The 115,343-nt window shown below is 46.7% G+C and carries 93 protein-coding genes and 1 pseudogene; 52 read left to right on the top strand and 42 right to left on the bottom strand.

Features of this window, described 5'->3' with window-relative positions; all coding sequences use genetic code 11:
• Positions 1-103 precede the first annotated feature (103 nt).
• The 3 genes from MO387_RS09005 to MO387_RS09015 form a co-directional block, all read right to left on the bottom strand.
• A complete protein-coding gene (locus MO387_RS09005) occupies positions 104-1,285 on the bottom strand; it encodes a membrane dipeptidase (RefSeq protein WP_242326218.1) in 1,182 nt (393 codons plus the stop codon).
• Between the two features lie 187 nt (positions 1,286-1,472).
• Entirely contained in the window at positions 1,473-1,919 is a 447-nt protein-coding gene (locus MO387_RS09010; protein WP_106651552.1) for a SufE family protein, read from the bottom strand.
• Positions 1,920-2,032: 113 nt separating this feature from the next.
• Positions 2,033-3,370, bottom strand: a complete 1,338-nt coding sequence (locus MO387_RS09015) for a cysteine desulfurase (protein WP_107949044.1) — start codon at positions 3,368-3,370, stop codon at positions 2,033-2,035.
• 347 nt (positions 3,371-3,717) lie between these two features.
• On the opposite strand from MO387_RS09015, the gene MO387_RS09020 reads away from it, so the two are divergent.
• Positions 3,718-5,418, top strand: coding sequence for a methyl-accepting chemotaxis protein (locus tag MO387_RS09020; RefSeq protein WP_107949042.1), 1,701 nt, complete (start codon positions 3,718-3,720; stop codon positions 5,416-5,418).
• Between the two features lie 58 nt (positions 5,419-5,476).
• On the opposite strand, the gene MO387_RS09025 is transcribed toward MO387_RS09020, so the two are convergent.
• The gene (locus MO387_RS09025) at positions 5,477-5,806 is read right to left on the bottom strand and encodes a ClpXP protease specificity-enhancing factor SspB (RefSeq protein WP_159075007.1); all 330 of its coding nucleotides are present in this window, start codon (positions 5,804-5,806) and stop codon (positions 5,477-5,479) included.
• A gap of 458 nt (positions 5,807-6,264) precedes the next feature.
• On the opposite strand from MO387_RS09025, the gene MO387_RS09030 reads away from it, so the two are divergent.
• Entirely contained in the window at positions 6,265-6,708 is a 444-nt protein-coding gene (locus tag MO387_RS09030; RefSeq protein WP_107950321.1) for a hypothetical protein, read from the top strand.
• 391 nt (positions 6,709-7,099) lie between these two features.
• Here MO387_RS09030 and MO387_RS09035 read toward each other — a convergent pair whose 3' ends face one another.
• Entirely contained in the window at positions 7,100-9,376 is a 2,277-nt protein-coding gene (locus tag MO387_RS09035) for a TonB-dependent receptor (protein ID WP_107949038.1), read from the bottom strand.
• 54 nt (positions 9,377-9,430) lie between these two features.
• Complete coding sequence (locus MO387_RS09040) at positions 9,431-9,727, bottom strand: hypothetical protein (protein ID WP_107949036.1); 297 nt, start codon at positions 9,725-9,727, stop codon at positions 9,431-9,433.
• A 456-nt stretch (positions 9,728-10,183) separates the two neighbouring features.
• Between MO387_RS09040 and MO387_RS09045 the strand changes: the two genes are divergently transcribed.
• The 4 genes from MO387_RS09045 to MO387_RS09060 are packed head-to-tail and all read left to right on the top strand — an operon-like array spanning position 10,184 to position 13,412.
• Positions 10,184-11,023, top strand: a complete 840-nt coding sequence (locus MO387_RS09045) for a MipA/OmpV family protein (RefSeq protein ID WP_107950318.1) — start codon at positions 10,184-10,186, stop codon at positions 11,021-11,023.
• A 10-nt stretch (positions 11,024-11,033) separates the two neighbouring features.
• Entirely contained in the window at positions 11,034-11,417 is a 384-nt protein-coding gene (locus MO387_RS09050; RefSeq protein ID WP_107949034.1) for a DUF3019 domain-containing protein, read from the top strand.
• A gap of 1 nt (position 11,418) precedes the next feature.
• Entirely contained in the window at positions 11,419-12,123 is a 705-nt protein-coding gene (locus tag MO387_RS09055) for a response regulator transcription factor (RefSeq protein WP_006080306.1), read from the top strand.
• Positions 12,120-13,412, top strand: a complete 1,293-nt coding sequence (locus tag MO387_RS09060) for an ATP-binding protein (protein WP_107949032.1) — start codon at positions 12,120-12,122, stop codon at positions 13,410-13,412. Before MO387_RS09055 ends, MO387_RS09060 begins: the two co-directional genes overlap by 4 nt.
• Before the next feature lie 198 nt (positions 13,413-13,610).
• Here the strand turns inward: MO387_RS09060 and MO387_RS09065 are convergent, their stop codons facing one another.
• The 3 genes from MO387_RS09065 to MO387_RS09075 all read right to left on the bottom strand — a co-directional run bounded on the left by MO387_RS09065 (position 13,611) and on the right by MO387_RS09075 (position 16,267).
• Positions 13,611-14,069, bottom strand: coding sequence for a hypothetical protein (locus MO387_RS09065; protein ID WP_006080308.1), 459 nt, complete (start codon positions 14,067-14,069; stop codon positions 13,611-13,613).
• A gap of 21 nt (positions 14,070-14,090) precedes the next feature.
• The gene (gene ompV, locus MO387_RS09070; protein WP_107949030.1) at positions 14,091-14,864 is read right to left on the bottom strand and encodes an outer membrane protein OmpV; all 774 of its coding nucleotides are present in this window, start codon (positions 14,862-14,864) and stop codon (positions 14,091-14,093) included.
• A gap of 362 nt (positions 14,865-15,226) precedes the next feature.
• Positions 15,227-16,267, bottom strand: a complete 1,041-nt coding sequence (locus MO387_RS09075; protein ID WP_107949028.1) for an NADP(H)-dependent aldo-keto reductase — start codon at positions 16,265-16,267, stop codon at positions 15,227-15,229.
• 454 nt (positions 16,268-16,721) lie between these two features.
• Between MO387_RS09075 and MO387_RS09080 the strand changes: the two genes are divergently transcribed.
• The 6 genes from MO387_RS09080 (at position 16,722) to nqrF (ending at position 22,653) form a co-directional block, all read left to right on the top strand.
• Entirely contained in the window at positions 16,722-18,095 is a 1,374-nt protein-coding gene (locus MO387_RS09080) for a Na(+)-translocating NADH-quinone reductase subunit A (RefSeq protein WP_107949026.1), read from the top strand.
• Positions 18,095-19,327, top strand: coding sequence for an NADH:ubiquinone reductase (Na(+)-transporting) subunit B (locus MO387_RS09085; RefSeq protein WP_107949023.1), 1,233 nt, complete (start codon positions 18,095-18,097; stop codon positions 19,325-19,327). Before MO387_RS09080 ends, MO387_RS09085 begins: the two co-directional genes overlap by 1 nt.
• Positions 19,317-20,123 (top strand): Na(+)-translocating NADH-quinone reductase subunit C, encoded by an 807-nt coding sequence (locus tag MO387_RS09090; RefSeq protein WP_107949021.1) that lies wholly within the window; start codon positions 19,317-19,319, stop codon positions 20,121-20,123. Before MO387_RS09085 ends, MO387_RS09090 begins: the two co-directional genes overlap by 11 nt.
• On the top strand, positions 20,120-20,740 hold the full coding sequence (locus MO387_RS09095) for an NADH:ubiquinone reductase (Na(+)-transporting) subunit D (RefSeq protein ID WP_006080314.1): 621 nt from the start codon (positions 20,120-20,122) through the stop codon (positions 20,738-20,740). The genes MO387_RS09090 and MO387_RS09095 overlap by 4 nt, the downstream gene beginning before the upstream one ends.
• Before the next feature lie 9 nt (positions 20,741-20,749).
• Positions 20,750-21,358: an NADH:ubiquinone reductase (Na(+)-transporting) subunit E gene (gene nqrE, locus MO387_RS09100; protein ID WP_107949018.1), complete on the top strand. Its 609-nt coding sequence runs from the start codon at positions 20,750-20,752 to the stop codon at positions 21,356-21,358.
• Positions 21,359-21,435: 77 nt separating this feature from the next.
• Positions 21,436-22,653 (top strand): NADH:ubiquinone reductase (Na(+)-transporting) subunit F, encoded by a 1,218-nt coding sequence (nqrF, locus tag MO387_RS09105; protein ID WP_107949016.1) that lies wholly within the window; start codon positions 21,436-21,438, stop codon positions 22,651-22,653.
• A gap of 95 nt (positions 22,654-22,748) precedes the next feature.
• Here the strand turns inward: nqrF and MO387_RS09110 are convergent, their stop codons facing one another.
• The 5 genes from MO387_RS09110 to yjjX all read right to left on the bottom strand — a co-directional run bounded on the left by MO387_RS09110 (position 22,749) and on the right by yjjX (position 27,684).
• Positions 22,749-23,144, bottom strand: a complete 396-nt coding sequence (locus tag MO387_RS09110) for a hypothetical protein (protein WP_107949014.1) — start codon at positions 23,142-23,144, stop codon at positions 22,749-22,751.
• Between the two features lie 510 nt (positions 23,145-23,654).
• Positions 23,655-24,422 (bottom strand): hypothetical protein, encoded by a 768-nt coding sequence (locus MO387_RS09115; protein WP_107949012.1) that lies wholly within the window; start codon positions 24,420-24,422, stop codon positions 23,655-23,657.
• Between the two features lie 129 nt (positions 24,423-24,551).
• Positions 24,552-25,277 carry a hypothetical protein gene (locus MO387_RS09120; RefSeq protein ID WP_107949010.1) on the bottom strand — a complete coding sequence of 242 codons (726 nt, stop codon included), beginning with the start codon at positions 25,275-25,277 and terminating at the stop codon, positions 24,552-24,554.
• 792 nt (positions 25,278-26,069) lie between these two features.
• A complete protein-coding gene (locus tag MO387_RS09125) occupies positions 26,070-27,119 on the bottom strand; it encodes a bifunctional helix-turn-helix transcriptional regulator/GNAT family N-acetyltransferase (RefSeq protein WP_199908754.1) in 1,050 nt (349 codons plus the stop codon).
• 4 nt (positions 27,120-27,123) lie between these two features.
• Positions 27,124-27,684 (bottom strand): inosine/xanthosine triphosphatase, encoded by a 561-nt coding sequence (gene yjjX, locus MO387_RS09130; protein WP_107949008.1) that lies wholly within the window; start codon positions 27,682-27,684, stop codon positions 27,124-27,126.
• A gap of 244 nt (positions 27,685-27,928) precedes the next feature.
• Here yjjX and MO387_RS09135 point away from each other — a divergent pair, with 244 nt between their 5' ends.
• Together MO387_RS09135 and MO387_RS09140 are read left to right on the top strand one after the other, a co-directional pair.
• Positions 27,929-30,493 (top strand): acylase, encoded by a 2,565-nt coding sequence (locus MO387_RS09135; RefSeq protein WP_107949006.1) that lies wholly within the window; start codon positions 27,929-27,931, stop codon positions 30,491-30,493.
• A 450-nt stretch (positions 30,494-30,943) separates the two neighbouring features.
• Positions 30,944-32,239 carry an aromatic amino acid transport family protein gene (locus MO387_RS09140; protein WP_107949004.1) on the top strand — a complete coding sequence of 432 codons (1,296 nt, stop codon included), beginning with the start codon at positions 30,944-30,946 and terminating at the stop codon, positions 32,237-32,239.
• Between the two features lie 126 nt (positions 32,240-32,365).
• On the opposite strand, the gene MO387_RS09145 is transcribed toward MO387_RS09140, so the two are convergent.
• Positions 32,366-32,809: a GNAT family N-acetyltransferase gene (locus MO387_RS09145; RefSeq protein ID WP_107949002.1), complete on the bottom strand. Its 444-nt coding sequence runs from the start codon at positions 32,807-32,809 to the stop codon at positions 32,366-32,368.
• 212 nt (positions 32,810-33,021) lie between these two features.
• Between MO387_RS09145 and MO387_RS09150 the strand changes: the two genes are divergently transcribed.
• Together MO387_RS09150 and MO387_RS09155 are read left to right on the top strand one after the other, a co-directional pair.
• On the top strand, positions 33,022-33,318 hold the full coding sequence (locus MO387_RS09150) for a hypothetical protein (protein ID WP_106651527.1): 297 nt from the start codon (positions 33,022-33,024) through the stop codon (positions 33,316-33,318).
• A gap of 207 nt (positions 33,319-33,525) precedes the next feature.
• Positions 33,526-34,860: a dicarboxylate/amino acid:cation symporter gene (locus tag MO387_RS09155; protein ID WP_107948999.1), complete on the top strand. Its 1,335-nt coding sequence runs from the start codon at positions 33,526-33,528 to the stop codon at positions 34,858-34,860.
• A gap of 123 nt (positions 34,861-34,983) precedes the next feature.
• Here the strand turns inward: MO387_RS09155 and MO387_RS09160 are convergent, their stop codons facing one another.
• Positions 34,984-35,400 (bottom strand): META domain-containing protein, encoded by a 417-nt coding sequence (locus MO387_RS09160; RefSeq protein ID WP_107948997.1) that lies wholly within the window; start codon positions 35,398-35,400, stop codon positions 34,984-34,986.
• Between the two features lie 71 nt (positions 35,401-35,471).
• Between MO387_RS09160 and MO387_RS09165 the strand changes: the two genes are divergently transcribed.
• Entirely contained in the window at positions 35,472-35,702 is a 231-nt protein-coding gene (locus MO387_RS09165; protein WP_006080327.1) for a hypothetical protein, read from the top strand.
• Positions 35,703-35,801: 99 nt separating this feature from the next.
• Here the strand turns inward: MO387_RS09165 and MO387_RS09170 are convergent, their stop codons facing one another.
• The gene (locus MO387_RS09170) at positions 35,802-36,818 is read right to left on the bottom strand and encodes a GGDEF domain-containing protein (protein ID WP_107948995.1); all 1,017 of its coding nucleotides are present in this window, start codon (positions 36,816-36,818) and stop codon (positions 35,802-35,804) included.
• 168 nt (positions 36,819-36,986) lie between these two features.
• On the opposite strand from MO387_RS09170, the gene MO387_RS09175 reads away from it, so the two are divergent.
• Together MO387_RS09175 and MO387_RS09180 are read left to right on the top strand one after the other, a co-directional pair.
• The gene (locus MO387_RS09175; protein WP_107950314.1) at positions 36,987-37,529 is read left to right on the top strand and encodes a GNAT family N-acetyltransferase; all 543 of its coding nucleotides are present in this window, start codon (positions 36,987-36,989) and stop codon (positions 37,527-37,529) included.
• 80 nt (positions 37,530-37,609) lie between these two features.
• Complete coding sequence (locus MO387_RS09180; protein ID WP_107948994.1) at positions 37,610-37,960, top strand: hypothetical protein; 351 nt, start codon at positions 37,610-37,612, stop codon at positions 37,958-37,960.
• Between the two features lie 38 nt (positions 37,961-37,998).
• Here the strand turns inward: MO387_RS09180 and MO387_RS09185 are convergent, their stop codons facing one another.
• The 4 genes from MO387_RS09185 to metK form a co-directional block, all read right to left on the bottom strand.
• The gene (locus MO387_RS09185; protein WP_107948992.1) at positions 37,999-38,403 is read right to left on the bottom strand and encodes a GNAT family N-acetyltransferase; all 405 of its coding nucleotides are present in this window, start codon (positions 38,401-38,403) and stop codon (positions 37,999-38,001) included.
• A gap of 713 nt (positions 38,404-39,116) precedes the next feature.
• Complete coding sequence (locus MO387_RS09190; RefSeq protein ID WP_107948990.1) at positions 39,117-39,758, bottom strand: hypothetical protein; 642 nt, start codon at positions 39,756-39,758, stop codon at positions 39,117-39,119.
• A gap of 122 nt (positions 39,759-39,880) precedes the next feature.
• The gene (locus tag MO387_RS09195) at positions 39,881-40,108 is read right to left on the bottom strand and encodes a hypothetical protein (RefSeq protein ID WP_107948988.1); all 228 of its coding nucleotides are present in this window, start codon (positions 40,106-40,108) and stop codon (positions 39,881-39,883) included.
• A gap of 931 nt (positions 40,109-41,039) precedes the next feature.
• Positions 41,040-42,191, bottom strand: coding sequence for a methionine adenosyltransferase (gene metK / locus MO387_RS09200; RefSeq protein ID WP_006080333.1), 1,152 nt, complete (start codon positions 42,189-42,191; stop codon positions 41,040-41,042).
• Between the two features lie 400 nt (positions 42,192-42,591).
• On the opposite strand from metK, the gene tkt reads away from it, so the two are divergent.
• The 9 genes from tkt (at position 42,592) to MO387_RS09245 (ending at position 53,948) form a co-directional block, all read left to right on the top strand.
• Positions 42,592-44,586 (top strand): transketolase, encoded by a 1,995-nt coding sequence (gene tkt / locus MO387_RS09205; RefSeq protein WP_006080334.1) that lies wholly within the window; start codon positions 42,592-42,594, stop codon positions 44,584-44,586.
• Positions 44,587-44,702: 116 nt separating this feature from the next.
• Positions 44,703-45,719 (top strand): erythrose-4-phosphate dehydrogenase, encoded by a 1,017-nt coding sequence (epd, locus tag MO387_RS09210; RefSeq protein WP_107948986.1) that lies wholly within the window; start codon positions 44,703-44,705, stop codon positions 45,717-45,719.
• A gap of 137 nt (positions 45,720-45,856) precedes the next feature.
• Entirely contained in the window at positions 45,857-47,032 is a 1,176-nt protein-coding gene (locus MO387_RS09215) for a phosphoglycerate kinase (RefSeq protein WP_107948984.1), read from the top strand.
• Positions 47,033-47,282: 250 nt separating this feature from the next.
• The gene (fba, locus tag MO387_RS09220) at positions 47,283-48,350 is read left to right on the top strand and encodes a class II fructose-bisphosphate aldolase (RefSeq protein WP_006084020.1); all 1,068 of its coding nucleotides are present in this window, start codon (positions 47,283-47,285) and stop codon (positions 48,348-48,350) included.
• A gap of 205 nt (positions 48,351-48,555) precedes the next feature.
• Positions 48,556-49,293, top strand: a complete 738-nt coding sequence (locus tag MO387_RS09225) for a DUF481 domain-containing protein (protein ID WP_012090103.1) — start codon at positions 48,556-48,558, stop codon at positions 49,291-49,293.
• Between the two features lie 242 nt (positions 49,294-49,535).
• Positions 49,536-51,005, top strand: a complete 1,470-nt coding sequence (nhaD, locus tag MO387_RS09230) for a sodium:proton antiporter NhaD (protein ID WP_107948982.1) — start codon at positions 49,536-49,538, stop codon at positions 51,003-51,005.
• Positions 51,006-51,154: 149 nt separating this feature from the next.
• Positions 51,155-51,904, top strand: a complete 750-nt coding sequence (locus MO387_RS09235; RefSeq protein WP_107948980.1) for a helix-turn-helix domain-containing protein — start codon at positions 51,155-51,157, stop codon at positions 51,902-51,904.
• Positions 51,897-52,451, top strand: a complete 555-nt coding sequence (locus MO387_RS09240) for a hypothetical protein (protein WP_107948978.1) — start codon at positions 51,897-51,899, stop codon at positions 52,449-52,451. Before MO387_RS09235 ends, MO387_RS09240 begins: the two co-directional genes overlap by 8 nt.
• 93 nt (positions 52,452-52,544) lie before the next feature.
• On the top strand, positions 52,545-53,948 hold the full coding sequence (locus MO387_RS09245) for a hypothetical protein (RefSeq protein WP_107950312.1): 1,404 nt from the start codon (positions 52,545-52,547) through the stop codon (positions 53,946-53,948).
• Here the strand turns inward: MO387_RS09245 and MO387_RS09250 are convergent.
• The 6 genes from MO387_RS09250 to MO387_RS09275 form a co-directional block, all read right to left on the bottom strand.
• Positions 53,929-56,166, bottom strand: a complete 2,238-nt coding sequence (locus tag MO387_RS09250) for a PAS domain-containing protein (RefSeq protein ID WP_107948976.1) — start codon at positions 56,164-56,166, stop codon at positions 53,929-53,931. The two genes, MO387_RS09245 and MO387_RS09250, sit on opposite strands and share 20 nt — an antisense overlap.
• 190 nt (positions 56,167-56,356) lie before the next feature.
• On the bottom strand, positions 56,357-57,064 hold the full coding sequence (locus MO387_RS09255; RefSeq protein ID WP_107948974.1) for a TatD family nuclease-associated radical SAM protein: 708 nt from the start codon (positions 57,062-57,064) through the stop codon (positions 56,357-56,359).
• 264 nt (positions 57,065-57,328) lie between these two features.
• The gene (locus tag MO387_RS09260) at positions 57,329-60,520 is read right to left on the bottom strand and encodes an efflux RND transporter permease subunit (RefSeq protein ID WP_107948972.1); all 3,192 of its coding nucleotides are present in this window, start codon (positions 60,518-60,520) and stop codon (positions 57,329-57,331) included.
• Positions 60,520-61,731, bottom strand: a complete 1,212-nt coding sequence (locus MO387_RS09265; RefSeq protein WP_107948970.1) for an efflux RND transporter periplasmic adaptor subunit — start codon at positions 61,729-61,731, stop codon at positions 60,520-60,522. Before MO387_RS09265 ends, MO387_RS09260 begins: the two co-directional genes overlap by 1 nt.
• Before the next feature lie 363 nt (positions 61,732-62,094).
• On the bottom strand, positions 62,095-63,354 hold the full coding sequence (gene srmB / locus MO387_RS09270) for an ATP-dependent RNA helicase SrmB (protein WP_006080348.1): 1,260 nt from the start codon (positions 63,352-63,354) through the stop codon (positions 62,095-62,097).
• Positions 63,355-63,590: 236 nt separating this feature from the next.
• The gene (locus MO387_RS09275) at positions 63,591-64,307 is read right to left on the bottom strand and encodes a methyltransferase (RefSeq protein WP_107948968.1); all 717 of its coding nucleotides are present in this window, start codon (positions 64,305-64,307) and stop codon (positions 63,591-63,593) included.
• A gap of 528 nt (positions 64,308-64,835) precedes the next feature.
• Here MO387_RS09275 and brnQ point away from each other — a divergent pair.
• From brnQ to MO387_RS09305, 6 genes and pseudogenes are all read left to right on the top strand, one after another.
• On the top strand, positions 64,836-66,242 hold the full coding sequence (gene brnQ / locus MO387_RS09280) for a branched-chain amino acid transport system II carrier protein (protein WP_199908753.1): 1,407 nt from the start codon (positions 64,836-64,838) through the stop codon (positions 66,240-66,242).
• Between the two features lie 114 nt (positions 66,243-66,356).
• A complete protein-coding gene (gene xerD, locus MO387_RS09285; protein WP_006080351.1) occupies positions 66,357-67,259 on the top strand; it encodes a site-specific tyrosine recombinase XerD in 903 nt (300 codons plus the stop codon).
• Positions 67,260-67,399: 140 nt separating this feature from the next.
• A complete protein-coding gene (dsbC, locus tag MO387_RS09290; protein WP_107948964.1) occupies positions 67,400-68,125 on the top strand; it encodes a bifunctional protein-disulfide isomerase/oxidoreductase DsbC in 726 nt (241 codons plus the stop codon).
• 94 nt (positions 68,126-68,219) lie between these two features.
• Entirely contained in the window at positions 68,220-69,944 is a 1,725-nt protein-coding gene (gene recJ, locus MO387_RS09295) for a single-stranded-DNA-specific exonuclease RecJ (protein WP_107948962.1), read from the top strand.
• 84 nt (positions 69,945-70,028) lie between these two features.
• A pseudogene (locus MO387_RS09300) lies at positions 70,029-70,451 on the top strand (GNAT family N-acetyltransferase).
• A gap of 52 nt (positions 70,452-70,503) precedes the next feature.
• Positions 70,504-70,743 (top strand): DUF4287 domain-containing protein, encoded by a 240-nt coding sequence (locus MO387_RS09305; protein WP_107948960.1) that lies wholly within the window; start codon positions 70,504-70,506, stop codon positions 70,741-70,743.
• 265 nt (positions 70,744-71,008) lie between these two features.
• On the opposite strand, the gene ahpF is transcribed toward MO387_RS09305, so the two are convergent.
• From ahpF to MO387_RS09325, 4 genes are all read right to left on the bottom strand, one after another.
• Positions 71,009-72,580, bottom strand: a complete 1,572-nt coding sequence (ahpF, locus tag MO387_RS09310) for an alkyl hydroperoxide reductase subunit F (RefSeq protein WP_107948958.1) — start codon at positions 72,578-72,580, stop codon at positions 71,009-71,011.
• Between the two features lie 163 nt (positions 72,581-72,743).
• Positions 72,744-73,313 (bottom strand): alkyl hydroperoxide reductase subunit C, encoded by a 570-nt coding sequence (gene ahpC, locus MO387_RS09315; protein ID WP_006080359.1) that lies wholly within the window; start codon positions 73,311-73,313, stop codon positions 72,744-72,746.
• A gap of 337 nt (positions 73,314-73,650) precedes the next feature.
• Entirely contained in the window at positions 73,651-75,183 is a 1,533-nt protein-coding gene (locus MO387_RS09320) for a leucyl aminopeptidase (RefSeq protein ID WP_107948954.1), read from the bottom strand.
• 89 nt (positions 75,184-75,272) lie between these two features.
• Positions 75,273-76,016: a spermidine synthase gene (locus MO387_RS09325; protein WP_107950309.1), complete on the bottom strand. Its 744-nt coding sequence runs from the start codon at positions 76,014-76,016 to the stop codon at positions 75,273-75,275.
• A 106-nt stretch (positions 76,017-76,122) separates the two neighbouring features.
• On the opposite strand from MO387_RS09325, the gene MO387_RS09330 reads away from it, so the two are divergent.
• Positions 76,123-76,668: a mechanosensitive ion channel family protein gene (locus MO387_RS09330; RefSeq protein ID WP_006080363.1), complete on the top strand. Its 546-nt coding sequence runs from the start codon at positions 76,123-76,125 to the stop codon at positions 76,666-76,668.
• 222 nt (positions 76,669-76,890) lie between these two features.
• Here MO387_RS09330 and MO387_RS09335 read toward each other — a convergent pair whose 3' ends face one another.
• The 3 genes from MO387_RS09335 to MO387_RS09345 form a co-directional block, all read right to left on the bottom strand.
• Positions 76,891-77,667, bottom strand: coding sequence for a PepSY domain-containing protein (locus MO387_RS09335; RefSeq protein ID WP_107948952.1), 777 nt, complete (start codon positions 77,665-77,667; stop codon positions 76,891-76,893).
• Positions 77,664-78,329: a peptidase gene (locus MO387_RS09340; protein WP_107948950.1), complete on the bottom strand. Its 666-nt coding sequence runs from the start codon at positions 78,327-78,329 to the stop codon at positions 77,664-77,666. Before MO387_RS09340 ends, MO387_RS09335 begins: the two co-directional genes overlap by 4 nt.
• A gap of 134 nt (positions 78,330-78,463) precedes the next feature.
• Positions 78,464-81,178, bottom strand: coding sequence for a TonB-dependent receptor (locus tag MO387_RS09345; protein ID WP_107948948.1), 2,715 nt, complete (start codon positions 81,176-81,178; stop codon positions 78,464-78,466).
• Positions 81,179-81,419: 241 nt separating this feature from the next.
• Here MO387_RS09345 and MO387_RS09350 point away from each other — a divergent pair, with 241 nt between their 5' ends.
• Entirely contained in the window at positions 81,420-81,824 is a 405-nt protein-coding gene (locus MO387_RS09350) for a DUF1801 domain-containing protein (protein WP_107948946.1), read from the top strand.
• Between the two features lie 218 nt (positions 81,825-82,042).
• Here MO387_RS09350 and MO387_RS09355 read toward each other — a convergent pair whose 3' ends face one another.
• The 3 genes from MO387_RS09355 to fccA all read right to left on the bottom strand — a co-directional run bounded on the left by MO387_RS09355 (position 82,043) and on the right by fccA (position 85,896).
• Complete coding sequence (locus MO387_RS09355; RefSeq protein ID WP_107948944.1) at positions 82,043-82,780, bottom strand: dienelactone hydrolase family protein; 738 nt, start codon at positions 82,778-82,780, stop codon at positions 82,043-82,045.
• A gap of 69 nt (positions 82,781-82,849) precedes the next feature.
• Positions 82,850-83,839 (bottom strand): 2-hydroxyacid dehydrogenase, encoded by a 990-nt coding sequence (locus MO387_RS09360; protein ID WP_107948942.1) that lies wholly within the window; start codon positions 83,837-83,839, stop codon positions 82,850-82,852.
• A 266-nt stretch (positions 83,840-84,105) separates the two neighbouring features.
• A complete protein-coding gene (gene fccA, locus MO387_RS09365) occupies positions 84,106-85,896 on the bottom strand; it encodes a fumarate reductase flavoprotein subunit FccA (RefSeq protein WP_107948940.1) in 1,791 nt (596 codons plus the stop codon).
• 498 nt (positions 85,897-86,394) lie between these two features.
• Here fccA and MO387_RS09370 point away from each other — a divergent pair, with 498 nt between their 5' ends.
• Genes MO387_RS09370 through MO387_RS09380 form a run of 3 tightly spaced genes read left to right on the top strand, consistent with a single transcriptional unit; the run spans position 86,395 to position 87,678 of the window.
• Positions 86,395-86,805, top strand: coding sequence for a hypothetical protein (locus tag MO387_RS09370; protein ID WP_107948937.1), 411 nt, complete (start codon positions 86,395-86,397; stop codon positions 86,803-86,805).
• Between the two features lie 5 nt (positions 86,806-86,810).
• On the top strand, positions 86,811-87,356 hold the full coding sequence (locus tag MO387_RS09375) for a methyltransferase domain-containing protein (protein WP_107950307.1): 546 nt from the start codon (positions 86,811-86,813) through the stop codon (positions 87,354-87,356).
• A 31-nt stretch (positions 87,357-87,387) separates the two neighbouring features.
• Positions 87,388-87,678 carry a hypothetical protein gene (locus MO387_RS09380; RefSeq protein ID WP_012090084.1) on the top strand — a complete coding sequence of 97 codons (291 nt, stop codon included), beginning with the start codon at positions 87,388-87,390 and terminating at the stop codon, positions 87,676-87,678.
• Positions 87,679-87,763: 85 nt separating this feature from the next.
• Here MO387_RS09380 and MO387_RS09385 read toward each other — a convergent pair whose 3' ends face one another.
• From MO387_RS09385 to MO387_RS09395, 3 genes are all read right to left on the bottom strand, one after another.
• A complete protein-coding gene (locus tag MO387_RS09385; protein ID WP_006080378.1) occupies positions 87,764-87,949 on the bottom strand; it encodes a hypothetical protein in 186 nt (61 codons plus the stop codon).
• Between the two features lie 110 nt (positions 87,950-88,059).
• Positions 88,060-89,505: a cytochrome C biosynthesis protein gene (locus MO387_RS09390; protein ID WP_242326219.1), complete on the bottom strand. Its 1,446-nt coding sequence runs from the start codon at positions 89,503-89,505 to the stop codon at positions 88,060-88,062.
• 474 nt (positions 89,506-89,979) lie between these two features.
• Positions 89,980-90,405, bottom strand: coding sequence for an organic hydroperoxide resistance protein (locus tag MO387_RS09395; RefSeq protein WP_012588452.1), 426 nt, complete (start codon positions 90,403-90,405; stop codon positions 89,980-89,982).
• Between the two features lie 138 nt (positions 90,406-90,543).
• On the opposite strand from MO387_RS09395, the gene ohrR reads away from it, so the two are divergent.
• From ohrR to MO387_RS09420, 5 genes are all read left to right on the top strand, one after another.
• Positions 90,544-91,041, top strand: a complete 498-nt coding sequence (ohrR, locus tag MO387_RS09400) for a hydroperoxide resistance transcriptional regulator OhrR (protein ID WP_006080381.1) — start codon at positions 90,544-90,546, stop codon at positions 91,039-91,041.
• A 129-nt stretch (positions 91,042-91,170) separates the two neighbouring features.
• Positions 91,171-92,346 carry an FAD-dependent oxidoreductase gene (locus MO387_RS09405; RefSeq protein ID WP_107948933.1) on the top strand — a complete coding sequence of 392 codons (1,176 nt, stop codon included), beginning with the start codon at positions 91,171-91,173 and terminating at the stop codon, positions 92,344-92,346.
• 107 nt (positions 92,347-92,453) lie between these two features.
• Entirely contained in the window at positions 92,454-93,626 is a 1,173-nt protein-coding gene (gene rlmC, locus MO387_RS09410) for a 23S rRNA (uracil(747)-C(5))-methyltransferase RlmC (RefSeq protein WP_199908752.1), read from the top strand.
• Positions 93,627-93,827: 201 nt separating this feature from the next.
• Positions 93,828-94,976 (top strand): chromate efflux transporter, encoded by a 1,149-nt coding sequence (gene chrA, locus MO387_RS09415; RefSeq protein WP_107948931.1) that lies wholly within the window; start codon positions 93,828-93,830, stop codon positions 94,974-94,976.
• A gap of 126 nt (positions 94,977-95,102) precedes the next feature.
• The gene (locus MO387_RS09420) at positions 95,103-96,767 is read left to right on the top strand and encodes a methyl-accepting chemotaxis protein (protein ID WP_107948929.1); all 1,665 of its coding nucleotides are present in this window, start codon (positions 95,103-95,105) and stop codon (positions 96,765-96,767) included.
• Positions 96,768-96,956: 189 nt separating this feature from the next.
• On the opposite strand, the gene fdhF is transcribed toward MO387_RS09420, so the two are convergent.
• Positions 96,957-101,240: a formate dehydrogenase subunit alpha gene (gene fdhF / locus MO387_RS09425; RefSeq protein WP_107948927.1), complete on the bottom strand. Its 4,284-nt coding sequence runs from the start codon at positions 101,238-101,240 to the stop codon at positions 96,957-96,959.
• 539 nt (positions 101,241-101,779) lie between these two features.
• On the opposite strand from fdhF, the gene prfB reads away from it, so the two are divergent.
• The 6 genes from prfB to MO387_RS09455 all read left to right on the top strand — a co-directional run bounded on the left by prfB (position 101,780) and on the right by MO387_RS09455 (position 111,813).
• A protein-coding gene (gene prfB, locus MO387_RS09430; protein WP_006080387.1) for a peptide chain release factor 2 occupies positions 101,780-102,878 on the top strand; the annotation gives its coding sequence in 2 pieces (ribosomal slippage) (positions 101,780-101,854 and positions 101,856-102,878; 1,098 coding nt in all).
• 28 nt (positions 102,879-102,906) lie between these two features.
• Positions 102,907-104,409: a lysine--tRNA ligase gene (gene lysS, locus MO387_RS09435; protein ID WP_107948925.1), complete on the top strand. Its 1,503-nt coding sequence runs from the start codon at positions 102,907-102,909 to the stop codon at positions 104,407-104,409.
• A 687-nt stretch (positions 104,410-105,096) separates the two neighbouring features.
• Positions 105,097-106,569: a carbon starvation CstA family protein gene (locus MO387_RS09440; protein WP_107948922.1), complete on the top strand. Its 1,473-nt coding sequence runs from the start codon at positions 105,097-105,099 to the stop codon at positions 106,567-106,569.
• 310 nt (positions 106,570-106,879) lie between these two features.
• Positions 106,880-109,045 carry a catalase/peroxidase HPI gene (gene katG, locus MO387_RS09445; protein WP_242326220.1) on the top strand — a complete coding sequence of 722 codons (2,166 nt, stop codon included), beginning with the start codon at positions 106,880-106,882 and terminating at the stop codon, positions 109,043-109,045.
• Positions 109,046-109,228: 183 nt separating this feature from the next.
• On the top strand, positions 109,229-109,663 hold the full coding sequence (locus MO387_RS09450) for a PaaI family thioesterase (RefSeq protein ID WP_242326222.1): 435 nt from the start codon (positions 109,229-109,231) through the stop codon (positions 109,661-109,663).
• Between the two features lie 461 nt (positions 109,664-110,124).
• A complete protein-coding gene (locus tag MO387_RS09455) occupies positions 110,125-111,813 on the top strand; it encodes a glucan biosynthesis protein D (RefSeq protein WP_242326224.1) in 1,689 nt (562 codons plus the stop codon).
• A 96-nt stretch (positions 111,814-111,909) separates the two neighbouring features.
• Here MO387_RS09455 and MO387_RS09460 read toward each other — a convergent pair whose 3' ends face one another.
• Complete coding sequence (locus tag MO387_RS09460; protein ID WP_107948913.1) at positions 111,910-112,626, bottom strand: type 1 glutamine amidotransferase; 717 nt, start codon at positions 112,624-112,626, stop codon at positions 111,910-111,912.
• Between the two features lie 84 nt (positions 112,627-112,710).
• On the opposite strand from MO387_RS09460, the gene MO387_RS09465 reads away from it, so the two are divergent.
• Entirely contained in the window at positions 112,711-113,526 is an 816-nt protein-coding gene (locus tag MO387_RS09465) for a helix-turn-helix transcriptional regulator (RefSeq protein WP_107948911.1), read from the top strand.
• A gap of 232 nt (positions 113,527-113,758) precedes the next feature.
• Positions 113,759-115,228, top strand: coding sequence for an inorganic phosphate transporter (locus tag MO387_RS09470; protein WP_107950302.1), 1,470 nt, complete (start codon positions 113,759-113,761; stop codon positions 115,226-115,228).
• Positions 115,229-115,343 lie beyond the last annotated feature (115 nt).

A 115,343-nucleotide genomic window follows, 5' to 3' on the forward strand; every position in this document is an offset into this window, starting at 1 on the left:
GACCAGTACTCGTCTGTTAACATTGTTCTTGGCATGATGGGTTGTCATGGTTAGTTTTTGGCGAAAGTAATTATACCAGCCCATCATGCTGTCTAATAATCCATCACGAAAGATCAACAAGCCCTAGTACTTTATTGAGCACGCGTTGCCAGTTGCCACCCATGAAACGGTCGCGATCGGTAGCTTTAAAGCGCGCCTTGGCTAAGGCATCATCGATACGGCTCATGCGATCGATATGATTTAGCTCGGTGATCACGACATGCCTTGGCTCTGCATCGAAACCTAGCACGCCTTTCGCCCTTAAGCTGTACCACCATTCTTGATATTCTTTAATGCCTTGGGCGTTGTCATTATTAAGAGCGAGCAAGTTTTCTTGGCCGCGCAGTGGGAAGTCATTGGCGATTGCCACACTATCTACACCGCCGACGCGCGATACGTATTCCAACTGGCGAATATAGTCATCGATCGTAGGCACGGCATTATTGGTAAGCCAGAAGCTCATCATAAATACGCCGAATACGCCGCCGCTATCGCCGATGGCGCGGATCACTTCATCGGGGGAACAACGGGCATGGTTTACTATGCCGCGCGCCGCGCCGTGACTCTGCACTATGGGAGATTTCGTGATTTTTGCGACATCTAAAGCAGTTTGAGCGCTGGAGTGACTCACATCGACCAAGATATTGGCGTGATTGAGTTTGGCGATAAGTTCGCGTCCGTGGGCGGTGAGCGGCCGATTGAGTCCGCCGTTGGCATCATTGTCTAACGCACCACCAGCGAAGGTGTTGCCATAGTGGTGGGTGAGCTGCAATACGCGCAGCCCTTGTTGATGAAACTCATCCACCCGTGCCCACTGGTTAGCTTCACTGTCTGCTTCGACACAATCTGCGCCTTGGATTTGAAAAAACACCGCAGTGCGCTGGCTGTCGCGAGCACGTTGAATATCTCGTCCACTCAGGCCTTGCAACAAAATGTCAGGATGTTCGCTTACCCGTTTTGCAGCCTGCTTGATACTTTCCATACAGGCTTTATAGGTGCGTTTGTAGTTTTGAGTGCCATCGGCTTGTTCTATAGTCTCAATCGCCGAAATATCGCAAAGATAGGCATCGAGTTTAGCGGCGGTTACATCACTTAAGTCATCGGGTAGGAAGGATAAACCATCGACATATATCCGCCTCTGTGCGGCGGCAAAGCTAGGTAAACTGACGAGTGGGCTTAACAGGGTTGCTGCGCCAAGACCTTTAAGGAGTGTACGACGGTAGTGATTGACTGCCTTGATGGGCATGCTCGATTCCTATCAATAACGCAAATGTAACTTCTTTATACCTTTTTAGGGCGTAGAAGTCTTTGATTAAATCCCTTTTTTGGCCTTTGCCCCTAGGCTGGAGTGATGATGATTTATTGTTGCAGAGCTGTGTTCATTATCGTTTGTGCCAGTACTTTTGCCAGTAAATGAAACCCTAAGGTTATGATTATCGAGTGGCTTCAAGCATGGCTTTGGCGAGAGAGTTAAGGCCGTTGGTGCGTGATGGGCTGAGCTGACCTTCTAGTCCCAATTGTTTGAAGTAAGCTGCAGGATCAAATGCTTGGATCTCAGCGCGACTTTTGCCATGGCAGGCGCCAAGTAATAAGCCAATTAATCCCTTGACGATGCGGGCATCGCTGTCGGCTAAATAATAGTGTTTACCAGCCTGTTCGAGGTGATAAATCCACGCATCACTTTCACAACCTTTTACTTGAGCGGCTTCGACGCGAAGTTCTGGGCTTAAACTCGGTAAGTCTTTCCCTAACAACATAATTTGGCGATATCTTTCCTGCCAGTTTGCTGCCTTGGTAAAGCGCGCCAGCAAGGTCTCGGCATCTTGCACTGAATAGTGAAAGTCGGCCTCATTTGGCATAGGGCTAGTTGAATCTGTCATAGGGCTAAATCCTGTCTCACTTATTTGAGCGTAACTTGTCTTGAGCGTAACTTATCTGGGACGTAACTTATTTTGAGCACATGAGTCGCGTGGTTCAGTGGCTAAAGACTGGATCACAGCAGCAAGTCTTTTACCGAGACCAACGCGGCAACAAAACGGTCGATATCGTCTTTATTGCTGTAGATACCGATAGAGGCGCGGCAACAGCCCTTAAGATTCAAACTCTGCATTAATGGCATGGCACAATGATGGCCGCAGCGCACGGCAACCCCTTGTTGGTCCAGCAAAATCCCCACATCTTGATGATGTTCATCGGCAAGATTAAAGGCGACGACACCGATATTGTCATCAAAGGCGCCGTATAAATGCACTTCGCCGAGCGCGCGCAATTGGCTTTGTAAATAGTTAACTAATTCAGCTTCATAAGCTTGAACTTGCGGCGTGAGCTCGGTTTGTAAAAATGTAATGGCCGCGCCCAAACCTATGACTTCGGCAATTGGCGGCGTGCCCGCTTCTAAGCGATTCGGTAGGCTGCCAAATTCTGTCGCTTCAAAACTCACGCGTTTAATCATCTCACCGCCAGTTAATAGTGGCGCGAGAGTATCTAACAGGTCGAAACGGCCGTAAAGCACGCCAACGCCAGTGGGACCATACATTTTATGCCCAGAGAAGACATAAAAATCACATCCTATTTCAGTCACATCCAGCGTTAAATGCGCCACTGCCTGCGCGCCATCAACTAAGATTATTGCGCCTTGGGCTTTTGCTAGCTGAACTAACTGAGCCACGGGATTAACTGTGCCTAGGGCGTTGGACACATGGCATAGGGCGACAATTTTTGGCTTTAACTCGAGCAAGGTTTTATAGGCGCTGACATCTAAGCGGCAAGCTTGATCGAGAGGGATAGGCTTAATCACTGCCCCCGTGCGTTTGGCCAGTTCCTGCCAAGGTACGATATTGGCATGGTGGGCGGCGGCGTCGATTAATATCACATCACCTGCGCTTACGTGTGCAGTGAGTCCAAAGGCGACTAAGTTGATTGATTCTGTGGTGCCGTGGCTAAAGATGATTTCTTCACGGCGTTCGGCCTTTAAAAATTGCTGCAGTTGATCGCGCACTTTTTCATAACTTAAGGTCGAGCGCGCCGATAACTGGTGCGCCGCGCGGTGCACATTGGCATTGTCGTTAGCGTAAAACTGCGCCATGGCATCTAACACCATTTGCGGTTTCTGGCTGGTGGCTGCGGTGTCGAGATAACACAAGGGATAGCCATCAAGCAGTTGATGTAACGCTGGGAATTGTGACCTAATTTTAGCATTGTGCTGCTCTGCTTCTAATGAACAAAGAACAGCTGTGGCATCAGGCGAGGCACTTGCCGAATGATGTGAGGTAACAGTATTCGTCGCTGTGTGAGTCACAGTATTTGGCGTAGGCGATGCTGGTTGAGTCATAGATGAGGCTAAAGGCAATGAAAAAGGCCAAGGGATCTTCTGTGATCTGCCATGTTAATGCAAGTTTTAGCGGTTTGTTGAGGCGTTGACATTGGAAGGCGGTATTGAGTGTCTAATTTCACCAAGGTTTGTTCAAACTTATGCCCTCTGGTATTTCGTGTGCCTTAAATGGGTTTTGACTTTCTAACGTATCATCGAGCTTAGCTATGATGCGATTTTTCTAATGTTTCAGTTTTTCTTTTAAATTCAGCTAATACTTTAGGCTCAATTCAACCACCCAAAGTGAAAACTGCGACTATTCTAAATGGGACGTCCTTTGATATCGGTGTTTGTTGGAGACCCGTTTTATGGTGCAGTTTTTAAAAGATTTACGGATTAAACATAAGATGATCGCCCTCGTTGGGGTGATGTTAGTGCTGATCCTGATTCTGTCTGGTTTTAGTCTGTTGAAGATGCAGCGAGTTTCTGAGGAAATCCAAGGCATTGCAAAGGAAAATATTCCACTAGTGAGATTATCAACCGACGTCACCATTAAGCAGCTCGAAAGCTCAGTCATTTTAGAAAAAGCGTTTCGTGCGGCGGATATTGAAGCCGCATCGAGTCAGCCCATTTTAGCGGCGTTTATTGCGGATGTTATTCAGCATAAAGAAGACATTAATAAGGAGTTACTCTCGACTCAGTCTATGCTCAATGCGGCATTAAAAGAGGCTAAAAATCCGCTATTACATGAAAAAACGCAGCAGTTAAATCAAGATATTGGCACGATTATTCAACGTTTTGGTGATTATGAGGCTTTACTTGCCACTGTCATCACTGGAATCCAGCAAAAAGAAGAACCAGCCGCCTTAGCTAAGCGGGTTGAATCCTTAGAGGTCACGCAAAACGAGTTTAATACTGAGCTAAGTCAGTTCGTTGAGCGTTTAGAGCAAATGACTCAAACCGCGGTTTCTGTGACTAAGGATGAAGAGCTTAGGGCTATTTATGGCTTAACGATTATTTCTATCGTGTCTTTAGTCATAGGCCTATTGATTGGCATTGCTTGCAGTCAATACATGGTCAAATCTATCAATCGGTTACGTAATTCTGCCGCTAAGATGGAACAGGGTAACTTTAACCAAGAGCTGCGCGTCGATTCTAAGGATGAACTGGGCGAACTCACCGTCAGTATGAATCAAATGGCGTGGACCTTAAGTAAAACTGTCGGCCAAGTGATTGCTCGAAGTGAAGAAATTGCCTCTATGGTGACCGAGCTTAATGCGGTGGCCGAGAACAATCGTGAGGCCATGTTGAGGCAGCAGGATAATACCGATCAAGTCGCCGCCTCTATGACCCAAATGGCGGCAACGATCACTGAAGTGGCGAGCAGTGCCGAAACCGCTTCGTACTCAGCGGGACAAGCCGAGCATAAGGTGAAAGAAAGTTGCGAGGTTGTCGATGCGAGCGAAAAAATTTCCAAACAGTTAGTCGCCAGCGCCCAGTATTCGAATCAACTTATTCAACAGGTTCAAGCGAGTACCGGAAAAATCCTCAACTTTGTTTCTGTGGTCGATGCGATAGCGGGGCAGACGAACTTGTTGGCCTTGAATGCATCGATTGAAGCGGCGCGGGCGGGAGATCAAGGACGTGGGTTTGCTGTGGTCGCCGAAGAAGTGCGGGCGCTGGCAACTCGTAGCCAAACCGCCACGCAGGAGATCAGCGATCTTATCCAAACACTCGTGAAAGATGCTAAGTCCTCAGTCGAATCCTTCGCTAATAACGACAAGCAAATCAGTGAGTCGTCACTGCTCGTTAATCAAGCCAAGCAGCACCTATTTGAGATTTTAGATGCCTTAACTGAATTGACTCAGGCCAATTCTCAAGTCGCGACCGCAAGCGAGCAGCAAGCCGTCACCGCCGAGGATATTAGCGAGCGGATTAATGCGATTCGAGATTCAGGGGAATTGGTACTTGGCAGCGCCAATGAAACGGCAAAAGCCAGTGAGTCATTGTCTCAGCAGGCCAACTCATTAAGGGAAACCATGCAGCAGTTTAAGGTACGCGCTGTTTAGTCATATAATATAAAAAGGTAATTCTCTTAATCCTAATTCTCTTTCTTATATTGGAGAGTTAATGTGAGTTATCTTCACCGAATTCGATACCTATCCCATCTTCTTTGGCGTACAAGGCTTTGATCGCGGTAATTGGCACAATGACTTCTGTGCTTATTTTATCAAAGGTTGCATGAAATTTGAGCGTATTGTTTTGATAGTGGGCTCCCCTTATCGCTGCAGTGTGTATGCTCAGTGTTATTTCATCTTTTACATGATCTATTTTCGATTCAGGTACCGAAACAGCATAATGATTTGTATCGATAATAATATAAGGCGTTTTGCTAGCTTTAATGATATCAGAATAAATTTGATAGAATTTTCTGGCATTATCAGTACTTTCTAACATATCTCTCATTCGGTATAAGTTAAGGCGTGTTGACCAGGGAAAGAATCGATTCCGTTTATAAAAAATAATTATGAACGGCAGTATTAACAAGGTGATTAAAATTAGTTCCATTAAATTTTATCCTGCATTTTTCGCTTTTATGTTCACAGTGAGATATTCCTTTACTGTTTTTGTTCTTCAGCTCCCATGGCATCAAGTTATTGAACTTTAGGCGTTACTATGTGAAAAATAGTCATTTAATAGGTATGTTGAGTTAACTTAAGTGTTCCATTATCGACATTTAATGCCACTAGATGCTCATATACAAACTAACGTATGAGCTGATTTTTTCGCTGCTCATGTATGATAAGAAGATTCAGAAGGGAAGGAAAGTTTAGTTGGTGATAATCAACCTTGGTGAACTGGCTTTACTTTGGTATTTGAACATTAATTGCCAGTTTTTTAAACGGAGATTTATCATGGCAGGAAAAAATAAAGCATCTTTGAAAAGTCTGTTCAAGATTGAGACTCAAGAACAGTGTCTGTCTGCAATTAAAAATGGTTGGATAGTGACATTAATCTCACTCAGCATAACATTAGTTTTTAGTACCATTGGTTTCTTTACCCAAACTGAAAACGCGACGCTGAATTATTTCCTTGATCCATTTCTTATGATTGATGTCGTGCTAATGGCAGTGATGGCTTTTTTTATCTATAGAAAATCGAGAATCGCAGCCACTTTGATGTTGTTTTATTTTGTCTTATCTAAAATTCTTCAATGGAGCGATTTGGGTAATGTTCAAGGACTTCCATTAGCCATCGTTTTTATGTTCTTCTATTTTAATGCCATGCGCGCGACTTTTGTATGGCACTCAAAATATAAGATAGTTGATGAATCGTTATCTCTCGATACTGACATGTAACCAGATCATACCTTGCAATCTAGTGACTTATATTGTGTGGTGTACTACATGGTATTGATTAATATGGCTTATTTAGATATTTTTATGGTGATGACGTTAAAGGTAGCGCTATAACGACTTAACGGTTATTGCCAGATAAACGTATTTTGGACAGCTCATTGAAGCTGTTTATTGGCCGTGTCTGGCTGGTTACTTGTCGATAATCAGATTTGGTTTAAATTGATGTAAACCTTTTTTGCTAAATCAGTCTCGCGATAATAGCCGCTGTGATTTGCTACTGATGTGAATATGCCTGTAGCAACTTGTCTTACGTAGTGACTAATAGATGAATAAAAGCGAAGTCTAGGACTTCGCTTTGGGCTTAACTTATTGTCTTTTACAACTCTTGTTTTTAGAAGTTATAGGTGACACCTAACATAAAGTTGCGTCCCATCAGTGGTGCGTAATCTTTGAGTAACGAGGTGTGTGGCCGCGCGTCTTGGTCGAGTAGATTTGTGCCTTTGACATAGAACAGCATGTCACCCGCAGAAGTGTATAAACGGTAGGTGACGGCGGCATTCACTAGCGCATAGCCTGCTGTTTCGGTTTCATTTTCGGCGGTATCCGTTTGTTTTGCATAGCCAATCGCGCCGACTTCAGCGTGCCATTGTTGTTGGTCAAAGTTTAAAGTTGAACCGATACGCATGGGCGAAATGAGTGGCAAGTTACCACCATCGACCAGCTTGCCACGGGTGTAATCGCTGAACATATCCAATGACCAAATATCGTTAAACGGGATGCTGGCTTGGGCCTCGAGGGAATAAAGCTCGGCATCACCTTGGGTGTATTGGTAAACCGGTAAATCACCTTCAGCATCGCCGTTGACTATATCAGAGGCGACTAAGCCCGTATTTTTCTCGTAATAGAAATTATTGACTCGGTTGTAGGCCATGCTCAATGAGCCTGTCCACGCACCCTCTAATTTGCGCAGGGTTAAGTCGATATTGTTGGCGATCTCTTTATCGTTATTGCCATTGTTAGTGATGATTTGACCATTTTCAATGCTGAACTGCGAACCAAGCTCAAAGCTTTGGGTAGCATCGTGGGGACCATAGCTGTAAAGCTCTTCGGCGGTGGCCGAACGTTGGGCGCGGGTGAGCGACAGTCCTAAGTTATAGGCAGGATCTAAGTCCCACATCATGCCCGCCGATACAGTTAAATCATTATCGACTAAGTCTTCGGCTTGGTAGTGTTGTTCGCCATTTAGCGTGTCTAGCGTCATGCCGTCTGGCGCTAAGCGGTAATGCTCCAAGCGGCCGCCGAGTTCGACGCGAAAATCCCCAACCTTACGTTCTTGCACGATAAAGGCGGCTAAGGTATCGGTTTTGCTGTCTGGTGTCAGCGCTTCTTCGCCTTCAACGGCAAAGTCACGGTGCACAGCATGTAGCCCCATAGTGCCTTGCCACTCACCCCAAGGATGATTGTTAAGGCTTAAGCGCGCTTCACTTTGTTTGTTGAAGAAAGTTGTGCCAGCAACCCCATCTTCTTCCTCAGCATGTTGATAATCGGTATAGCCCGCATCAAAACGCAGTTTACTGAAGCCTGCAAAAGGATCTAACAAACCACTGTGCAGTTGCCATGCGGTTTTCTTTAAATCTATGGTGATGTCGGGCGCATCGGCTTCGCCGCGGCCGGGAATACCGTAATTCGATTCAGTGCGCGCGCCGGATACGCTGACAAATCCCGTGTCACCGGTATAGCCAACACCCGCGGCATAGTCGTCGAGTTTTTGATTACTATTCGACAGCTTTCCATGGGTTTCGGGCAGATTGGCAATGGCATTTCCCGGAATATCGACATCGTCGGTAATGCGGTGGGTGCCATCTACATGCCAATTGAACTGACCATTGCCACCATCGATATCACCGTTAAAGGTGCGGCCATTGCTGGCCGTGTCGTAGCGAGTGCCAAATTGTCCCGACAGTTCATCGACTGGGCTCTCGTGGTAGCGTTTATCCACCACATTGACCACGCCGCCAATGGCGCCGTTCCCGTAAAGCAATGTACCTGGGCCGCGCAGGATCTCTATTTGCTGCGCCGAGGCGGCTTCCGCTGTTACCGCGTGATCGGCCGATACCGTTGATGCGTCACCAACAGACAGACCATTTTCAAGCACTTGTACTCGAGGACCACCCATGCCGCGAATGATGGGGCGACTCGCCCCAGCACCAAAGTGAGAGGCTTGTACGCCGGGCAGTTTTTCTAAGGTGTCACCCAGCGTCGGCTCGATATTGAGCTTGAGTTGATCTTCGGTCAGTACACTAATTGGCGTCGTGCTTTCGAGCGCAGAGCGGGCGAGCGGCGATGCGGTCACGACAATGTTTTCCATCGCCGTTTTCGTCAGTGAAATATCCTGCGTTACCGCGCCAGTTGTTATCTGCAAATCCCTATCAACATGCTTAAAGTCGGCATTGCTAATGTGGAGATGGATATGACTATTGTCGGCCACAGTTAACTGATACTGGCCCTGAGAATTGGTGCTTGTGCTCGTCCCACCGTCGATGCTGACAAGGGCGCCAGCGATAGGTGCGCCTTGCAGATCGGTTACTTGACCTTGTAATTGAGCGGCCATAACCGGTGAACACACGCCAGCTACTGCTAGCGCTATTGAAGATAGTGCAAGTTTCATTGTGCCTTTCCTTTAGATAAGCAAAAAATAGATTTTTTAAATGATTGAATTTGCTTAAGACAGTAAGGGCGGTGCACGCACGTTGAAGTGACGTAACCAAGGTAAACTCGGTTGTTGATAAGGTTTCTGCGGGATGCTTTCAGCTTGCTGCAATCCCATCGGCGGCATAAGCACAGACGATGGACCTGCATTTTGCTCATGACCAAAATCGCACAGGAAACAGTGGGCATGCTCATGTTCTAAACTGTGTTCAGCAGAATGCGACAGCGCAACCGATTGGATGACAATCAGCCACAAGCCGAGTAGTAGCCAAAGCCACTTTCTGTGAGTTGGGGAACTTGAGTGAGTCATTATTCTTCTATGGGTCAGAGTTATCTTAGCGTCGCACCAGTCGAACGCGAGATACAGTTGATCCTAATTTGTGACTCGACCCTACTTGAATTGTCAGTATTGGGTCTAGTTAACCTTTGTTAATAAAGAATGTTTAATCGGTTTCGATGATGGGATGATTTAATCTATTAATTTGTTTTTATTATGGATTCTATCATCCTGATTAATGTTGAATGACGAACATGAAGGTTTTAAGACCTTAGTTACATCCTCAATCGTTTCAGCGGATAAGCGTATTGGGCGCGAAGTTTCCCTCTCGCTTAAGTTCACTTCCTTGCGCTTTGCTGACTGTACTTCTTATCTGACGATATTTTCGTCGCAAAAATGCAATGGCTTGTGCAGTGGCGGATAAAAAGACTAACAAACTGTTGTAATATGTAGCGCTAAATAACGACTAGAAATGTGGATTAAATGGGCATGCGTATTCTTTGGCTTTTTGTGTTAACGCTCAGCATTCTTCCCGGTACCGCTGCCGCATCGGATATTGCCAGCAGTGTCAACGGAGGTTCAAATCGCCTTGCCGACGGCGGTGATTTTGAACTGGGTATGAGTGTTTACGGGATTAATCAAATTGATGTTCGGCAAACCGATTCCGGCGCTGCGCAATTGTCGCTGTTGGTCAGTGGCATGTATCAATACAAAGGCATGTTTGTTGAGATGATCCACCAATCTCAGGATGGGGTTAATCTTGGGGTTAATCTTTGGAGTTCAGAGGATTGGTCCTTTGATCTGTTACTGGCGAACTTACAAGGTTCATGGTCTCGTCCAGATCTGGATCCCAGCACACTCGATGAAGCTGGCCGCAATGCTTATCTATTATCGGAAGATTCGCTCTATATTGGCGCAGGTTTTCGTGCGACGCGTTACTGGGGCGATAACTACGTTTTTCAGTACAGATTAGTATCTGATTATTATGATGATCAGGGTATTCAGAGTTCCGCCAGATTGGGTAAGTCTTGGCAGGTACGTAATTGGAATTTTCACGTATTGGGAAGCGTAGGCTACTCATCAGCCACCTTGAATCGTTATCTTTTTGGTGTCAGCAAAGAAGAAGCAACTGAACTCTTTCCCGAATATCACCCGAGCAGTTCTTTTAGCTACGGTATGGAGCTCGGTGTTGCCTATCCGCTGAGTGAGAGTTTTGTGTTTCGGGCCATGTATCGCTTCAATGTATTATCCCAAGAAGTGACCGACAGTCCCTTTAATCAAGCCGGATATGCATCGTTTTTTAATGCCTCTATCAGCTATGTGTTTTAGGGGCGTGGGCATGAAGCGATTTTATTTATGGCTAGTGTTACTGAACGCGCCTTTTTTTGCTTGGGGTCAGGACGATTCGGTGATTTTTACTGCGACCCCAGAGCGCTGCATTGCGCTCCATAAAGGGCAAACTTGCTATCAAGATGTGTTGTTTCGATGGCAAACACCGACGAGCGGCGAGTATTGCCTCATACTGACTGACCGCCAGCACCAGCTAATCTGCTGGAGCGGCAAAGCCATGCAAGAATACCAATATAGTTTTGAAGGTGATAAAACGGCGACCTTTAGTCTGATCCGTACTGATGATGTGCAACCACTGGCGCAGGTCAAAGTGGTGGTGACTTGGGTTTATAAGGCCCCTAAACAGAGTCAGTCAGGTTGGAGGTTATTCTAATATGTCAGTTGAAAAGCACATCTTAGTGGTCGAAGACGATATCTCGCTGGCAGAGTGGATCAGTGATTATTTACTGGATCACGGTTACGAAGTCACGGTTGCTAGCCAAGGCGATTTTGCCTTAGAGATGATAGCCGAAGAGATACCTGACTTAGTGTTACTCGACGTGATGTTACCCGTTAAGAATGGTTTCGATGTCTGTAAGGAAGCGAGGGCATTTTATGCTGGGCCCATTCTCTTTATGACGGCTTGTGTTGAGGATGGGGATGAGATCCGCGGATTAGATGTCGGGGCAGATGATTACCTGACTAAGCCGATCCGGCCACAGGTGTTGTTAGCGCGGATAAAAGCCCTGTTACGCCGTGTGGGTGATGAGGAACAAAAACAGCAGTTAGTGTTTGATTCGCTGGTGCTCAATGCCACGGCAAAATCGGTCACTATCGATAAACAGCCGCTGGATTTGAATGCCAATGAGTTCGATGTGTTGTGGCTACTGGCATTGAAGGCGGGCACGATTGTCAGCCGTAATGAACTGGTGGCTCAGCTGCGGGGCATTGAATACGACGGCCTAGATCGCTCAGTTGATATTCGCATATCGCGTTTACGCAAGAAATTACAGGAAGCGTTGAGTCAGCCCTATAAAGTAAAAACCATCCGTGGCAAGGGATACCTGTTTTGCCGCGACGAAGGTGAGCAAGCTTTATGAAGAAGTTGATGACTTCACTGGTGCTGGTGGTGCTGGTGGCCATTGCGAGCCTAGGCTGGTCGATAAGTGAGTTTGCCAGTCTGCTAGATCCTGATAATGACACGCAAACCCCAGCCACTCATCTTGCGGCATTAAAACTGCTGGGCGGCACACTGGCGCAAACGCTCGATAACGATAGCGTTAACAATCAAAGTTTTATCGCAAACTGGAACCAGCTAAATTCAGAGCAATTGTCTTTAGCGAGTGAAGCCGATTTCGTCTTACCCTCAGCCCTAAAAACCGCGTTTTATGCGGGAGAATCGCTGCTGCTGGAGTCCGATGACGGTATCTCCTTGCATTATTTACTGCCGAAAACGGGGCAGGTATTGAACATCAATACCGATATTGTCACGCCCACCGATGGCAACTTTGACTTGAATAAGCTGTATACCATGCTTTTTTATGGCGGCGTGGTGCTGATTTTGTTGGTGTGGGTGTCACCCTTGATCCGTCAACTGGTTAATCTCAGTAAGGCGACCCAAGCGTTTGGTATGGGGGAGTTGCAGCAGAGAATTCCTGTTAGAAAAACGTCGTACATAGGTACTATTGAAAGCGAATTCAACCGTATGGCGGATCGTATTCAGCAATTGATCGATGACAATAAACTGCTCAGTCGAGCTGTTTCTCATGATTTAAAAACTCCGATCGCACGGTTAAGATTCGGCATTGAGGCGCTGGAAGAAACCCAAAGCGAACAGCTCAGAGTGAAGTATTTCCAGCGCTTGAACCGCGATCTAGACACTATGGAAGACTTGGTGATGACGCTGCTGAGTTATGCCCGCCTCGATGAAGCGAATATCCAGCCCGATTGGCAGTCGATTGAACTCAATGCTTGGCTACTCGAAAAGTATCAAGGCCAAGTGTACCCCGATTTTTCAGTTGAACTGGTTTCCTATCCCACAGCACTCAAGATCAAGACAGACCCTAAGTACTTATCAATGCAGGTGAATAATTTGCTCAATAATGCGCTGCGTTTTGGTAAGGCAAAGATTCGGCTGACGTTGGCAGTCGAGGAGGGCGCGACCTGGTTACACGTTGACGATGACGGTCCAGGCATAGACGAACTGGAGTCTGCGCAGGTGATTAAGCCTTTTGTGCGTGGTCAGCACAGCCGTGGAAATTCCGGTCATGGCATGGGATTGGCGATTGTCGACAGAATTGGTTGTTGGATGAATGCCCCATTACGTATTGGACGCTCCCCTGAGCTCGGTGGCGCTCGCATGTCACTAAAATTCAAGGCTGAAGTTTAACGCTGGAGTTTAGGGTTGGAGATTTAGATCGGAATTTAAGGCTGAATTTTAAAGCGGAGTTTAAGGCAAGAGTTTAAGGCAAGAGTTTAAGACTGGATTTTAACGCTGCATAACCATCAGGCAAAGCGAGCAATGTCGCGATGTAGCGATAAAACAGCACCAGCCTAGGAGCTAGGCTGGTGCTCGTTTGATTCGCAATTAACCTTTCACATCGACATTGTTAAGTATGTAATCCGTGTCGTAGATACGTGAGTTCGTATTTTCTGGTTTGCTATGTAAACCTGTGACTTCGACCATGACAGAAGTTTCTTGATTCATCGTAGAACTCCCCCACAAAATGTCGTTACTGCTGTTCTTTCCTACCCCAAATTGGCCCACTGCATCACGATCGGTTTGTTCGCGAGTGAAAGTGAAGTAGCTATAACCAGCCTGTTTGCATAACTCAGCCGATTTACGCATGACGTACTTTCGGGCCAATGCGCGGTCAGTGTTGGTATTGCCAACAAAGCTTATCTGCCAGCTATCGGGTGCAATCTGCGCGGTTTCAAAGCCTTTACCGAAAGACCAAAATTGCTTTTCGGTATCGTATGAAGTGGCGCAAGCTGAAAGCATCAAGGCTAATCCAGCACATAAAAACGTTTTTTTGATCGATGTCATGGTCTTGTCTCGTCAGGTTAGTTAGAAGCTATAGCTCACGCCAAGAGTAGTAACCCACTGGTTGCTACTGTCGATTAGCGGAGAGTCAGCCATGTTGGCAGCTATGTGCGAGTAACCAGTGGCTTGAGTAATGTCTAAATGCTTAGTGACTGGAATAACCAAAGCGTAACCTAGCTTATAGGCAAAGGTGCCTTCGGCTTGATAAGCAGGGCGCTGCGCCGTTGCTTCAGATGACGTCACACCTGTGTAGTAGTTTGCGAAGTCTTTACTAAAATAGTGCACACCCGCATAAGGCACCAGATCCCCAAAGCCTAGATTTATTGGATGGTAGTAGGTGATATCAGCTTGAAAACCATCATAAACATTTGTCACATCGTGTTGGAATTTGGTTGATAACGTGCCTGTGCCTAAATGAATGTCGGCGTTTAAACCCAGATCGCCACTGAATTTGCGATCCTTCATGCCAGTTAAAATATCGGCGTCATTGGCATCAAAGCCTGGATTGGCAACCACAAAAATGCTGAAGTTAACGGCACTGTCGTTGGTGCCTAAAAAGCGGTAGTTGATACCGGACAGATCGGCGTTGAAGTCCTCACCGTGGTAGCCGCCATTGAGGTAGATACCTGTTTGGTGATCTTGACCCTTATAAAACTGACTACCAGTAGCAACACCTGCGCCAGCAAAGAACTGATCTTGATGACTATAGATATTACCGTTACGAATGTAGGTATTGCTTTCAGCAAGCGCGTGGCTCGACATCAAAACACTTGTGATTACAAAGCAAATTTTTTTCATTTTTTGATCCTTAAGACATCTGTCTAGTGACTGTGGCGCCACTATATTTCAGTTCTTAACAGGACTCTGTATCCGAATGTAACCTGAAGCATTTTGCCGGAGGACCGTCGAAGGGTATCGGGCTGAGTATGCTGCTGCGAGTTTAACGGGGGTAATACGATAGCTTTGTGTTTGGTCAGTACAAGAGAGTTTGGGGCTGATAGTTTGCCGTTAACCCAAAGCGAGATGCGATAAGGAGGCGGCATTTGGGCTTAGTAAGCGACGTTGTGCTGAATGAAATCAATAGCATCAGGTGTATTTACCTGATGCTATTGGTTATTCAAACGACTCGCCGACTAAGCCTAGGGGCTGAGATTCGGGGGCTAAGGGCAAGGTAATCTGAATTTATCGGACAGTTCGTTTAATCGCACTAATAGCTCAGGCGATAAGGTGACTTTTAAACTGTCGATGTTTTCTTTCAGTTGATACAAGTCGGTGGCGCCGATAATGTTGGAGCCGACAAACTGACGTGAGTTAACAAAAGCTAACGCCATTTGTGCGGGCGTGAGTTTGAACTCGCGGGCCAAATCGACGTAGGCTTGCGTGGCCTCCAGTGCCATTTGCGAACCGGTGTAACGGGCGAAACGCTTAAACAAGGTCAGGCGTGCACCTTCGGGCCATTGGTCGTTGCAGTATTTGCCGGTTAGGGCGCCAAAGGCCAAGGGTGAGTAAGCGAGCAGCGGCAGGTTTTCACGGTGGCTGATTTCGCTCATGCCGACTTCGAAGCTGCGATTGAGCAAGTTATAAGGGTTTTGCACACTCACAATACGCGGCAGACCATGTTTTTCGGCCAGTTGCAGGTACTTCATCAAGCCCCAAGGTGTTTCGTTCGACACACCGATATAGCGCACTTTACCTTGGCGAATGACTTCGGCGAGGGCTTCTAGGGTTTCGAGGATCGGCGTTTGATGTTCTTGATCTTGTTGATCGTAAAAAAGTTCACCAAAGAAGTTGGTATTTCGGTCGGGCCAATGGATTTGATAAAGATCGATAGTGTCGATTTGGAGGCGTGCTAAGGAGACATCGACCGCTTGGTGGATATTGTTCCAGTCCAGCGCCATATTCTTGCGAATATAATCACTCTTACCACCCGGTGCGGCAATTTTAGTGGCAATAACTAGATCGTCACGGTTGCCGCGAGCCTTAATATATTGCCCAAGAATACGCTCTGTTTCCCCTTGGGTTTCGGGCTTAGGTGGGACGGGATACATTTCCGCCGTATCGATAAAGTTGATGCCATTTCCTATGGCGTAGTCCAGCTGTGCAAATGCTTCGGCTTGGGTATTTTGTTCGCCCCAAGTCATAGTGCCCAAACAGATTTTGCTGACCTCGAGATTAGAATGCGGTATGCGTCTGTATTCCATCTATTTCTCCTACGAAAACTCTCTTAGTTTGAGGCTACCAAGCTTTTGCTGTAAAGCAAAGGTTAAACCATAGGTTGAAATGTTAGTGCGCTAAAAATAGCCAGCCCGCTAAACGGTATTGCGCCCTTTTGAGGCATGCCATTGGTTGAAGTTTGTTCTCTGAGTCGCGCTTTTAACGGTTTTATCGCTTTGCTGCACTGAGATGGGGATTTTGGCTTATTTTTGTAAACCTTAGGTATGACTAAATCAGTAATAACGTATTTATGAATAAATTGTTATAAAACTACATTTATAGATCGCGGCGAGTTTGGAAGTGAACCTGTGTCACAAAACGGCGTAAATTTACGTATCTAACTTACGAATTTACGGCGGAATGTGACGCCAATATCGGAAACTTGGTTAACAAATCTCTACCCTGAATTTATCTAAAAATTTTTCATGGTTGATATTTGTGATGGCAGATTTTTCAAACCAAATTGTAACGATCAAAAAAGGCCTCGACTTGCCGATTGCTGGCGAGCCGCGACAGGTCATTGAACTCGGTGCTAAGCCATCCCAAGTGGCTGTTCTGGGTGAAGAATTCGTTGGGCTTAAGCCGACGATGTTGGTCGAAGAGGGCGATTGGGTTCAAAAGGGCCAAGCCCTGTTTGAAGATAAAAAAACACCGGGCGTGTTGTTCACTGCACCCGCTAGTGGCCAAGTCGTGGCGATTAACCGCGGCGAGCGCCGAATTCTACAATCGGTTGTCATTCGTTGTGATGACGGCGAAAACCGCGATGGACAGATTTCCTTCGAAATCCATCAAGACATCGCCGCTTTAGCAAGGTCAACCGTTCAGGCGCAATTAGTGAAAAGCGGTCTATGGACTGCACTGCGTACGCGGCCTTTCTCGCGCGTGCCTGCGCTCGATAGCACGCCCGCAGGGATTTTTGTTACCGCAATTGATACTAATCCACTGGCCGCCGATCCGCGTTTGATCATCGCCGAGCAAACCGAAGCTTTTAAAGCTGGCTTGCTGGTGTTGAGCCGCTTAACCGAAGGCAAGGTTTACCTGTGTCAGGATAAGGGCGAAGCGATTGTGAAAGAGGCATTGCCGCAACTTGAGCTGCGCCGCTTTGACGGTGTTCATCCAGCGGGTTTAGTCGGCACTCATATTCACTTTACTTTACCTGTGAGTTTAGAGCGTCAGGTATGGCATATCGGCTATCAAGACGTGATTGCCTACGGCAAATTATTCCAAACCGGTGAGTTATATACCGACCGCATCGTCGCCTTAGGTGGCCCGAGCGTACTAAATCCGCGTTTACTGCGCACTCAGTTGGGCGCCGAGTTAAGTCCCTTAGTCAATGATGACATCAAACCCGGCCAAAACCGCGTGGTATCGGGCTCTGTGTTATCTGGCCATACCGCGGTTGGTGTGCATGACTTTTTAGGCCGATTCCACAACCAAGTGTCAGTGCTGAGCGAAGATGCGCAGCACCATGTACTTTCTTGGGTACGGGGTGGCTCGGATAAATTCTCTATTACCCGCGCGGTGACATCACGTTTGTTTGGTGCCACTAAGCTGTTCGAATTCACTACCCATCAGGGCGGTTCAGCCCGCGCCATGATGGCCTTTGGTCAGCTAGATCGCGTGATGCCACTGGATATTTTACCCACCTTGCTCGTTCGAGACTTAGTGGTGCGTGATACAGATGAGGCGCAAGCCTTAGGTGCATTGGAGTTAGATGAAGAAGATCTGGCGCTGTGTACTTTTGTGTGTCCCGGCAAATATGACTTTGGTAAAGAATTACGTGCCTGTCTAGATGTTATCGAGAGGGAAGGTTAATGACTAAGCAAGTTAAACAACCTGATTTGAAGCAAGTTACTGATTTACAGGAAGAATACTACGCAACGGGTAAGTCGATGAAGGGCTTTTTGCGTTCACTCGTCATTGCCAGTGGCCGCAGCACTAAGGGTAAAGTGCATGTGCGTGACGCGATTGACGTGAAACGTACCATGACGTTAGTCGGTTTGTGTTTACTGCCTGCCATTTTATTCGGTCTATATAACATTGGCCTACAGGCGCAGCTTGCGCTCGCGGGCGGATTATCGACCCCAGATGTGTGGAAGTTAGAAATCTTTAATACCCTGTTTGGCGGCCTTAGCCAAGACACTGGGGTATTGGGTTTATTCCTCTACGGTCTTAGTTTTTATCTGCCGATTTACCTGACGGCGCTGCTGACCAGTTTGTTTTGGGAAGTGGTGTTTGCGCGGGTTCGCGGCCAAGAGTTGCACGAAGGCTTCTTCGTTACAGCCCTGCTATTTACCTTAATTTTGCCAGTATCGACACCGCTATGGCTGGTGGCCATGGGGATTTCCTTTGGTGTGGTTGTGGCTAAAGAGCTGTTTGGCGGCATGGGATATAACTTCCTTAACCCTGCGCTGGCGGGCTTGGCTTTTATCTACTTCGCCTATCCCTCTGAAGTTGCAACCATTAAACAGCTCGTTGCCGTTGATGGTTTCTCTGGTGCAACGGCGCTGGCACAAACCGCAGCGGGCAAGCTGAGCTTTACCGATTACGCTTGGTTTAGTGCCTTTAGCGATCCTAATTGGTGGAACAACTTTTTTGGCTTCACCGTGGGCGCAATTGGTGAAACCAGCACCTTAGCCATTTTGGTCGGTGGTTCATTACTGCTGATCAGCCGCTTAGCCGATTGGCGCATTGTGCTTGGTGTGCTGCTTGGCATGATTGCGACTGCAACCATCTGTAATTACATCGGTTCTAGCAGCAATGACATGATGGCAATGCCGTGGACTTGGCATCTTGTCACTGGCGGTTTTGCGCTAGCGATGATGTTTATGGCCACCGATCCTGTGACCACTTCCTACACTCGCCAAGGCAAGTTTGCCTACGGTGCCTTGATTGGTTTTATGACAGTGCTTATCCGTGTCGCTAACCCCAAAATGCCTGAGGGCGTGATGTTAGCCATTCTGTTCGCCAACCTTTGGGCGCCGCTGTTCGATTATCTGGTGGCCCGCGCCAACATCAAACGGAGATTAAAACGTCATGGTCTTTAAGAAAGATACTGTGGTGGGGACCATGATCTTCACCATCACGCTCTGCCTCCTGTGCTCGTTTATGATCACAGGCACAGCAGGCATATTGAAAGAACGTAAAGTCTCCAAAAAACGTGACGAAGTGAAGCGTTATGTGTTGATGGCCGCTGATGTGAACTTAGGTCAGGACACTGACTTTAGAGAGATTTTCGCTAAATCGGTTAAGCCATTATTGATCAACCTAGACACAGGTAAGGTGGACTCAGACGCTAACGTGCTCGATTTTGATGAGCGTATGGCGGCGATTAATCCTGAGACCTCTAGCGCACCGAAAAAGGACATCGCCAAGATTAAAACCCGTGCGAACGATGCCCGCGTATTTAAAGTGCTTGATGCCGATGGCAAGTTAGACAGTGTAGTTGTGCCTTTCTACGGTAAAGGTCTGTGGTCGATGATTTACGGCTATGTGGCGGTTGAACCCGATTTCAACACCATTAAAGGGCTAGTGGTGTACGAGCACGGTGAAACCCCAGGTATCGGTGACTTTGTAACAGATCCCCATTGGTTATCGCTGTGGAAGGGTAAGCAATTATTTGATGAAAAAGGCAAATTTGCTATGCGCCTCGTTAAAGGCGGCGCTAAAGAAGGCGATGTCCACGGTGTCGATGCTGTGAGTGGCGCGACCATGACAGGCCGCGGCGTGCAGCGCGCGATGGAGTTTTGGTTTGGGGTTGAGGGGTTTCAAACCTTCTTCAATCAGCTGAAAGCGTCGGCCGCGCAGGGTGAATTGCAAGGTGAGATGGGAGAGGCAAAATGAGCAACACTTTATCCATGCGTGACATGCTAACGGGGCCAGTGTTTGCCAATAACCCCGTCGCCATGCAAGTGCTGGGCGTATGTTCGGCGCTGGCGGTCAGTAACTCAATGCAAACCGCTGTGGTGATGACACTGGCAGTGACCTTTGTGTTGGTGTTTTCTAACCTGATTATCTCTGCCATCCGTAACTTTATCCCAACCAGTGTGCGGATTATCGCCCAGATGACGGTTATCGCCTCTTTGGTGATTATCGTCGATATGGTACTGCAGGATGTGGCCTACGAGTTATCTAAGCAACTTTCTGTATTCGTTGGGTTAATTATCACTAACTGTATCATCATGGGCCGCGCAGAAGCCTTCGCCATGAAGTATCCACCGCATTTAGCGGTCGTCGATGCGCTGGGTAATGCGACAGGTTATGGCTTGATTTTGATCAGCGTTGCCTTTGTACGCGAGCTGTTAGGAACGGGCAATTTATTCGGTCATAGCGTGTTTACCACCATTGAAAATGGCGGCTGGTACTTGCCAAACGAGATGTTCAAGTTACCACCGAGCGCCTTCTTTCTGATTGGCGTGCTGATCTGGACTATCAATGTGATCCAGCGGAAACGGGGTTAAGGAGCAGATATGGAAAACTATATAAATCTATTTTTGCAGGCCACTTTTATCGACAACATGGCGCTGTCGTTCTTCTTGGGCATGTGTACTTTCTTGGCCGTGTCTAAAAAGGTGTCAACCGCCTTTGGTCTAGGTGTCGCCGTGATTGTGGTCATGACCTTAGCCGTGCCGTTAAACCAGCTGATTTACGTCAAAGTGCTCGCACCTGGTGCATTGTCTTGGGCGGGATTACCCGGTATCGATTTAAGTTACCTGCAGCTGATCACTTTCATCGGTGTGATTGCGGCGTTAGTGCAAATCCTTGAAATGTTTTTGGATAAGTACATTCCTAGCCTGTATGACTCCCTTGGGATCTTCTTACCTTTGCTCACAGTAAACTGCGCGATTTTTGCTGGGGTGATCTTTATGGCGAACCGTGATTACAACTTCGGTGAGTCAGTGGTGTTTGCTATGGGCTCGGGTTTTGGCTGGGCGGTGGCGATTGTGCTGCTGGCGGGACTGCGCGAAAGAATGAAATTCAACGCGATTCCCGAAGGCTTACAAGGTATTGGTATCACCTTTATCACAACAGGCTTGATGGCGCTGGGCTTTATGTCTTTCTCAGGGATCTCGCTGTAACGCTACAGTAGGCGAGCCAAGAATTGAGAAAGTGAAACCAGATTCTTTTTAGAAAAGAGCTAGAAAAGGGTAATACGATGGAAATGGCAATTGGCATAGGCATGTTCACGCTAGTGGTCTGTCTATTGGTGATAGTGATTCTAATCGCCAAAAAGAAATTAGTCGCTACGGGTGAAGTGACAATAAGCATCAACGAAGATGCCGAAAAAAGCATTCAAGTTGCGGCGGGTGACAAGTTACTCGGCGCCTTGGCGAGTCAGAGTATTTTTATTCCGTCAGCCTGTGGTGGTGGCGGAACCTGCGGTCAGTGCCGAGTGAAAATCAAAGCGGGCGGCGGTGACATTCTGCCGACTGAAATGGGCCATATCACCAAGAAAGAGGCTAAAGAAGGTTGTCGTCTCGCCTGCCAAGTCTCAGTGAAAACCGATATGGAACTTGAGCTCGACGAAGAAATCTTTGGGGTGAAAAAGTGGCAATGTAAAGTGATCTCTAACGATAATAAGGCGACTTTTATCAAGGAGTTATTGCTTGAATTACCTGAAGGTGAAGATGTTCGCTTTAAAGCCGGTGGATATATTCAAATTGAAGCGCCAGCCCATGTGGTGAAATACGCTGACTTTGATATTCCTGAAAAATACCGTGGCGATTGGGACAAATACGGCCTGTTTGACATTGTCTCTACCGTCAACGAAGAAGTGTTGCGCGCTTACTCTATGGCCAACTATCCCGATGAAAAGGGCCGCATTATGCTGAACGTGCGGATTGCGACGCCGCCATCGGCCAATGTGCCAGCGGGTAAGATGTCATCTTACATCTTCAATCTGAAAGCGGGCGATACAGTGACGATTTCTGGGCCATTCGGTGAGTTCTTTGTGAAGGAAACTGATGCAGAAATGGTGTTTATCGGCGGCGGTGCGGGCATGGCACCTATGCGTTCACACATTTTCGATCAGCTTAAGAGTAAGAAAACGAAGCGTAAAATGAGCTTCTGGTACGGCGCCCGTTCAACCCGTGAAGTGTTTTACCAAGCGGATTTTGATGCCCTAGCGGCCGAGAATGACAACTTCGTCTGGCATGTGGCGCTATCTGAGCCATTGCCTGAGGATAATTGGACTGGCTACACTGGCTTTATCCATAATGTGATTTATGAGAATTATCTTAAAAATCATAAGGCACCAGAAGATTGCGAGTACTACATGTGTGGTCCTCCAATCATGAACTCTTCAGTAATTAAGATGCTTGAAAGCCTAGGCGTTGAGCCAGAAAACATCCTACTCGATGATTTTGGTGATTAGCCGTTAAACTTAAGCTAGCACTTAATCAGAGCTTCAATTAGCGGTAAAGCTTAAAACTAACAACTCGCGTTAAGGTAACTTAACGCGAGTTTTGTTTATTGCTTGTTAGCGTTTTTAAGTTCAAAGCCTCTAACAATGACATATGCGATAAGGGCAAATATAAATACGATAAGATACATCCATGCGATACTTTGCAAAGTTTCAATAATTGTCCGATAGATCTCAATAGTCCAACGTTCTAGAGTTAGCTGTAGAATTTCTACATCTTTATGTCGAGCGGTAATGTAGCGCTCTAAATCATAAATTCTAACCCCACCAGAAATGCCCACAACGTATGTGGCAAAAATAATATATTTTTGCCAAGCGGCACTGATTGAATCTTGAATTATTCGAGAAAATATTTCTCCCAGTGGTCTTTTGAAAATCGAAACAACAAGAAATGAAACGGTTATAGATAGTGCAAATGTAATAAGCAGTAATGTAAAGAACATGCTCTCTCCTTAGAACAGATAATCAAATTGAAAACTTTACCAGCCATTTAAAATCAACAACATAATCTGCTTTCGGCTTACGTCCAAGCGAATAGTCATTGAGGTTGCTTTAAGGATTGGGGTCAAAGTTACTTCCACATTACTCCTGAATAGGCTCGCCATGGCATTGGCTTATCGACACGGTGAATAGAAACCTAGGGTTTCTGATCTTATGAACGAGAGCCATGGACGGCGAACTGGCAGTTAAACAGGGATGTTGTTCAAGTCCGTCCTTGGATGCTCGACCGCCCCGTCCATGGGGCGGACTGTCGTCTCGCCAATCACCCTGGCGCACCTTTCGAGCATTCGCGTAACCTGTAGATTTGCAAGACATAAGCAACATACTTTGGGACAAAACCTTGTTAGGTGTTTAGCTCTATTTCAAAGCTTTCAGATTAACGCTTTGCTAAGCGGCTACAATTTGCGAGGAACGAGAACCGCCAACTGTTTTCTGTCCGTTTAAGCAATTTGTTAAGTTTCACTTTCGACATCAGCTTCTTCATTATTACTACTAAATTTTTCTATTAAAAAACTAATCGGGGATTTGATTATTTTATGTATTTTTAACGCTTTAGAAGCAAAAGAGTCTACTTTATCAAGTAAGACACCTAAATTTTTTATTACTTCACCATTGTCACTTTTCGATTTTTTAAGCTCTTCTTGGTTAGCGACAACAGCACCAATGGCTCCTTGGAGTGCTTCTTTTAAACCTTTAGCTCCTTTAATTTGATACAAGCTTATCGCATTTCTAATGCGCTGAACTTCTTCTAATAAAGTAAGCCTTAAAACACTTGGTAAGGTTGATCTATACAATGAATTGTATAGATCATCAGTTTTTTTAATAATATCAGCTAAATCTTCTTCTGATAAAGTTTCTTCTGAGTAAAAACCGGATAGCTCTTGCGCACAAAACTGCAATCTAGTTAACGCTTCATCGGTTAGATGATTTTTTGCACCTTGCCAAGTTGTAGCTAAGTTGAGCGGGAAAAAAGCCATGTCTATTCTATTGAATGATGATAAGTAAAGTTCATGATTTAAATTATCATTCATTTTAATAAGCGATTGTATTTCTTGTGAAAGTGAATATAACTCTATTACTGACTTAGTTACTACAACATCATCTTCCTCTACTCCTAGAGCTTTACTCCAAACAACTTTGACTTTTTGATTGTCTGGTTGCCTTTTCGCATTAGACAAAATTTTATGTAATCTACCAGCAGGATTTGATTCATCTATCACTGAAATTTTACTCCGTAGTATTCGTGAAACTTAATGCCCTGTTAATGGGCAAACTATAGTTGGCTAAAATGTTGAGGAACGAAAACTGCCAACTGTGTTTTTTCCTTACTAAACAGCTTATTATGGCATCTACTCAATAGGGATAGATGATTTATATATAGCATTTAACAATTCCCATGCCTCTGGAAAGCCATATAAATCAGTTGGATTATCTATATTGCTTTGATAAGGCCATTTTTGATACCTAGTCAAAACCGATATCCCTGATAGCAATGCAACAATAATCTCAGTAGATTGCGCTGTTGTGAAACCACTTTTTTCTGAAACTGTAATAGGTTTATTTTTATCTATTCGAATCGTTGCACTTGAATTAGGATAATGTTCACTGCCAATAGAAATAAATGAAGTGCCATCTTTCCATATACCTACACGTAAATCGCCCTTATCTAAAGCACACCAACGAGAATCATCCATTTCATCTTTCTTACAAGAGATAGACCAGTTTGTACCATATTTATCTTTAACATAGTCTAAAGTATTTGTTTTTAACCCTTGTACGCTCCCGCTACCATCAGAATAAAACGTTCTATACAGTACCCCCTTGATAGAACCGTTTTCAGTCTTGGTTTTTATATTACTTGTTAGTGTTCGATAGTTTAATGAAACTTCGCATTTAATTTTTCCAGTCGGGGTTAAAAGTGTATCTCTTCGAATGAAATCTGGTTCATTTTCAATTGGCAGGTTCTTTTTATAACTTTTATCATATTTAATATCTCCGCATTCTACCTCTGCTTTAACTGATGTAGAAATAAGAAATAATGCGCCAAATAAAGCTAAAAATTGACTCTTGATCATCCGTACTCCTTGTTACCCTAACGTCTTAGTATTTATGCGCTGCGTTGTTTGCAGGGCATAAATCGCTTGTTGGACTTTGCCGCGGCCACATCCGTGCAATTGGTATGAATAATGCTATAGGAATTTGATTTTTTGCGATAGCGGTTTTTTTATACCATTTGATTAGTAATCACTTGATATTGTTTTAGCTTTTTCATTCTTCTACGCTCAATTTCGACTGATTATTGACCATAATTTGCAGAATTTCAGTCCTATATTTTGATTGGTATCCAGTACTTTGAAGGAGAAATGGGTGGACAGAACGCGCCTTTTAAATACTTTTAATAACGAGTAGACAACTCAAAAATCAAATGACTACGCTATCCCGTCGGAGTGGCCGCAGGGCGAATAGACAAATTGCGTGAGTTCGGTCATGGATGACCGACTAGCTTTCGCAGGTGCAGGGACGCATCCTTCGGAAGCGATAGCAAATTTGTCAATGAGCCCAAGGGGCTTTCAACTCCGTTGGGGGCGTCTTGGAGCATCCAAGGAGGATAGGACGAGCAGTCCTCCTTGGTCGGGTGTGGGGTGAAGCCCCACGACTTTGATTTTGATTAAAGCATTCAAACTGCGAAACACACTTTGGGGCAATAGCTTTTTAGCTAAACGAGCAGCGAGAGGATTAGTTAAGATTAGCATTGTTGTACCAGCGACCGTTGGCGGCATGGATGTCGCCGTCGAGCCTCAGGGATGCTTCTTTTAAAAGAAATAGACGGCGAGTCACTGGGTAAACAATATCAATTAATACAGCAACTAACGATGCAGCTCTAATAGCATCGGCATTTCGCAGGCATCGTGGCCTGTATTCCCTAGGGGAGCTGACAGATGCACAAAGCCCAATTTCTCATAGAGTTTTACGGCTTCATTTAACGCGGCTGTGGTTTCTAAATAGCAGCTTTGATAACCCGTTTCGCGGGCGAAATCGAGTGCCATTAACGCTACGCGTGTTGCAAGTCCTTTGCCGCGAATTTCGGGCATAAAGTACATTTTCTGCAGTTCACAAACACCCTCATTGTTGGCTAACGGCGCAATGCCGGCGCCGCCTAGAATGCGCCCCTCTAATTCAATAATCCAATAGTTGGCGCCCGCTTGGGAGTAAATCTGGCTGAGGCAATCTAAGGTCGGGTCGGCCACGCTATAACCTTTATCCGCGGTTAAGCCGTATTCGGCCGAGACATCGCGGATGACTTTGGCAATCGCGGCATCATCTTGGGCTGTGGCTTGGCGAATGTGACAGCCACTTTGGTGTTTGGCGTTATGTACGGCTTGGTTATATAACATGAGTGCCTCTTCAATTTGTGAGGTTTGTGCCGGAGTCAGTTGGGCTAAGATCTCTTGAAATAATTGATTTTGCTGAGTGTCTAATTTTAGGAGTAACTTCTTCCCTGCGGGTGTGAGTTGTACCACTAAACAGCGGTTATCCCTTGGATGAATTTGACTCTGGGCAAGATTTTTATCAATCAGATGCTTAATCGCTCGGCTCGCATTGGACTTATCTATGCTGAGTTTGCAGGCCAGCTCTTTGATGGTCAGCGGCTGCTTGCCTATCTCAAACAAGGCGTGGGCTTGAACTGGCGAGAGGGGCAAATCTCCAAAGGCGGCGTTGAGCATGCCTAAATTCCTCACCAGATAGCGAGATAAGTGCCTGAGTTGGGCGGATGAGCCTGACTCCGCCGTTTGCTTAGCGTGAATTACAGGCTTAACTGGATCTGGAGTCGATGGTGCGTCTGTGTGAGCCATAGTCGAATGGGTTTGGTTGCATGTCACAACTAAGTTAGCGGGCTTCAACTGCGCTTGCAACATGTTACTAACAATTCTGTACGTAAATATCGGGATTTAATAGCGGCGCCATGGCGAGAATAATCGCTTGGGTATAATTGCTTTCACGGGTGGCGTGGCCGTGGGTGAGCAGGCCTATGGCACCGCCTTTTTGTTTAATATTGATAGTATTGAACAATCTATCCATCACATGTCCGAGTTCTTCACCCGCTTCTAATGCCCGATAAACCTGCATTGGCAGAGGTAAAATTGCGCTGCGGCCAATGGCAAGCTGATCTTTATGCCCTATGGCGATATAGGCGAATGTGGCTGGGCCAAAGTCGAAACAATCGACACCGCCTTCCATCGCAAAATAGTAGTCGGCCTGAGTATCTTGTTGAACCTGCTGTTGACAATAGCGCACCCGATTAATCGCCCCTTGGCGAGTGTCTTTATCTGTCATTGGCTGCGCCGCAACACCTGAAGGCGCATCCATACCACAGGCTTCTATTATGCTGTCGGGGAACAGTTGTGCCATGGCGTTAGTTGCCGCGTTGATTTTTACCGGGTTTTTAGAACCCACTGTTATCTTGATGATCTTTTGTTGCATATAAGTTATTTAATTAGGCTTTTAATGTAGACGCTCGTTTGAATCATTGCTTAAATGGTCTGAGGTGTCTAAGTGTTTGGGTTTTCTATTCTGCCACAGTCGTCGGCGAAGCTCAGTAAAAAGCCAACAGTAGGGGAGGCAATAGCCAGCCTTAGGGACTAGGAAGCGACATATGTCTATTGCTCTTTCAGTAATGGAGGCAGGGATAGGCAATTGAAGGAACCAAAACCAAGAGATAATAATAATGAAATTCAACAAACTCGTGATCGCTATGGGGATGGCCTGCGGTGTAATACTCGCCGGCTGTAATGATAGCGAAGATAGCACTACGCCCACCGAACCCGAAACTCAACTGCAAGCTTTTGCCCCCAACGGTTTACTCAAAGCCAATATTCGCCGCACCACCTACGGCGTGCCACATATCCAAGCCGATAACTTAGAAAGCTTAGGTTTTGGTAGTGGTTATGCGCAGGCACAGGACAATTTATGTGTGTTAGCCGATGGCTTTATTAAGGCTAACTCGCAGCGTTCCATGTACTTTGGCCCCCATGCGTCGATTGACTTCACTACGGGCCAACCCACAGCGGAAGATAACGGCAATTTGATCTCTGACTTTGCCTACAAAGCGTTAAAAACCAGAGCACAAGCCGAAGAAAAATGGCCACAGTTTAGTGAAAACTCTCGGGCGCTGATCCAAGGTTTTACCTCTGGTTATAACCAATATCTTGCCGATGTCGAAGCGGGTAAACAAACGGCAGAACCATTCTGTGGCGGTCAGCCTTGGGTCAAACCTATAGTGCCAGAGGATGTGGTGACTTATTTGTTTTCAATCGCTTTGTTACCGGGCGCAGCTAACTTCCTCGATTTGATTTTTTACGCTAACCCGGGGGATGCGCAGGAATATATGCCGCGTATCGTAGGGCCTGCGCCCAGCCAAGACCAAACCGCATTTGTGGCCGATATGCAGTCTAAGTTGATTGCCCGCACGGCCCGCATCACCACGCCAGAGACCAATCCTCGAGGATTAGGCTCTAATGGTTGGGGTTTAGGTAAGGATAAAACCGAGAACGGTAAAGGCATGGTGCTCGGTAATCCGCATTTTCCGCATACGGGTAACCTGCGTTTTTGGCAGTCCCATATTACGATCCCTGGGCATTTAGACATGATGGGCGGTTCGCTTGTGGGTATGCCAGGGCCGATTAATATCGGTTTTAACAAAGATTTAGCGTGGACTCATACCTTCTCTACCGCCGAACATTTTGTGATGTATAACTTAGAGTTAGTCTCGGGCGATCGGATGCAATATCTGTTCGATGGCAAACCAATGCCGATCACCAAAGAGACGGTATCGATTCTGGTGAATGCTGGTCCTGCCGGCATGTTAGTGGCCGAGAAGGATATTTACACCACGGCAAAAGGCCCTATGGTCGAAGCGCCGCCCGCTTTAGCGCCTTTTGGTTGGGATGATGGCAGCGCCTTTATGATCCAAGACGCCAACATGGGCAATATGGACCCCGTTGACCATTGGTTAGCGATGGACATGGCGACCAATAAAGAAGAGTTCCAACAGGCCTTCAAGGATTACGACGGCGTTATCTTTAATAACACTATGTACGCCGATAAAGAGGGCAATGCTTTCTACATCGACGACTCGACAGTCCCAGGATTGTCTGAATCGGCAGTGGTGTTGTTAAAAACCTCGCCAGACATTAAAGCGGCTAAGGCGCAGGCCGGATTTACGATTTTACCCGGTAACACATCGCTGTTTAGTTTCGATGGCCCAACACCCTATGCCCGCGCGCCAAAGCTTGAGCGTACTGACTTTGTGCAAAACTCCAATGACTCATTTTGGTCGACTAACTTGAATGAACCGCTGACTTATTTCTCGCCCATGTATGGACCAGAAGCAGGGCAATTGTCGCTGCGAACGCGTATGGGCTTGAGCTTAATGCAGGATGCGGCTGGGGCAGATGGCAAGTTTAGCTTGGAAGAACTCGAAGCGGCGGTGTTGTCTAATCGCAGTTATCTTGCTGAGTTAGTGCTGCCTGATTTGATTGCCCAGTGTGATGCCCAAGGCAGCACGCCTGTTGTGGTGTCGGCGAGTTTATCTAAGGATGTCACTTCGGCGTGCACGGCGTTAAAAGCGTGGAATGGTAAGCAAGATAACGACAGCAAAGGCGGTGCTTTACTGCGTGAGTTTGCCCACCAATTCAGCCAAACGACCATGTTGACCCAAGGATTCGATCCCGCCAATGCGGCGACGACACCTAAAACCTTGACCACAGATGGCAGCGCCTTAGTGGCCTTAGCCCACAGTGCACTGAATCTTGAGGCGGCCGGTTTTGCCTTAGATGCGCCATTGGGTGAGGTGCAATTTGTGGAGAAATCGCTGCCTGACGGTACACCAAGCGGGTCGCGTTTACCTTGGCCGGGTAGCCACAATGTCGAGGGTGGATTCAACGTGTTCTCGACCAGTCTGTCGGGTGACGACACTTTAATCCCGCAGCACAAGTACGCAGCTGTGATGGACGTGGTTACTGGCAAGGCGATGAGTTCTGGCTTAACGGCGAAGGGATACCAAGTGCGTTATGGGTCGAGCTGGATGATGGCGGTGAACTTTACTGACGAAGGGCCAGTGGCGCGGGGAATTTTAACTTACTCTGAGTCGAGTAATATCCTAACGCCAGCGTTTGCCGATCAAAGTATCTTGTACTCAAGCGAGAAAAGTTTCCGTCCGTTGTTGTTCAAAGAGGCCGATATAGCGCCAGCCGTGGTGTCGACCACTGAGCTCACGTTACAGAAACCTTAAGTCTGATTTTGCGTTAATCGTTAACGGCTCACTCCGGCGTTGGTTCCGCAGTGAGCCGTTTTTTATACGCTTTTACAACTGATAGCGATTTGTAAAAATTTAACATTAGCGGATGTGATCTTGATCGACTCTAGCTATCGATATGCGGTACTGGGTCATGTTTTGCTGATTTTTGTGATCTATCTCCGAATCGGTGTTTTTCTCGGCGCTTATGCTATGTCACTGGCTTTGGTTTGAGGTGAAAATATTGTGTCGTTAAGCGGTTTTTTATGTGTGTTTTTTGCTGCTACATTGAAAATTTATTACATTAAATCAGCGATCTAGATCTCAATATCAGTTTATTATGAAATTCCCTTACATAAAGCCGTGTCAGATCAACTTTTATGGGCTTTTTTTGGTTATCCTTAGCGCGAATTTATTATGCTAGTCACACCGTAAGGTAACTTTTATATGCAAAAAGATGCGATCAGTGTTCTTGGAACACCTCAAAGCACACAGAGTCTAGATTCAACGAAACATTTACCTTGGACTCGCCAAGATACGACTTGGATGTTGAGTTTATTCGGCACTGCCGTTGGCGCTGGAATTTTATTTTTACCCATCAATGCGGGCATGGGCGGCTTTTGGCCTTTGGTATTAATGGCGGCAATTATCGGTCCTATGACCTATCTTGCTCACCGAGGTTTATCTCGTTTTGTTTGTTCATCAAGCATTCCCGGTAGCGACATTACCCAAGTCGTAGAAGAACATTTTGGTGTGGGTGCGGGTAAAGCCATTACCGTACTGTATTTCTTTGCTATCTATCCGATTGTATTAATTTACGGTGTGGGTATTACTAACACTGTTGATAGCTTTATCGTCAACCAATTAGGTATGGCCTCGCCACCACGCTTCATTCTATCGGGTGTATTGATCCTCGGTATGATGGCTGTGATGGTTGCGGGTGAAAAGTTCATGCTGAAAGTGACACAATTACTGGTGTATCCGCTGGTGGGTATTTTGGCCTTTATGTCTATCTACCTGATCCCTGAGTGGAAAATGGATGCCTTACAAGTTGTGCCAGAAGCGGGTGCATTTTTAGGCACAGTGTGGTTAACGATTCCTGTGCTCGTGTTCGCCTTTAACCATTCTCCTGCGATTTCACAGTTCTCTGTGTCACTAAAACGTGATCATGGCGCCAATGCTTCTCGTAAAGCCGACGTGATTTTACGTAACACTTCGATGATGTTAGTGGGCTTTGTGATGTTGTTTGTGTTCTCTTGTGTGCTGTCGTTATCACCAGCCCAATTGGCAGAAGCGAAAGCGCAGAACTTACCGATTTTGTCTTACCTCGCCAACGTGCATTCAAGTGGTTTTGTAAGCTACTTTGGTCCGTTTATCGCCTTTATCGCGATTGTGTCCTCTTTCTTCGGCCATTACATGGGCGCGACAGAAGGCATGAAAGGGGTGATTGTTAAGCAGTTACGTTCAAGCGGCAAATCAGTGACTGATACTAAGATCGACAAGTTCATCCTAGGTTTTATGTTTGTCACTATCTGGGCAGTAGCTGTGATCAACCCAAGTATCTTAGGCATGATTGAAGCCTTAGGTGGCCCAATTATCGCGGCTATCCTGTACTTGATGCCTATGTACGCTGTATACAAAGTGCCAGCGTTAAAAGCCTATCGTGGCCGTATCAGCAATATCTTAGTGATCATTGCCGGCTTATTGGCGATGACGGCGATTCTGTTTGGTTTCTTCCGTTAAGTTTTGCCAGTGCAGTGAAGCTTAACGAGGAGTTAACGTTAGGCTTTTACTCTGAATCGTGACCCATAAAAAAGGATCGTGCCATTGGCCCGATCCTTTTTTATTGTGAATAAGCTATTGAAGGAATTATTTTTCTTCGTACATTAAGTAGTAACTCTGCTTCATCCCTAATGCTTGATAGGTCTGCTGGGCAGCAAGGTTTTCTTGCTCGACATATAAACGGAAGCTGGCGGCGCCACCATTTGCTTCGGCCAGTTGTTTGACTTCACTGTAGAGCTTGCCATAAATGCCTTGGCGACGATTTTGCGGGCGAATATACACACTCTGGATCCAGTAATAATCCTTGGCGCGCCAATCGCTCCATTCAAATGTCACCATCAGCGAGCCGACTATCTCACCTTCAAGTTCGGCGACAAGGTAAAAGCCTTTTTGCGGGCTCTCAAGTAGCGTGCCCACGCCGCGGGTTAGTGTCGCTTCATCTAAGGCTAAGCCTTCGGTTTCTTGGGCCATCGCCTGATTAAATTGGACTAAGGCACTGAGGTCCTGAGCTTTAGCTTTACGGATCAACATACAACAACTCCTAGGCGGTTATTGAGTAATACCGCTCTTGTTTAGTGAACAACCATTTTGTGGCTCACTTTAGCATGGAACATTGTGGGATAACGAGTTCGACAGTCGCAGGTTTGGCACTGATATTATTTGTTGCTGCGGATTTTTGTACGACTAAAGTCTTATCTGCTAGGCTTATCTCTAGTACCCTTTTTGAACTAAGTGAGCTAATGATGGGATTCGTTAAGTCGACACGCCGCTATAAGCTTAAGGTTTTACCTGCCTTTGAGCTTGGTGCTGATGAGAAAATTAATCATCGTTTACACTTTGTATTCACTTTATTGAGCTTTGGTTTATGGGGATTAGTTTGGTGGTGGTTGATCTTGAAAGCTAAGGGTAAGTCTGACTTTATTTTCAGTGGTTTTGATGACGATTACTGGAGTTATTTGATTGAACGTGAGCAACCGCCAGCAGCGCTTTATCGTCAGCAAATTGCACCTGTTATGGTGACAGTCTATTTTGATGCTTAATATAAAGGTTAAGTATGCAGTCGCGTTGGTCGATGTCGTTGGCATATTTGGCTGGTTTTACGGCGGTTGGCATCAACGTGATACAGATCATCCTTAGATTTTTGCCCGTTATGCTAGACTCTGCGCTCAGCTAATTTGGGGAATAAATTAGTGCCAGCCAAGGATAGGCATTCGCCCGTTCTTCATTACAAATTCAAGGTTATTAACATGTCAAAACAAACGTCATCAATGTTAGGCCGTACATGGTCCTACTGGATGTCAGTGCCTCTGTGGCTACAAATTCTAGTCGGTATGGTGCTCGGAATTACGGTTGGCGTAGTATTAGGTGAGCAAGCGACGGTGTTAAAACCGATTGGAACCTTATTCGTCAATATTATTAAGATGTTGATTGTGCCGTTAGTGTTTTGTTCACTGATCGTGGGTGTGACTTCGATGGAAGACACTGCCAAGATGGGCCGGATTGGTTTTAAGTCCTTTACTTTCTATCTTTGTACTACGGCAATTGCTATCAGTATTGGATTGGCCGTTGGATATGTTATCCAGCCAGGTGCGGGTCTTGATTTACCCCTACCCTCAGGTGTTTCTGATGTAGCGAAGGAAGTGCCTTCGGTAATGCAGACTCTGATTAATATAGTCCCAACCAACCCTATCGCGGCGTTAGCTAACGGTCAGATCTTGCAAGTTATCGTTTTTGCGGTTGCCTTAGGGATTGCCTTAGTGTTGATCGGTGACCATGGAAAACCAGCGATTAAAGTGTTCGAGAGTCTTGCTGAAGCCATGTACAAGTTAACCGATATGGTGATGAAGCTGGCGCCCTATGGTGTATTTGGATTGATGGCTTGGGTGGCGGGAGCATACGGGATTGAAATGTTACTCCCTCTGCTTAAGGTTATTGTTGCCGTCTACGTTGGCTGCATTATTCACGTATTAGGCTTCTACAGTATTGTTTTGAGTATGTTTTCTAAGCTGAATCCTTTACATTTTTTCAAGGGGATCAGTAATGCAATGGCTGTGGCATTTACTACCTCTAGTTCAGCGGGTACCTTACCTGCGAGCATGAAATGCGCCAGCGAATACTTAGGTGTGAACAAGAAAATTTCCAGTTTTGTATTGCCGCTGGGTACAACCATTAACATGGATGGCACCGCTTTATATCAAGGTGTGACGGCTCTTTTTGTCGCCCAAGCTTTTGGTATTGACTTAACTTGGGTAGATTACCTCACCATCATTTTAACGGCGACTTTAGCCTCAATTGGTACGGCTGGCGTACCAGGCGCAGGTTTGGTGATGTTGACGTTAGTATTATCGACAGTCGGTTTACCCTTGGAAGGCGTGGCGTTAATTGCTGGGATTGACCGGATTTTGGATATGGCACGCACGGTAGTTAACGTATCCGGTGACTTAGTGGCGACAACTGTGATTGCTAAATCTGAGGATGAATTGGATATGGAGCACTACAATGCCGATATGGTGCAAAGTGCCGTGCTAGCCGAGCAGAATATCGCCCTCGAAACCGCGGCTGAGCAAAGCGCTAAAGTCTAGTCGCCTTCGGTTGCTGGTTGTAGAACGAAAAAACCGCCAATGGCGGTTTTTTTATGCGAGTCAATTGTACTTTGCTGAAGCTTATCTCGTTGAGTTTACTTCAGTTCGCTTACTTCACAGGGCTTACTTCAATTGACTCAAGATTAGCACTGGCTTGTCGTCGCTGTTGAGTAGCGTCAAGCGACCTTGCACTAGCTTAGCTTTAGCCACTAATGGCATTGCTTGCATCACTTTGTGCTCTTGCTGCATTAGCGCATCAACACAGGCTTTCATTGTGCTACCGGCAGGAGATAGCTTAAGCTCTTGGCCTTGCTGAGTATATTGACCAAAAAAGTTATTACAGCTGTTGTTGCCGTGTAATTTGCCTTCGGCCTCAAAGGTGATTTGCGCTGGGCTGTAATCGATAGTCGGTTGGCCTTGAACCATCTCAATGTGCCAGCTGCCCTCTAATGGAATGGTCTCATTTTGGGCGACATCGATACTTTGGCAGGCGGTGAGTCCCAACAGTAGCGCACCTAAGATGAATGTTTGTTTTAACATCGTTACGGTTCCTTTTTCCATGGTTATGGCCATAGTGTGACAAGTTTTACTCAAGATCTAAAGAGGTTTATATGACGGACTCATTTAAAAGTACTATGAATTTGTTGAAGTTTTTACATTGGTTAGGTGTATTGATGCTAGTTTGTGGACTTGGGTTCTATATGTTGACGCAATGGAGTCTAGAGATAAGCGGCATGTTACTGATCTCAAGCCTGATTGGCTTAGGGTTGGTTCTAATGTCACCCTATCCCGTGGTGCTGTTTATCCAGTGGGCGAAGCGCCAGGATGAGCAATCTAAGTGATTTCTTGCTGCGTAATTAAACGCAAAACTCGTTAACTCGCCACTTCGTTAAATCAAAGCTCGGTTAACCTATCGCTTCGTTAAATCACTGCTTCATAACTTAAAGCGCTGCCGAATCTGCGGCGGGGTTATCGTATAAGCTTGAGTCTATGGCGGGCTTAACTGGCGTGTCTTCAACCTCAGGCTTTGGTGGTTGCATTGAATCGAGTTTACCCCGCGCAAGTTCCATCATGGGCGCGAGTTTGGCGCTGGATTCTGGAGTGAAGAAACTGTAACTCGCATCGAGTTTAAGCTGGTGGTTTTGTTGTTCTAACTGTTTTTCTACCCGCTTCATAATATGCTGAATATCCCGCTCACCATCCACAAAGGCCAGTACCACAAATTGAGTGGTGTTGTAGTGGGCGGCTACGTCGGCGGTCCTTATCGTATCTTGGATCAATTTGCCTAACAGCCTGTGGTGATTATCTTCGAGGGGGATGGGCGTGTTATCTGGGCTCAGTAATTCAAAGAAGATGATGCCTGCATGGGCACCAAAGCGGCGGCCTAAATTGAGCTGTCTTGGCGCCATCATCAAAAAACCATAATGATTGAGCATGCCGGTTTCTTGGTCGCGCATCGAAAGGGATTCAATGCGATGGTTCTGGCACAGCAGAGATAATTCCTGTTGCAGCAATATCTGAAACGGTTCGAGCATAGCGGCATTGGCTAGCGGCTCTGCCATATGTGGGTTGAGTACGCACAGGGCGCCAAATTGGCTGCCATCGGGCCAAGCGATTGGGCGCGAGAGAATGTGCTGAATACCATCAAAATCCCGTGGTAAATCATCCAACATAAAGCTGCCAAGGTTTTGATATAAACCGTCGGGTTGGCTGTTTTGTATCTGTTGAAAAAGTTCGAGTTCTGCGGGGTACAAAGTACCCGCAGTAAATTGTGGTGTTTCAGTGATTGCACTGACAATGATCTCAAATCCGGCGCTGGTCTTTTGGAATATAAAAACCGTGTTAGCGTTGTAATAGCTGTTGATTAGCTCACATTGGTGCATCCAGCGAGTGAGATTCACTTGCTGATTGTCGCTATCAAGTAAACTCAGGTTGGGATTGATGGTCTCGGGCAACATACAAACGCCTAACTAGGGCTAGATATCCATTAAGTTTGGGAAATAAAAGGGGATTTAGCAAATCAAGGCACTAAATAGCACCTTGTTCTAGCTGTGCCTACTAAGCCAACCGAGTATACTGATGGCCTTAAATTGGGCCTAAAGCCAACATTATGCTGTGAGAACACTGTGAAGATTAGATTAGCCTTACCCCAAGATGTTGATTTATTAGCGATGCTAGAGAAAAAACATCTCAATGACGAATTAGCCTCCGCCAATATGGGACTGCAAGGGCAAGCTTTTTCCCACAATGAGCTGGCTGAATTAGTGCAGCATCATTGGGTCGTGGTGGCGCAGGTTGAGCAGCAGATCGTCGGTTATGTGATTGCCGGCCGTTGGGAATTTTTCGAACATTGGCCCATTTACCGCACTTTGTTGAATCGTTTGGGGCAACTCGATTGGGATGGGCCAAAATTAACTAAGACTAACTCTTGCCAATACGGGCCGATTTGGGTGCAGCAAGCCTACCGTGGACAAGGGATTTTTGAGGCATTAGTCAGTGAAATTCGTCGCCAAGTTGCTCCGCATTTTAGCTATATGTTGACCTTTATTGCCGAAGATAATGAACGTTCCTTTGCCGCCCACTCGGGAAAAGCGCACATGCAGGTAGTGGATTTTTTCACCGTCTCAGCGCGGGATTACTATTTAATGGCGGCAAAGACCCAAGCTTAGTTGTTCGACGATAGAAATTAAGGATTCAATCTCTACTGTGTAAATAACCCGAGTTCAGGTTAAATAACGGAGATAAATACATGAATGTACAATTTGTTGAGTCACTATTAACGGCCTATGCCGAAGTCAATTTATCGGCTTGGGACAACTTGAGATTGGTCTTATCTGAATGCTCTCACCATGAATGTGAGGCGAGGGGATTTGAAGTCGAGTTTGTTTCCGATTCAGGACAAGCGCAGCATTATTGGGTACAAGTGGGGAATATTTGGCTCGATTGTGGCCGAACCAATACCTATTCGGCGACGATAACGCGACTGACGGATGAGCAAGTCAGCCGCACGAATACAAAAAAGGCGCTAGAGTGCGCCATTTTATCCCAAGAGCAGATTGGTCTACTGTGCATGCAAAACGCCCATTTCGACCATTGCTAAGTGCGCTTATTCTGCCCCTGCCTCAACCACTTTTTTGATCAATACTTCTTCATCAGAAAGATACGCTGAGGGGTAGTGGTGACTGTGCCTATGATCTCAAACCCTTGTTTTTCATAAAACACAGGGGCTTGAATCGATAAGGTATCCACTTGAGCTACCAGGCATCCCCGTTGCTTCGCCTCAGCTTCGGCAAGCTCCATCAGTTTATGCCCAAGCCCTGTGCCTCTGGTTTGGTCATCAACCCAGACAACATTGATTAAGAAGTTTTTATAGATAGTCCGTCCACCCACACCCCCAATCAACTTGCCATTTTTATCACGTGCTATGACAGTCAAAGGCACTGATTTCTCAGGCCCTAATAGCCCAGCATTAAATTGCCTAACGCCGTCTACCAGCGCATCCACAATCGCGTTATTTTCTTCATGAATAACTTCAAATTTCACTTAAATTTTTTCCTTAAAAATATTTTTTTGCTTTTAAATCATATAGCAACTATCAGTAAACTCAATGTTGGACAGAAATGTGTTGGAAAGTAGTGTCGGGGGAACTGTCACTTTAGTTGTTAGCAGTTTAGCGTTTGCTGATATCCACTCACACAGGCTTGCCATGGCATTCACTCGTCAGTCCTTGGATACTCAACCGCCCCGTCCATGGGGCGGACGGTCGTCTTGCTATCACCATGGCTCACTTTTTTGGTATTAGCGGAACCTGTGGATTGAAAAGATTACACAACATACTTTTGGACAGAAATGTGTTGGAAAGTAGTGTTTTGGGAGCAGTAATTTCAGTTGTTAGAAGTTTAGCGTTTACGGGTATCCACTCACACAGGCTTGCCATGGCATTCGCTCAACGACACGCAGCAAGTCCGTCCTTGGATGCTCGACCGCCCCGTCCATGGGGCGGACGGTCGTCTCGCAAATCACCATGGCTCACCTTTTTGGCATTACTGTAACATGCGAGTTTGAAGGAGATACCCAGCACGCTTTTAGACATTTTTGAGTTAGTTTGTTTGCTCTATCAAATGAGTTCAGGATAAAAATTTCTATGGATTATCGCCCCGTTCACCCTACTGAGAGCGTTTTTGTGTAAAGTGGTGCACAGCGACACATAAAAACGAACGTAGCTGTATGTGTCGGCGTGCAGCGGTTTGTTAGGTTTATTTTTTGTCTGTAATTGCTTTTACGCCCTTAATTGACAACTTCCGCGAGTATAAAGGAGATTTATGATATGCAGGGCTAATTTTTTGTGCAGAAGAGATAAGGTTACGCATAGCCTCTTCTAGACCTTCTTCTTTATAAGCAGTCGATGGCTCACTTTGATATGGTAGATCTGGATTGTTTGTTACGCATGGAACTGAAGGATGATTTATTTCTTCCAAGTAGCTATAAAATGCATCTTTTGATATTACAGTACCGAACATTCTCCAAGCGTATTTTTTACCCCAATAGTAACCATCTTTTGCTTTGTATGTAACACGCTGGTCATTCTTAGCTTTTTCTGCAGGTTTATTTTCCCGAGCAATTTGTTGTGCAAATGCATAGCTAAAAAAGGGGTTAACCTCAGCTGTTTTCGAAAGAGCAGACAACTCAATTACATTTCTTCCGTTTTTATCTGTAGAAAACCCAATATTATAACGCTGACCTTCCTCGATAACGGGTGCACTATTGGCCTCAAATTCATACAAAGTATTCGTCGTTTTAGGAGTGAAACTATGAAGAAATTTACCGTTTGGAAGTTGGCTTATTTTATAATTGCTAGCAATCAGATCGTGTATTGTAAAAAGGTCTCTTGATTTCATATTCTTCCCTTGTGTGTGCTGATTCCGAGTAAACGTAACGCCGCGCAGCACGCGCGGCTTTGTAGTGAAGGCGCAGCCGCAACGAAAAAGCTATCTCTGCGACTGCGATTATTAATGGCTACTTACCTGATTTTCCTAGCATATCCCTTTTTTACTACTCTACCGATATAGCTATTTAAGCCTTGCCCAGCTCTTGCCAGCTTATGCATTTCGTTGATGCTGGCTGCACCAGCACTTTGATTCGTGTAAAGGTAGACTGAACCATCTCCGAACTGAACGGTGATTTCGCCTGCTCCAATTTCGTATGCAACCACATTCGAGTTACCACCCAAATTTTTATAACGTTCCATCATCACTTCCTTTTTAGTTGATACTACTTTGATTTGGAGCTAAAGCCCCTTAACGTCTTAGTATTTATGCGCTGCGCTGTTTGCAGGGCATAAATCGTTTGTTGACTAAATCTCAAATATGGCCGCAGCTACATCCGTGTAAATGGGTATAAATGATGCTATAGGAATTTACTTTTTTGCGGTAGCTATTTTTTATACAGCTTTGACACTAATCACTTGATATCGTTTTAGCTTTCTCATTTTTAGCGCTTATTTTTTGCTGATGAATCGCTATCTAACGACTCAAAACTTCAAGGAATACACCTCCCCTCGGAGTTGCCGCAGGGCGAATAGACAAATTGCGTGAGTTCGGTCATGGATGACCGACTAGCTTTCGCAGGTGCAGGGACGCATCCTTCGGAAGCGATAGCAAATTTGTCAATGAGCACAAGGGGCTTTCAACTCCGTTGGGGGCGTCTTGGAGCATCCAAGGAGGATAGGACGAGCAGTCCTCCTTGGTCGGGTGTGGGGTGAAGCCCCACGACTTTGATTTTGATTAAAGCACTCAAGCTACGAAAAGATGGGATACTTAACTTCTAAGTCGAACCATCAACTTTTCTATAGGCAAAGCTTTACTTGGCCAATTCCTCTTTTGAACTGCGAAACACACTTTGGGGCAATAGCTTTTTAGTTAAGCTATCAGCGAAAAGGTTGGCAAAGATTGGTATTGTTGCACCTGTGACCTTCTAAAACAGGATCTTTTAGTTGAGCCCTCTGGGACGCTTTTTGTTAAACAAAGAGGTGGTGAGTCATAGGGGAAACAATGACAATGAATGCTGCACAACTGAAGATACCATTATCTTGCTTTGGGGAACCAAATTGCAGGCATAAAAAAACCGCTGGGTAGCGGTTTTTATATTTTGTAATCATAACGGGTTTTAATCGAAACCGATTATAGACCCGCGTCAGCGCGCAGTGCTTCAGCTTTGTCTGTTGCTTCCCAAGGGAATTCGTTACGACCAAAGTGACCATAAGCGGCAGTCGCTTGATAAATCGGACGTGCTAAATCTAGCATGGCCGTTAAACCGTATGGACGCAGTTCGAAGTGTTGACGTACTAACTTGATCAGCAAATCTTCAGACACTTTACCCGTACCGAAGGTTTCGATGCTAATAGAAGTCGGTTCTGCTACACCAATAGCGTAAGACACTTGGATTTCACAGCGATCAGCAAGACCTGCTGCAACGATGTTTTTTGCCACATAACGGGCAGCGTATGCCGCGCTACGGTCAACTTTTGATGGGTCTTTACCAGAGAATGCGCCACCACCATGACGGGCCATGCCGCCGTAGGTATCAACGATGATCTTACGACCGGTTAAGCCGCAATCGCCTACTGGGCCACCGATAACAAAACGGCCTGTTGGGTTGATAAAGAACTTAGTGTCTTTGTTTAGCCATTGAGCCGGTAATACTGGCTTGATGATGGTTTCCATCACGCCTTCAATTAAGTCGGCTTGTGAAACGTCATCTCTGTGCTGAGTCGACAATACTACAGCATCGATACCGACAATTTTGCCATCATCATAGGCAAACGTGACTTGGCTTTTCGCATCTGGGCGTAACCAAGGTAGCGTGCCATTTTTACGCACTTCAGACTGACGCTTCACTAATGCGTGGGCATAAGTGATAGGCGCTGGCATTAGGACGTCGGTTTCGTTGTTGGCATAGCCAAACATTAGCCCTTGGTCGCCAGCACCTTGCTCAGCAGGGTCGGCGCGGTCTACACCTTGATTGATATCAGGTGATTGCTTACCAATGGCGTTTAATACCGCGCACGAGTCTGCATCAAAACCCATATCTGAGTGGGTATAACCAATTTCACGCACCGTTTTACGGGTGATTTCTTCAATATCAACCCAAGCAGAAGTCGTGACTTCGCCACCGACTAATACCATGCCAGTTTTGACATAAGTTTCACACGCCACGCGTGCTTTTGGATCTTGAGCCAGAATTGCATCTAGCACAGCATCAGAAATCTGATCTGCAATCTTATCGGGATGACCTTCTGAGACCGACTCAGAAGTAAACAAGTGCTTTGCCATAGTAGGAAAATCTCGTCGTTAGCATTCAAACGTGTAGAAGCATCTACATCTAGACGGCTATTTTAGTTTAAATCCGATTGCCGATCACCCCCAGTGAGAAAAAATCCTCTCAGATTGTGACCTGAAAACGACTGCGCTCAGTCTTAAATAGGTTATTTTTCTTATATTTCATAGCATTAAGTTTACTCGTTTTTTGAGAAATTTATTTCTCCATTACAAGTGATCCTTGCGATGCCCACTCAAGTAAAGACCAGTAAAGTGACTAGCTTGTTTCTGCGAGTTTACGATTCGGCCATCTTTTGCTGAGTGAATGATAATTTTAGTTTGCGTCACACTGGCATGTAGGGGAAAATATGCATCCAAATTGCCCGCTAGACCCCACAAACAAGCAGGAGAGAGCATGTCTTCCCGTAAAGTACTCGCAAACGCAATCCGTGCGTTAAGTATGGATGCAGTTCAAAAAGCAAATTCAGGCCATCCCGGCGCCCCAATGGGTATGGCAGATATTGCTGAAGTGCTGTGGAATGATTTCCTTAAGCACAACCCGACCAATCCTAAATGGGTAGATAGAGACCGTTTCGTCCTTTCTAATGGTCACGGTTCAATGCTGATCTACTCTTTACTTCACCTGACAGGTTATGAATTACCAATTGAAGAGCTGAAACAGTTCCGTCAATTGCATTCAAAAACCCCGGGTCACCCAGAATACGGTTACACCCCAGGTGTTGAAACCACAACGGGTCCACTCGGCGCGGGCATCAGCAATGCTGTCGGTATGGCGATTGCTGAAAAAACCTTAGCGGCACAGTTTAACCGTGATGGTCACGATATCGTTGATCACTACACTTACTGCTTCGTCGGCGACGGCTGTTTGATGGAAGGTATTTCCCACGAAGCCTGTTCATTAGCCGGTACTTTAGGTCTAGGCAAACTGGTCGCATTTTGGGATGACAACGGTATTTCTATCGATGGCCATGTTGAAGGCTGGTTCACCGATGATACGCCAAAGCGTTTTGAAGCTTACGGCTGGCATGTGATTGCCGGTGTTGACGGTCACGATAGCGCGGCAATCCGTGCTGCTATCGAAGCGGCGAAAGCGGTGACCGATAAACCAACCATGATTTGCTGCAAAACCATTATCGGTTTTGGTTCACCCAACAAATCTGGCAGCCACGATTGCCACGGCGCACCATTAGGCGATGCGGAAATCGCAGCAGCCCGTGAATTCCTTGGCTGGCCATACGCACCATTTGAAATCCCTGCTGACGTTTATGCGGGTTGGGATGCCAAAGAAGCCGGTGCTGCCCGTGAAGCGGCATGGAACGAGAAGTTTGCGGCTTATAGCGCTGCTCACCCAGAACTGGCTGCTGAATATGAGCGCCGTGTACTGAAAGGTGAATTACCTGCTGATTTTGAAGAAAAAGCGCAGGCATTCGTGCAAGCATCACAGGACAAAGCCGAAGGTATTGCGAGCCGTAAAGCCTCACAAAATGCCATCGGTGCTTTCGGTGCTATGTTACCTGAACTGTTAGGCGGCTCTGCTGACTTAGCGGGTTCTAACTTGACACTGTGGTCAGGTTCTAAAGGTATTCAAGACGATCCAGCTGGTAACTACATTTACTACGGCGTGCGTGAATTCGGCATGAGCGGCATTATGAACGGTGCTTCGTTACATGGTGGTTTCATCAACTACGGCGCAACTTTCATGATGTTCATGGAATACGCCCGTAACGCAGTCCGCATGTCGGCGCTGATGGGCATTCAAAACATCTTCGTTTATACCCATGACTCTATCGGTCAAGGTGAAGATGGTCCAACGCATCAGCCAGTTGAGCAATTAGCTAACCTACGTATGACGCCAAATATGGCTGTATGGCGCCCATGTGATGCGGCAGAAACGGCGGTTTCTTGGAAAGCTGCGATTCAACGTCGCAATGCGCCAACGTCACTGATTTTCAGCCGTCAAAACCTCAAAGCCCAAGCGCGTACCGCTGAGCAATTAGCCAACGTGGCTAAAGGTGCTTATGTACTGCAAGACTGTGCGGGTACACCAGAACTGATCCTGATCGCAACCGGTAGCGAAGTACAATTGGCGATGGATTCAGCAGCTGCATTAACCGAACAAGGTAAACAAGTTCGCGTAGTTTCTATGCCATCGACAACTGAGTTCGATAAGCAAGATGCAGCGTATAAAGAATCGGTATTACCACGCGCTGTGACTAAACGTGTGGCTATCGAAGCGGCGCATACCGATTTCTGGTACAAGTACGTCGGTTTTGAAGGCACTGTTGTTGGCATGACCACTTTTGGTGAGTCAGCGCCGGGTAACGTGCTATTGAATCACTTCGGTTTCACCGTTGAAAATGTGCTGAATGCAGCAAAATCATTGGGCTAATCGCTCAAGGGATTAGATTCAATACAAAAGGTTAAACTTTTTAAGTGTTAATCTGTATAATGCGGCCTGCAATCTTTTGCAGGCCGTTTTTGTATTTAGAGGAAATTGAGACCTCAATGATCCGAGTCGCTATCAATGGTTATGGCCGTATCGGCCGCTCTATTCTTCGTGCTTTGTACGAGTCTGGAAAACGGCAGCAAATGCAGATTGTCGCGATTAATGAATTAGCTAAACCTGAAGCCATTATTCATCTGACCCAGTACGACACCACCCACGGTCGGTTTGCGCACAAAGTGAAACTCGTCGATGATCACATGCTGATTGGCGACGATGCGATAAAAATTCTCCACGAGCCCGATCCCAAAAAACTCCCTTGGCATGAAATGGACATAGACATTGTCTATGAGGCCACAGGTGTATTACTCGATCGTCAAAGCTGCGAAGCCCATATTCATGCTGGTGCTAAACAAGTGCTGATAAGCCATCCATCCTCAGCCGATGTCGATGGCACGATTGTCTATGGGGTGAACCACGATTTACTCCGCGCCAAACACACAGTCGTTTCCAACGCTTCTTGTACGACTAACTGTATCGTACCTGTGATCGACGTGCTCGACCGCCATTTCGGCGTTAAAAGCGGTGCCATTACCACTATCCATTCGGCGATGAACGATCAGCAAGTGATTGATGCTTATCATGATGATTTGCGTCGTACCCGCGCCGCCGGCCAATCGATTATCCCTGTAGACACTAAGCTTGCCCGCGGTATTGAGCGGATTTTGCCGCACATGAAAGATAAGTTTGAAGCGATTTCGGTGCGCGTGCCCACCATCAACGTGACGGCGATCGATTTGTCTGTGACGCTTGAGAAAACCGTCGATATTGCCACTGTAAACCAGGTGCTGGAGTCGGCCGCCAATGGGCGATTTAACGGCATTTTGGGTTATACTGATGAGCCCTTGGTTTCATGTGATTTCAACCATGATCCGCGCTCCAGTATTGTTGACGGTACCCAGACCCGTGTCAGCGCCGGTCAGTTGGTGAAGCTGTTGTTGTGGTGCGATAACGAGTGGGGTTTTGCCAACCGTATGTTAGATACGAGTTTGGCGATGATCGCAGCCAAGCGAGGCTGATAAAAAGTAGATTATTCACCGGTGGGTCACTCAGTTATATGCCAATTCGACGGGATGTCGAGCGCCTAGCGGCAGTAAACTGATACCGGCCATGTGTGAAACCAGTTTGTTTTTTGATTATAAAAGGAAGCGTTACTATGGCAATTATCAATATGTCAGATTTGGAGCTACAAGGTAAGCGCGTGCTTATTCGTGAAGATCTCAATGTGCCTGTTAGCAACGGCGTCGTCACCAGTGATGCACGTCTGCGCGCCTCTCTACCGACTATCGAGTTGGCCCTTGCTAAAGGCGCCGCTGTGATGGTTATGTCGCACTTAGGTCGCCCGACCGAAGGTGAATACAATCCCGAATATTCTATGCAACCTGTGGTTGACTACTTGGCTAAAGCCTTGTCGTGCCCTGTACGTTTAGCGACGGATTATTTAGACGGCGTCGACGTTGCCGTCGGTGAAGTAGTGGTATTCGAAAACGTGCGTTTCAACGTGGGCGAAGGCAAGAACAACGAAGCGCTGTCGCAAAAAATGGCCGCGCTGTGTGATGTCTATGTTATGGACGCTTTTGGTACTGCACATCGCGCCCAAGCATCGACCCACGGCGTTGGCATGTTTGCCCCCATCGCCTGTGCCGGTCCATTACTGGCGCAAGAATTAGATGCCTTAGGCAAAGCGTTAGATAATCCTGCGCGTCCTATGGTGGCGATTGTCGGTGGCTCTAAAGTGTCAACTAAGCTGACTGTGCTAGAAAGCCTTTCAGGTATCGTTGATCAGCTAGTGGTTGGTGGCGGTATTGCCAATACTTTCATCGCGGCGGCGGGCTACAATGTCGGTAAATCACTGTATGAAGCGGATTTGATCGACGAAGCTAAACGTTTAGTGGCCAATGCTAAGAGTCGTGGCGCCGATATTCCAGTGCCGACAGATGTAGTCGTGGCAGGCGAGTTTAGCCCAACGGCTGCGGCAACCTTAAAATCGGTTAGCGAAGTCGCTGATAGCGAAATGATTTTTGATATTGGCCCTGATAGCGCTGAAGCTCTGGCTAAAATCATCGAATCTGCTGGCACTATCGTGTGGAACGGCCCTGTGGGCGTGTTCGAATTCGACCAATTTGGTGAAGGTACTAAGCGTATCGCCCAAGCGATTGCCGATTCAAAAGCCTTCTCTATCGCAGGCGGTGGTGACACTTTGGCTGCGGTTGATAAGTACGGTATTGCCGATAAAGTGTCTTACATTTCGACTGGCGGCGGCGCTTTCCTCGAGTTCCTCGAAGGTAAAGAGTTACCGGCTGTGGCTATGTTAGAAAAGCGCGGCGCTTAATCATCAAGTTTTAAAATACGCGGCGCATAAGACGCCGCGATGAGCTCTGATATCATCAAAGCTTGATAATAAATAAAAGAATTATAAAAAACCGCCCGTGTTTATTTTAGATATTTTTTCAGGTACTGATTTTAGGTGCTTGTTTAAGGTATCTATCTGAATACGGGTATAAAAATCCATCCAAACGATAGTGACCTCGGTGACCAAGCGTTGCAGAATGTGACAGTCACCCTATTATTGGAGTTAAAAAATGGCGTTAATTTCCCTACGACAACTACTCGACCACGCGGCAGAACATGGATACGGTGTGCCTGCGTTCAACGTTAACAACTTAGAGCAGATGCGTGCCATCATGCAGGCCGCTGAAGCAACAGACAGTCCTGTTATTGTGCAAGCTTCTGCTGGCGCGCGTAAATATGCTCGCCCACAGTTCTTAAAATATTTGATGGCAGCGGCTCTTGAGCAGTACCCAGATATTCCTGTGTGTATTCACCAAGACCACGGTACCGATCCTGATATCTGTCAGCGTTCTATCCAATTAGGTATGTCATCTGTGATGATGGATGGCTCTTTGATGGCTGACGGCAAAACCCCTGCATCTTATGACTACAACGTCGATGTCACTCGTCGCACAGTGGCATTTGCCCATGCGTGTGGTGTGTCAGTTGAAGGCGAAATCGGCTGTTTAGGCAGTTTAGAAACTGGCCAAGCAGGCGAAGAAGACGGTATTGGTGCAGTGGGTACATTAAGCATGGATCAAATGCTGACTACTCCTGATGAAGCGGCGCGTTTCGTTGCCGATACTCATGTTGATGCATTAGCCATCGCTATCGGTACTAGCCACGGTGCTTACAAGTTCAGCCGTAAACCTACGGGCGATGTACTGCGTATCGACCGCATCAAAGAAATCCATGCGCGTATTCCTAATACTCACTTAGTGATGCACGGTTCATCTTCAGTGCCACAAGAATGGTTACAGATCATCAACCAATACGGTGGTCAGATCCCAGAAACCTACGGCGTGCCATTAGAAGAAATCGTTGAAGGTATCAAGCACGGTGTGCGTAAGGTGAATATCGATACTGACTTACGTTTAGCATCAACAGGTGCGGTACGTAAGTTCTTAGCGGAACACCCAAGTGAATTTGACCCTCGTAAATTCTTGAAAGCGTCAATGGAAGCCATGGCAGACATCTGTACTGTTCGCTACGAAGCTTTCGGTTGTGCTGGTCAAGCATCTAAGATTAAACCATTGTCTTTACAAGCAATGTATAAAGCGTATCAGTCTGGTGCCTTAGATCCTAAGATCAACATGTAAGCGTTATCGTTAAGACAAAAACCCGCTGATGCGGGTTTTTTTATGGCTGAAATAGTGGTCGTTTTCATTTTTTAAGCGCAAATGCTAATATTGCGCAGATTTTCAGGGGAAAAAACTAACCCATATTAATATGTGCTTATTCAGCTTCGCTGGGACGAACAGATATTTATAGGGATTGGATTTAACGGAACAGGAACGATTAAACATGAAAAAAGTACTGACCGCAGCACTATTAATGACTGCACCTTTTATGGCGACAGCAGGGGCCGATTTTGTAAAAGGCGACAAGACATTCGCTGGTGAAGCTGAGTTAGGTGCCACCTTAACCACAGGTAACACTGAAACCTCATCATTTAAGGGACGTTTAAATCTTAAGCATGAGCTTGGCGATTGGGAAAATCAGTACTTACTAGAAGGTTTATACAAAGAAGATACCGGTTCTGTCACCGCGAAACGCTATTTAGCAGGCGCACAGGGTAACTACAAGATGACAGACCGTAGCTACCTGTTTGCGAATGCCAGTTATGAAGTCGACCCGTTTACCGGTTATGACTACACCCTATCTGGCGCAGCGGGTTATGGTCATAGACTGTATGACACCAGCAAGACCTTTTTAGATGTTGAAGTGGGTCCCGGTTATATCTATCAACGTCTCGATACTGAGCAAGCGCTTATCGAAGGTTATGACACCAACGACAGCGTTGTAGCCCACGGCGTGATCAACTTCGAAACTGAAATCACTGAGACCTCTAAATTCCAACAGCGTTTCGTTGCCGATTACGGTGACAAGTTAGATGCCCGTTCTGAAACCTCATTAACGGCAAATATTATCGGCGCATTGGCGATGAAGTTTGCCATTATTGTGCGTTACAACAGCGAGCCGCTGGATGATAAGAAAAGCACAGATACCGAAACCAATATGACCTTGTTATATGCTTTCTAATGCTGTGACACTGATTTAAAACAAAAAAGCACCTTCGAGGTGCTTTTTTATTGGCTGTTTTTGGACTAAGTTGAATATACGTTAAGCTTTTCTTTATTAGTAACATCTGTAGTTATACAAAAATTAATCTTTTAAATGCCTTTGGTTATAGGGTAATGCATAGAAAGTTGCGTTTTATCAACATTTGCTATGCCGAAGCTATGGTAATTTTCGACTAATTTCCTACGTAGAGATGAACTTTAATGAAATTACAGCGGTTGTTTAAAGACAGTGGAATGGCGTTGTGGAGTCTATTCTGCGTTGCAATATTGAGCGGATTCTCACCTGCAGCATGGGCTATGACGGAGGGGGCAGAACGGCTTAATTTAACCGCCGCGAGTGTGGGTTATGTCGCTGTCTGTGTGTTTGTGCTGGCTTATGTACTTGTGATGGCTGAGGAGACATTACATTTACGCAAGTCGAAACCTGTGCTGGTTGCGGCAGGGATCATCTGGGGCATGATAGGTTTTGTCTATATGCAAAACGGCATGTCCGAAGTGTCGGAAGCGGCATTCAAGCAAAATTTGCTCGAATACGCCGAGCTACTGCTCTTCTTGCTGGTGGCGATGACCTATATCAATGCCATGGAAGAACGTAATCTGTTCGATGCGATCCGCGGCTGGCTGGTGGGTCGTGGTTTTAGCCTGCGAACTGTGTTTTGGTTAACGGGCTTTATGGCGTTTTTCATTTCGCCTGTGGCCGATAACTTAACCACTGCTTTACTGATGTGCGCTGTGGTGATGAAGGTTGGGGCTGGGCAACGCAAGTTTATTACCCTTGCCTGTATCAACATTGTCGTAGCCGCCAACGCGGGTGGCGCGTTTAGCCCCTTTGGTGACATCACGACCTTAATGGTATGGCAAAAGGGCCTAGTGCACTTTGGCGATTTCTTTAATCTGTTCATTCCCGCCCTCGTTAACTTTGTCTTACCTGCCGCCATTATGAGTGTGTTCATCCCACATTTTGTGCCTGAGCCTGAAAAAGAGCATGTGTACACTAAGCCCGGAGCTAAACGCATTGTGGGGCTGTTTTTACTCACTATTGCTACGGCAGTGTGTGCCCATTCCTTCTTAGGTATGCCGCCTGTATTGGGCATGATGACGGGATTAGGCTTCCTGCAATTCTTTGGTTTTTACCTGCGCAAAACCTTCAATCGTTCCGTTGCCCGCGAACGTGAAAAGGCGGAATTAAGACAAGACAAATTACGCCTGCAGCAACTTGGTAGTGTGGTGCCATTTGATGTGTTCAGCCGCATTTCCCGTGCCGAGTGGGATACTTTACTGTTCTTTTATGGCGTAGTGTTATGCGTCGGCGGCCTAGGTTTTATGGGATATTTGAGCTTAGTGTCTGAGGCCATGTACTCACATTGGGATGTCACCTATGCCAACGTTGCCGTGGGTTTACTTTCGTCTGTGATTGATAATATTCCTGTGATGTTTGCGGTATTGACCATGAATCCCGATATGGCTTTGGGACAGTGGTTATTGGTTACCCTGACAGCGGGTGTGGGCGGCAGTTTGCTCTCGATTGGGAGTGCGGCAGGGGTTGCTCTAATGGGGCAAGCACGCGGCATTTACACCTTTGGGGCGCATCTACGGTGGACGCCTGTGATAGCTTTAGGTTATGTGGCTAGCATTTTAGTGCACATGTGGTTAAACGCCGCGATGTTCTAACACTGCGTTAGCTTGATTGTCGTTTATCGAGACAGGCTTGCGGCTTGTCTCACGAAAATTAACTATTTGCTGGCTTGGGTTAGCAAGATCACATTAATCATTGGTTGGCTTGCATAGACTTAACTCCGTGTTTTTATGGAGTTGAGTTAATGTGTATGCAATTGGGAGACTGCAGGTTTGATCGAGAACGAGGCATGCTAATTGACTTGTCTCGCGATGAATCTTGGCATCTTTCTCAGGCCGAGTTACAAGTGCTCACGTTATTGCTTGAAAACCAAGGTCAGTTAGTTTCAAAGCACATGCTAAAAACGGGGGATGGACAAGGTTCGCCATTAACCGATGCCTCTGTGTCCCGCGCTATATCCACGCTCCGCTCCTTTCTAGGCCCTCAGCACGAGGGTTTGATCGAAACCGTTAAAGGTCAAGGTTATTTATTGCGGCCATCAAACGGCAGCGAATATCGAGGCGTCAATTACCTCAGACTACACACTGTGCCTTTGTGGAGTGCCTTAGTGTTATTCGGGGTGATGTTGGCGTTTTCGGTGTTTTATCTGAAACATACAGATCACAGCAAGCCGACCCAAGCCTTGATGACGTCGATACTGTCGTTAGCCTCTGGTCAGCAAGTGCGCTTGAACTTATATGCCGACTCCAGTGCGAGTAACACCTTACTGTTCGAAATGGGCGAGCGCTTAAGCGCGGGCCTCATTGCCTGTGGCAAGAGCGATTGGGCGGATGTTTATGCGTCTTTATCCCATGACAAACAGGTGCTTAATATGACGTTTCGCGGTGAAAAATTCGACCAGTCAGTGCTCCGCAATATTAGCATCAGCGATTTTTCTCGCCCCAAAGCATTCATCGACTCTGCCTGGCTGCGCGAGGTGGATATCTGTGGCTAAATGGCTCAAGTGGACCATCAATATTGTTATTTTGTCGGCCTTGATTGCGGCTTGCGGGGTGATTTATAAACAGTCGGCAACGAGCAGGACCATGATGTTGAGTTGCAGCTCAGAATTGTTTGATCGCCACTCGAGTGCGAATCCCAGTATCAGCGCCAGTGCTGGCAGTGACAATAAATTTTACCTGCTTGTGGACGTATTGATTGCCGCCGACAAAGCGCAAATTAACTACCGTTACTTTAATTTTGATGGCACCAGTGCGGGCCATATTTCGATGCGTGGCAAGGTCGACAGCATTGAGGCCAATAGCATGACTTATAGGGTTGCAGTGGAGACGAAAACTGAATCGGAAATGGAAAAGCAAAAAAATTGGCCAGAACATATGAAATACCTTTCTAACATCAGCAGCTTACCGTTTCGCGATTCTGGGGTGAGTAATTTCAGTATTGAAGTGTTAGATATGGATGACACTAAGGATTATGCCGTGGTGTTATTCCAACCCAGCAATACGATTTGTGGATGCCGAATCGTAAATAGTCGAATTTAATCAGTGAATTTGAGTTTATTTCAGTTAAGATTAGTGCTCATTGATTTATGTCTACTGCGATGAGTCTCTGTGAGGGCTCATGAAAAGGGTGTTGTGTCTAAGATACGTGTAAAGCAAGAAGAATCCCTGTCGATTAAGTTCAGCCATCAGATGGAAAAGGGCGATAATCGTCAGCTTGATCTCTATTTCTTTTTACCAAAGGAAATGGGCATAGGCTCGCACACGCTCAATGAAGAAGAGTACTACTACAGCGCGATTGTCGGCCGTCGTTCTTACTATTCAGAAGGCTTGCACTTACCTTTGGTACAGGGCCGCTTTGCCAGTTTAAATCGCCGCACCGTTGAAGAATTCAGATTGTACTTGAATCTGTTCGCCTATCAGTTTGCCGTTGCAGTCGAAAACGATGTTAAAGAACTCAATCAAATCACAGATGTAACCCATTTCTATTTTGCCCTCGACGAATTACGCGAACAAGTTGGCCAGTTGCTGAAAAAGTTTCGCCGTAACGAACCGGGCGATCCTAAATGGAAATCCTACTTCGAAAATGCCGACAACTACCTGTCTTGGTTCTGCGAGCAGCAGTTACTAAAAGTGCTCGCCCATGCCACACGAACCAGTGATTTCAACGATATCCAAGAACGGGTGCTAACACTGTGTCGCAATGAGTGTGCCTATCGGGATGAGCATAACTACAACTCGGCGCAAACTAAGCAAGATCCTAACCGCATCTCAAACAAGATGTTGTTGTTACGACGTTTAATCCAACAAGGTGTGGTACTCAAAGAAGAGTTAAAACCCTTAGGGATTGGCCTTAAAAAATTCACGACGGGACTGGCGACGGCGTTAGTGATGTTGGTAGTGTCGGCGTTGATTATTCAAGCGCAGGGCGCCTTCAGCGGCTTTACCATTGCCTTAGTGCTGACCTTGGCGGTGATTTACGGCTTCAGGGAAATCTTTAAGGATGACGTGCGTAATGCCATGTGGCGTTTTATTCAGCGGGGCAGGCCACGTTGGAGCCGGATTTTGCGCGATACCACCAGTCAGGCGGTGATTGCTAAGCAGTTGGTATGGCTTGAGTTTATGCGCCAGCAAGATCTGCCCGATAAAGTCAGCGAAATTTTAAAGCACAGGCATAGCCAAAATAAGGTCGATGCGGAAATCCTGCACTATAAAATTGCCACTAAGGTGAATCAGAGTGAGTTCCAAGCGGGATACTCCACCATTCAAGAGCAAGTGAACTTTAGTTTAGTGCCCTTTGCCCGCTACTTAGAGCGGGGTAAGGCGAAGATTTATAAGGAAGTTGAAGGTAAAATCAGCCATGAATCGGTTGAGCGGCGTTATCAAGTCAACTTGATTTTAGTGCTACGCGATGGCCGCGAAGCCCCGCAGTATATTCGCTACAAAATCACCATGAACCGTTCGGCCATTATTGAGATTACCCAGAGCCAATTGCCCGATTCGGTCAACATGCCCGAATCTACGATTGATGACGAGTAAAGGCCTGACCGATATTTTGATCGTTATTCTGTTTCGCCCGTTTTAGGGCGACTTCGGCATTATTCAGATACTGCTCAAGTGTCTGGCCTTCTTGATAACCCGCAATCCCGATACTGATCCCTTCACCTAAGCCATTGCTGTTGAGCTTTTCCATCATATTGAGGGCAAAGTTATGCGCTTGGGTGGCATCTGTATCGGGTAGCATCACCAGTAGTTTGCCTAATTGCCAATGTAAAATCTGATAATTAGCTGGGATTTCAAGCAGTAATCGAACCTCAACTTCTTGCTGACGGTTCGCCAGTTGGTCTATGTCACTCATGTGGCTCAGCATAACTTCGGGATTGATATCCATTAGCAGTAAGCTTGAACTCAGGCGGCTTGGCGGCGGCAGCGAGTTAAAGTAACGCTCTAAATCAACTAAGCTCAGCAGAATCGTGCTGCGATGGGGCACAAGGCTGCGTTTCTCTGTGCCTCGGCCGCGTTCGGCGGCTTGCTCTAAGGTACAGACGATATAATCAATCTCACCATCGGCGGCCACATGGCCCTTTAAGGTCGCCTGTAAACAATTGGAGTGCGCCTGTTTAGGTGAGCACAGAATTTGCCCTTGCCACTGACCTTGCATGGCTATTTGAGCACTAATTCTTTGCCATTGATTACCTAAATCGTTGGCGAGCAGCGAGGCTAAATCTTGATTTAAATCGCCATTGAGTTGCATTAGCGCATCAAATACTGGGTTGATTTTAATCAGTTTACCGTTGGCATCAGTCAGCGCTGTCGCCACTGTGCTATCGCATAAAAGCTCACTGAGAAATGCTTGTTCTTTACTACTGACTAATTCACTGATGTCTTCAAGGGTGATCAATAGATGTGGTGAACCTCGGCTCGCCCTTGGTGCTTGGCGGATATGCACTCGCAGTGTGGGGCCGTTGATACTTTCTAGGCTGATTTCACCAGACCATTGACCGGTTTTATGCACTTGCTCCATCAGCTCGGCATAGGTTTTATCATCGAGGCACAAGGTGCGTTGTAGATTACGGTCTGTGAGTTCATCGAGTGGCACTAAGGTCGCTTCTGCCGCCTTAGTGTTGGCGCTGATCACCCTGGCGTTTTCGTTGACCATCATAAAGCCAATGTCACTGTTAAATAAGCCATTGGCGACATCGATACTGTATTGGCGTGAACGCTGTTGTAAGCGATACATGTGGCTGAGCAGCACAACCCAAGCGGCGAGTACGGTTAAGATTAGCGATGCCACTATGACAATGTTTTGCCACTGGGAAAAACGTGCGGCTATGTCGGCGTTACGCACATAGGAGAGTAAAAAGTATTCTCTGCGGGTTTCTGGCTGGGCAGTCAGTTCGATCTTAAGGTAAACAAAAGTGGCTTCTTCACCGTGGAACTGGCCAAAATTACTCATGGACATATCACGCCACAGGGCGGGATAAGTTTGTCTTAAACTTGCCCCTAAGGTTTCAGGCATATTACTTAACGGGGCGAGAGCGCTCGCGCCAGCATAGAGTAATCCCTGCGTGTCGAGCACTAACATAGGCGATTTGTTACTCGAAAAAGCCGGTTTTATGGCTTCGAGCATTTGCACCATAGAGTTGTACGTCACCAGATAACCCATAGAACTTTGATCGGGCTTTTCGAGCCAAGCCATTTGATACATATAGGGTTCTAGCATGCCTTCAATCGGGACAAACTCCAGTGGCGAAGTGTAAACCTCTTTGCCGCCCATGTTACGACTCGCGCCAAGTAAGGTCGGCGGTAAGGCATCTTTGCTGAAATTAGAAGGGGTAGAGAACTTATAATTGCCTTGGGGATCGTATAGCGCAATGCTGAGCAGCTCAGGAATATGCTTCACCAGATCCTGCCAGCTTTCCTGTAATTTGAGTTGTTGCTTGGTGGTCGGATTGCTTAAGTACTGCTTTAGCAGTTCACCATTGGCGAAAATTTGGGTGCGAAATTGCTGAAAAGACACTTTATCAGTGATCAGTGTGCCTATGGTTTGCAGTTCACTGTATCTCTGCGTCGCCCATTCTTCCTGTAGACGTCGCTCACCCAAGGTAATGATTAAATTGGTTAAAATGATCATGCCAATCACCAGCATAGAGAGCTGGCTTGCAACGGCTAATAAGCGTTGATGCGACCAATGGATCCCTTGAGTTAAAGAGAGCAGCGGCGCTAGGGGATACGTGCTTGGGTTATTCTTCAGCATGAACCGATTATGAGTGGGTGATCTGTTAATTTCGCTATGTTAACACGAAAGAATTGTTACGACAGTGCCAAGTTACTAAGCAAGATTTCCTTAGTAAAGTTAAGACAGGTTTACATCTCTACTCATTCGCTCAATGGCGAGTTATTGCGGCTCAGTGCTTCAGTCTATTTTGGCCGAATTGGAATGGTGTTTAGCCTAAAGCGCCTAATACACGATGCTTAAATTCACAGCCGTAGGACTCCACTTGTTCACGGCAAATATCAATATCGACGCCCGCTAATCCTTCGATGGCAGAGACTTGCACCGTTTCAATATAGTGTGGCGCCAAGGCAATAAAGGAATGTACGGCGGCGTAGGAGCCCGCGAGCTTAGGGCGACAATGTGCTATGTAGGCGGCTTCGTTATCTGCATTGAGTGAAATCGATAAGCTATCTACACACTCGGTAAGTTCCGGCAGAATATTGCGTCTATGGACCAGATTACCTAAGCCATCGGTATTAATCCGTACTCGTCCGCCCCTGAGTTTGATCTCTTTTGCCACCGTCAGCAGGGTGGGAAGATTTAAGGTTGGCTCGCCATAACCGCAAAACACGTATTCTTCAAAGTCTTTAACCTCACCAAGCAGGGGGATAATTTCCTCGGGCTTAGGTTGGTGGCACAGGGCAAGCTGGTATTCGTGGATTTGTTTACTGCCATTATGTTTCGGGCAGAAAGCACAGCGCAGGGTGCAGCGACCAGTGATATTGAGGTATCGGCTGCGGCGAATATCATAAACTAGCGTTTCGGTCGCACAGGTTTCATTCGTGCAAACTTCATCTGTGATGTGGCCATTTTCTAAGGTTTCAGTGGTGACAACTTGCAGATTATCAAGGTGTTGCTTATGCAGATGCTCAGACATAATGATGGCTTCATTCTAACGATAACTGACGACTTGAGCACAGTGTAGCGAAAGCCCGATGGCATAACTGTCAGCTAGATCGCAACTTGAAAGCGCAAATTTACTCACAGCATAGTGACTGAGGTGTTGGGGTGGAATTGAATGAACTGAGGCAATAAAAAAGAGAGCCTAAGCTCTCTTTTTAAGGTCTAAGACATTGATTAACTGCCTATCGCTAATGGCCTATTGCTAACTGCCTGTCGCTAACGGTCTGTCGTTATCAGCCTATAGATAGTCTTTCTTATAGTCAGTCGTGACAGCTTGCTCAAAATCCGGATGCTTAACGTCCTCATCATTGGTTTTTTTAGGCTGCCACCACCAGTTGAAGAAGCGGCTGCTAGAGCGGCTAACATCGTCGAGTATAATGTACAGCAGCGGCACTAAGATCAGCGTCACTACGGTCGAGAACAGGATACCGAAGGCGAGGGACGTCGCCATAGGGATCACAATTTGCGCCTGCAAACTGCGCTCGAGAATAATAGGCACTAAGCCGACAAAGGTAGTGAGTGACGTTAAGATAATCGCCCTAAAACGATAACAGCCCGAATCCACTGCCGCCTGTCTAACCGATTGGCCTTGCTCCCGTGCACGGTTAACAAAGTCGACCAAAATCAAAGAGTCGTTCACCACCACACCCGCAAGCGCCACTATGCCGCACAGACTTAACACGCTCATCGCGAGTCCCTGAATCAAGTGACCAAACAGGGCACCAATGATCCCGAAGGGGATTACCGACATGATGATTAACGGCTGGCTGTAGGATTTTAGCGGGATTGCCATCAGGGCATAAATGGTAAACAGCGCAAAGAAGAAACCTTGCAGTAAACCGACCATAGCATTCTGTTCATCTAAACTGCCGCCATCTAACGCGGTTTGGATTTTAGGATACTTGGCCTGTAATTGCGGCAGGTAATCCTTTTGGATTTCCTGTACCACTTTTGAAGGTTCGACTATGTTTTTGTTGGCATTTGCCGTAATCGTGATCGCTCGCTTACCGTCAACACGGGTAATTGAGGCGTAGGATTCCCCTTTCTCAATTTGTGCCACAGTCGAGAAGGGAACCGAGGTGCCCGTTGGCGTGCGGATCAGCATGTTTTCCAGATAACCTACAGTGCGGCGTTGCTCTAATGGGTAGCGCACCATCACCTTGATTTCTTCTTTATTACGTAAAATACGTTGGGCTTCATAACCATAGAAACCGTAACGCACTTGGCGAGCTAAATCGGAAAGGGTCAGGCCAAGGGCTTCCGCTTCTGGACGTATCTTTAGTCGAATCTCATGGCTGCCCGAGGAAAAGTTGTCGGCAATATCGTACACGCCTTCGTAGCTGGCGAGTATTTGCTTCAACTCTTTAGAGGCCGCGGACAGTTCATCGAGATCACTTGAGGTCAACCTGAAGGAAATATCGCCACCGGCATCGTTAGTGCTCGCGTTAAAGCTGAGTTTTTTGACCGATAGAAGCTCGGGCAATTGTTCACGCCATGCGGCAGCAATCGTCACACCATCGACTTCGCGGTCTTCACCTTTCGTCAGTTCGGCAAAAATAAAGGCAGAGGTGCGGGAGCTCATATTGATAAAGCTGTGTTTCACCACTTGATAGCCGTTATCTTGCTCCATTTTGTCATTCATCTTGTACAGGGCTTCTTCTATGCTCTGCACCACTTTCAAAGTGTTATCTTCCGAGCTGCCTTCGTCCATTTCCAACTGAACTTGGATAAAGTCCGATGGAATATCTGGGAAGAATACCCAACGCACTTTACCACTGGCGACTAAGGCAATCGACAGGACCAACACACCGATAAAAGCCGCGACCACGTTGTATCTTTGCTTGATACAGCGCTCGAGGAAATTACGATAACTGTGGTGAATAAAGTGCTGCACTCTGTCGTTAAAGTTGGCTTTAAGGCGACCAAAGAATCCCCTTGGCGCACCGGGCTTTTTAAACTTCATGTGTGCTAAATGCGCTGGCAGAATGAACTTAGATTCGACCAAGGAAAAGGCCAAACAGAGGATGACCACCATGCCGATGGATTTCCAAATAATCCCCATAGGGCCAGAAACCATTAACATGGGAATAAAGGCCGCAATCGTGGTTAATACCCCGAAGGTCGCGGGCATCGCCACTTTTTGCGCGCCGCGGATCACGTTTTCAACCGAGTGACCGTGGCGTTCGACTTCTGTGTAGGCGCTCTCGCCGATGACAATCGCATCGTCCACCACTATCCCGAGCACCAAGATAAAGGCGAACAGGGTCAACATGTTGATCGTCATTGAGAAAGGTTCGAGCGGCATGATCAGCATAGTGCCGAGGAAGCATACCGGCAGACCCATCATGACCCAAAATGCCAACTTAAGATCGAGGAACAAGGCTAAGATGATAAATACCAACAAGGCACCGTAAAACATGTTCGACATCATCATGTTTAAGCGGCCCTTGAGGTAGTGAGTCATATCACCCCAAGTATCGAGTTGCGCGTTGGCAGGAAGTGTCGCGCGGCGATCCTCGACGTATTGTTTCACTTGAGCGGCAATGTCTAAGGCATTTTGATCATCAACACTGGTGACTTCGATAATCGCGGCCGGTTTACCGTTAAAGCGGGTATATTCTAACCTTTCTTCAAAGTCATCTTTGATGGTTGCCACTTGCGGTAACATCACCCGGCTACCGTCGGGGCGAGTGGTGACGACGATATTCGCAAAGTCATCACCCGTGTAGGCTTGGCCTTTGGTGCGCAGCAGGATGTCGCCATCTTGGGCGCGAATCGAACCGCCGGGTAAGTCAAAGGAAGAGTTTTGCACCGCTAACGCGACCTGTGTAAATGTTAGGCCGTATTCGCGTAGTTTATCTTCTGATACTTCGATGGCGATTTCATAATCGCGCACCCCAGTCACCTTGGCACGGGTCACGGCTGGCAGTTGGGTTAAATCGTCACGCACCGACTTAGCCAACTCCTTCATATCGTGCAGTGTCATATCGCCATAGACAGACACCCAAATGACGTTATTTTCAGGTTTAATCTGATAGATATTGGGTTTTTCGATGTTCACTGGGAAGGTCGAAATCGCATCTAATCTCAGTTTGGCTTCATCGAGCACGGTTTGCACTTCGTAACCGTCTTCGACTTCAACCGTAATCGAGCCTACCCCTTCGCTCGCCACTGACGTGACCTTCTTGATACCGTTGATATCTTGGATGGCTTCTTCAATCTTGATGTTGATGCCTTCTTCGATTTCCTGTGGCGCCGCGCCCGGATAGGCGACGGAAATATTCAGTAAATTGAGTTCGAAAGAAGGAAAAACCTCTTTATTGATCAAGACAGTGCTGAACAAACCGCCGACGAGTAATGCCCACATTAACAGGTTCGCGGCCACACTGTTGCGGGCGAACCAGGCTAAGATCCCTTTTTGAGTGTCCATTATTTCACCCCAGTGGCCGCAAGACTCGACTCAGGCGTGTCTTCTTTTGGCGTCTCAGTCGGCAATGCCGCTTCACCTAAGACCTTGACCAGTTGACCGTTTGCCATGCTGTTGAAGTGAGTGGTGGCGACGCGCTCGCCCGTTTTTAGACTGTCCTTGATATACACATTGTCGAGATCGCTACGAACGATATTCACATGGCGCATTTCAACAATATTTTTGTCGTTAACTAAGGCGACGTGATCGTTACGAACCACATGGCGGGGTAGTTTAACTATGCCATCGACGGTGCGACCTTTGATGACCGCATTGACGAAGCTGCCATATTTAAGCGGTAAGCTGCCAGCAACTTTATTGGCGCGCAGGTAAGGGTCTTTGATTTCAGCGACTAAATACACCATGCGATTTTCAGCATCGATCACGCCTTCGCTGCGGATAATATTGCCATCCCAAGTATTTTCTTTACCCGCCAAAGAGGCGCTCAGCGTCACTTGAGTATCGGGATTATCGACCGACTCTAGATAGGCTAGATCGTCATTGGAAATCGGTAAGCGGATTTCAGCAACACTAGTGTCGTAGAGTTCTCCTAGATTTGTACCTAAGCTAACATACTGACCTAAATCGACATTGCGCGCTTTGATTATGCCATCGAACGGCGCGCGGATAACCGTGCGCTCAAGGTTACGTTGGGCACGTGCCAGTGCTGCTTGCGCATATTTAACGTTGGCTTGCTCTTTTTTAAGCTGTGGAATACGCAGACCTAACTCTGGGGGTAAACCTTTGTCGTAGCCTTTGAATTCGATTTTAGCGACTTCACCGCGGGCAATTTCTTCGTTCAGTGCAGCGGTGGCTTGGGCCAGTGTCGCTTCGGCTTGCATTAAATCCGCCTCGTAATCTGAGGGCTCGATTTGCGCGAGTTGTTCACCTTTCTTAACTATGCCGCCCGCCACAAAATTAGGGGAAATAGTTAGCATTCTGCCTTGAACTTCGGTCACCAGTTGGGTTTTATATTTTGGGTTAACCACACCGTAGGAAGGTAAGTTTAGCGATACCGTTTGCTGAGTCACTTGCGTCACATCAACGATAGGAATGGGCATCTCTTCAGGTTTTTGTTCTGGCGCTTCCTTGGTTTGCATTAATATTTTTGCGCCTAAGCCAAATAGCAGCAAAATTAATAAAGGAGATGTTCTCCTCAGTAGAGTCTTCATCATATTATTGTTACATCCATGCTAATCGCGTAATGGGGTTAAAGTAGCAGAGTCGGCCGCGCCAATAAATTTATTTTTGTAAATTAAATGTGTCTAAAAGTGATGTTTTGACACATGTGCTCACTAGGTACCGATGTTTTGGCGAAAATTAGAGCAGGTAAATGATGAAAGGTTCACTTAGGTGATTGGAATATATTGAAATAAGAATGAATACATTTGTGAGTTTGTAGATCTAAATGGGCCGTATTTCATGTTCTATATTTTGTGATTAGCTTTTACTCGCCAGTTGATTTATTGCATTGAGTTAAATTTAGGTAATAAAAAAGCCGCATATAGCGGCTTTAGTTGGGTGATTTCAAGCAGAGGTTACTTCTTCTTGCGGGCGATTTTACTCGCTTTCTTTGCCGCTTCTTTCTTACTGGTTTTCTTCGCTGCTTCTTTCGCTTTCACTTTGGCTTTTTTCTTACCCGGTGTCCGCGCTTCTTTGTTCTTAGGACGCAGCTCTTCGATCACGCGGCGTTTCAACGGTTGCTCGATATAACGCTCGATTTTACCGACGATACGCATATCGTGGGCTTCGGCCAACGAAATCGCAGTACCTTTGGCGCCAGCGCGGCCAGTACGACCGATACGGTGAATATAGGTATCGGCAGAGCGTGGCATGTCGAAGTTGATCACATGGGTGATATCGTCGATATCGATACCGCGTGCAGCCACATCGGTTGCCAGCAAGACGTTCACTTCACCTTTGGTAAAGCGGCTCAAAGCTTGGAAACGTTTTTTCTGTTCCATATCGCCACGCATGAAAGCGCAGGCAATACCGACTTTAAGTAACTGGCCTTCTAAGCTAGAAACGATGTCGCGGGTTTTTACGAACACGATAGTCCGTTTCACATCTTCTTGGCGCAGCAGATGACATAACAGGGCAAATTTATGCTCTTTATCATCGGCTAAGTGGATCCATTGGTGGATCTTGGCTTTTTCACTGCGAGGTGCTTCAACATCGATTTCAATCGGATCGTTCAATACTTCACGGGCAAAACGTTGTACACCGCCGCCTTCTAAGGTGGCAGAGAATAGCATGTTCTGTTTGCGGCCTTGGGCTTCGATAGCAATCGCTTGCACCACAGAAGAGAAGCCCATGTCTAGCATGCGGTCTGCTTCGTCGATAATTAAGATATCGACTTCTTGGGCGTTGAAATTGCCTTTGTCTAAATATTCCATCAGGCGGCCAGGGGTCGCGACCAGAATATCGACGTTGCCCGCTAAGGCTTCTTCTTGTGGTCCGTAAGGCACACCACCGGTCACGATCGCTATGTCTAAACCTTGGCCTGTGGCTAAGTGACACGCATAACGGTGGATTTGGCTGGCTAACTCACGGGTTGGCGTGAGGATCAGGATACGTGCTTGCCCAGCGAAACGGCGGGGGAAGTCGATTAAATGTTGCAACGATGGCAGTAAAAAGCTCGCTGTTTTACCTGTTCCTGTCGGGGCGCGCGCGAGAATATCTCTTTGCTCTAGGGCATAAGGGATAGTTTCTTGCTGAATAGTGGTGGGTGAATGATGCCCCATGGCATTAAGCGACTCTAATAAGCTAGGGTCAAGCTGGAAATCTTCAAATTGCATGCGCAGCGTCTCGACGGATAATAGCGAGGCATTATAAAGGTTATAGCGGTTAACTTAAATAACTTATCTAGATCTACGGTGTTTATCTTCTTAGCCGGTAAAGTTTTATGGTAATAGGCATAATTTAATTACTTTAAACTCAATGTATTAGCATTTAATTTGGGGGGAATTGGCCCCTTCGTTACCTTTGCCAAACTTAGCGACCTTTACTTTACGTGTCAGGGCTGGGCTCGATATCAGTATTTAAGGTAAAAATCTCGGATCAATTGCACCATGGTTTGGGTGTATTGGCCTGAAAGTTCTCGAATAGTGATATCACTGATCTTAGGGGCAATTTGAGGGTGAGTCTTGTGTGCAAGTACGCAGAGTACTCTATTCGCGCTTTTCCCTACGATGCTAATAAGGTTAGTTATTTCAATCAGACTGAGCTGTGAGTGTGCTAAAATCTCATTGAAACGCGCCATGCTTTGCATTGGTAATATGAGGCTTGCGTTTCCTTGCGGTGCTAGGCACACATGAATGGCATCGAGTAGCGCGGTAAAACTTAAGCTATCTGTGTGACGGGCCATAGCGCGCTGGGATTGTATCGCTTGTGTGCCTTGCTCAAAATAGGGCGGATTACAAATGATGTGATCAAAATACTCTTGATACTCAATCTGTTGGCAAAATTCTTGGATGCTGCTGTTGACTAAGGTGAGTCGATTCGTCCACGGACTATTGTGGAAGTTATGCTGGCAAGCCTCGGCTGCACTTGTGTCTAACTCCACACTGGTAATGTGTGATTGGCTGCGCTGCGCTGCCATTAAACTGAGTAAGCCGCTGCCAGCACCAATATCTAAAACGGTTTTTGCTGCTGTCAGTTGAGCCCACGCGCCTAGGACGACACTGTCTGTGCCTACGGCCATGCCGCAATTCATATCATCGATATGAAATTGTTTAAAAGTGAATGCCATGGAGAGTTAATTTTTGCCGTTCTAAGGTGGTTAGGCCCAATATTGGGCGGGCAGTATTCTAATTCTAGCCCTCGTTTTTAGCCAATGCTTTTAAACAGAAGGTGTAGCCCTAGATGTATGAATTTGTGTCGGCATAAGATTTTATTTTTTAAGGCGCAATAAAGATTTTACTTAATTAACGCTTTATTTTATTGCCTTAGAAACCTTTTCTTAGCAGTTAATTAGCATTATTTCGCTTTTTTTATGTTAATGGTCTTGTTGTCTTGTATTAGAACTTTAAGTCTGGTATTAGTTTCGCCCCCATTTTTAATCACTTTTATGATTAACGGATAGGTAAACGAGTTTAGTGGTGAATTAGTAGTCAGTGCGGCTGCACAAAAGTTTGTCATAGATTATAAACTCGACAGATATCGAACATATTTACCACGGAATTGTGTAAACAAAGATTTGCACTCCGGATGGGCTTTGTTTTAGCTATGGCTAATCGACACATAATCACTTAAGTTTGTAAAAAAACAATAAGACAAGATGGGGCTTCCAGTGCAAGACAATCAGATGAGTATCGCAGATACATTGGGCTTAGGTTTTATGACCTTCGCATTCTTTTTAGGGGCAGGTAACCTAATTTTTCCACCGTTCGCGGGAATGTTAGCGGGCGGTAATATGCCCCTCGCCATGTTGGGTTTTTTGATTACCGCCGTAGGTTTACCTTTAGTTGGACTGATTGCTGTCGCTAAGGCTCAAGGTAAGGTTATGGCTATGCTGCCAGTATTTGCAGCAACGACATTGGCTATCGCGATTTATATCATTATCGGCCCTGCATTTGCTGCGCCGCGTACCGGTTTAGTGGCTTACGAGATTGGCGCTAAGCCCTTTATCGATGACACCACGGCCACATTTTTACTGGGCAGTTTAGAACTGAACCTGTCGCAACTGCTATACACCATGTGTTTCTTCACAGTCACTATGTTATTGGCGCTTTTCCCTGGCAAGCTGCTCGATAGCGTAGGTAAAGTATTAACGCCTATTTTATTAATCTTGTTAGTTGGATTGGCTGCATCTGTGATGTTTTTACCCGCATCCGAAGTGGGCCAAGCCGTGGGCGATTATCAAAACCATCCGCTGACCAAAGGTATTTTGGAAGGCTACAACACTATGGATACGTTAGCGTCCTTAATGTTTGGTATGCTGATTATCGATATCCTGCGCAAAAAGGGGATTGATCAACCCAGTGCTCAAACTAAATATCTGATCCGCGCCGCCTTTATTGCTGCCGCTGGTTTAGCTTTTGTGTATGTGTCGCTGTTCTTTTTAGGTGCGACCGCAGGCGATATCGCCATCGGTGCTAAAAATGGCGGCGAGATTTTAACGAACTATGTGACCCGTGAATTTGGTGATTTAGGCTCAGTCTTGTTGTCATCGGTCGTGACTTTAGCTTGTTTAACCACAGCGGTGGGCCTTGTGAGTGCATGTTCTGAGTTCTTTAATGAGCTAATGCCTAAACTGTCTTACCGTTTCCTGGTGATCTTTTTAAGCTTGATATGCGCTGTGATTGCTAACGTGGGTCTTACGCAGCTTATCGCCATCAGTATTCCCGTATTAATGACGATTTATCCTGTGGCAATCGCCTTAGTGGTCATCACTTTCTTGACCGCTTATTTTGCGAATCCACAGTTTGCACATCGTGCAGTACTGAGCGTGGCACTGTTTTTCGGCATCTTCGATGGTCTTAAAGTGGCAGTGAAAGGTTTGACTGACGCTGATGGTCAAGCGGTGAATGGCTTAGCGCAGGGCTTTATCCATGTCGTAGATGTGATGTCTCCCGTGTTATCTAAGCTGCCACTCTATGAAGAAGGCATGGCTTGGTTACTGCCAACGATTGCAACCATAGTACTGTGTTTAGTGTTTGGTCGTGATCAAACGCCTGCTGCTTAAGCCTTGTACTCGCGTTTTTACGCGGGACTCAGTTAAGCTGATGTAGGCTTAAATCTAGTTAAGTTAATATCAACGGCGTATCATTTGATGACGCCGTTTTTTTATGGAGTTTTTGTGCCTAAGACATATCAGCCCGATCCGCTCATTGATGTTTTTCTTGATGATCTCTGGTCGAGCAAGGGACTGAGTGACAACACCTTATCGGCCTATCGCACCGATTTGCGCCATTTTGATCGTTATCAAGCTCAGCAAGGGGTAACGCTGCTCGCGGTTTCTCAGGCGGATGTCAGAGCGTATTTAGCCTTTAGAGTCGAGCAGGATTTTGCGCGCACCAGTAGTGCTCGGCTGCTCAGCAGTTTGCGGCGTTTCTATACCTATTTAGTGCAGACCAAGCAGATTTCAGCCGATCCTATGGCCCTAGTCGAGTCGCCTAAATTAACCCGCCATTTACCCGATTCATTGAGCGAATCACAGGTCGATCGCTTGTTGTCTGAGCCCAATGTGGAAGATGCCGTCGAATGTCGCGACAAAGCCATGCTAGAGCTTTTGTATGCGACAGGCTTGAGGGTGAGCGAGCTCGTTGGCTTGACTATGGAGCAGATGAGCCTGCGCCAAGGCTTAGTGCGCATTGTGGGTAAGGGCGGCAAAGAGCGTCTCGTGCCGCTGGGTGAATTAGCTATTACCGAGGTCGAGAGCTACATGAAGTTTGCGCGCCAAGAGCTGCTCGGTAATAAACAGTCCGATGTGGTGTTTCCGTCAAAACGCGGGCAGATGATGACGCGGCAAACCTTTTGGCATCGGATTAAGTTGTATGCCCTGCGTGCAGGGATTGAAACCGCATTATCACCGCACACATTGCGCCATGCTTTTGCTACCCATTTGCTGAATCACGGTGCCGATCTGCGGGTGGTGCAATTGCTGTTAGGCCATAGCGACCTGTCGACCACGCAGATTTATACCCATGTGGCGCGGGCAAGGTTGCAGGAATTGCATCAACAGCATCATCCAAGAGGCTGAAAAAGGATTTAGTTACAGCATAAATTTGCTTTCCGCGCGGCTTGTCTGTAACTTTTTGCCCCCATACGGGGTCTATTAAGTATATCGCGTTTGAACGACCCCAAAATCTCCTCGTCGAGACCCAATTTATAGGATGTCCCATGAAGTTAACCCGAGCATTATCTTTAATTTTTGCCCTTGTTGTAGCTCCTCTTGCTAACGCCGCAACAGCGACCTCGCCAGATACCGCTGCTATTAAGCAAAAACTGACTGAGATGTTGGATGTTGAAGTCATTTCTATGCAGGATTCGCCGATTGAGGGTTTATATCAAGCCATGACCAACCGCGGCGTGCTCTATATTAGTCGTGATGGATCAAAACTGTTCCACGGCAGTTTGTATGACCTAGATAAAGGCATGAAAAACTTAACGGAAGCAGCATTAGCTGGCCCACGTTTAGAAATGATGAAGCCGCTTGAAGATAATATGCTTGTCTATAAAGCGAAAAATGAAAAACATGTGGTCACTGTATTTACCGATGTGAGCTGTGGTTATTGTCGTAAATTGCACAGCCAAATGGCTGATTACAACAAGCTTGGCATTACCGTGCGTTACTTAGCCTTCCCACGTGCGGGCGTGCCGTCAGCCAACGCCGACGAAATGCAAGCCATCTGGTGTGCTAAAGATCCATTAAAAGCCATGACAGACGCTAAAGCTGGCCAAAAAGTATCTGCCGCCACCTGTGATGCTAAAATTGCCGAGCAATATGCTTTAGGCACCACCTTTGGTGTGAATGGTACGCCTGCAATCGTGTTAGAAGATGGCAATATGATCCCAGGTTATCAACCCCCTGCGGACTTATTACGCACCTTAGAAGCTCGTCAGTAACAGTCAAAATAATCAAATTTATCCCACTAAAGGTGAGCTTAAGGCTCACCTTTTTGTTATCTTATCGCCACGATTTCATGAGAGTTTGAGTCCCTTGATCCATAAGATAGTCCGTCGCCCAACCGTTGATGATAGCCATTTACCCGCTCATCTTTCGCCGCTATTGAAGCAGCTTTACGCCCGCCGCGGTGCGCTCACCCACGAATGCGAACTTGTCCTTAAGGGCCTATTAAGACCTGAAACCATGAAAGGTTTGCCCGAAGCAGCAAAGCTTATTGCCGATGCCATGCAGGCGAATAAGTCGATTTTGATCGTCGGTGATTTTGATGCCGATGGCGCGACCTCAACCAGCGTATGTATGCTGGCGCTACGGATGATGGGCGCAGTGAAAGTGGACTATTTGATCCCCAATCGCTTCGATTACGGTTACGGCTTAAGCCCTGAAATTGTTGCGGTTGCGGCGTCTAAACAGGCTGAAATGCTGATCACTGTCGATAACGGTATTTCATCGATTGATGGCGTTGCTGCGGCCAAAGCCTTTGGTATGCAAGTGGTGATTACTGACCATCATTTACCCGGACACGAGTTGCCTGCTGCTGATGCGATAGTGAATCCGAATCAACCCGATTGCCCATTCGCGAGTAAATCGATTGCCGGTGTCGGTGTCGCCTTTTATTTGATGACAGCATTAAGGGCTGAACTGCGAACGCGAAACTGGTATCAAACGCGCGGTATTGCTGAGCCTAATCTCGGCACGCTGCTCGATATCGTTGCCCTTGGCACCGTTGCCGATGTGGTATCGCTGGATGCCAATAATCGCATTTTAGTCGAAGCGGGTTTGCAGCGCGTGCGAGCGGGCCGCTGCCGTGTGGGGATTACCGCACTGCTTGAAGTGGCGAAGCGAAATCCTGCGCGTATTGTTGCATCTGATTTTGGTTTTGCCGTGGGTCCAAGGCTTAATGCCGCAGGCCGGCTCGATGAAATGGCGCTAGGGGTCGAAACCTTACTCTGTGAAGACATGATGTACGCGCGGCGTATGGCGGCCGAGCTCGATGGGTTAAACCAAGAGCGTCGTGAGCTGGAAGTCGGCATGCAGCAAGAAGCCTTAAAAAGCCTTGAGCACTTAAAGCTCAACGAAGACGAGTTACCTTGGGGGATCGCGCTATTTCAAGAAGATTGGCACCAAGGCGTCATTGGTATTCTGGCCTCGCGCATTAAAGACAAATACCACAGACCCGTGATCGCCTTTGCCGATGCCGGCAATGGTCAAATTAAAGGCTCGGCGCGTTCAATCAAAGGCTTGCACATGCGCGACTTGCTCGAGCTGGTCAACACGCGCCACCCAGGACTGATTATCAAGTTTGGCGGTCATGCGATGGCGGCGGGCTTATCACTCAAAGCTGGCAGTTTTGCTACGTTTGCCAAAGCCTATGATGATGCGGTGCGTGAACTGCTCAAACCTGAACTGCTAACTGGCGAGCTGTGGTCCGATGGTGAACTCACTCCCACGGAACTGAATCTTGAGATGGCCCAGTTACTGCGCAATGCCGGGCCTTGGGGACAAGCCTTCGAAGAGCCATTGTTTGATGGCTATTTTACGATAGTGCAGCAACGCCTCGTCGGCGAGCGCCATCTTAAGCTCGTGCTCGAAACCCAGTGCGGCACTGTGATGCTCGATGCGATTGCTTTTAATGTGGATTTACACACTTGGCCCGATGCGACCATTCACCATGCCCGTATCGTTTATAAGCTTGATGTGAATGAGTATCGCGGTAATTTCTCGCTGCAACTCATGGTTGAGCAAATCGAAGCCATGTAGTTGCAGTAATAGATAACGTGGTTATAGCCTAGGTCTTGAATGCCAAATGCTGCACTTAATTGGGGATAAAAAGGGAATTGAGTCATGCCGACATATAGTGTGAGTTGTGATCAAGCGGAAATGGATTTTGAGGTTATTCATGGCTTTATCAGTAACAGTTATTGGGCACAGGGCATGCCAAAGGCATTGCTGCGTAAAGCGTTAGCCAATAGCCTGTGTTTTGCTGTGCTTGATGGTGAAGCTAAATAAGTGGCCTTTGGCCGCTTAATCACAGATAAAGCCACCTTTGCCTACCTTGCCGATGTGTTTGTACTTGAGTCGCACCGTGGTTTAGGCTTAAGTAAGTTGATGATGACATCAATTATGGAACATCCTGATTTACAGGGATTAAGGCGGATAATGCTCGCCACCCGCGATGCCCATGGACTCTACGCCCAGTTTGGCTTTAATGCAGTCGATACGCCTGAAACCTTAATGCAAATTCGGCTTGAGAATCCCTACCTTTAGGCTAGATTTTATTGACGTAAATTCTATAAATATCAAGATAAGGACATCTGTTATGACAGGAAAAACTCAGCCAACGACAGTAGCCGATAGCGTGAAAGTGAAAGGCCCCGCATCATATTTCCCTTCTATCGAGAAAACTTATGGACAGCCGATCGCCCACTGGCTAACGCTATTGCAAGGTCTCAAAGGTAAAAAACATATGGAAATGGTGGCTTGGCTTAAGAGTGAGCATCAACTCGGTCATGGGCATGCCAATGCGCTGGTGGCGTATTTTATTAACGAAAAAAGTTGATAGCGGTACTTAGCATGACACAATTACAATATGCCTATCTTGCCAGTTTTTCTGTTTCCTCCGCTTTTTTGAATTAGTTACTCGAGGGGCAAGTGCCTTGGGTGAGACTACTTTGCTTAATCTTGTTGTTTTCAACCATGGGATTTGCCTGTTTGTACCATAGTTTAAAGCGGTCGATAAACTCACAAGACTCGAAATAAATTCTCTTAAAAACAAGAAGCCAGCTTGCGCTGGCTTCTTAGTTTATGCGGTTAATGTTGCACTATTATGCGGCTTTGGTATCGCTAATTTCTTCATCGCTGTGGCGAATCAAGTAATCAAATGCGCCCAGTGATGCACTCGCGCCGCTGCCCATGGCAATGATAATTTGCTTGAACGGTGAGTTAGTGACATCACCTGCGGCAAAAATACCTGGGATTGAGGTTTGGCCGCGCTCATCGACTACGATCTCGCCCCTTGGGGTTAAATCGATAGTGCCCTTCAACCATTCCGCATTCGGTACTAGCCCAATTTGCACAAAGATACCTGCCAGTGCGACATGGTGACTCTCGCCAGTGGCTCTGTCTGTGTAGTTCAGGCCATTAACCCGAGTACCATCGCCAGTCACTTCAGTGGTCATGGCCTGGGTAATGATTTTAATGTTACCCATAGATGCCGCTTTACGTTGCAGTACATCGTCGGCGCGTAGGGTTTTATCAAACTCCAGCACAGTAACATGTTCTACTATGTTGGCGAGATCGATAGCTGCTTCGATACCTGAGTTACCGCCGCCAATCACCGCCACACGTTTGCCTTTAAATAACGGGCCATCGCAATGTGGGCAGTAAGCGACACCTTTGCCACGGTATTCTTTCTCGCCGGGGACGTTCATTTCACGCCAGCGTGCCCCTGTGGCTAACAATACGGTACGGCTACGTAATTTAGCGCCGCTTGCCAGTTCAAGCTCGAATAAGCCATCTGTTGATAATGACACTGCCTTTTGGTTGTCCATGATGTCGACTTCGTAGTCTCGTACATGGGCTTCAAGGTTTGCCACTAGCTTTGGACCTTCGGTCGCTTTTACCGAAATAAAGTTCTCGATACCGACTGTTTCAGCGACTTGTCCGCCAAACTTGTCGGCAACAATACCAGTGCGAAGGCCTTTACGTGCTGCATAAATAGCGGCCGCTGCGCCGGCTGGGCCGCCACCCACCACTAAAACTTCGAATGGGGCTTTTTCATTGATTTCATCGGCCTTGCGGCTTGCGGCATTGGTATCCAACTTATTTAAAATCTCGCCAATGCTGATACGGCCAGCAGCAAACACTTCGCCATTTAAGTAGACAGAAGGCACGGCCATAATGTTTTTGCTGGTTACTTCTTCTTGGAACAGGGCGCCGTCGATCATCACGTTGGTGATATTCGGGTTAATCGCCGCCATCATGTTCAGTGCCTGTACTACGTCTGGGCAGTTTTGGCAGGTCAGTGAGACATAGGTTTCAAAGGAATATTTGCCCGGCAGATTGCGGATCTGCTCGATAATGTCATCGCTGAGTTTGATTGGGTGTCCACCCGTGTGCAGTAAAGCCAACACAAGTGAGGTAAATTCGTGACCCATAGGCAGACCCGCAAAGCTGATTTGCGTATTAAGCTCTGGGTTAATCACTGTCATCGCCGGGGTGCGTTCGCCCTGAGTTTCTTTCAGGCTCACCAGAGAAGATAGGCTGACAATGTCTTGCGCTAAGCTTTTTAATTCTTGAGACTTTTTGCTCTCATCTGCAGACACGACAAGTTCAACTGGTCTCTTGAGGTTTTGCAGATAGGTTTGCAGTTGATTTTTTAAATTCGCATCTAACATGTGATAACTCCAAAATCGCGTAAAAGGGAGAGGTAAGGGGGCCAGTCTAGGCCCTTGCAGGGGCGGGCTTAATCCTTTGCTGCGTGGCGATACAACTGTGTCGGTTGTAACGCCAATCAGCTTGGGACGCTAGACTGGCGGGGTTGACGCTTTGCAGGCTAAATTAGATTTTGCCAACTAGGTCTAAAGACGGTGCTAATGTGTCGTCACCTGGTTGCCATTTAGCTGGGCAAACTTCGCCATCGTGAGTAGCAACATATTGAGCTGCTTGAATTTTACGAACTAGCTCTTGAGCACTACGGCCGATGCCTAAATCGTGAACTTCGCTGACCTTGATTTGGCCTTCTGGGTTAATCACGAAAGTACCACGTAGTGCTAAACCGTCTTCTTCAATCATCACGCCGAAGTTACGGCTGATAGTGCCTGTTGGGTCAGCCAGCATTGGGAAGTTGATCTTCTTGATGGTGTCTGACGTGTCATGCCATGCTTTGTGAGTGAAGTGAGTGTCAGTTGATACTGAGTAAACTTCAACACCCATGCCTTTCAGCTGCTCGTAGTAATCCGCCATGTCGCCTAATTCAGTTGGGCAAACAAAGGTAAAATCTGCTGGGTAGAAGAACACAACTGACCATTTACCCAACAGGTCTTGTTCCGTTACTGGAACGAACTCACCATTGTGATAGGCAGTGGCTTTGAATGGTTTGATTGTGCTGTTGATAATTGATTGAGTCATTTTATGCTTCCATTGAGTTGATAATTGCTTAAGTTCATAACAGGACATTTGCTTGCGTCCTGTCGATGTGAAGCATATTACCGACTCGCTTAAAATTAAGATAACGGATAAAAACTATTATCCTAATCGGTTAAATCGAATGTAGATACAATTAGACCGGACTTAATCGGTTTTTCCACGGTTGCTGCGGGTTGGCGTGCTTGGGATTGGGTCTGGATTGTATGCGATGACTTTTCAGTGGATAGGTTGAGCTAAATTTCAGGCATAAAAAAGGGATATCAATGATATCCCTTAGAATATAAAATCAATTAAAACAATATTCTAGAGAGCCGAGAGCCTAGTTTTTCTTAGGCTGAGTTAACCAAGTGCTGAGCAAACGCACGCCGTAACCTGTGGCGCCCGCAGGCACAACGGCGGTATCGGTGGCGGTTAAGGCATTACCTGCGATATCGAGATGCGCCCAAGGCTGTTCGCCCGCAAAGCGTTTTAAGAACATGGCCGCAGAGGAAGCGCCTGCGCTGCCTTCTTTACCTGTGTTTTTCAGATCTGCGATCGTGGACTTAAGCTCATCATCGTAGGCTTGATCTAAGGGTAGACGCCATACTTTCTCGCCAACCTGTTGTCCCGCATAGGTTAACTGTTGAACCAAGGTTTCTGAGTCGGTAAACAATCCCGCATATACGCTGCCGAGTGCGCCGACTTTAGAACCCGTTAAGGTCGCGACATCCACTATGATGGAAGGCTTATAGTTTTCTCTGGCATACCAGAGGCCATCGGCCAGCACTAAGCGACCTTCGGCATCGGTATTAAGCACTTCAACGGTGAGCCCTTGGGCAGTTTTAATCACGTCCCCTGGGATCATCGCGTGGCCAGAGATCATGTTCTCCGCCATCGGCATAATCGCGACTACGTTGACTGGCGCCTTTTGGAGTGCCATGGCTTTAATGGTGCCAAGCACAGTGGCTGCGCCCGCCATGTCTGACTTCATCCGTGCGATAGAAGTGCCCGTCGCCTTAATGTTGTAACCGCCTGAGTCGAAGGTGATGCCTTTGCCGACCAGCGCAATTGGCGCGTCTTTGCTGCCCGGCCAATGGGCCACCACTAACTTAGGTGGGCGTTCGCTGCCTTTACCTACTGCCGCCAAGGCGCCCAGTTGTAGGCGTTCGATATCTTTGGCTTCTAATACTGTGACTTTAACGCCGAGGGATTTTAGTTTTCTTGCCTCATTGGCAAAGCTGTCTGGATACATAATGCCTGCGGGCGCATTGGTGAGATCGCGTGCTAAAAACACTCCAGCTTCAACCGCTTGCAGGTTTTTATGGTGTTTCTGGTTGCCACTTAAATCATCGACGGCGATTTGGTAGTTCTTCTCTGCATGGGTACTCGCCTTGAACTGAGTGTAGCGATAACTGCGCAGTTCAATACCGTGGGCCAGCTCTGAGGCAAATAACGGCGCGGCCGTTAAACCTTGGGTGAGTACGCGTACTGTAGCTTGGGGAACCGTATCGAGTTTGGCAGCAACATTACCGCCGATTGTATTGATATCACCAGGCGTTAGGGTTTTTGCATCGCCAATACCGACCAGTAAGACTCGCTTAGCATCGATTTCGCTCGGCACTAAAATCTCGAGGATTTCACCTTGCTTACCGGAAAAGCTGTTATCTGCCGTCGCTAGGTTTAATTGGTCTTGGGTCGACTGAGGTAAAAAATCGATCCCATAGGTAGTAGAATCAGCGCTTTGGAATAGCACTAATGTATCTGAATTCAGTGAGCTACGAGTGTCAAAACTAAAAATCTCGGCGTTAGCATTGAGAGAGTTAAGGCACGCCAGAGCCATAACGCTTAACATAAATTTGTGCTTATTTTTCATGGTGACAGCTCATATCATGGGAGTGTGAGAAGAATATCAAAGCTCAGCCTTAGGGTTAACTAATTTAAGCTATTTTGCTGATATTAATATTAAATCCAAGGCCCAAAGCGTGTCAGTGATCGCTCAAGGGCAAAATCCAATTGTTGCGACAAAGTTTGAGCCTGACTTTTAAGGGCCGAGGTGCCTAAAAGTTGTGGCGATTGGCTGGCAAATATCACCCAATTACCGCCACCAGTGAGGCAAGCATTCACATGGGCAAAGTGCTGTTGTAAGTCAGCCAACAACTCGCGATTTTGGCTATGTTCTTTCCAGCAGTTCAGCACTAAATAACCGTTGGGTTTGATAAGGTTAGTGCATTGCTCAAGGAATACTGGTGAAAGCTGCCCGGTTTCAACACCTTTGGCTGTGTAGATATCGGCAAAAATTACATCGACTTTTTTATGATCGCCTGCGGCCAAAAAGGCGATGGCATCATCATTGATAAGATTGAGCTTTTTACCTATCGGTAGCTGAAAATAGCGCTTAGCTAACTCAATCACCGCGGGGCGTAATTCCACTGCCGTTAACTTTATTGCCGCGTCGAAATTACGTAGAGAGTGAATAATCGAGCCGCCACCTAAGCCTAAGACTATGGCGCTCTTTGGCTTACAAAACAGCAAAACCAACAACATGGCTTGCACATAAGTGTGCTGGGGAATATGGGGCGCAGCCTTGAGGATTTTACTCTGCTCGTCGTTGTCCCCAAAGGACAGGATCCGTGAGTCGTCGTAATCGATTACGCGGATTGGGCCTAGTGCGTCTTGGGTTTCATGTAAGAGGGTAGAATCGGCCATATTGGGTTTATTACTCGGTTTAGCTGCTTGGCTCGCTTGCACAGGCTATAACTGCTCGCGCAAAAAAGTTAGAATTCAGACAGTTTTAGTTAATTGAGCCGCTATTATGACAAATCAAATCCTGCTTGCCTGTATTTATCTTGCAGTGTTTCTCTTTTTACAGCGCGCCTTAACCCATTGGGTGAGAAAACTGGCGCAAATGAAGCAAGTGAGTGTGGCGCGGACCAGTTTAGTCACTCGTTTTATCTCTTATGTGATGTTTTTTATTACTCTGTCATTGATGGCGGTCTCGCTCGGGCTGGGCTATCAGGATGTGTCGCTATTTGTGTCATCCGCCTTCGCTGTGATGGGTGTAGCATTAGTGGCTCAGTGGTCGATATTGAGTAACTTAACTGCAGGCGTGCTGATCTTTTTCGTGTTTCCTTATCGTATCGGCGAGCGCATTCGAGTCGTGGATAAGGATGAAGATATTAGCGGTGTGATTATCGAAATCGCGTTATTCCATGTGCTAATCCACCGCGATAACGGCGATACCATTACTTATCCCAATAACTTAATGCTGCAAAAGGCAGTGTTAAAGCTGGCCGATCAAACGCCCTTAGCCGAACGTCAGGCGTTACTCGAAGGCAAGAAGAAGTTTGATCCTGAGTAGTGAATATAACGACGCCGCTGTGTATCGATTATCGAGCTGTGTTGAGTGCTCGCGGGCGCTTAGTCCAATTATCGTGTCATTAGGTGTGTTTGCTTACGTACTCTTGACGAATCAATAGCGGCTGGTTAACTAGTAGCGGCGCACGATGAGATGAAATCGCTATTGCCGTTCTAGCCACTTAACTAACGCTAAAATAGCACTTAACTAACACCTGACTAAGACTCAACTCAGGCTTAATCGATAGCGCTTGAGTACAAGATTCTCAACAACCCAATACAGGCCCGATAGGGATAACAACAAGGTTAGTATGCCAAACAGCCAGCTAAAGGGGTTGTTGAAGCTGCCTTGATTGAGGTAATCCATAAAGTGCAATTTAAACATCAAGTCGGCGATGTCTGTGTGGTCATTTTTATGGCCAACTAATTCGCCATTAACCGCATTGATGTAAATCCGCGTCGACAGGTCATCATCCATACCTATTTGCCACAGTGAATTGCACTGGGTTAGCCACTCGCTAATGGGGGCTGAGATTTGCTTAACTTGGTTAATCTTGCCCGGCCCTGTGTAACTTTCAAGCGCCAGTTGTTGCGCGTTTTGTTTATCAATATGTAAGACATTGCCTGTATAGGCATCAATCAAGGTTTGCTGTTGGCACTGGTGTGCATAGCGCTGCACCTTTGCATCGAGTACATAAACGGGCTTACCTGCGAGCGCCACTAATGTCAGGCTTTCTACTTGATTATGCTTCGCCAGTAAGGGGGCGATATCCACAAGCTTTTGTGGCTCAAACGCTTGCCTTTGCGGCTCAGGATGATGGCTCTGTTGGTACTCCATTCCCTTGAGTTCATCATGGGGCGTCAAATTGAAATAGACCCCAGTAACAAGCCAAAGTAGCAGTTGAATGCTAACTATGGCACCGAGCCAATAGTGAGCGATTTTGACCCAGCGCTTGAAGCGTTTACTTTGAGGCTTAGGCTTAAGTTTAATATTCGGCATCATCTCAGATACCTCCTTCTGCGCTGCCAAAGTAAAACGAAGCCAGCTAATACAGCCACAATAGAGACTAGAGCCGTGCTCAGTAGTAGAAGATTGTCGATGGCTTCACCTTCGTCGTAATCCATAATGTGCCATTTCCAAAAGAGATCGAATAAACGCCAATAGTCATGTCTACGCGTGACTAACTCTCCCGTTGTCGCTGATAGGTAAAGGCTTGTAGCAGCGCTATCGTTAAAATCCATTCTCCAAACTGGCAAGTATCGCGGCGCTAATTCTGCAGGGGCGATATCGGTGAACAGGGTTGCACTAACAAGCTTAGCCTCGACGGCTAAAGACCCGTGATGCTGATAGTTTGAAGCTATCATTCGGGCTTGTTTCTCCGTTATTGAAGGCAATAACTCACCCGAATCTGCGTTCACGAGAATGGACTTATCGTTCAGTTTAATCCGGTAGTAGAGGGTATCAGTGACTGAGGTTAACGCGATTGCTTGAGCCTTGGGGAAACGTTCATAAACCGCTGCGATTGGGTAATGGATCTGGCTGGGATCGATATGCCGTGAGTCTTGCACTTTAATATGATCGCCACGGATAAATCCAAGATCCATTAAGACGAAATAGCTGCCGGTGACTGACCAGATCCCAATCGGCAGTACCAGCAATAGCATCAACCATCTGTGCAGAAAGTGCGCCGATGAGACTCGTTTAAGTGTGTTAACCCGCTTCAAGTTGATGACTCACCTTTTATTTTGTGAACTAATTTAGCCTGCTTGCTTAAGGGGGCCCCCTTAAGCTCAAAGCATTACAGAGCCCATTTCATCCCGACATAGTAACGACGTCCCATTAGGTCGTACGTCATAGTGTTGGTATTACCGTCGGTATAGCTTTGATGATATGGCGCTTGCTTGTCGAACAAATTATCGATACCTGCTGTGAACGCAATATTATTGTCCATTTGATAATGAACCTGTGCATTATGGTAAGTGAGCGCATCAACTGAGTCCCCTATATCTCCAGCATTGGCATATTGATCATCCGCCGCGCCAATATACTGAATGTTGTAGCTAAAGCGCCAATTGTCATTAGTGACATCAAAATAGAGATTTGAGCGCCATTTGGTATAGCTACCATCATAACCAATGGTGCCAGCTCGAGATTCAACGGGGGCGCCGGCGTAGGTTTGCAGATCGTATTGATCTAAATAGCTCAGCTCCCAAGTCGTATTAGTCACAACGCTGCCCATTTCTTTCTGGTAAAACATCGCCATATCAACACCTGAAACCACTTCGTTGGCGGCGTTGCCCAGTTGTGTTTGTAAATAGGTGATGTTGCCTGTCATTGCATCCCGCACAAAGTGTTCGTCGCTACAGAAAGGATGCGTCATCCCTTTGCTGTCGTAACAGGCGGCTAATTTGCTCGAACCATTGACTGAGTTAATGGCGTTATCAATCTCAATTTTGTAGTAATCGAGCGTGATATTGAGCCCTTCAATAAACCCCAGATCCCAAACAATACCCGCAGTAAAGGTATTGGCTTCTTCTGGTTCAAGTTCAGCATTGCCACCACGGTCGGTTAATATTGTGCCTTCTTGCTTATAATTCGTTGGCACGTTTGATGCCATACAATTAGCGTATCGATTCGAGCTAGGGTCGAGCTTAACCCACTCGCTACAAGGATCTGTGGTATTCATGGAGCCTTGATCTATGCCGCCAAACAACTCAGGAATATTCGGTACTCTGAATGCCGTAGATCGCGTGGCCCGCAGAGTCACTGCGTCATTGACGACCCACAGCAGTCCCATTTTATAATTGGTATCGCCACCGAAGGTATCAAAATAGGAATATCGCAACGCCGCTGTTAATTCGACCGACTTAGCAAATGGCTGGTCGCTTAAAATAGGTAACAAGGCTTCAAGATAGATTTCGTCGGCAGTGTAACGACCATCAATCGGATCTTGCTGGGCTGTGTTTGCTTCACCACTGATTTTAAGTGGGTCGGGATCATTCCATCCTTTCTCGTTTCTGTGCTCTAGTCCTGCAGCAAAACTCATCATGCCCGCGGGTAACTGCCATAGAGCGCCTGTGATATTTGTCGTGAGACTAAACTGCTCATTACCGCCGCTATCACGCATGTTAAACAGGAAATAGTCCAGCATTTCAGGTGTGAGTGAGCCAGCTCCCCAAAAGTCTGCGCAAGGGACATTGGGATCAAAATGACAACTGCTATAGTCAGTCGCCTCGGCAAGACGAGCCTTATTAATGACATTGGTCACTTCATAGGAACCACGGTTACTGCCGAAGTTAACTGCGGCATCCCATTGCCAACCGTTATCTAAATCCCCTCTAAAACCTGTCACTAAGCGCCAAGTATCCGCTTGAATATTAAATTGTCGGGGCGCTTCTGCCAGTCTACGACTCTGGAGTAGAAAGTCTGCATCGGTCGGGTTTGACTCATGCCAAGCAGGAATGACTATTCCAGACACCGATTGCGGGGTAGCGGGTAATTGTGAGCTACGGTGAGTGTACATAGCTTCAGCAAACACTTGGCTGCTTGCAGTTAAGTCATATTCGCCGTAGGCAAAAAGATTGACTCGCTCGTTAGGTTGAACCGCATTAAAATACTGATAAGTATTGTCTTTATGGCTGCTTGTGTAAGGGGTGCTTCCTGTTGGTAATAGCATTATCGGATCGCCGATTGGATTACCATTGGTATCAATGAAATGGCCTCTGCCTCCCGGCAGCGCCGAGCTACCGCCACACACTAGCTCACCATTCACTTCCTCAAGCGGACAAGGTGCGCGACTCAGCATATCGACGGCTTGGGTTTTATCGTAACTCATCGCCATATATCCACTGCCACGCTCACCGATATGACCGAGGGCAAGGTCGAGCTTGTACTGTTCACCATCGTTTTGCTCGGTTATGCCCGTTCGCGCTTGAAACTCAACTCCATCGATTTGTTGCCGAGTGATAATATTGACCACGCCTGCAACCGCGTCGGCACCATAAATGGCGGATGCACCATCTTTTAATACCTCGATTCGTTCAACCACGCTAATGGGAATAGTATTAAGATCAACTGAGGAGTTTGCCCCAGTGCCACTGTTCAGCATACGTCGACCATTGAGCAGTACGAGTGTGCGATTCACCCCTAATCCACGCAGGTTGACTTGGGTTGAACCATAGCCACCTTCAGTCCAATAGGCATTCGTTTGATTACCCGCAAACCCCGCAGAGGCTGTCATTCTTTGCAGTAATATCTCAACTGAGGTGGCACCGGTTTTCTCGATATCTTGCGCGGTAAAAACGGTCATAGGCGCGGTGGAGGCCATCTCTTCCCTTTGAATTCGACTCCCTGTAATGGCAATTCTTTCGATGGTAGTGGGAGTCGATACTTGAGGTTTAATTGCAGATGCTGGAAACATTGCTTCAGTTTCGGCTTCGGCTGCTATCCCTGAAAACGTGGCCATGCTGGCTAGGGATATCGCCATTGAAGTCATTACTGCTGAGCGGGTCATAATAAGCCTATGAAAGGTCTGTTTAAATAATGGTATGTTTTATAAAGGATTAAGCGGGTATCTCAATAAAAACTCAACGACCTGCGACACTGTGTCACACCCCTAATGCGCGGTTTATAATAAAGTGCTGATATAATCGCCACCCACTAAGAGTTTGTCATTCACCCATGTGGGCCCGCAGCGTGTTTTTTTGTTTTACAGATATGATGATTCGGCATGGTGTAAATGGGAGGATAAGAGCATGCAAGCGCAAGTGCAGAACAAGTTTGAACGCTATCCTGAGCATATAACACCCTTGCTATTACGGATCCGAACCTTGATTTTTACAATTGCCGCAGCGCAGGATTTAGGCGCGGTGGAAGAGAGTTTAAAATGGGGCGAGCCGAGTTATTCAGTTAAAAATGGCAGTACAGTAAGATTTGACTGGAAGCCAAAATATCCCGAACAATACTACCTATTCTTTAATTGTAAAACTAAGCTGGTTGATACATTTCGAGAGCTACATTCCCATGCGCTGCAGTTTGAAGGGAATCGAGCCATAGTGTTAAGTATCCATGATCCCTTGCCAATAACCGCAATTTCTCAATGTATTGAATTATCGTTGAAATACAAAAGTATCAAACATCTACCTTTACTAGGTGCTTAGTTTCATTAAATAAAAAGATGATGAATCACTAAAACCATAATGTTTATTAAGGTTTTAGCTTGCTTCAGTGAGCGTGTTTTAGTGGTTTATTAAACGTAAATAGTGCGGCGAGTTAAGTCTTTTCGGACAACCCGCCACACTATTTGAGCGATACAATAAAGGTTTAACGATGTAATTAAAGATTGCTGACTTTTTGTGGTAAGCCGTTTCAAAGCTAATTATCGCAGCACCCTGTGAAAAAACGCTACCGCTTGCAGATACATTTGCAGCGCTAATGCCGGATCGTACCTATCGCCTTCATCACGCATAAAGGCGTGTTGAGCGTTGACTTCAAGCCAAGTGAAGTTACGGTTCAGCGCCATTAATTGCTGGTGGATTAACACTCGACCTTCCGCTGATACATGGGGATCTTGCTTGCCGAACACTAACACTAATTCCCCTTGAATATCACCGCTGCGGCTCAGTGAGTCATTGCCGTAGGCGCAGGGCAGGGTGTTGGAATGAATGTCAGTTGGATAGAGGCAAAATGCCCCTAAAATAGCAGGATTAAGTGCGGCGCGGTAGGCTAAGTGGCCGCCGATACACACGCCCATGCTACCCACTTTGCCATTGCAGTAAGCTTGTTGATGTACAAAATCGACTAATGCTTGGGTATCGCTGTCGTGGTGCTCTAAAGGTTTTGCAAATTTATCGGCGTTACCTTTGTCTTTACCCGGTTCATCGTAGGCGAGCACTGTGCCTAAAGGATTGAGTTCATGGAATACTTCCGGCACAAATACCACAAAACCGTGGCCAGCAAGAATTGTTGCAGCGCGTGCAATAGGTGCCGTTTGCTGAAAAATTTCGGAATAAAAGATGATGCTTGGGAATTGCCCCTGTGCTTCTGGGCGGTAGATATAAGTGCGCATTAGCCCTGAAGGCGTGGAGATATCCTGAGTTTCCTGAGTGACTAGCATATTGAGGTTCTCTCTGTGAGGCTTCAAACGTTGAAGCCTCACTGTAGCAGTCAGGATTTTATCTGTCAGTTAAAACAATTCGTTACCTGAGAGTTCCCCTCCACATAACGCTTTTACATTGCTCAAGGTTGTTTGGGCGATGGCGCCTAAGGCTTCTTCGGTGAGGAAGGCTTGATGACCCGTGAAAATCACGTTATGGCAGGCAGATAATCGACGGAATACATCGTCTTGAATGATCTCATTCGATTTGTCTTCGAAGAATAAGCCTTTTTCGTTTTCATACACATCGAGACCGAGTGAACCGATTTGGCCGAGTTTTAAGGCTTCCATCGCATCGAAGGCATTGAGTAAGCCACCGCGACTGGTGTTGATCACCATGACACCGGGTTTCATCTTGGCGAAGCTGGCTTGGTTGAGCAAATGGCGGTTATCGGCCGTGAGCGGGCAATGCAAACTGATGATATCACTGTTGGCATAAATAAAATCGAGATCTTGATATTCAACATTTAGCGCAACAACTGCTGGATTGATAAAGGGATCGTAGGCGATGACTTTACAGCCAAAACCGAGCAAGACTTTAATGGTGGCCACGCCGATTTTACCTGTACCAATCACGCCGACGGTTTTGCCGAACATGTTAAAACCGACTAAACCTTCGAGGGAGAAATTGGCATCGCGGGTACGTTGGTAGGCTTTGTGGATTTTGCGGTTCAGCGTCAACATCAGCGCGACTGTGTGTTCTGCCACGGATTCAGGAGAATAAGCCGGTACGTTAACGACTTGCATGCCTAAGCGTTTAGCGGCGACTAAGTCGACATTGTTAAAGCCTGCGCAGCGCATGGCGATGATTTTCGTACCGCCCTTGGCGAGTTCGACTAGGACTTCTTCGCAGAGTGAATCGTTAACGAAGGCGCAGACGATTTCAAACCCTTCAGCAAGTTTCACCGTTTGCATGCAGAGGCGATAATCGAAATACTCAATTTGTGCACCAAACGCGGCATTTGTGCGGTTAAAATGCTGCATGTCGTAATGTTTTGCGCTAAAGAATCCAATTCTCATTTCAGTCACCTAACGGATTGTGATGTAGTTATCAGCCAAAGAGTGTAAGTGAGTTAGGGCTTTTTGTCCTTAGCCTTAGAAAATTGACTATTAAAAGAGTGAGCTTTGTCATCAATTAGCTAAAACGCTTGATAAAAAAAGCGAGCCCTGATGGCTCGCTTATGGATTGACTAGCAGTGCTTGAGTTATTCAAGCTAGGGCTCTCATATTTAAAACCGTGCTTTGAGAGCCAAGGGTTAGTCCGTTAACCCTTATACGGTTTGTGACTAGTGATCTTTAGCGAATTTAGCCGCTTCAGCACCGGCGATACGGCCGTAGGTCACAATGTCTGATACTGCGTTACCGCCAAGACGGTTAGCACCGTGAACCCCGCCAGTCACTTCACCTGCAGCATATAAGCCTTGGATTGGTTTACCGGTTTTTTCGCTCTTCACTTCGGCTTTAGTATCAATCACAACACCACCCATAGTGTGGTGAACAGCAGGTGCGATTTCTAATGCGTAGAAAGGTGCTACTGCTAATTCGCGTGGTAGGTTTGGACGTTCAAATTGCGCATCTTTACCTGATTTCACGAAACCGTTGTATGCCGTGATGGTTTTCGCCAGTTCAGCGGCGGGCACATCGATTTGTTTTGCTAACTCTTCGACGGTTTTGCCTTCTTTAACAATGTTCAGATGCACATAACCTTCAATCGCTTTTAAGCTCTTACGGATTGAGTCATCGAACACCAGATAAGCGCTTTCGCCTTTTTGTTGCAGAATCGCGGCAGACGCTTTATCACGGGTAGTGATTTCGTTCATAAAGCGGTTACCTTCACGGTTAACCACGATAGCACCGTTACCACGTACCGCTTCGGTGATCATTACACCACCCGCTGGTGAGTATGTTGGGTGAGCTTGAATGAACTCTAAATCGCGAGTTGCTGCGCCTGCTTGCAGTGCCACGTCTAAGCCGTCACCGGTTGCACCTGGGTGGTTAGTAGCTTTAAAGCCTTTTAACTTAGGATCGTACTTAGCTACGCGGTCGTTGTTTTTCGCAAAACCACCGGCAGCAATAACCACAGCATCGGCTTTAATAATGTAATAACCAGTGTATTCGCCTTTAACGAGTACGCCAGTCACATTGCCTTTCGCATCTTCAAGAATACGGACAACACGGCTGTTTAAGCGGATGTCAGTACCACGTTTTACTGCGTTGTCCCATAGTACTTGCGCTACGTGTGCACCTACGCCAGCACCACCGGTTGGGCGGTGACTACGGTTAACACTTGCGCCACCCATACGGCCTACGTCAGTCATATCGGCACCCATAGAGGTTAACCAATCGATAGAGTCTGAAGAGTTATTCGCAAGCACTTTCACTAATTCAGGATCGTTAATGTTACGGCCACCTTTCATGGTGTCGTCGATCATGATTTGTTTCTTATCTTCAATACCTAACTTAGTTTGCGCCTTCGTTTCGGCAGCGTTCATACCGCCAGCGGCCAACTTAGTGTTACCACCTGGGACAGGTTCTTTTTCGAGCAGGATTACTTTTGCGCCAGCATCACGGGCTGATACTGCAGCAGCAAGGCCTGCACCACCTGAACCGATAACAACCACATCAGTGGTTTCTTTTACGCCAGCAGCAATGGCTTTATCCTGTGCCGCTTTGTCTGCATCAACAGGAACAAACTTACGTTCCCATTTACCGCCGTAAGGCATATCGAAGCCGAAGCTGTGGCAAGCATCGCAATAAGTGACTGATTTCTCATGGCCTTTATGGCAGCTTGTACAAGCAATTTCGCCAATCAAGTGAGATTTATGGGGTGAGACTTTGTCTTTAGGTGCGGCGGCGGCCAGTTCTTTTAAATCGCCGTGGCAGCTAACGCATTGGGCATTTTCATGGCTAAGGTTGTCATCGCTGACGCCACCTTTGTCTGAGACGTGGCAGCTGTCGCAACTGCCCATTTCACCGTGAAAATCGGCTAGCACTTCTGGTGCAGCATAGGCAGTTCCTGCCATTGCGCCAGAGATCAGCATGGCTAGTGCTGTTTTTTGAATCTTTCTTGTGAACATGGTAGTTCCTCCGCCGTACATTCATCTACTTAATAAGGGTTATTCATCGTGGCGTGATATTTATTTTTTACGCAGCTCACGCACTGTTAGAGCATTCTCCATTTGCAAATTTAGCACTATCTAAAGAGGTATATGTGTGTTCAGATCACATAACCTTTGTTGCAGCGAAAATAACATATTTAAAATGTGCAATCGGATGGGAAATATTAATGAAGTTGAGACTGGTCACTGATTGAATACGGTATAACTTGCGCGAGTTAACATATTGAATAGATTGGATTTAACTTTATGAAATAAAAGTGGTATTGATTGTGGGTTTTGCGAGGCATTTTATCTATTTGTATTTTATAGATATTATAATGTGAGTTTGCACATTAATAATTTCAATTAGTTATTTTTGAGTATTCTATAAATAATGTTATTTATCCAGCCTTTATTGTATAGAATTATATTGTTAGTTTAATTAAATGTTACGCAGTTGGTTCTTAAGGGGATGTAATGCAGAAACAAGGCATATCAGAAAAACGTTTTTGGGTTCAACGTTTGAGTAAAACCTGTTTAAGGGCATTGCATATTTTAGGAATAGTCGGTGTTGGCGGTGGCATTTTATTAAGTGTAGATAAAACGCAATGGCTGAATTATTGGTATCTCGCCATGACGACGGGCAGCATATTAATGTTGTGGGAAATTGTGCGTGATTGGCGTTGGTTAATTCAGCTTAAGGGTGTGTTAACCTTAGTAAAAGTAGGCTTACTTGGTCTGTTTGTGCCGCTGGCTAATTTCAAGCCTGAGCTGTTAATCGTGATACTCTTTTTGTCCGTGATTGTGTCCCATGGTCCAGCAGGGCTCAGGCATTATTCTATTGTGCATCGTCGGCAAATCGACTCGAAAAAAGAAATTAAGGGCTAATGCTAATGTCTGTAATCCATGCGCCAATCGTGACAGCCGCAGCCTTAATCACTGAGTTTGCTTGGCCTGTTTCTCGCTTCGATGGACTTAAAGTACTCGATCTTGCCTGCGGCTCTGGGCGTAATGGCTTGTGGTTTCTAGCGCAAGGGGCTGAGGTGACATTTATCGACAGGGATTTGTCTGCCATGTCGCACATTGAGCATGTGAACGCCCGCAAATATCAATGGGATTTAGAAGCCGAGGCTGCGCCATCGCTACCGATTGAAGAGTACGACATAGTGTTAGTATTCAATTATCTGCATCGGCCATTATTACCGCAAATTGCCAAGGCGGTTAAGACTGAAGGCCTTATCGTCTATGAAACCTTTACCACACAACAGGCTGAGAGTGGGCGGCCACGTAACCCCGATTTCTTACTCACTGAAAATGAACTCAAATCAGTGTTTGCTAACTGGCAACCTTTACATTACTTTGAAGGTCGATTATGTGATCCGCAGTCCACTCACAGCAGTTATAAAGCACAGTTGATTGTGCGAAAACCTAAAACGTAAGTTTACCGATTGAGACTCAAGAGGTCGTAGGATGTTTCCCTATCCAGAGCAATATCGCATTGCAACACCACCGCTAACGACCGCTGTCATGGTGGCTTGGGCTTTATTAAGTCATAGCCTGTTTTCCGATGCTAGCCCTGTCGCTCTGTATCCGCTATTAGCCCTGTTCCCGCTGGTAATTGGATTACACTTGTATTTGATTTGGTTAGCAAAAGGAATGGGACGACTCGATCAGTTTTTCTATGCCTTAGTGCATATTCCACTGGCGTTCGTGGTGTGGACATTTACGATTATGCATGTGAATGGCAATGCTTTTTCTTAAATTCGCCTGACGTTTTGTAGAAAAATAACAAAAAAAAGCGCCCTGATAATCAGAGGCGCTTTTTTAAATGCTGTATTGCTAACAATTAGGCCGTAGTGTTGATGTTGTGGCCTGCATTACCTACCGGTTTTGGCGCCGCAGCTGCAATTAAATCTACCGCGATTTTACCTTCGGCTTTTTGCTGCTCTTTGGCTAATTGAGCAACCTTAACGCCAACTGCACCATTTTCTAGATTAGGTGCGATAGCTTGGGTGTTCAGTGAAATAGACATAACTAACCTCGATTGTAAGCTGGATCCCTTTATCGGCAAACCCAAGGTTAACTTTAGTCGTTAGCCATAAATTTGCCAATCATCCATTATTTTACCAATTATTTCGCCAGTTACTTGGCCTTAGCCGAGAACAGTTTGCGGCCGATGACAATAATAGCTGTAATCCCCAATGAGCCTAAGATCAACCCCAGTGCCAGCGCCACATTTTGCAGTGCAGTAGGGTCGATAACCAGCGCGATACCCATACCCAACATCATCACACCTGACATGAGTTTTAGGGCTTGGCCTTCTTTTTCAGTCAGTTTACGTTTACCTAAGGTCGCGCTGAAGACGATAACGATAATCGCCAGCGGGATCACATAAACAATGTTATATAAAACCAGATACATATAGCGTTCAATGTCTGGCAGATTGTGCATAGAAAGCACGCTGGTGTAGATCATTGGGAAGCCCGCGGTGCAGAGCAGTTCATAGGCGTTGGCGAGAACTGCTAGTACGGTAGAGCCAATAAGTAAGGCACCTAAGCTACTCGAATTTGACAGTTTACCCATGCGCTTTATCAAACTCGTCCGGTTTTCTGCCGACATCGACAGCGTCACTTCCCCCTTAGTAAAGAAGTAATCTTTAATGTTGATGATCCCAGCGATTAAGGCCAAACAACCCGCTGCTAAGATGATCATGCCACCATCACTGCCTGCGCCCAACAGCTGGAAGATGTTCAGCCATGCTGTCATAAACAGGAAATAGATAAAGCCTGAGAAGAACACGAAAATCCCGCCGACGAGCAACATGCGGCTGCGACTCTTGGCATTAACCATGATCGACAATAAAAACAGTAAAACGAAGAAGGCGCAGGGGTTAAAGGCATCCACGCCTGCGAGCACTAAGGTGAGCAGCGGTAAAGACATAGTCTCAGGTGTCACTACGCCCACTAAAGGCAACTCAACGGGCTGGACTTCAGATTGCGCTAGTGATGCTTCTGTAGCGTCACCCAAGCTGGTGGCATCGCAGGTGCCTTCGCCAGTATCTGTGCCGCAGGTGCCAAATAGCGGCGCATCGGTTTCTGTACTCGCGCTAGTACTGACAAAGCCTTTAGTGGGCAAGTCCGCTTCGCTGAGTTTACCGCCAAGGGATAAATAGCAATTTTTCAGTCGATTGACGAGAAACTCGCCCGTGACTGCTTCGCTCGAATAGCCCACCACGGTTTTTTCGCAGCTGGCCATATAGGGCACAGAACGCGCCTCTGTCGTGGTTTTTGCGGCGATAGTTTGCCAAATATCCTGCACGCCTGGAGCTGACACCATATGGGATTCGAGTTCTATCCAAGGATACTTTTGCGGTAATGAATCAATAAAAGGATGGGCCTCTGCACAATGTGGGCAGGTTTTGGACCAGAAGAAATACAGTTTAATTTTGAGTTCACCTTGAGCATTCACATAATGCCAAGTTTGATCCGCTGAGCTTGCTGGCGCTGTTTCGGCCCAGCTCGGGATGGAAAAGGCAAAGAGGAATAATAGAGAGCAAAACAGCGAGATTTTAGATAGATATTTTGTCATAGCGCCTCCCACTGAGAGTGGGTTTAAGTATCGTCAAACGGTTCAATTAACTCTTACTCTACTTAAATCAATCATTTTGATTAAATTAGATATTAAGAAGTGTTAGTTAACTCGCGAATAACAATTTTTTGGGAACTGAAACAAGTTTATCTTTGGTAAACGTTTAGCTAGGGCAGAAATTCTAGGGCAGAAAGAAATTTAGGGCAGAATTAGGGTAGAAATAGTGCGGTGCACACTTTGGCTCATCACATTTTAGCGGGCCGCATTCTGGTCTTCGAACTTGGGTTACTATTATTAGGTTTGGCACTCTCAGGCTGATCTGCGGTTAGCCGCTTTCACACCGACTTAGACAGCGGCTTTCATATAGGCTTTTACAATCTGAGTAGTATTGACTCTGCCAGAATCGTTATTGATTAATAAAGATAAAGCACCCTATATAACATAAGGTGCTTTATTGCTGGCTCGATGATGGGGTTAACCTAACGCTACGCCATTTACGCTCAGTTTCACGTCGATATTATTACGTGTAGCGTTCGAGTATGGACAAACTTGATGCGCGTGACGCACTAATGCTTCAGCGGCTTCTTGTGGTAAATCTAAGGTGACTTCTAAAGCAACAGCTAATGCAAAACCGCCGGCATCATTGGCACCTATGCCAACAACCGCACTGACTGGCGCTTCGGTAATATCCACTTTGCCGATTTTAGCAACATGCAAAACGGCGTTTGAGAAACAGGCAGCATAACCTGCGGCAAACAGTTGTTCTGGGTTAGTGGCAAGTCCGCTACCGCCCATGGCTTTTGGATAGGCTAACGCCACATCCAGTAAACCATCATCAGTGCTAACTTGACCCTGACGACCCGCTTTTGCTGTGGCACGTGTTTCATAAAGTGTTTTCATAATATTGACCTTCTTAGATTAAGGATTAAGTAAATTGATTTGAATTGCGCGCAATTCAATTGTGATAAACTATAATTCGATCTTTGGTGTGAATGCAAGTATATTGTGCACAATATATTTAATTTGTCGGATCTTCCTATGGCAACAACTCAACCCAACACCCGTGTTAATCCTGTCGATATGGCCGAAAATACCAGCGCAGATAATGCTTTATGCCTTGAAAACCAAGTGTGCTTCTCACTTTATAGCGCCGCGAATGCTATGGTGCGAGCCTATCGCCCTTTGTTAGATAAATTGGATCTCACCTATCCGCAATACTTGGTCATGCTAGTGCTATGGGAAGAGCAGGGCATTAGTGTCAAAACCTTAGGGGATAAACTTTTTCTTGATTCAGGCACGTTAACGCCATTGCTAAAGCGGTTAGAATCCAAGGGATTAGTGACTCGCGGTCGCAGCGAACAAGATGAGCGCGTGAGAGTGCTCGCCTTAACGGCCGCAGGAATTGCCCTCAAAACGCAGGCAAGTGAAATCCCCCATTTAATGCGTTGCAAAGTCGGCGGCGAGGCGAGCGAGTTAAAAGCCTTAAAGGCCATGTGCGATCAAGCACTTAAACAATTACATGCCAGTATTGATTAAACTCTTATCGTCGAGATTTGATCTAAGACTAACTTATTGACATATTAACGCTTATTAGCTGTTCGACTGAGCTTGATTGAATGAGGCTCAGTAGGTCGGTCGTCTATGGAACGTTAGCGAGAGTGAGTTATGGCCAGTTTCGATATAGCCATTATTGGCGGTGGGATCAGCGGTGTCGGCATTGCCCAATATGCGGCAGCTGCGGGCTATTCTACCTTGCTGATTGAAAGGGGCGAAATTGGCGGCCAAACCTCGGCTAATTCCAGCAAGCTTATCCACGGCGGCTTGCGCTATTTAGAAACGGGGCAAATCAATTTAGTCCGTAAGTCCTTGCTTGAAAGGCGCCATTTACTCAATCTTGCGCCCACTCTGGTTAAAGCTGTGCCTTTTTATATTCCAGTGTATGACAACAGTCAGCGCAGTCCCTGGACTATTCGCGCGGGCTTAAGCATGTATGCGCTGCTGAGTGAGTTTGATCCCTTGGGCCAATTTGTGTCTGTGCCTGCCGTGCATTGGCATCGTTTTAAAGGATTGAAACTCAAAGGATTAAAGGCGGTATTTCAGTATTGGGATGCGCAGACCGACGATAAGTTGTTAACTCAAGCGGTGGCGCGCAGCGCGCAGGCTCTGGGCGCCGAAGTCTATGCCGAGGCTGAATTTCTTGAGCTGGAACATAGGCGCGAGGCTTGTGAGCTGAGTTTTAGCCACAGGGGCGAAATCCATAAAGCCGAAGCGAGTCTAGTGATCAATGCTGCCGGCCCATGGGTGAATGCGGTTTTAAGCAAAGTCTTGCCTCCACTTGCGGGTGTTGAACTCGATTGGGTGCAAGGCGCCCATGTGCTACTGGATATTCCTGCGCCCGATGGCATCTTGTATTTAGAGTCTTGCTTCGATAAGCGCGTCATATTTGTGATGCCTTGGTATGGGCAAACTTTGGTTGGCACCACAGAAACGGAACTGGCTTCTTTAGATAAACCACCCGAAGCGACTGAGTCTGAAATTAATTATCTGCTTGGAATTTATAAGCATTACTTCCCGCTAACGCCGGAGATTGATGAGCTTAAGGCGAAGATAACTCAAACCTTCTGCGGCATTCGGGTTTTACCTAAGCAAAATAGCCTAGCCTTTGAGCGGCCGCGGGATACCTTGATGAAAACATCGATTTCCCATCCTCGCATCCTCAGTTTATACGGCGGTAAGTTAACGACGTTTCGCAGCACCTCGGCAGAAGTACTTGAATGGATTGAAAAGGCCCTTGGTAAGCGCGAGGCGATTGCCGATGTTGATAAACTCAGCTTGTCTTGAATAAACCTAAAATTGCGCCCTTGGTACTGGTTGAGTGTGTTTCGAGATGATTTTTACCCGTAAAACCGCTACAGTGTGGCGCTTTTTTACTGAATCTAGGATCTGTCGTGAGTGCTGCTATTGTGAATGCCGTTAAGCAATGTGGTTATTTTAATCAAGGTCAGTGCCTTTCTTGCCGGCATATTCAGCAGCCTCTAGCGCAGCAAGTAGCGGTTAAAACCCAAACGTTACTGCAATTACTCGCGCCTTTTATTCCCGCAAATTCGGCAGAACTTTTTCTGCCTCCCATCACTGGCGATGACAGCGGCTTTCGTAATAAAGCCAAAATGGTGGTGCTCGGTGCCGCCCATGAACCCGTGTTGGGGATTGTGAGCCCAAGCGGCGAGGCGGTGGATCTTTGTGACTGCCTGTTGTATCCCGCTGATATGCAAGCCTTGCTACACCGTTTAACCCGCTTTGTGCAGCAGGCGGGCCTTCCTCCCTATCGGGTTGATAAAGCCAAGGGCGAGCTTAAGTTTATTTTGCTAACCCGCAGCCAAGTACGCGGCGAATATCTACTGCGTTTTGTGCTGCGATCACACAATGGCATCGAACGCATCGAACGCGAATTACCTGCATTACTGGCCGAATATCCGCAGATAAAAGTAGTGTCAGTCAATATTCAACCGATTCATATGGCAATCCTTGAGGGCGATGAGGAGATTTTCTTAACTGAGAATACTAGGCTTGAAGAGCGTTTTAATCATGTGCCTTTGTTCATTCGGCCCAAGAGCTTTTTCCAGACCAATCCGCAGGTTGCGGCTCAGTTATATCAAACCGCCCGTGAGTGGGTTGCCGAGTTTTCTCCTCGCTCGTTATGGGATCTGTTTTGTGGCGTCGGCGGTTTCGGACTGCACTGCGCATCCAAAGACATTACACTCACAGGGATTGAAATTGAAGCCGAGGCGATTGCCTGCGCGCAAATGTCAGCGCAAATGATGGGGCTCGAAAACGTGCAATTTATGGCGCTCGATTCCACCGACTTTGCCAAGGGCAAAAGCGCTGCCGATAAGCCGGATTTGATTATTGTTAATCCACCAAGGCGCGGCATTGGCGAGGCTTTATGCCAGTCATTAAGCGAGTTTGCCCCTAAGGCGATTCTCTATTCCAGCTGTAATCCCAAAACCTTAGCGAAAGATCTCGAGCATATTCAAGGTTATCACTTAACCAAGGTGCAGCTATTTGATTTGTTTCCCCATACGGATCATTTTGAAGTCTTAGCTATGTTGGTGAAGGATTAATCTTTTAGCTCATCAATGTATCTCTAAGCATCTGTACTCACTCGCTTTATGATTCTTGCAAATCCGCTCAAACTATCTTAAGGGCTCTGCTGTGTGGGGCCCTTGTTATGCTTTTATCTGCGTTGCTCGCGTGAAACTTCATCAAAATGTCTTTTTAGTGGCATAATCTTCAGCACTTTATGCATTGATGGGCGGCGATTTATGCTACAGATTTTCCTACGCTTTTTTACCTTAGGCTTGATGAGTTTTGGCGGGCCTGCGGCGCACATTGGTTATTTTCGTCAGACCTTTGTTAATGAACTCGGTTGGCTCGATGATAAGCGTTACGCCAGTCTTGTCGCCTTAAGCCAATTTATGCCGGGGCCTGGGTCGAGCCAAGTGGGCTTTGCCATTGGTTATCAAAGAGGTGGGCTGGTGGGGGCGCTTGCTGCCTTTGCTGGTTTTACGCTACCTTCCTTTATTTTGATGTACTTACTGGCGGTAACAACGTCGGCGTGGCTCGCTAATCATTATGTTCAAGGGATGATTTATGGGCTTAAGTTAATGGCCGTCGTTGTGGTTGCCGATGCCGTTCTTGCCATGTTTAAACAATTCTGCCACCGCAAATCCGCCCGTTTGCTGATGCTAGTCAGTGCTGCGGCGATTTTGATTGCGCCATTTATGTGGACGCAAATCCTGCTGTTACTCGGCGCTGCGACTATCGGTATTTATAAATTGAGTGCGACGCAAGATGACACTGCACCGCTTGCACCGATTCGCTTGAATTATCTCTATTTACTGCTCTTTTTCGTGCTGCTCATCGGCAGTTTTTTTATGGTGGATTTCGGACCTGAGGCTTGGATCTTCAGCGAGTTTTACCGCGTGGGGAGTTTAGTGTTCGGTGGCGGTCATGTTGTGCTACCTCTGCTAGAAACAGCAGTGGGCGATACCATGGGCGGCGATCGTTTTCTGACGGGTTATGCCTTTGCCCAAGCTGTGCCTGGGCCTATGTTCACATTCGCGACCTTTTTAGGCGCCGAAGTCATGCTAGATAAACCTTTCATGGGGGCTTGCATCGCGACTGCGGCCATTTTTTTACCCGGATTTCTCCTTATGCTGGTGGGCCTGAAGAGTTGGCATGCGATTGCGGCAAGACCGAAAATTGCTGGTGCGATAGCTGGCGTCAATGCCTGCGTTGTTGGCTTACTCGCGGCTGCACTTTACCAACCGGTTTTTTCTCAGGCGGTATTCTCGGGCAAAGATATGGCCTTGGTATTGCTTGGTTTTGGTGCATTGAAGTTATTTAAACCACCCATGCTGGTGCTGGTTTTAGGCTTTAGCTTGTGTGGGATCTTGCTAAATGTATTTTGAACTGAGGGCGATTAATTGCAGATTTCTTGAGCAAGATTAAGATTTTGTTACTTTAAGCGCATAGAGAAATAACAATGTTAGCTATACTCCAAAGATACAAGTTGTATTCCTTTGGAGCATTCAAGCATGTCTAAGTTGAGTTTACGCAATAAATTACTATTGCTATCGCTGTTCCCTTTGATCCTCGCATTACTCATATTGATGTCGGTTTCCTATTATGTCGAACAAGATGCACTTGCCGCTGAAGTGATCACTTTTAAAACTAAGCTCGTCGGTGAGCGTAAACAACAAATTAAAGAAGCCACCGAAATTGCCGCAGGCATAGTGAATTATCAATTATCGCTAAAAGAGCAAGGCAATGTGAATCAAGCACTCAGAGACATACGCTTCGGTAGCGCAGGTTACTTTTTCATGTATGACTCTCAAGGTAAAAATATCTTTCATGCCCTAATCCCAAGTTTAGAAGGGCAAAATAAGATGGATATGACAGATCCCCGCGGCACTAAAATTATCGTCGGCCTGCTCGACGCCGCTAAACGTGGCGATGGTAGTTTCTCCTACTACTATCAAAAACCTAATACCAATGAGCAGATTGAGAAGATCAGCTACGCCATGATGATCTCGGGCACAGACTGGATGTTAGGTACTGGGGCCTATATCGATGATATCGATGCCGTTGTTGAGGAATATCGCGCCACAGTGACAGAACAAATGGCAGATAAATCCTTCGCCATTTTACTGATAGCACTGTTCCTTACGGGTATTACTGGCTTTATCATCATGATCGCCGCCCACCGTATGGTCGTGCCAATCAAGAATATGGCCGATAACTTGAATGATATCGCTAAGGGTGAAGGGGATTTAACCAAACGACTCGCCGTAAAAGGGGAGGACGAAATTGCTCAACTTGGACGTTCCTTTAACCTCTTTGTCGATAAGCTGCAAAATATCATCGGCGATGTGGCGACGGCGACCGCTAAAGTGAAAACTGCGGCCAATGCGATTCATGCGCAAACTAAAGTTATGTCGAGTCAGTTAGTCAGTCATAACAATGAAACCGATCAGGTGGTGACGGCGATTACTGAGATGTCGTCCACCGCTAACGAAGTGGCAAAAAATACCACTCAAGTGGCTGAGGCGACCCACGCAGCAACGGGCGATGTGGCTAATGCCCAGCGCTGTGTTGATGCTTCGCTTGAGGAGATTGCGTCTTTAATGTCGCAAATCAATAATGCGGCGGGCAGTATCAAATCACTCAGCGAGCAATCCCAGAAAATCAACAGCGTACTGTCAGTGATTGGTGGTATTGCCGAGCAGACCAACCTATTGGCATTAAACGCCGCCATCGAAGCGGCCCGTGCCGGTGAACAGGGCCGAGGTTTTGCTGTGGTCGCCGATGAGGTGCGTAACTTAGCCAGCCGCACTCAAGCCAGTACGTTAGAAATCAATGAGATGTTATCGGCATTACATAAGCTAGTGACCCAAGCCGTGAAAGCGATGGAAGAGAGTCAACAAAGCTGCGTGCGTTCGGTGGATTCTTCTCGCACGATTTCCGACAGTCTGGGTTCAGTGACTTCGGCTGTGACTGCGATTAACGATATGAGTACCCAAATTGCGGCAGCGGCGACAGAGCAAAGCTCAGTGACCGAAGAAATTAACCGTAACGTGTATGCCATCCAAGAGATTGTGAATGAGCTACTGCACTCCAGTGAAGATGCGGCCAGAGTGAGTCTGACGGTATCAGAGGAAGGCATTAACTTAGGTAAATTAGTGGGGCAGTTTAGGATTTAATCGCCTCAATCTTGAATAAAAACGGGAGACTTAAGGTCTCCCGTTTTTATTTGGCTCGTTTATTTTTTAAAGCGTTAACCGTTAATTCAGCTGAGTGAATTCATCCAAGCTAATTCGCGTTAGCAAATTCACTCTAGTCAATCCACGTTAGCCAATGTACGTTAACCCATTCACTTTAGCTCACTTCCTTTAGTCAATCTTCTCGGCAACCCGTTCTACCCTCACAGAGCAGACCTTATATTCTGGGATAAAAGCAACAGGATCGAGCGCATTGATGGTGAGTTTATTCGCCGCCGCTTCAACAAAATGAAAGGGCAGGAATAGCACGCCAGCTTGCGCTCTTTTCGTCACAAAGGCGTCGATTTCAATTTCGCCGCGACGGGTAGTGAGTTTGATTTTATCGCCATTGCCTATGCCGAGTTGCTCAGCGTCATAGACTGAAATCATCACTTTAGGCGAGCCGAGTAAGTCGAGCCCCGCTGTTTTACGGGTTAAGGTGCCTGTGTGGAACTGTTCCAGTAAACGTCCGGTTGAGAGGGTGAGCGGGTACTCACTGCAGGGCATTTCCGCGGGTAAGCGATAACTCACTGGCGTGAACTTGCCTAAGCCGCGGGTGAATTGGCCTTGGTGCATGATGGGCGTTCCAGGATGGGTTTCATCTGGACAAGGCCATTGAATGCCTTGGGGAATTTTACCGTCTTCTCCAGTGCTTAATCGCTGCCAAGTAATGCCCCGATATTGTGGTGTTAGCTCATTGATTTCCTGCCAAATCGCTTCTTCATTGGGGTAATCCCAAGCGGCGCCCATCGCATTGGCAATGGCTTGGACAATTTGCCAATCGGGCAGGGCTTCGCCTGGCGGTAACAGAGCTTGTTCGAGTCGCTGCACTCGTCGTTCAGTATTGGTGAAATGACCACGTTTTTCGACAAAGGCGGCGGCGGGCAGAACCACATCGGCAAGCTCGGCAGTTTCGGTGAGGAAGATGTCCTGCACCACTAAAAAGTCGATTGCATTAAGCGCCCTAAGCACGTGGGCTTGGTCAGGATCGCTCAATACGGGGTTTTCGCCCATCACATACAAAGCCTTGATTTTCCCTTTGGAAATATCATGCATCATGTGGGTGGCGGTCACGCCAATTTCTCCCGATAACGGCGTTTGCCAGTGTGCTTCGAAACGCATTCTGGCATGAATGTCAGTGACTTTTTGGTAACCACTAAAGAAGTTGGGCAGAGCGCCCATGTCGCAGGCACCTTGCACATTACTCTGCCCTCGAAGTGGGTTAATTCCCGCACCTTCAACCCCAATATTGCCGCACAGAAGTTGTAGATTGGATATGGCGGTGACATTGTCGTGTCCCGTCGTGTGCTGAGTGATCCCCATTGCATAGTAGACTGCGGTTTTTTCGGCCGTGCCTATGGTGCGGGCGATACAGGCGATATCTTCGGCTGTAACGCCAGTTATCAAGGCCGCGTTTTCTAGGCTGTAATCTGCTTTTGCGAGTTCAGCGTAGAGGGCATCCACTCCTTCGGTGCGTGCGGTAATGTAGCTTTTATCCTGCCAGTCGTTGCGGATGATTTCCGCCATAATCGCATTGAGTAACATGACGTCAGTGCCGGGTCTGTGGGCGACATAAAGCTGTGCACTGTCGGCAATGGCGACACGTTTAGGGTCGGCCACTATTAATTTTGCACCATGCAAAGCCACGGCTTGTTTGATTTTCGAGGCGATGATCGGGTGAGCACTGCTGGTGTCTGAGCCTATGATAAAAATCACATCCGATGCTTGAATGCTCGGAATGTCATTGGTCATGGCGCCACTGCCGATACTTTGCTGTAGCCCAGTGACTGTGGATGAATGACACAGGCGGGCGCAATGGTCGATGTTATTGGTGCCGAGTATGCTTCTGACAAATTTTTGCAGGAGGAAGTTTTCTTCATTGGTGGCTTTTGCCGAGGCTAAGCTTGCCAGTACATTACTGCCATATTGCTGTTTTATTTGCTGTAAATGTTCGGCCACATAGACGATGGCTTCAGGCCAACTACTTGGCGTGAGTTGGCCATTTATACGAATGAGTGGCGTGGTGAGGCGTTTTTCACTGTGAATAAAATCGAAACCAAATCGCCCTTTGACGCAGAGCATGCCTTGGTTAACCACAGACTCTTTGTTGCCCTCGATATGACGGATCTGATTAGTGCTGGTATCGATTTTAAGGTCAAGCCGACAGCCTACACCGCAATAGGTACAAATCGTTGAGGCGGTTTTGAGTGGTGTTTCATCGCCTTGGCATTTATCCCGCGCATCGACGAGTGCGCCCGTAGGGCAAACCTGCACACAGTTGCCGCATTGCACGCATTTACTGTCTGCCATACTGGCGCTAAAGCCGACTCTCGGTGCGCGGCGTTCGATGGTTTCGCTTAGGTCTTGCGGCAGTGCTTGATAGGAATCATGGGCAAATTGAATCGCACAATGGCCACTCTGCAACTGGCACACATCAACGCACTTACCGCAGCTAATACAGCGATTCGCATCAAATTGAATGAATGGACTCGATTTATCGACCGAAAACTTACGCGCGCTTTGAGTGCTGAGTGACTTAGGTTCGACATGGTAGTCGGTCGCATAGTCCCTTAATTTACAATCAGTATTGGCTTGGCAGGCGCATTCTAGGCATCGCGCGGCCTCTTGCATGGCGGCATCGGGAGCAAAACCTAGCTCGACTTCGCCATAGTTGAGTAGACGCTGCACCGCACTCAGCTCGGGCATGGTTAAACGGGCTTTACGCGGTACGGCGGGATAAAGATCGGTTGCGGGCAAGTCTTGTGTCACCGCTTTGCTGATTACTTTTGATGAATTAAATTCAGTGGCATGCAACTCACAGCTTAGACCTTGTTTGAGTAATTTATTTATGGCGATGGCGGCTTTATGACCATCACCTATGGCGGCAACTGCGGTGGCTGGACCGCGGCGCGCATCACCCACCACAAAGAGCTTTTCAGCCCCTGATGACATAGTGTGCTCGCAGCCAATGAAGGTATTCCAGCGGCTGAGAGCAAGTGTGCCTTGGCTTAAGTGGCTCTCGGGATCTTGCATAAAACTCATATCGGGAGTTTGTGATACTGCGGCTATCACAGTGTCGAAATCTTGAGTAAAGGTTTCACCTGTATCAACGGGAGCGCGTCTGCCAGAGGCATCGGCTTCGCCGAGTGCCATCTTCGCGAAGGTGACTGAATGGACTCTGCCGTGAGCATCGCTATGGTTTTCAAGCGGATTGGTTAAAAAATGAAACTTCACCCCTTCGACTTCGGCCTCGTGTACTTCGTAAGCTTCGGCGGGCATTTCTGCGCGGGTGCGGCGGTAAATTAAGGTGACATCGCAACCTTCACGCACCGCAGTGCGGGCGCAATCGATAGCGGTATTGCCGCCGCCAATGACGGCGACTTTTTTACCTAAAACAAGAGTCTTTTCGAGACAATGATCTTTTAAATAATCGACGCCTAAGTAGCAACCTTTGAGCGTGCTGCCGGGATAATCCATAGGCACGGCTTTTTGGGCGCCGATCGCAAGACAGACGGCATCAAAATCTTCAACTAATTGATTTAAATGTATCTCGTGACCGAGACGTGTGTCTGTGTGTATGGTTAAGCCGTTATGGCACAAGAGTTCGATTTCTTTATCGAGTATCGCCTTAGGCAAACGATACTCAGGAATACCATAGCGCAGCCAACCACCCGCCTGTGGCATGGCCTCGAATATCTCTACGCTATGGCCTTGGTTTGATAAGTAATATCCGGCACTTAACCCTGCTGGGCCCGCCCCGATAATCGCGACTTTTTTGCCCGTGACGGCTTGGCGCGGCGGCACATAACTCATGCCGCCCTTTTCGCCATCAGCTAAGTCGAGATCGGCGGCGTGGCGTTTGAGTTGACGAATAGCGATGGGCTCATCGACTAGCCCACGGCGACATTGTGCTTCACAAAAAGCAGGGCAGACACGGCCAATAGATAGCGGCAGTGGCAAGGTTTGTTTAATGATTTTAACGGCTTCGGTATGGTTGCCTTGGGCTATGTGATACAGGTAACTCTGCACATCGACGCCCGCAGGGCATGCTTGCTGGCACGGGGCTTCGCAATCGGCGAAGTGATCGCTTAAGATCACTGTCAGTGCTTGTTTGCGCTGTTGACTTAAGAATTCAGACTGAGTTATCACCCGCATGCCCGCTTCGATAGGTGTTTCGCAGGCGCGTACGCAGCGCAAACTGGCATCGGCATTTTCAATTTGGACGACACACAAATTGCAGGCTTGCTTGTCTGAGTTTGAGTCTGCATGAGTATGTGCATGAGTGCCTAATTGCTGCGAGGCTGCGCTGGGATCACATAAGCTGGGTATGGCTATGCCCGCGGCATGTGCCGCTTGCAGTAGGTTATCGGTCGGGTTAACCGACAACACTTGGTCATCAATTCGAAGTTCTATCATCCCATGGCCTTTTTATATGTAGGGTGCTTAGCTGCTATAGCGCGGGGCTGCAGGCTTAGGTTGTCTCGAGTATACCTAGACAGCTTTAGAAGACGCTTATGGGCGAGGGAAGTTTGCAGCAGAATTGCAGCTTGAATCACAAACCTAGTGCAGACTGTGCGCTGATGAATGTTTGTTCGAATTGAGCCGTGATTAGGTTGGCGGTATTTGGGCTTTTTAGTGGTAATTTCATTGATATTACGAATGTTTTCTTGGCAGGTAAGTGGTACTTTGGGTCGCGTTTGGCCTACTGAATCACTTAGCTTGGCTAAATTTAAGTAAGATCACAGTCTTAACTCTGCGCTTTTTGTTAGTCTCGGCTGTGGCAATGTGGTCTTTTAGGCCGGAAATTAATCCTTGTTATCCCATTTAATGAACAGTGCCCCCCTAGGTTTACCAGCCTGGTTAGGTTAAAATGCGCGGTTGCAAATACTGTTAATCATCGCCTCTTTTAGTGGAAGATCAATTAAAGCGGCCAAATAAAAGAAAGTTGAAAATTCATGTTTGAAGTTAATCCAGTAAAATTCAAAATTAAGGAGCTTGCCGAGCGCACGCAGCTTCTTAGGGGGTATCTTTGACTACGATGCCAAAAATGAGCGTCTAGAAGAAGTTACCCGTGAGCTTGAAAGTTCAGAAGTGTGGAATGACCCAGAGCGTGCCCAAGCCTTAGGCAAAGAGCGCGCCAGCCTAGAAGCTGTGGTCAAAACCATAGACGATATGGACTCAGGTCTTGAAGATGTTGAAGGCTTACTCGAGTTGGCTATTGAAGAGGAAGACGAAGACACGTTCAACGAAACCAGTAAAGAGCTGGATTATCTCGAAAGCCGACTTGCCGATCTCGAATTCCGCCGTATGTTCTCCGGCCCGCAAGATGCGTCAAACTGTTATTTAGACATTCAGTCTGGCAGTGGTGGTACCGAAGCCCAAGATTGGGCCAACATGGTGCTGCGTATGTACCTGCGTTGGGGCGAAGCCCATGGTTTTAGCCCAGAGTTGATGGAAGTGACCGATGGTGATGTGGCCGGTATTAAAGGCGCGACCATTAAGTTTACTGGCGAATATGCGTTCGGTTGGTTGCGTACCGAGACTGGCGTGCACCGCTTAGTGCGTAAGTCGCCATTCGACTCATCGGGTCGTCGTCATACGTCATTCTGCTCTGTGTTCGTTTACCCAGAAATCGACGACGATATCACTATCGATATCAACCCATCGGATCTGCGTATCGACACTTACCGCGCATCGGGCGCGGGTGGTCAGCACGTTAACAAAACAGAATCGGCGATTCGTATTACCCACTTACCGACTAACACAGTCGTGCAGTGTCAGAACGACCGTTCACAGCACAAGAACAAAGATGCTGCGATGAAGCAGCTGAAAGCAAAACTGTTTGAGTTAGAAATGCTCAAGCAAAATGCCGACAAACAGGCCGCTGAAGACGCTAAGTCTGATATCGGCTGGGGCAGTCAAATTCGCTCTTATGTATTAGACGATGCCCGCATTAAAGACTTACGCACAGGCGTTGAAAACCGTAGCACTCAAGCGGTACTCGATGGCGATCTGGATAAGTTTATCGAAGCCAGTTTGAAATCTGGGCTGTAATTAATTCAAGGTATAGACGAGAAATAAGATGACTGAACAAGTAATTGATGAGAACAAACTGATCGCCGAGCGCCGTGCCAAGCTAGAAAGCATCCGCCCAAACTGTAGTGCTAATGCGCATCCAAATACTTTCCGTCGCACCCATAAAGCGGCTGAACTGCAAGCACTTTATGGTCATAACACTAAAGAAGAACTCGAAGCCTTAGGTTTTAAGACCAGCATTGCTGGCCGCATTATGGCAAAACGTGGTCCTTTTCTAGTGATCCAAGACGTGTCTGGCCGTATTCAAGCCTATGCTGAAAAAAGCGTACAAGCTGATTTGAAAGAGCGTTTTCAAGGTCTGGATATCGGTGACATTATCGGTGTAACCGGTCAGCTGCACTTGTCTGGCAAAGGCGATTTATACGTCAACATGGAACAGTACGAGCTACTGACCAAAGCACTGCGTCCATTGCCTGCGGACTATTATGGTCTCGCCGATCAAGAAATGCGCTACCGTCAACGTTACGTGGATCTCATCGTTAACGAAGATTCACGCAATGCTTTCATCATGCGTTCTAAAGTGGTTTCTGCAATCCGTAACTTCATGATCAAAAAAGAGTTCATGGAAGTTGAAACCCCTATGATGCACGTGATCCCAGGTGGCGCTTCGGCCCGTCCTTTCATCACTCATCACAACGCCTTAGACATGCCAATGTACCTGCGTATCGCGCCAGAATTATACCTGAAGCGTTTAGTGGTTGGTGGTTTTGAGCGTGTGTTCGAAATCAACCGTAACTTCCGTAACGAAGGTCTGTCGCCACGTCATAACCCAGAATTCACTATGATGGAATTCTATATGGCTTATGCAGACTATAAAGATCTGATGGACTTAACCGAAGAAATGCTCAGCTCGATTGCTATCGAACTGCTTGGCAGTGCGCAAATGCCATACGGCGAGCACACAGTCGATTTCGGCGGCCCATACGCACGTTTAAGCATGTTAGAAGCGATTCAGAAGTACAATCCTGATAACGCGACTATCCAAGCTATGACCTATGAGCAAGTGAAAGATGTTGAATTCATGCGCGATTTGGCGAAAAGCTTAGGCATGAAGATTGAGAAGTTCTGGACTTGTGGTCAGCTGCTTGAAGAAATCTTCGGTGAAACTGCTGAATGGCAATTGATGCAACCGACGTTCATCACTGGCTACCCTGCGGATATTTCACCACTGGCACGTCGTAACGATGACAACCATTTCATCACTGACCGTTTCGAATTCTTCATCGGTGGCCGCGAAGTGGCTAACGGCTTTAGCGAGCTGAACGATGCTGAAGATCAAGACAACCGCTTTAAAGCACAAGTTGACGCCAAAGATGCGGGTGATGACGAAGCCATGTTCTACGATGCAGACTATATCACTGCACTAGAGCACGGTTTGCCACCCACGGCAGGTCAAGGTATTGGTATCGACCGTTTAGTGATGTTGTTCACTAACACTCATACTATCCGTGACGTGATCCTGTTCCCAGCGATGCGCCCACAGGCGTAATGCAGTCGAACCAGGTTTTTCATTGGTACATTTTGTTGCATTAGCCTTAGCTACGCGGCTGCTAGCAAGTCGTAATAAGTTGAGTTTGCAGTGAGTTTAGGAATGACCTACCCATCACGGCGATGATATGCCCCATAAAAACCAGCCATTTGGCTGGTTTTTTGTTTTCTAGAATAGTTAAAAATGATGCGTGCTAGAGTCGAACCACTAGTAACCTAAAAATAGGTTAGATGAACATCATCAAGTGGCATGTGAGTTTCAGGTGTGGCTATCGATTGTAGTGTAGATTGCGGGTTTAGTTTGTGAGTGTCGATTGTGGTTTTAACTTGGAGTTTCATATTGGGATGTCAGGAAATACTCAGCCAAGGTGAGAGCATCCAGTCACCAGTTATACACGATATTGGCTGTGTTCATTTCATTATTGGTAGAGAAGATTTACGGGAAGACCCAGGCTGAAGGGGTTAAGACGCGGCAATGAGTGAATGCCAAAATAGCAGGCTGCATCACTGACGTTATAAACAGTACGATGAACTATTTTTAAACGCATATATTCACCTATGCCGACCCAGTGGCAGTTTCAGATAATCAACCCGACATTAGTCTAATAGGGTGTTGCTTGACCTCAGTCGCTAACTCAATGAAACTCTCCATTAAATCACCTCCTACTAAAGTATGGATAATTAAATAATGTTAATTTTCTTTATTTGTATCGCACTCTTAGTGCTTGCGTACAAGTTCTATAGCCCCTTTGTTGAACGTCAAGCGGGTATCGATCCTAAAGCTAAGACGCCACAGGCAAAATTCGAAGATGGTGTTGATTATGTGCCTGTTCATCCAGCTAAAGCGTTTCTGATCCAATTCCTCAATGTTGCGGGTGTGGGGCCTATTTTTGGTCCGATCCTCGGTGCTTTATACGGTCCTATTGCCTTGGTGTGGATTGTGCTGGGAAACATTATAGGCGGTGCGGTGCATGATTATTTTTCTGGCGTGCTCAGCATTAAAGAAGACGGTAAGAGTTTGCCTGAGATAGCTGGTCATTACTTTAATATCTACTTTAAAGGCGTGATGTTGCTGTTTACCGCCATGCTGCTGTTTTTTGTGGGCGTGGTCTTCATCATGAGCCCTGCAGGTTTACTGAGTAATCTCGATTATTTCAAAGATACTATCTTTGGCAATAACACCTTTTGGGTACTTGTGATTTTAGCCTATTACTTTTTGGCGACTATGCTGCCGATCGATAAAATCATCACTAAATTGTATCCCGCATTTGGTTTGTTGATGATAGTGATGACGGTTTCTATTGCGGTTGCCCTGATGATCAATGCACCGCAGTTACCTGAGATGGGCGATGTGTTTGCTTATTTCGATCACAGTCACTACAACAATGAGTTACTTGAGCCAAATCCAGACGGATTACCGGTATGGCCACTATTGTTTGTGACTATTACCTGTGGTGCGATCAGTGGTTTCCACTCGACGCAAGCGCCCATCATGGCCCGTTGTTTGACCAACGAGAAGTATGTGCGTCCTGTGTATTATGGTGCTATGGTTGCTGAAGGTATTGTTGCTTGTGTATGGGCTACTGCGGGTATCGCGGCTTTCCCTGGTGGTTATGTTGAGCTTAAGAGTTTGCTCGACCAAGGTGGTCCAGGTTTAGTAGTTAACCAAGTGGCGACGACGTATCTCGGTGTGATGGGCGGCATTATGGCGATTGTGGCCGTGGCTATTTTCCCGATCACCTCTGGTGATACTGCGTTTCGTTCGCTGCGCCTGACGATTATCGACGCCTTCCATATTCCACAAAGCATGCGTAATCGTTTATTGGTTGCTGTACCTATCCTAACGATTGCGTACTTTATGACGAAGATCGATTTCTCCTTGATTTGGCGCTACTTTGCCTTCTCAAATATGCTGCTATCAACCAGTGTGTTGTGGTTAGCGACTAAGTATTTGTTCGACCGCGGGACTTTCCATTGGATTGTGAGCTTGCCAGCGATTGGTGGTACTAGCGTCACAGTTTCTTACATTATGACAGCGGGTATTGGTCTGGGTTTACCCCAACCTTTGAGCCAGCCTGTGGGTATCGCAGTCGGGGTTATCTGTTTAGTCGCGCTGATTATTGCGCACAACCGACGCAAACCTGTGGCAGACGCCAACTAGTCCGTTACACCAAGTTTAGCCATTTAGACACAAGGGCTGCATTTTGCAGCCCTTGTTTTTTATGATTAGCAGTAACTTGACTATCCTTTAATATCTTAATTTATAAAGGGGAATGTTTGCTGAACATTATTTAATGGGATGATTCATCGCGTTTCATCTAGAGGTAAGGTAAGGTCGTTAGACTGGTTTTTGTTTCTCTATTGAAACGATTAGTCGGTGATAGAGAACGTTATGCAGTACAAACATGCAGCAAAAGTCATTTAGTTTTTATTTATTTGAATATTTTTTGCGAACAGAAGGAGAGCACGTTATGTCTGAGAACAAATGTCCTATGCATCATTCTGCTGGTGGCACCACGAATCGAGATTGGTGGCCTAAACAGCTGCGGCTCGATATTCTGCACCAGCACTCTTCCTTGTCGAATCCTATGGGTGATGACTTCAATTATGCTGAAGCCTTTAAATCCCTCGATTTGGCCGCGGTAAAGCAAGACCTCCTCGCATTAATGACTGATTCACAGGACTGGTGGCCAGCGGACTTTGGCCACTATGGACCACTATTTATTCGTATGGCTTGGCACAGCGCTGGCACCTATCGCACTGGTGATGGACGCGGCGGTGCGGGCAGCGGTAATCAACGTTTCGCGCCGTTAAATAGTTGGCCTGACAACGTCAGCCTCGATAAAGCCCGCAGGCTTATCTGGCCGATAAAGCAAAAATATGGCAATAAAATCTCCTGGGCCGATTTGATAATCCTCACGGGCAATGTCGCGCTGGAATCTATGGGATTCAAAACCTTAGGTTTTGCCGGTGGGCGGGTGGATATTTGGGAACCCGAAGCCGATATTTACTGGGGAGCCGAAGATAAGTGGTTAGACGATAAACGTTATTCTGGTGAACGGGATCTTGAAGATCCCCTCGCCGCAGTGCAAATGGGGCTGATTTACGTCAACCCAGAAGGACCCAATGGCGATCCCGATCCCTTCGCTGCCGCCGTTGATATTCGCGAAACCTTTGCCCGCATGGCGATGAATGATGAAGAAACTGTGGCGCTGATTGCCGGTGGCCATACTTTCGGTAAAACCCATGGGGCAGGTGATGCTGCGTTAGTAGGGCCAGAGCCTGAAGCCGCCAGTATTGAGCAGCAAGGGCTAGGCTGGAAGAGTAGCTACAAAAGCGGTAAAGGTGGCGATGCTATTTCCAGTGGTCTTGAAGTGACTTGGACCTCAACGCCAACCCAATGGAGTAATAATTTCTTTGAAAATCTATTCGGTTATGAATGGGAACTGACTAAGAGCCCAGCGGGCGCCCATCAGTGGATACCTAAAAATGGTGCGGGTAAAGGGGTGATTCCCGATGCGCACGACGCCTCAAAACGCCATGTGCCGGCCATGTTAACCACTGACCTTGCACTGATCTTCGACCCTGATTACGAGAAAATATCGCGTCGACTCTTTGAAAATCCTGATGAGTTTGCTGAGATCTTTGCAAAGGCTTGGTACAAGCTGACGCACAGGGATATGGGGCCATGTACACGCTATTTGGGTCCTGAAGTGCCAGCAGAAGAGTTTCTTTGGCAAGATCCCATCCCAGCGGTTGATCATCCCTTGGTTGATGAGCAGGATGTCACGGATCTTAAACTTAAGATTATTGGCTCTGGATTAACGATTTCAGAAGTAGTAGCAACCGCTTGGGCCTCTGCTTCGACCTACCGTGGTTCTGATATGCGCGGTGGTGCGAACGGTGCCCGAATTCGTCTCGCGCCGCAAAAAGATTGGCCAGTAAACCAGCCTGAGCAACTTGCTAAGGTGCTGAAAGTACTTGAGAGCATTCAGTCTGAGTTCAACAAAAGCGGTAAAAAAATCTCCCTTGCTGATTTGATTGTGCTGGCAGGTTGTGTCGGTATTGACCAAGCGGCCAGAAATGCGGGAGTTGAAGTGACTATTCCATTTACGCCGGGTCGTATGGATGCCACACAAGCGCAAACGGATGTGGAATCTTTTGCGGTACTGGAACCGGTCGCCGATGGCTTTAGAAATTATCATCCCACTCAATTTTCGGTATCTGCGGAGGAGTTATTGGTCGATAGGGCACAATTACTGACCTTAACCGCACCGGAAATGACGGTACTCATCGGCGGGTTGCGGGTGTTAGATACTAACGCTGATCAATCTAAGACAGGTGTATTGACTGCGCGTCCTGAGTTTTTGACCAACGACTTTTTCGTTAACTTGCTGGATATGGGCACGACGTGGAAACCCACTTCAAAAGCGGAGGATAGGTTTGAGGGCGTGGATCGCGTTAGCGGAGAGCCAAAATGGACGGCGTCGCGGGTTGATTTGATCTTTGGTTCTAACTCGCAGCTGCGTGCGCTTGCAGAAGTGTACGCGAGCGGTGATGCGCAGCTGCGATTTATCGATGACTTTATCGCGGCTTGGACTAAGGTGATGAACTTAGACAGGTTTGATCTCCGCTGAGCCTAGCTTTAACTGATATTGTTAGTCTTATTTTAGTGGTTAATGGATCCAATTTAAGCCTTGTAGTGTTGAGGTTGGCTTAGCACTTAAGTGGATTGTCAGTCAAATGATCGCCTAACCCTCTGTGGTTATGCGGTCATTTTTATTAATCTGTAATGGTGTTTATCAATTTAGGATAGGAATATGAACATTCAGCAAATGTCGGGTTTAGCTATTTTACAGGCGATGGCAAAGGGCGAACTGCCCGCACCTTCGATCACCCAGACTATGCCCATGTCATTGATTCAAGCCGAAGAAGGTTCAGTGCTGTTTCATGCGACAGCCGATGATAAGCATCTGAATCCGCTGGGCGGCGTTCATGGTGGTTTCGCTGCCACTGTACTGGATTCTGTTACTGGCTGCGCCGTGCACACTTTGCTCGAAGCGGGTGTGGGTTACGGTACTATCGATTTGAATATTAAAATGATTCGACCTGTGCCTAAGCATCAAGTGTTAGTGGCCGAGGGCAGAGTGATTAATCTGTCTAAGTCCTTAGGAATTTCGGAAGGCACGCTAAAAACGCAGGATGGAAAATTACTGGCTACCGCCACGGCGACCTGCATGATTTTAAGGCCGTAAACCGATTCAATGCGCTCATGCAGTGGTATCTGTGCTGCACTTTGCCTTGGCTTTTCCATCGCTTGCTGCGGCGATACGGCCTCTTCGAGTTTAAGCCATGGATTGATGAGTTAACTCATGCCGAATCTGAGCGCTATTATCGCGCTAGCATCAGCAATCAAACATCGCGTTAGCACCAGCAATCAAATCGGTAATTGCATTGTTAGCGGTAAGGATTTATATAGATGTTAATTCAGTAAATAACGGAATTTTTTAATCATATTTTCATAAATAGGCTTCAAGATTGAAAATAGCTAGCATGCGATATTCCATTCGACAGAAAGTATGCTAGATTCTGGCGAATTGTTGCTGATCGCTGTATTGTTACCTCTGTCATCAACAGTTCTCCACAGGGCCATCACTGCAATTTGGTTACATTTGCAGGGAAGTGTCAGGAAGTTACACCAATTCAGAGTCTGCTTATGCAACCCAATTTATTTCCCGAACAAAGAAACGTTTACCAACAATCGATGGTGACAGTACCTTCGATTGAAGCCCAATCCTCCTCTCGTCGCGGCCGTTTGCAGCGCATGGTTGGCAGCGTATTGTTAACCTGTAGCGTATTGCTGAGTCTTTCGGCGTGTGCAGCGGGTAAGCAGGTGTCACCACAAGAAGGTGAAGAGTTCAGTTACGCTTGGCTTAAGGGCTATGCCCGTACTATGGCAGCACAACCCTATGAAAGCCATAAAGGCGAATTGCCTAAAAGCCTTCAGGGCATGAGCTGGGATGATTACCAACAATTCCACTTTAAGAAAAAAGCCGCACTGTGGCGCGATCAGGACTCGGAGTTTCGTGCTGAGCTGTTCCACCTAGGGCTGTATTTCGACACGCCAATTCACATTTATGAATTGAATGAAGGCAAGGCTAAGTTAATCGACTATTCGCCTTCTATGTTCGATTACGGTAAGTCAAAGGTGAAAGGCAGTCAGTTGCCTAAGGATCTTGGCTTTGCGGGTTTCCGTATGCAGTTCAATACCGATTGGGAACGTGACGTTGTCGCCTTCCTTGGCGCCAGTTATTTCCGCGCAGTGGGTCACGAGATGCAATACGGCCTGTCGGCTCGTGGTTTAGCGGTGGATACTGCGCTGCCAAAACCTGAAGAGTTTCCAATGTTCACCGACTTCTGGTTAGAAAAACCTAAACCAGGATCGAACATCACGACTGTGTATGCCTTGTTAGACTCTCCGAGTGTGACAGGTGCTTACCGTTTCGATATCGAGCCGAGTGAGCGTTTAAAAATGAAGGTGGATGTGGCTGTTTATCCACGTAAAGCGATTGAACGTTTAGGCGTAGCGCCATTGACCAGTATGTTTATGGTGGGTGAGAACGATCGCCGCACCGGTTACGACTGGCGTCCAGAAATCCATGATACCGATGGCTTAGCCATGCACACGGGTAATGGTGAATGGATTTGGCGTCCACTAGGTAACCCAGAAAACCTACGATTCAACGCCTATAGCGATGAGAATCCAAAAGGTTTTGGCTTACTGCAACGTGACCGTAACTTCGATCACTATCAGGACGATGGCGTGTTTTATGATAAACGCCCAAGCCTGTGGATTGAACCAACAAGCAGTTGGGGCAAAGGTTCGGTGCAGTTAGTTGAAATCCCAACACTGGATGAAACCTTTGATAACATAGTCGCATTTTGGAATCCTGCTGAGCCGATTGTTCCGGGTCAAGAGCTGCTGTATAGCTACAACATGTATTGGGGCGGCATTCCACCGGTTCAATCACCCCGTGCTCGCGTTGTTGATACCTTCACCGGGATTGGCGGCGTAGTTGGCCAGAAACGCAAATACTACAGTAAGCGTTTTGTGGTGGATTTCGCGGGCGGCACTTTGCCTATGATAGGCAAAGACACCCAAGTAAAAGCCGTGATCACTGCATCTGAAGGCAAAGTCGAAATTGAATCTGCCCGTCCGTTAGCTTCAATTAATGGTTACCGCGCTATGTTTGACGTAGTGCCACCCGGAGACGGTACTGAGCCGATTAACCTGAGAGTCTATTTGGAAGTCGATGGTCAGCCATTGTCTGAAACTTGGATGTATCAGTGGAATCCGCCCGCTAAGGATGATCGTGAATTGCACAATGCGGGTCATCTGCAATAAGCGATTAGTGAGTCATTAATCTAAAACGCCAGCTAACTTAGCTGGCGTTTTTGTTTTGGCTTAGCTCACTGAATCCTGCCTCTGCAGGTTTTTGGGTTATATGGCTTGATAGGCTAAGACTAGATTATCTAAAAAATGCCCTAGCAACTGATTCATTCGAGTCGTTGATTGTCCCACGATGAACTCAGGGCTTTGAATATAGGGCATTTTCTGTGTGCTAGAAAAAGCACTTTCTTGGGCAATTAATGGCGCTAATTGGCTACTGATAAATTCAAGATGGCATTGAAATCCAAAAACTAAATCTGTGTAACGTACAATTTGCCGTGGGCAAGCTTCACTTGTGGCGAGCACTTCGCAATCGGGAGTGAGGCCTGGCATGTCGTTATGCCAGTGGCCGACCACTTCAGTGGTCGAAAATGACTTAAGGCTAACATCACTTTTTCCTGCCGCCGTTAGCTCTATGGGGAAGTAACCAATCTCGGTATGCGGGCTCTTTTGATAACGGGCGCCTAATGCCTCACCGATTAGCTGTGCGCCAAGACAAACCCCCACAACGGCTTTATTTTTTTGGATAGCTTGTCTGATAAACCTTTGTTCTGCTTGGCTATCAAAATATGGACAATCGCTTTGGCATGTCGCGGGAGATTGGGGGCCACCGAGGATAATTAATAGATCAAAACCATCACTATTGTCGGGTAAAGCTTCATTTAGATAGATTTTGCTAAAGCTCATACTGTAGTTTTTGCTTGCGGCCCAATCGCTAAAATAGCCTGGACCTTCATAGCTTTCATGGATAATGCAATGAATGCGCATCGAGTTTTCCTGTGTCTTTTATGGGATAACGCTATGCTACAATCCTTTTTATTTGGCTGAATAACGTTATATGGACAAGTAATAATGCTAAATCGCCAACTCGATTCGATTAACACCATGATTGAGCAAGCGCCTAATATGCCTTCCTTTGTAAAAACGATTGAGATGCAGAAGGGGTATGTGGATGCTTTACACCAGCACTGTTGGCATCAGCTTATTTTTCCGCTCCAAGGTCTGTTACAGACAGAGGCAAATGGGGCACTGTTTTTGGTTCCCCATACCACAGCGCTTTTTGTACCTGCAGGTGTCATGCATGAGTCTGTTGCGATTACAGATACCTGCTTTATTGGTGTCTATTTGAATCCTATGTATGGCCGAGATTATGGCGCCATGATAAAGCCCGTCGCTATGAGTGCTTTTCTTAGGGAGTTGGTGCTAACGCTTAGAAAACAATGTGTTTTTAATCCCCCAACGAATGTTGAGCCAATGGCTCTGGCGGCAATACAGCGTTTGCTTGAGGTGTTATACGATCAAATTAATAGTGCGCAAGGACAGACCTTTAAGTTACTGATACCGCAAGATAGGCGCCTAAAATTGATCTTTGAGCATTTAACCCAAACACCAGCTTTAGATTTCTCTTTAGCGAAATGGGGTGAGATGGTTGGGGCATCGGAACGAACATTGTCGAGGTTATTTGTGAGGGAGTTTGGTTCCTCATTCGTCTTATGGCGTCAACATTTGCGGCTGATCTATTCGCTGTCGTTATTGGCCACAGACCTATCAATACAGAATGTGGCTCACCAAATCGGTTATCAAAATGATTCATCCTATATCAAAGCTTTCAAGGAGCGTTTTGGAATGACGCCACAGCGATTTCGGTTAGGCGATCATGGGATATAACGCAGTTACGACCTATGATAACGAGCATTTCATCTGACTTTTTAATTTGAATCAATGCTTTATGGATTTTATTCGCGGTTATTCATATCGTTGAATATAATCATCAATTGCAAGCATACGACTGAGTTATTGAGGACTAATTCACTTTTTGACAATCTAAATAATTTTTCACTGTAAAAGAGGCCAAATATAGGCGTAATCTGTGGGCGTTCTCGCCATGGGTCAGTATGTTATGTTTGAAATGTTCACTACGTTAGGCTTTGCTTGGTCTGTGGGTTTAGTGCTTGCGATACTGTTTGTATTGGCATACGAGTTCATCAATGGTTTCCACGACACCGCCAATGCGGTGGCGACAGTTATCTATACCAAGGCGATGCCGGCCAATCTTGCTGTTGCTACCTCCGCACTCTTTAACTTTGCGGGTGTGCTATTAGGTGGTTTAGGTGTGGCCTATGCGATAGTGCATTTATTGCCGGTAGATTCCTTGCTCGGCATGGATTCGACCCAAGGTTTATTGATGGTCTTTTCTTTGCTGTTTTCGGCAATTATCTGGAACTTAGGCACTTGGTATTTCGGTATTCCAGCATCGAGTTCCCATACCTTGATTGGGTCAATAATGGGCGTGGGCGGCGCGTTCGCGTGGATGAATCATCAGCCTATCTTGCAGGGCATTAATGTCTCTAAAGCCTCGCAGATCATGTTGTCCTTAATCATTTCGCCGACCTTAGGTTTTGTGATGGCGGGGATTTTTCTGCTCATCATGAAATATGTCTGGCAGAAACATAAAATTCACCGCACTCCCGATGAGCAGATGCAGATTAATGGCAAAAAACACCCGCCATTTTGGGCAAGGGCGAGTTTAATTGTCTCTGCTATGGGGGTGAGTTTTGCCCATGGTTCGAACGATGGACAGAAGGGCATAGGCCTAGTGATGCTAGTGCTGATTTGTATGGCTCCAGCGTATTTTGCCTTGGACATGGGGAGTCAACCCTATGATTTGGAAAGAACTCAAGATGCCAATCGGCGCATTATGGCGATTTACGATCGTAACCAAGCCGTGATCGCGGATGTGATCGACTTTAGCGCTTCAGCAAACGTCCCCGAATATATGCTGGCCCATTGCTCATCTGAAAATGTATTACCTGCGATGTCGCTACTTGACCGCCGCTTGGCAAAAGTCTCGACTTACAAAGACATGGATGTACAAGAGCGGCGCGAGGTGCGTCGGTTACTCCTTTGTATCGATGATACAGCCCGCCAAGTAGCGAAGTTAGATCTCCCCGCGAAAGATCTAACCTCATTGGCTAAATGGCGCAAGGATCTCACCCGCACCACAGAATATGCGCCACTTTGGGTGATTATTGCCATTGCGACTGCGCTGGGTTGCGGCACGCTAGTGGGCTGGCGACGGATTGTGTATACCGTTGGGGAAAAAATTGGTTCATCGAGTATGACCTACAGCCAAGGCATTGCCGCACAGGTCACCGCTGCCGTATCGATTGGGATTGCCAGTATGACGGGCATGCCAGTGTCGACGACTCATATTTTATCTTCCGCCGTTGCGGGCACTATGGTGGCTAATCGTTCGGGGCTTCAGATCCAAACAATTAAGCAAATCATGCTCGCTTGGCTGCTGACGCTTCCTATTACTATGTTGCTCTCTGCGTGCGTGTTTATCCTTGCCAATGCACTTTGGGGTTAGCTAAGAATACTCAAGTTGAATGCACACATAGCCAAGCCTTGAGCGCTTGGCGTTTAGGTTCAGTGCCGTTTTCCGCGATAATGACCTAAGCCATCTTGTTAGAGTTGAGCTTTCA

It is taken from the genome of Shewanella sp. N2AIL, from assembly GCF_022690845.1.
Classification (GTDB): Bacteria; Pseudomonadota; Gammaproteobacteria; order Enterobacterales; family Shewanellaceae; genus Shewanella; species Shewanella baltica.

Excerpts from the sequence above, each read along its gene's own strand:
- MO387_RS09020 (WP_107949042.1), top strand. The coding sequence starts at position 3,718 with ATGGTGCAGTTTTTAAAAGATTTACGGATTAAACATAAGATGATCGCC.
- MO387_RS09095 (WP_006080314.1), top strand. The coding sequence starts at position 20,120 with ATGAGCAACACTTTATCCATGCGTGACATGCTAACGGGGCCAGTGTTT.
- MO387_RS09045 (WP_107950318.1), top strand. The coding sequence starts at position 10,184 with ATGCGTATTCTTTGGCTTTTTGTGTTAACGCTCAGCATTCTTCCCGGT.
- MO387_RS09335 (WP_107948952.1), bottom strand. The coding sequence starts at position 77,667 with ATGATGCCGAATATTAAACTTAAGCCTAAGCCTCAAAGTAAACGCTTC.
- MO387_RS09085 (WP_107949023.1), top strand. The coding sequence starts at position 18,095 with ATGACTAAGCAAGTTAAACAACCTGATTTGAAGCAAGTTACTGATTTA.
- MO387_RS09470 (WP_107950302.1), top strand. The coding sequence starts at position 113,759 with ATGTTTGAAATGTTCACTACGTTAGGCTTTGCTTGGTCTGTGGGTTTA.
- MO387_RS09390 (WP_242326219.1), bottom strand. The coding sequence starts at position 89,505 with ATGACAAAATATCTATCTAAAATCTCGCTGTTTTGCTCTCTATTATTC.
- MO387_RS09215 (WP_107948984.1), top strand. The coding sequence starts at position 45,857 with ATGGCAATTATCAATATGTCAGATTTGGAGCTACAAGGTAAGCGCGTG.
- fdhF (WP_107948927.1), bottom strand. The coding sequence starts at position 101,240 with ATGATAGAACTTCGAATTGATGACCAAGTGTTGTCGGTTAACCCGACC.
- MO387_RS09440 (WP_107948922.1), top strand. The coding sequence starts at position 105,097 with ATGTTAATTTTCTTTATTTGTATCGCACTCTTAGTGCTTGCGTACAAG.
- MO387_RS09360 (WP_107948942.1), bottom strand. The coding sequence starts at position 83,839 with ATGAGAATTGGATTCTTTAGCGCAAAACATTACGACATGCAGCATTTT.
- nqrF (WP_107949016.1), top strand. The coding sequence starts at position 21,436 with ATGGAAATGGCAATTGGCATAGGCATGTTCACGCTAGTGGTCTGTCTA.
- MO387_RS09340 (WP_107948950.1), bottom strand. The coding sequence starts at position 78,329 with ATGCTATTGCTGGTACTGCCGATTGGGATCTGGTCAGTCACCGGCAGC.
- MO387_RS09265 (WP_107948970.1), bottom strand. The coding sequence starts at position 61,731 with ATGATGAAGACTCTACTGAGGAGAACATCTCCTTTATTAATTTTGCTG.
- katG (WP_242326220.1), top strand. The coding sequence starts at position 106,880 with ATGTCTGAGAACAAATGTCCTATGCATCATTCTGCTGGTGGCACCACG.
- MO387_RS09060 (WP_107949032.1), top strand. The coding sequence starts at position 12,120 with ATGAAGAAGTTGATGACTTCACTGGTGCTGGTGGTGCTGGTGGCCATT.
- MO387_RS09380 (WP_012090084.1), top strand. The coding sequence starts at position 87,388 with ATGTTTCCCTATCCAGAGCAATATCGCATTGCAACACCACCGCTAACG.
- MO387_RS09330 (WP_006080363.1), top strand. The coding sequence starts at position 76,123 with ATGACAAATCAAATCCTGCTTGCCTGTATTTATCTTGCAGTGTTTCTC.
- MO387_RS09250 (WP_107948976.1), bottom strand. The coding sequence starts at position 56,166 with ATGCTGAAGAATAACCCAAGCACGTATCCCCTAGCGCCGCTGCTCTCT.
- epd (WP_107948986.1), top strand. The coding sequence starts at position 44,703 with ATGATCCGAGTCGCTATCAATGGTTATGGCCGTATCGGCCGCTCTATT.
- ahpC (WP_006080359.1), bottom strand. The coding sequence starts at position 73,313 with ATGACTCAATCAATTATCAACAGCACAATCAAACCATTCAAAGCCACT.
- MO387_RS09145 (WP_107949002.1), bottom strand. The coding sequence starts at position 32,809 with ATGTTGATCCGTAAAGCTAAAGCTCAGGACCTCAGTGCCTTAGTCCAA.
- MO387_RS09375 (WP_107950307.1), top strand. The coding sequence starts at position 86,811 with ATGTCTGTAATCCATGCGCCAATCGTGACAGCCGCAGCCTTAATCACT.
- MO387_RS09155 (WP_107948999.1), top strand. The coding sequence starts at position 33,526 with ATGTCAAAACAAACGTCATCAATGTTAGGCCGTACATGGTCCTACTGG.
- MO387_RS09460 (WP_107948913.1), bottom strand. The coding sequence starts at position 112,626 with ATGCGCATTCATTGCATTATCCATGAAAGCTATGAAGGTCCAGGCTAT.
- MO387_RS09355 (WP_107948944.1), bottom strand. The coding sequence starts at position 82,780 with ATGCTAGTCACTCAGGAAACTCAGGATATCTCCACGCCTTCAGGGCTA.
- MO387_RS09035 (WP_107949038.1), bottom strand. The coding sequence starts at position 9,376 with ATGAAACTTGCACTATCTTCAATAGCGCTAGCAGTAGCTGGCGTGTGT.
- MO387_RS09255 (WP_107948974.1), bottom strand. The coding sequence starts at position 57,064 with ATGTCTGAGCATCTGCATAAGCAACACCTTGATAATCTGCAAGTTGTC.
- MO387_RS09420 (WP_107948929.1), top strand. The coding sequence starts at position 95,103 with ATGTCTAAGTTGAGTTTACGCAATAAATTACTATTGCTATCGCTGTTC.
- MO387_RS09325 (WP_107950309.1), bottom strand. The coding sequence starts at position 76,016 with ATGGCCGATTCTACCCTCTTACATGAAACCCAAGACGCACTAGGCCCA.
- MO387_RS09050 (WP_107949034.1), top strand. The coding sequence starts at position 11,034 with ATGAAGCGATTTTATTTATGGCTAGTGTTACTGAACGCGCCTTTTTTT.
- MO387_RS09135 (WP_107949006.1), top strand. The coding sequence starts at position 27,929 with ATGAAATTCAACAAACTCGTGATCGCTATGGGGATGGCCTGCGGTGTA.
- nhaD (WP_107948982.1), top strand. The coding sequence starts at position 49,536 with ATGAAATTACAGCGGTTGTTTAAAGACAGTGGAATGGCGTTGTGGAGT.
- MO387_RS09080 (WP_107949026.1), top strand. The coding sequence starts at position 16,722 with ATGGCAGATTTTTCAAACCAAATTGTAACGATCAAAAAAGGCCTCGAC.
- MO387_RS09465 (WP_107948911.1), top strand. The coding sequence starts at position 112,711 with ATGCTAAATCGCCAACTCGATTCGATTAACACCATGATTGAGCAAGCG.
- ompV (WP_107949030.1), bottom strand. The coding sequence starts at position 14,864 with ATGAAAAAAATTTGCTTTGTAATCACAAGTGTTTTGATGTCGAGCCAC.
- MO387_RS09170 (WP_107948995.1), bottom strand. The coding sequence starts at position 36,818 with ATGTTGCCCGAGACCATCAATCCCAACCTGAGTTTACTTGATAGCGAC.
- srmB (WP_006080348.1), bottom strand. The coding sequence starts at position 63,354 with ATGCAATTTGAAGATTTCCAGCTTGACCCTAGCTTATTAGAGTCGCTT.
- MO387_RS09395 (WP_012588452.1), bottom strand. The coding sequence starts at position 90,405 with ATGAAAACACTTTATGAAACACGTGCCACAGCAAAAGCGGGTCGTCAG.
- ahpF (WP_107948958.1), bottom strand. The coding sequence starts at position 72,580 with ATGTTAGATGCGAATTTAAAAAATCAACTGCAAACCTATCTGCAAAAC.
- MO387_RS09450 (WP_242326222.1), top strand. The coding sequence starts at position 109,229 with ATGAACATTCAGCAAATGTCGGGTTTAGCTATTTTACAGGCGATGGCA.
- MO387_RS09065 (WP_006080308.1), bottom strand. The coding sequence starts at position 14,069 with ATGACATCGATCAAAAAAACGTTTTTATGTGCTGGATTAGCCTTGATG.
- MO387_RS09075 (WP_107949028.1), bottom strand. The coding sequence starts at position 16,267 with ATGGAATACAGACGCATACCGCATTCTAATCTCGAGGTCAGCAAAATC.
- MO387_RS09165 (WP_006080327.1), top strand. The coding sequence starts at position 35,472 with ATGACGGACTCATTTAAAAGTACTATGAATTTGTTGAAGTTTTTACAT.
- yjjX (WP_107949008.1), bottom strand. The coding sequence starts at position 27,684 with ATGCAACAAAAGATCATCAAGATAACAGTGGGTTCTAAAAACCCGGTA.
- MO387_RS09180 (WP_107948994.1), top strand. The coding sequence starts at position 37,610 with ATGAATGTACAATTTGTTGAGTCACTATTAACGGCCTATGCCGAAGTC.
- MO387_RS09345 (WP_107948948.1), bottom strand. The coding sequence starts at position 81,178 with ATGACCCGCTCAGCAGTAATGACTTCAATGGCGATATCCCTAGCCAGC.
- dsbC (WP_107948964.1), top strand. The coding sequence starts at position 67,400 with ATGAAGTTAACCCGAGCATTATCTTTAATTTTTGCCCTTGTTGTAGCT.
- MO387_RS09030 (WP_107950321.1), top strand. The coding sequence starts at position 6,265 with ATGGCAGGAAAAAATAAAGCATCTTTGAAAAGTCTGTTCAAGATTGAG.
- MO387_RS09305 (WP_107948960.1), top strand. The coding sequence starts at position 70,504 with ATGACAGGAAAAACTCAGCCAACGACAGTAGCCGATAGCGTGAAAGTG.
- MO387_RS09235 (WP_107948980.1), top strand. The coding sequence starts at position 51,155 with ATGTGTATGCAATTGGGAGACTGCAGGTTTGATCGAGAACGAGGCATG.
- MO387_RS09455 (WP_242326224.1), top strand. The coding sequence starts at position 110,125 with ATGCAACCCAATTTATTTCCCGAACAAAGAAACGTTTACCAACAATCG.
- lysS (WP_107948925.1), top strand. The coding sequence starts at position 102,907 with ATGACTGAACAAGTAATTGATGAGAACAAACTGATCGCCGAGCGCCGT.
- fccA (WP_107948940.1), bottom strand. The coding sequence starts at position 85,896 with ATGTTCACAAGAAAGATTCAAAAAACAGCACTAGCCATGCTGATCTCT.
- MO387_RS09385 (WP_006080378.1), bottom strand. The coding sequence starts at position 87,949 with ATGTCTATTTCACTGAACACCCAAGCTATCGCACCTAATCTAGAAAAT.
- MO387_RS09125 (WP_199908754.1), bottom strand. The coding sequence starts at position 27,119 with ATGTTGCAAGCGCAGTTGAAGCCCGCTAACTTAGTTGTGACATGCAAC.
- MO387_RS09190 (WP_107948990.1), bottom strand. The coding sequence starts at position 39,758 with ATGAAATCAAGAGACCTTTTTACAATACACGATCTGATTGCTAGCAAT.
- MO387_RS09025 (WP_159075007.1), bottom strand. The coding sequence starts at position 5,806 with ATGTTAGAAAGTACTGATAATGCCAGAAAATTCTATCAAATTTATTCT.
- MO387_RS09225 (WP_012090103.1), top strand. The coding sequence starts at position 48,556 with ATGAAAAAAGTACTGACCGCAGCACTATTAATGACTGCACCTTTTATG.
- MO387_RS09015 (WP_107949044.1), bottom strand. The coding sequence starts at position 3,370 with ATGACTCAACCAGCATCGCCTACGCCAAATACTGTGACTCACACAGCG.
- MO387_RS09320 (WP_107948954.1), bottom strand. The coding sequence starts at position 75,183 with ATGAAAAATAAGCACAAATTTATGTTAAGCGTTATGGCTCTGGCGTGC.
- MO387_RS09090 (WP_107949021.1), top strand. The coding sequence starts at position 19,317 with ATGGTCTTTAAGAAAGATACTGTGGTGGGGACCATGATCTTCACCATC.
- MO387_RS09350 (WP_107948946.1), top strand. The coding sequence starts at position 81,420 with ATGCAAGCGCAAGTGCAGAACAAGTTTGAACGCTATCCTGAGCATATA.
- brnQ (WP_199908753.1), top strand. The coding sequence starts at position 64,836 with ATGGGGCTTCCAGTGCAAGACAATCAGATGAGTATCGCAGATACATTG.
- MO387_RS09010 (WP_106651552.1), bottom strand. The coding sequence starts at position 1,919 with ATGACAGATTCAACTAGCCCTATGCCAAATGAGGCCGACTTTCACTAT.
- metK (WP_006080333.1), bottom strand. The coding sequence starts at position 42,191 with ATGGCAAAGCACTTGTTTACTTCTGAGTCGGTCTCAGAAGGTCATCCC.
- ohrR (WP_006080381.1), top strand. The coding sequence starts at position 90,544 with ATGGCAACAACTCAACCCAACACCCGTGTTAATCCTGTCGATATGGCC.
- MO387_RS09370 (WP_107948937.1), top strand. The coding sequence starts at position 86,395 with ATGCAGAAACAAGGCATATCAGAAAAACGTTTTTGGGTTCAACGTTTG.
- chrA (WP_107948931.1), top strand. The coding sequence starts at position 93,828 with ATGCTACAGATTTTCCTACGCTTTTTTACCTTAGGCTTGATGAGTTTT.
- fba (WP_006084020.1), top strand. The coding sequence starts at position 47,283 with ATGGCGTTAATTTCCCTACGACAACTACTCGACCACGCGGCAGAACAT.
- MO387_RS09055 (WP_006080306.1), top strand. The coding sequence starts at position 11,419 with ATGTCAGTTGAAAAGCACATCTTAGTGGTCGAAGACGATATCTCGCTG.
- MO387_RS09040 (WP_107949036.1), bottom strand. The coding sequence starts at position 9,727 with ATGACTCACTCAAGTTCCCCAACTCACAGAAAGTGGCTTTGGCTACTA.
- MO387_RS09275 (WP_107948968.1), bottom strand. The coding sequence starts at position 64,307 with ATGGCATTCACTTTTAAACAATTTCATATCGATGATATGAATTGCGGC.
- tkt (WP_006080334.1), top strand. The coding sequence starts at position 42,592 with ATGTCTTCCCGTAAAGTACTCGCAAACGCAATCCGTGCGTTAAGTATG.
- MO387_RS09110 (WP_107949014.1), bottom strand. The coding sequence starts at position 23,144 with ATGTTCTTTACATTACTGCTTATTACATTTGCACTATCTATAACCGTT.
- MO387_RS09195 (WP_107948988.1), bottom strand. The coding sequence starts at position 40,108 with ATGGAACGTTATAAAAATTTGGGTGGTAACTCGAATGTGGTTGCATAC.
- nqrE (WP_107949018.1), top strand. The coding sequence starts at position 20,750 with ATGGAAAACTATATAAATCTATTTTTGCAGGCCACTTTTATCGACAAC.
- MO387_RS09140 (WP_107949004.1), top strand. The coding sequence starts at position 30,944 with ATGCAAAAAGATGCGATCAGTGTTCTTGGAACACCTCAAAGCACACAG.
- MO387_RS09005 (WP_242326218.1), bottom strand. The coding sequence starts at position 1,285 with ATGCCCATCAAGGCAGTCAATCACTACCGTCGTACACTCCTTAAAGGT.
- MO387_RS09260 (WP_107948972.1), bottom strand. The coding sequence starts at position 60,520 with ATGGACACTCAAAAAGGGATCTTAGCCTGGTTCGCCCGCAACAGTGTG.
- MO387_RS09120 (WP_107949010.1), bottom strand. The coding sequence starts at position 25,277 with ATGATCAAGAGTCAATTTTTAGCTTTATTTGGCGCATTATTTCTTATT.
- MO387_RS09150 (WP_106651527.1), top strand. The coding sequence starts at position 33,022 with ATGGGATTCGTTAAGTCGACACGCCGCTATAAGCTTAAGGTTTTACCT.
- MO387_RS09405 (WP_107948933.1), top strand. The coding sequence starts at position 91,171 with ATGGCCAGTTTCGATATAGCCATTATTGGCGGTGGGATCAGCGGTGTC.
- MO387_RS09160 (WP_107948997.1), bottom strand. The coding sequence starts at position 35,400 with ATGTTAAAACAAACATTCATCTTAGGTGCGCTACTGTTGGGACTCACC.